This window comes from Fluviispira multicolorata (assembly GCF_009208585.1).
Classification (GTDB): domain Bacteria; phylum Bdellovibrionota_B; class Oligoflexia; order Silvanigrellales; family Silvanigrellaceae; genus Silvanigrella; species Silvanigrella multicolorata.
Map to the genome: position 1 here is coordinate 637,526 of NZ_WFLN01000004.1, position 115,343 is coordinate 752,868.

Genomic DNA, 115,343 nt, shown 5'->3' on the forward strand with positions numbered 1-115,343 from the left:
AATGATCTCAGGTCTACCTGTTTTTGCATTAATAACAACAATAACTCCTTGGCTATTTGAAATAGAGTTTTTCCAATTATCATAAAACCCTGAAGAAATTTTAACAAAAAAATATTTATCTTCTTTAAGCATTCCTGACTTAATATGAATATCTGCATCAATATTTTGAAATTTAAATTGTGAAATTGGTGCAGATAAAACATTTGAAAATGAATATTGAATAAAAGAATTCTCTATTTCATTAAGCATTTTATCAAAATTAAAACAACTTTTTATTTCATCTAATGAAATTATTTTCATAATAAGTTTTCCGTTGTAATAAATCTTTTTAAACGCGATAAAGCTTCGGGCATATTCAATCGACCAAAACCGACTCTAAAATGATTATGGTCATGATCAAAAATATCACCCGGTAATAATACAATTTTTTCTTTTATTCTCAATTCCTCACAAAAATCATAAACTGGACGTTTTAGTTTTAACTTTGGAAATGCAATACAGCCACCCTTTGGAGAATACCATTCAAAGATAGAATCATGTTCTTGAAAAAAAGTGGATATTAACTTTAAATTATTATTAAGAATAGCTAAATTTCTTGAGTAAATATAATCTTCATTTTGTAAAGATATAATAGATAAAATTTCACTTGGAGCACTGTTACATATTGATAAATAATGTTTCATATTTGAAATTTTTTTTAATAATTTTTTATCCTGCGTAGCTAACCAGCCAACTCTAAGTCCTGGCATTCCATAGGATTTAGACATGACTCCTAAGCTAATCCCTTTTTCATACTCAGAGGCAATATAAGGCAGCTGATCAGTTTGATTCACTTCTAAACCACGATAAACCTCGTCTGAAAAAATATAAAGACCATGTTTTCTTGATAAATCGATTAAATATTTTAATTCTTCTTTTGAGATAATTGTCCCAGAAGGGTTATGTGGAAAATTAAAAATAATCATTTTTGTATTTGGTTTTATTAAAGTTGAAACTTCTGAGATATCAAAGAAACACTTTTTATTTAAAAATTTTAATTGAATTTCACTGACTTCACAAATATTATTAGGGATTTCTTTTAATGATTGATAGCAAGGTGAAAAAACAATAACATGATCATCTTTATTTAAAATTGTATTTAATGCAGCATAAATTCCTTCTTCTGCGCCTGAAAAAGTACATATATTTTCAGAGTAATTATCCAAATTATATTTTTTATTTAATTCGTTTAATAAAATTGGATTTCCCAGTGGATAAGTATAACTTAATTTTAAATTATTCCAAATATCTAAGATTTCTGGTTTAGCTAATTTGATAATATCCTGCATTAAAAATGCTTCCATATCAGATCCAGAAAACATGATATCTGTCGAAAATTCTCTTTCAGATAGATAATCCTCTAGTTTAAAAAGTGGTAAATTCATATTTAGTGCTCTTCTTTTTCATTTAAATAGTTATAAATAGTTGCTCTTGATAGTTTTAATATTTTTGCAATATAATCTTTAGAGTTTTTGGCTTTAAAAGCACCTTTTTTTTGAAGATCTATAATTAATTCTTTTTTTTCTTCTTTATTTATAGAATTTAATATTTTTCCTTTTGATTTAAGATTTTCATTGACATAAACATTAATTTTTTCTCTCCAATCATCTTTAAAAATAAAAGATTCTGATTTTTCATAACTAGATTTTCCAATAAATAGTTCAATCGTATTTGCTAAGTTATTTAAGATAGAAAGATCAAAGTTTAGGCACATCAAAAATTTTGGTTCATTTTTATCTTCAATTACAATACTAATTGATTTTAAAACTTTTCCATCAAAATTTATTTTCTCATAGGGTCCAATGACTTTTTTTGAATGTTCAAATGAAATGTCATCTAAAACAGAATCATCGCCGACTTCTCGATTTGAAAAATCATTGCCTAAATAAATTATTTTTTTAGTAATAATATCGTGAATTACAACTTCAAGTTGTGGGTAAAAAAGCAGTTCTATTGCCTTAGCAATATTGAGATATTGATTGAGCATACCCCCTCCTTTTATACATTATATTCTAATTTATATTTTTTTGTCAATATTTTTTAGTACTCAAATACTAAATAAGTATAATAATTTGATAATATTGAATTAAAACACAGAAAAACAAATATTACTTAGGGATATATGAAGTTAAAACAGAAAATCGATAAAAAGAAAGCGATTACAAGAGATATGTCAAAAGAGAGTCCTCTTTTATAAATGCAAAGTATTTTATTATGAAGTGAATGAAAAGGATTTTACTAAGAAGGAGAGTTTTATGAAAAATAAAGTTGTTATGATTGTGCAAATTCTATTGGGATTGATTTTTTTTGTTTTTGGATTAAATGGCTTTTTTCATTTTCTACCTATGTCCAATAGTATGCCTATTGCAGCAAGCGGATTTATGGGCGCTTTAATTTCAACAGGATACATGTTTTCTCTTATAAAAGGAGTTGAAGTCGTCGGAGGGTTTTTGCTTTTGACCAATATGTGGGTTCCATTGTCTCTCGCCATACTGGCGCCCAATGTTGTGAATATTGTCCTGTTTCATACTTTCCTAGCTCCCTCAGGATTACCGATAGCAATTGCTGTTTTAATCTTTGAACTCTTCTTAGCATGGTCATATCGTAAGCGCTATTCATCAATGCTTTCAAGAAAATAATAATTTATAATTTCACTCATGATCTCTATTTTTTCTCCACTCCAATAAAAAAAAATTTAATTCGCTTTTTTTTTAATTATCTGTAAACTATATTGAATTACGTAGTTTACTTTTGTTTAATAAATATATTTTGCACAAAAATCATTTTAAGGAGTTCTGAAAATGTTTATTTATTCTAAAACTCGCAAGCAAATTATGGTGATTACAATAAGTTTTTTATCACTGTCTTCATGTGGAAAAAAAGCTGGAGATACTTTGATACAATTAGAAAAAACAAACTCACTTTCAGAATTAAGTGTTGAAAAAAGCTCGGGCATAGATAAATCTTATAATGATAAAGTTATTTATGGAGGAAGACCTGATGACTTTGTTATTGATACAAATGAGGGAACTGCAATAACGCAGCATACGGCAAACATTAATGGTGAAAAAATAAAATACACTGCAAAAGCAGGTCATCTTGTTACTGTAGATCCAGATTCTTCAAAGCCAAATGCAAAAATATTTTATATAGCATTTATGGCAAATGAAGAAAATGCGGCAACGAGACCTGTTACTTTTATATATAATGGCGGACCAGGTTCGGCGGCTGTATGGTTATTATTGGGTTCGTTTTCTCCAGTTAGAATAAAAACATCAATGCCAGATTTTACACCCCCAGCTCCATATACAATAGAAGAAAATCCAGACAGTTTACTTGATAAAACAGATCTTATTTTTATAAATCCTGTTGGCACAGGTTACTCTACTGCAATTTCTCCATATAAAAATAGAGATTTTTGGGGTGTTGATCAAGATGCAGCATCATTAACAGCATTTATAAAGCGCTACTTAACTAAATATGAACGTTGGAATTCGCCAAAATTTTTAATGGGTGAATCTTATGGAACTCCAAGAAGTGCAGTCGCATCATTTATGCTCCATAAAGATGGAATTGATTTAAATGGTATCACAATGATTTCTTCCATTTTAGATTATAGCAAGTGGGGAAATCCGGAAGGAATTTTACCTACATTAGCCGCTAATGCTTGGTATCATCATAAAACTCTTTATAATGCAAAGCTGCCGGAGTATATGAATACAGTTATTGATTTTTCCAGCAAATCATATGGTCCATTTATGAGTGAATGGCAAAAAAATTACTTCCAATTTTATAACTTAGTATATGAAAATCCAGATTTCTTTTTGAAAATGCATATCGAAAGAATTTTAAAAGAAGTACAAAGCTATGAAGAACTTATTAATGAACTGGCACAAGGCAATCAAAAGGAATGGGAGTTATCAGAAGAATTAAAAGTTTTATTAAATAATTTAGTACCCATGAATGATATGATGGCATTAACTGCTGGAAGCTATATTGGAATTTCACCCTCAGTTATCAAGTCGCAAAGTGAACTTATTTTTGGTAAAAGACCTCTTGTAAATTTAGAAGACTTTGCAATTGATAATTTACTTATTAAAGAAGGAAAAGCAATTGGTATATATGATGGAAGAGCAACTGGAATAAATACAGGAATTGCAAAAAATATAAGAGAATTATTAAGCAGAGACCCTTCAATTGTGAATGTGCAGGGAGCCTATACAGTTGGATGGAATTTATATTTAAATGAATTAAAATATAGTTCACAATCAACATTTCAAAGCATGAATAAATATGTTGGAAAATATTGGGACTACAAACATATTGATCCAACAGGAGTGAATAGAGGCGGTAATACGGAAGAAACGGGTGGCCTTTATACTGCAGGAGATTTAGCAGCAACAATGAGTGTTAATCCAGATTTAAAGGTTTTTCAAGCAAGTGGTTACTTCGATTCAGTAACTCCATTTTTTCAAACGGATCTTGACTTAGCAGGAATGGATCTTGATTCTTCATTGCGTAAAAATATTCTAAATAAAAAGTACCCTTCAGGGCATATGATTTATTTGGATGGAAAATCTCGCACTGCAATGAAACATGATTTATCAAAATTTTATCAAAGTGCAACTCACGATAAAAAAGCAATGCAACGAATTTTGAACTTACAAAGTAAGACCTTAAATATACTTAGATAAATGCTTTTATATATTGAAAAAATTTTAGTTTTATAGGGAATGTCTTGTTGCAATATTTTAGACGAATAAAACATTTATCACTTCATACAAAAATATTTATATTAAGCATTGGAAGTGTATTAATAGCTTTTATTACTTCCATCATTCTTGCAACAAATAATTTTAACTTACAAGAAAATTTTTTAAAAGAAAAACTTTTACTTGTTACTCAAGATCTTTCTAAATCAATTCAAGAACAATACAAATGGATTAATGAAACTATTGAATGAAAATTCTTAGAAAATAAATCAAAAGGGTTTCTACAAGTTAACTTTCAAGACGCAAAACTTGATGAACAATTGTCAATTATTACTAAAGAAAAGACTTACTCAACTATATTTACCACTTTAATTTATAATTACCGAAATGAACCAATCGGTGTTAGAAAATAAAAAGAAAGTGAATCACGGTAAAGAGATTATAAATAAAATGATTAATTCAATTGAGCATATTAAATCAAGTAATGAAAACATTATTAGAGAAGTTATACAAGGAAATAATAGAATATCAGAAATTGTTAAAGTCATTTCAGAAATCGAGAATAAAACAAAAATTATTAATACCATTGTATTTCAAACAAAACTCTTATCATTTAATGCATCTGTAGAAGCCGCTCGAGCTGGCGAATATGGTAGAGGATTTTCCGTTGTTACTGAAGAAGTTGGTAATTTAGCACAAATGAGTGGAAATGCTTCAAAAGAAATATCAACAATGCTGCAATCAAGCATTGATAAAGTAAAAAATATAATAGAAGAGACGAAAGAAAATATTGAAAATATTTTGAATATCTCAAAAAATGCTATGAATAAGTTGGACACTGTCACCCATAATAATGCTCTAATTGCACAAAAATCAGCTGTAAATGCAGAAGAATTACTTAAAAAAAGTTATGAAATTGAAGAAATGTCAAATAAGTTACTTAAGATAATTAGAGGTACAGAAATCACAAACAAATCAGATATTTCAACAAATGAATAATTAAAAAATTTTAAAAATAGTAAAATAAAGGAATAAAAATTGGCACTAATACTGACATTATCACACCACAGATAAGAGCCAATGGAACATACTCATTGCCACAGTGTTTCTCAATCAAAGGTAAAGCAACATCCATTGCCGTTGCTCCTGATATTCCAATAGCTTCATGGCTTCTATTTACTTTTGAAAGAATTGGAAGAAGAAACAATGCGAGTATTTCTCTAAATAAATCACAAAGGAAAGCTGTAGATGCTAAAACGGGTTCATTCAACTTAGAAAAAAGAACTCCTGATAAAGAATACCAACCAAAACCTGATGATAAAGAGAGAGCGTTCTTTAAAGATATATCTAAAAATAGAGACGCAATAGCTGCTCCAATTAAAGAGGCAATTACTGTTAAAAATGCTATTATTAAACTTGTTTTTTGTAAGAAGATATGACGAAAACTGATTTTTGTCATTGCTAATTTTATGCCTATTAGAAAAATCATAAAGCATAAGAGAAGTGTAACTATGCGATCATGATCAAATAAAGGTAATAAGTCATAAAAACTAGTTGAACAACCGAGTAGAACACAGGAGCATAAAAGTAAAGGATCTTTAATGTATTCAAAAATTTGTATACCTTTTTTGCTCTTTTTGGGAGTATTTATTTTTTGATTATCAGGAATTCTTATTAATTTTTTAAAAATAAATATAAATAAGACTATAAAAAATGAGGTGCTAAAAGCTAATATGACAGCATTCAGGCCCAGAACAATAATTTTATCTAGTATATTTGGAACCTTGCCAATACTTAAACCCATCAAGTAGAGAAGTGTAAATAGACAAATATTAATAGAAGGATTAATTATTTTAGTTGAAATTCCAGTTCGTAATCTGGGAAAATTAATTCCGATAAAAAACGAAAAAAATAATGGAATTAAACTTTCTAAAACAAGCGCCATAGTAGACTAAACCTTCGATATTAATTTTTATATATTTAAAATTCAATGTAATTCATTCAGAGGAAAATTCTATATTTATCAATTTTATACTTACTGAAATGACCATTCAATTATCTAAGCGTTTTCTAACGCCTGATCCATAAAAACTCAATTACAACTTACTCTTTGCAATGTCAATATTTATAGAGTTAAGGCTGATATTGCACCTAATATGGGCATATGCAAGTAAAATATGACTAAAAAGCATAAAATATAATATACTGTAATTATAAGATTTTTAAAAAAAACAGCTCATTTGCTCGCAAACTCTTTAAGTGATGATGCGATTTAGTATTATTCTTAATTGTTTAATATATATTTAACAAATGGATTACCGCTTAAATCATATTCCTCTCTACCAAGAATATTGATTAATGCTGAAATAGGAAGGTTATATAGTTTATTATTTTCCAGCTTAACCATTTTTAAGTAACTTAAATTGTTAAATATATTTTCAGGTAAAGTTTTTAGTTGATTGTCAGAAAGTGAAATGTAAGTTAGATCTTTCATATTTGCAAAAGCATTCTCAGGAATTTCATATAAATTATTTGAAGAAAGTCCAATGCTTATTAATTTTTTTAACTCAGAAATATCTAATGGAAAGACTGTTAAATAATTATTTGATAGTTCTATTAATTTAAGACTAACTAAACTTTTAAACAAATTAATGGGAAAATTATTTAATTTATTATCATTTAATGTTAACATTTCTAAATATTTTAGATTATTAAATATACTACTCGATAAATTATGTAATGAATTATGATGTAAAAAAAGCCACTTTAAAGATTTAAAGTTATCAAAAACTCCTAATGGTAAACTCTTAATGTGATTATAAGATACATCTATCACTTTTAAATTATGAAAACCAGAGATAGGACTGAGATCAACAATACCTCGATTTGATAGATTAATTGCAGTTAGAGTTGATGGATCTTGCATATCAAAATTTAGTGAAATTAAATTGGCTGTTTTATATGAGTCAGTCATGCTGTTTATTTCATTTAACCAGTATTTAAAAGTATAATTTATTAAAATAGAAAAATTGGAGACAATTTTATTATCAGTATTAAGAATATCAAATTTACAATTTACTGCAGTATTTAACTTTACATTAGTGGGCATTAATTTTATTTGAGATTGAGATATATAAAAAGAAAATTTACTGCAGATTAAATCTTGATTTAGTGCTGATATTATAGTAAATTTAGGATTATAATTATTGTTATAGCTCTGTTTTAGTGATATTGGAATAGAAAAGTCTCTTAATTGACTTGATAAACCTGTTACTCCTCCATACGTGGCTTTTCCAATATTATCCTGCGCATTTTTTGCGACCATGATGCCATGAAATTCTTCAATTAAATAAATAGACAGATCATACATATCTAAAGATATAAAATCTGTCTTTGATTCTTGGGCAAATAGAGAGTTTACTTTTAAAGTAAATAACATAAGAATAAATGTTTTTTTTAAATAAAATTTTCTAGACATTTTATAACATCCTTAGATTTAAATATTTGTATTGAGTTTCTTATATAGAAATACGGGGGTATAAATTTTTCTTATACATGAAATTTTATATATAAAGCTCATGCAAATATAATGTATATGAATAAATAATCCATATCAAGAGATAGATTATTTATTTTATATAACTAAAAAATAGCATTTAATTTTTATATGAAATTTATAATTTAAATTTATAGAACTTTTTTATTTACTATAAAATATTATAATAAATACCAAGAAAATTAAAAGATCAGCTTATAAATATTTTCCGAGCCAAATGCACTACAGATAAAAAATTTCCTCTCTCTCTCTTTACATGCATGTATATTTATATTAACCTATTAATAATAAATATAAAAATTTTATAATTCCTTTTGATAAGATTTTTAATTAAAGGTTTTAAGCTAAATGAGTTTTCATAAAGCGACGCAGCATATTAAAGAAAAATGGCGTTTTTACTTAATTTCATTTATTACATTACTCCTATTTACTTCTATAATAATAATATTATTTCGCTTTCAAACAAGTGATACAAATTTTAATAAAGTAAAAAATCACCAGAAAGTACAAAAGAGCAAAGAAAATAAAAAATTTAATATTCCATCCGTTATTGCTGCTGAAGCAAAAATTAAAGATGTTCCAATTTATTATTCGGCCTTAGGTGCAGTTACTCCAATAGACAGTGTAACAGTAAAAACACAAATTAGTGGAAAACTATTAAAAATATATTTTCATGAAGGGCAAGTTGTCAACTCAGGAGATCTTCTTGCACAAATTGATTCACAACCCTACCAAGCACAATACACTCAATATGAAGGACAGCTTTTACGTGATCAATCATTTTTGACAAATGCACGATTAGATTTAAAACGTTATAAAGTTTTGTTCACTTCAGGAGGTGTTTCGCGTCAGACATTGGATACACAAACATGGCTCGTAAAACAATATGAAGGGGTTGTACAGTCAGATTTAGGGCAATTAGAAGCTGTTAAAATAAATATAAATTACTGTAAAATAACAGCGCCAATATCTGGCCTCATTGGTTTGCGACAAGTAAATCAAGGAAATTATGTCCAAGTGACAGATCCTAATGGAATAGTTATGATAAATAAACTACAACCCATTTCTGTTTTATTTTCAATCCCTGAAGATTATCTACCAAAAATTATAGAAAAAATGAAGGAAAAATTAAAATTAATTGCATATGCTTATGATCGCGAACAAGCAAACTTAATTGCAACTGGTGATTTACTAACAACTGATAATCAAATTGATTCGGCTACCGGTACAATTAAACTTAGAGCTGAATTTAAAAATGAAAATTTAACATTATTTCCCAATCAATTTGTAAATATTAAACTGCAAATTGATACTATACAAAACGCAACTGTAATTCCAACTGCTGCAATTCAACATGGCACAAAAGGAGATTATGTATTTATATTAAATAATAGCACTGTTAAATATCAAAGAATTGTAGCTGGACAAAGCAATGGCAATGAAACAATTATTAAAGAGGGAGTTCATGCAGGTGAACATGTTGTTACAGAAGGGACAGATAAACTAACAGATGGAGTTGAGGTCTCTACATGACAAGTCTGTCAGAACCATTTATAAGAAGACCTGTTGCAACGACACTCTTTATGATTGCAATTTTGCTCACTGGTACCTTAGCTTATCAATTATTACCCGTCTCTGCTCTTCCTGAGGTCGAATATCCAACAATACAAGTCTCTACATTTTATCCAGGAGGAAATCCTGATGTCATTGCTTCTTCAATAACTGCTCCACTTGAAAAACAATTTGGTCAAATGCCCGGACTGTTACAAATGACTTCTTCAAGTTCTGGCGGTTCTTCGATTATTACTTTACAATTTGATTTAAAAGTGAGCCTAGATGTAGCTGAACAACAGGTACAAGCTGCAATAAACACAAGCTCAAATTTCTTACCCAAAGATTTACCTTCACCACCTATTTATAATAAAGTAAATCCTGCTGATGCACCAATTATAACTTTAGCATTGACATCTGATACTATTTCACTTCCTCAAATTGAAGATTTTGCAGATACAAGAGTTGCTCCTAAGATTTCTCAGCTCTCTGGTGTTGGTCTTGTTAGCATAAGTGGTGGACAAAAACCTGCAGTTAGAATTCAAGTTAATCCAAATGCAATTGCATCATATGGATTAAATTTTGAAGATATACGAACTGCAATAATAAATGCTAATGTAAATATTGCAAAAGGAAGTTTTGATGGACCAAGACTATCATATACTGTTAATTCAAACGATCAATTATTATCGAGTGATTCTTATAAATCTTTAATTATTGCATATAAAAATGGCTCTCCAATTCGTTTAAATGATGTTGCCGATATTATTAATGGAGCAGAAAATACAAAATTGGCTGCATGGATGAATCATGAACCTGCTGTTATTCTGAATATACAAAAACAACCAGGTTCAAATGTGATTGAGGTTGTGAATAGTATTAAAAAATTACTACCCATTCTTAAAGCAAATTTACCAAGTCAAGTTAATATAAAAATACTAAGTGACCGTACAATCACAATTCGCAGTTCAGTTTCAGATGCCCAATTTGAACTTATCCTATCTGTTATTCTTGTTGTCCTTGTTATATTTATATTTTTAAATAATATACCTGCAACTTTTATTCCAAGTATTGCTGTTCCTTTATCGCTTATTGGAACATTTGCCATCATGTATGCTCTCGGATTTAGTATTAATAATTTAACTTTAATGGCATTGACGATAGCAACTGGTTTTGTTGTTGACGATGCAATTGTCATGATTGAAAATATAGCAAGATATATTGATGAAGGAGAAGCCCCTTTACAAGCAGCTCTTAAAGGAGCTTCTCAAATCGGATTTACAATTATTTCACTTACCATTTCTTTAATTGCAGTCCTTATCCCATTATTATTTATGGGCGATATTATTGGAAGACTATTCAGGGAATTTGCAATTACATTATCTGTTGCCATTCTTATTTCAGCACTTATTTCTTTGACATTAACTCCTATGCTTTGTAAACAGTTATTAAAGCATAAACCATCAAACAAAAAAAGTAGTTTTGAATCTACAATACATAATTTTCTCGATAGAGTTATTATGTATTATTCAATATCTCTAAAATGGGTATTAAACCATCAAAACTTAACTTTATTTATAGCTATTATAACTCTCATTTTAACAGGATTTTTATTTTATATTATTCCTAAAGGATTTTTTCCTATTCAAGACACAGGAATTATTCAAGGAGTAACCGAAGCAAGCCAATCTATTTCATTTGATGAAATGGCAAAGAAACAACAAGAAATTGCTCATATTATTTTAGAAGATCCTGCAGTAGAGAATATTTCTTCATTTATTGGTGTGGATGGAATTAATACAACTTTAAATAGCGGGCGTATACAAATTAAATTAAAACCTTTAGAAGAGAGAAAAATAAAGTCAACAGAAGTTATACAAAGAATAGAAAAAAATATAGAAAAAGTTTTGGGTATAACATTATTTATGCAATCCATTCAGGATATTGCTATAGATGATCGTGTCAGTAGGACACAATATCAATACAGTATTGGTTCTGCAAATGAAAAAGAAGTAGAAAAATGGAATAATATTTTTATTGAAAAATTAAAACTATTAAAAGAAATAAAAGATGTTGCTGATGATATACAAAATACAGGTTTACAAGCAAATATAGAAATTGATAGAAGTACCGCTTCACGGTTTGGTATTTCACCAGCTATTATTGATAATACATTATATGATGCATTTGGACAAAGGCAAGTATCAACTATATTCACTCAAATTAATCAATATCACGTAATAATTGAAGCAAAAAAGGAATTACATTTAACTCCTGAAAATATGTTACAAAATCTTTTTATACAGAGTTCTACTGGATCTTCAATACCATTTAGTGCATTTTCAAAATTATCAGTTGGTGTTGGGCCGCTTACAATTAATAGACAAGGACAATTTCCTGTATCAACTATTTCTTTTAATTTATCTAAGGGATATTCTTTAGGAGAAGCGATAAAATCCATTGATAAAGTAAAAAATGAAATTGGTTTTCCTGATAGTATTCAAACAAGTTTTGAGGGTGCGGCTAAAAGTTTTCAAAACTCTTTAGCCAATGAAGGTTATCTTATTTTAGCGGCTATAGTTGTTGTTTATATAGTACTTGGTATTCTTTATGAAAGTTATATTCATCCTATTACAATTCTTTCTACCCTCCCCTCCGCAGGAATGGGTGCACTGCTTGCTCTTTTTATAACAAACTCTGAATTTGATATTATAACACTCATTGGCATTATTCTTTTAATTGGTATTGTAAAAAAGAATGCCATAATGATGATTGATTTTGCTTTAGAAATGGAGAGAAAAGAAAAGAAAAGTGCACATGACGCAATTTATCAAGCTTGTTTATTAAGATTTAGACCTATTTTAATGACGACTTTAGCCTCACTCTTTAGCGCTATTCCCTTGGCTTTTGGAAGCGGGATGGGATCGGAGCTAAGAAAACCTCTTGGAATTGCAATTATTGGAGGTCTTGCTGTTAGTCAACTTTTAACTCTCTATACAACACCTGTTATTTATCTTACATTCGATAAGTTATTACGCTCATTTTACAAAATAAAAATAGACAAAAAAGAAAAAAATAAAAAGACAATTCCTGCAGAGGAAACGCAGTGAAAAATATATCTTCTATATTTATTGAAAGACCAATTGCAGCATCATTAATAGGTTTACTCATTTCTCTTGCTGGTATACTTGCTTTTAATCTTCTACCTGTTTCACAACTTCCTCAAATAGAATTTCCAACAATAATTGTACAAGCAAATCTTCCAGGAGCAAGTCCAGCTATAATGGCCAGTTCAGTTGCGACGCCACTTGAAAGACAGTTAGGACAAATTGCAGGTATTACAGAAATGACCTCAAGCAGCTCACTTGGAAGTGCGCGTGTCGTTATACAATTTGATTTATCTAGAAATATTGATGGTGCAGCGCGTGATGTGCAGGCAGCAATTAATTCTTCACTTTCTCAATTGCCAAGCGATTTACCTGGACGCCCAACTTATAGAAAAGTCAATCCTGCAGATGCTCCCATTATGATTCTCTCTTTAACCTCAGAAAACTACACTCGAGGTGAAATGTACGATGCTGCTTCAACCATTTTGCAGCAAAAAATTTCTCAAGCGGAAGGCATTGGGCAGGTTATTGTCGGAGGGGGTTCACTTCCAAGCGTACGTGTTGAATTGAATCCAACAGCTTTAAATAAATACGCTATAGGTTTAGATACTGTAAGAAGTGCTATTCAAAGTGCAAATTCTAATATTCCAAAAGGCCAATTGGTAACTGGAATTAAAACTTTTAACATAGTAACAAATGATCAAATATTTAAAGCATATCAGTATAAACCAATTATTGTCGCTTATAAAAATGGGGCTGTCGTTACTTTAGAAGATCTTGCAGAGGTCAATGATTCTGTAGAAGATATAAGAAATGCTGGTCTAGCTGATGGTAAACCGTCTGTTGTTTTAATTATTTTTAAACAACCTGGTGCAAATGTTATTGAAGCCGTTGACGTTGTGAAAAAAATGTTGCCGCAGTTGAAAGCATCTATTCCTGCTGGAATGGAGTTGACACTGACTTTAGATCGAACAACAACAATTCGTGCATCACTTAGAGATGTAGAAAAAACTCTAGTTATTTCTATTATTCTTGTAATTCTAATTGTTTTCCTATTTTTAAAAAATTTATATGCCACAATTATTCCAAGCATTGCAATTCCTCTTTCATTGCTTGGTACTTTTGCAGTCATGTATTTTTTAAATTATAGCTTAGATAATTTATCTCTTATGGCACTTACAATTTCAACAGGCTTTGTTGTTGATGATGCAATTGTTATGCTTGAAAATATTTCAAGACACATTGAGTTAGGTTTGTCCCCAAAAAAAGCGGCTCTGCTGGGAGCTAAAGAAGTCGGATTTACTGTTATTTCGATGAGTATATCTTTAATAGCAGTTTTTATTCCAATATTACTCATGAGTGGAATTATTGGTAGACTTTTTTTAGAGTTTGCTATGACACTTTCTATTGCAATCCTTGTTTCATTATTTGTTTCACTTGTCATTACACCTTCAATGTGTTCTAAAATGTTAAGATCAAAATCAATACATTCTCAATCTTCAAATAAAAAATCATTTAGTATTATTGATAAAGCAAGTAAATTTTATGAAAAATCATTGAAGTGGTCTTTAAGTCATAAACAAAAAGTATTATATATTACAATCGGAACAATCATCCTCAATATTTTTCTTTATATATTTATTTCAAAAGGTTTTTTCCCGCAGCAAGATACAGGACGAATTGTCTGTTCCATTCAAGCAGATCAAAATATTTCATTTCAAAATATGAAAAAAAAATTTGAGAGTTTAGTTGAAATTATAAAACAAGACCCCTCTATAAGTCATGTTGTTGGCTTTGTGGGAGGTGGAGCAAAAAATTCTGGATCTATTTTTATCACTTTAAAACCAATTGAAGAAAGAAAAATTTCCGCAGATTTTATTATTGCTCGATTGCGTCAAAAGACATCTCACTTAACTGGCGCAAATATATATATGCAAGCTGCCCAAGATCTACTAATTGGCGGTCGACAAGGCAATGCGCAATTTCAATTTACGCTTTCCGCTGGTTCATTAGATGAATTAAGCAATTGGGGAGTAAAAATAATACAACGATTGAAATTATTACCAGGTATTGCTGATATTAATACCGATCAACTTGATCATGGATTAGAAACTTTTGTTTCTGTAGATCATGATTTAGCGTCTCAATTTGGCATCACTTCATTAGCAATAGACAATACTTTATACGATGCTTTTGGACAGCGACAGGTTTCAGTCATTTATAAAGAGATGAATCAATACCATGTTGTTATGGAAGTAGCTCCAAAATATTGGCAATATCCTGAGTCACTTAATAATATCTATTTACAAGGTAAAAATACTCAAATACCACTTTCTAGTATTGCAAAATTTACAAATAATTCTTCGCTATTATCTGTTAATCATCAAGATCAATTTCCAGCGACGACTCTCTCATTTAATTTACTTCCAGGAGTTGCTTTAGGTGATTCTGTTAACTTAGTAGAAAAAACGGTTCAAGAAATGAATTTACCAGCAAATATTCATGCATCGTTCCAAGGAGCCGCCAAAGCTTTCAAAGCATCTTTAGCTTCACAACCCTATCTTATTTTAGCCGCAATAATATCAATATATATTGTACTTGGTATACTTTATGAAAGTTTTATTCATCCTATAACTATTCTCTCCACTCTTCCATCTGCCGGTGTAGGTGCTCTTTTGGCTTTAATAGTAACTCAAACTGAGCTAACCTTAATTGCACTTATTGGTATAATTCTTTTAATAGGTATTGTTAAAAAGAATGCAATTATGATGATTGATTTTGCATTACAATTAAAAAAAGATGGAAACAAAAATTCTCACGATGCAATCTATGAGGCAGCAACAATTCGTTTCCGTCCAATTATGATGACAACATTTGCGGCAATATTGGGAGCTGTTCCGTTAGCTTTTGGCAGCGGAGTTGGATCTGAAATTTTAAAACCGCTTGGTATTTCAATTATTGGGGGTTTAATAATAAGCCAAGTTTTAACTCTATACACAACACCTGTAATTTATTTATATTTTGAAAGAATAGAAGAATGGTTTCAATTAAAGAAACAAAGTTTAAAAGGTAAATCGAATGAGCAATCTGAAATTTATAAAATTTAGTTTTATAAAAATTCAAATATTTATTTATGTCTTTCTCTTGTTTTTAATAAGTTCTTGCGCAGTGGGTCCTGATTATAAAAAACCTACTTTTGAAATTTCCGAACAATTTAAGGAAATAGACAACAAAAATTGGAAACTTGCTGAACCTAAAGACGAACAAGATAAAGGTAAATGGTGGGAAATATTCGCTGATACAACTCTGAATGAATTTGAAGAAGAATTATTAATAAACAGCAATACAATTGCTTCAGCAATGGCTCAATATGAGCAAGCACAAACGCTAGTGAGTCAAGCACAAGCAGGACTCTTACCTACTTTAAATGCTTCGGGAGGAGTTTCTCGTCAAAGAAGTCAAGCAAATTCAAATTTACCCGCATCTTATTCTACAAATTATAGCACATCTTTAAGCGCGTCTTGGATTCCAGATTTATGGGGAAATGTCAGACGAAGTATTGAAGCAAACAAAGCTAATGCAGAGGCAAGTTCTGCTCAATTAGCAAACGTTAAATTAACAGCACAAGCTTCACTCGCTCAATATTATTTTCAATTAAGAACTGCCGACATAAATCAAAAATTATTAGAAGAAACAGTTGAAAATTATAAAAAAACACTAGAAATAACTGAGCACCTAAGAATTTCAGGAACTGCGACATTATCCGACTATTTACAAGCAGAGGCTCAAGTTTCTCAAGCAGAAGCTCTTTCTATTGACAATAAAATATCACGTCAACAATACGAACATGCTATTGCAATTCTCTTAGGAAAAAATCCTGCGAAGTTTTCGGTTGAAGTAAAACATATAAAATTGATTCCACCTGAAATACCATTATTCCTTCCATCAGAATTATTAGAAAGAAGACCTGATATTGCACAGGCAGAGCGACTTGTTGCACAAGCAAATGCACAGATTGGAGTGGCAATATCCGCATATTTTCCAAATTTGAATTTAAGTACAGCTGCTGGTTACTCAAGCAGCACTTATTCAAATCTTTTTTCGCTTCCAGCTTTATTTTGGTCTTTAGGCGCTAGTTTAAGTGAAACTATTTTTGATGGGGGGCTTAGAGAAGCAAAAATTGAATCTGCTAAAGCAAATTATAAATCACTCGTTGCACAATATAAACAGACAGTTTTAATTGCACTCCAAAATGTTGAAGACAATTTAGTTGCAATGTATTTACTAAAAAAAGAAGAAGAAGCACAAAATAATGCAGCATTTTTAGCACAACAAGCTGAAAATTTAACAACCCAAAGTTATGAAGTTGGAACTCAGACTTATAATAATGTTATTTTATCCCAAACAAATACTTTAGCAGCACAAAAAAGTGCAAATAATGTCCTTGGTAGACGTATGACGACAGCAGTTAGTTTAATTGCAGCATTAGGTGGTGGATGGAAAATGAATTAAAAATTTATTTTACTTATTGATATTTTTGATTTCAGGAAGAAGCCGTATATAAGGCAATATTTTTGGATTTTCATTTAAATAAATATCACAATCTTTATTCGCCTTTTGTAAATGTGAGCACAAATATTTTAATAGTTTTCTTCTGTATCGATCGTCTTTATGAGCAAATGCTGTGACATGTCCCTCCCATTCTACCTCCCAAAATTCTTTTGGATTTAATGCAGCTTCAAAGAGTTCTCTTCCAGACTCATAAGGAACAACATTATCATTTTTACTATGGATCAGAACTAAAGGAACATGAACTTTTTCTATAAAATCTATTGGACTTAAATTGTCTGATACTAAAAATCCCAACGGCCATTGCAATGGCCATGTAAGCCAAATACTCGCAAGTTTTTGTCTCGCAATTCCTCTATATGATGCAAATGTACTATCTAAAATAATGCCTTGAATATTATTTAATTTAGAATCAACAAATGCAGGAATAACAACGGCTCCTCCAATACTTTGTGCAATAATAAAAATATCTTGAGTTCTTGAGTTTTGCTGTGCCCATTGTAAAAATGCTAAACTGTCTTGATACAAACCCAAGCGAGAAGGTGATCCAGTTGATTTTCCATATCCACGATAATCAAATTCAAATACATCAAAACCATTTTCAGCAAGCCAAGCACAGTATAAAAAATGTGTTGAGATATTTTGTGCATTACCATGAAAATGTAAAATAGTTGCGATGGGTCGCTTTTTCTTTGAATAAATTTGCCAACCATGCAGTTCTTCATTGTCTATTGTTTTTATATTAAAATTATCATACGATAAATTTAGTTTGTCTGGTGTTACCTGTGTTTTAGAATCAGGATAATAAAAAAGATTATTGCATCCTGAAAATGTTAAAGAAACTAAAATGCACTTTATAAGAATTAAATTTTTATGACACTTCATTTTTTATTACTCCTAAGAATGACACTTTAACTTTATTGAGTATAGAATTCATAATTTCACTAAATGAAATTATGAATTATCAAACTTAAACTTTGTTGGAGATAATTATGAACTATTCTCAGCTAAAACAAAATAAAGCCTTGAGAATCAATAAAGCAAATTTTTTGATGAATAGAAAATGGATTGAAGAAAAAAATTTAATTGAATGTTTAGAATGTTTAATTGAACCATATGATAAAGTTTGTATTGAAGGAAATAATCAAAAACAAGCATTATTACTTTCCGATGCTCTTTCTAAAGTAAATATTGAAAAAATTAACAATTTGCACGTCCTTCAATCAACTATTCTTTTTCCTTTGCATATGGAAGTCTTTGAAAAAGGAATTGCAAATAAGGTTGATTTTTCATACGCATCTATTTATGGAACTCGCTTTGCAGAGTTAGCTCAAAAGGGCGACTTAAAAATTCAAGGTATGCATACTTTTTTAGAACTTTATTCACGATATTTTTTAGATTTAACACCGCGAGTTTGTCTTGTTTCTGCAGAAAAAGCAGACTTTGATGGAAATCTCTATACAGGTGCAAATACCGAAGAAACACCTGCAATTATTGAAGCGACTGCATTTAAAGATGGAATAGTTATTGTAGAAGTTAAAGAAGTTATTGAAAAACTACCTCGGATTGATATTCCATCGGACTGGATTGATGCTCTTGTATTAAATCCAAAACCTCAACCCATTAAGCCTCTATTCACAAGGGATCCTGCAAAAATTTCAAATACTAAAATATTAATGGCAATGCTTGCTATTAAAGGAATCTATGCAAAATATGGAGCCAATCGAGTGAATCACGGTGTTGGATATAGCACTTGTGCAATTGAACTCCTTTTACCTACATATGCAGAAAGTTTGGGCCTCAAAGGAAAAATTTGCGAATATATGATGGTCAATCCTTTGCCGACACTGATTCCCGCCATTGAAGCAGGTTTTGTCAAAAGAATTGTTTCACCAGGAGGAGAAGTTGGAATGAATGAATATGTAAGATCTCGTCCTGATGTTTTTTTTACGGGTAGAGATGGTGCATTGCGTTCAAATAGATGTTTTGCACAAATGGCGGGGTTATATGCAATTGACTTATTTGCTGGCGCAACTTTACAAATTGATATTTATGGAAATAGCACAACAATAACATCTGAAAGAATGCCTGGCTTTGGTGGAGCTCCAAATATTGGTAGCAATGCAAATGCACGCAGGCACACTACAGATGCTTGGCTATTAGCTGGAAAAGAAAATCAAAAACAGCTCAACAGCATTCCAAACGGGAAAAAGATTGTATTGCAAATTGTAGAGACTTTTCAGTCTTCGGGTGCTCCATCCTTTGTAGAAACACTTGATGCCTTAGAAATTCAAAAAAAGATGCATTTACCGCTGCCTCCAATTATGATCTATGGAGAAGATGTCACACATATTATTACTGAAGAAGGAATTGCAAATTTACTATTGTGTAGAACAATTGAAGAAAGAGAACAAGCTATACGAAGTATTGCAGGTGCAACCCCTGTGGGTTTGAAGCGTGATAAAATTAAAAGTGATGAACTGAGAGAAAGAAGAATTGTCACTTACCCTGAAGATATAGGAATTCAAAGAAAAGATGCTACTCAAGATCTTTTAGCGGCGAAATCTATGAATGATTTAATTGAAATCTCTCATGGACTTTATGAACCACCTGCAAAGTTTTTAAGAAAGACCTCTAATTAATAAGCTCATTGCTAACAATAAAAGGCTTTTTATTTTCATCATAGAGCACTTTAAATTTAACTTTAAAAACGTTCTCTAGAACTTTATTTTCTACAATACTCTCAATACAATCGTGAGCAAATATTTTACCATTTTTTACAACAACGATATAATCTGAATAGTGTAATGCATGATTAATGTCATGTAAAACCATGATAATAGTTTTTGATTTTTCTTGATTTAAAGATTTTAGCAAATTTAAAATTTCAATTTGATGACGGATGTCTAAATAAGTAGTAACTTCATCAAGAAAGAGACAATCGCTATTTTGTGCGAGAGCCATAGCAATCCAAGCTCTTTGTCTTTGTCCTCCAGATAATTCACTCATTGACGATTGTGATAATTGAATTAAATCTGTCGCTTGCAAAGCCCAATCAATTATCTTTTTATCTTCAAATTTTGTATTTTTAAAAAGATTTTGATGTGAATAGCGGCCATATGAAACAAGCTGTTCAATTGTTATGTCTTTTGGAGTTTCTGGAGATTGAGGTAAAAATGCGAGGATTTTAGCCAACTCTTTCTTTTTTAAGCTATGCATATTTTGGCCATTGATATGAACAATACCTTGATCTGGTTTCATAGAACCAGCAATTGCTTTTAATAAAGTAGACTTACCAGATCCATTTGGGCCAACGATGGCTGTTACTTTTTTTTGAATAAATTCAAGATCAATATTATCTAATATTTTTGATTTTGAATATGATGCTGTTAAACCTTGTACAGAAATACAAGCCATTTTATAAAATCCTAAACTAAAATACAAAAAAAAGAATCAAATGATAATGAAATTTATTATCATTTGACTTCAAACTACGGAAAATTTTACAAAATTGCAAGTGACAGATTTTCATTGCTTCTTGAAATTGATGCATCCACTAATTAAAATTTTTATTTTTTTGCTTTTTCAAAATGATCTTGAAGGGGGAATTACCGACGTAATCTATTTTTTGAGGTGGTATAATAAAATATCATTTAAAAGTTGAATTGTCATAACGCTTTGACTGAGACATCCTTTGGCAAGAAGAATGAATTTCTTGTTGATATAGACACATATGGCTTTTGTGATGAGTCAAAAAAGCTTGGTAAGAATGCGATGCTTCCGCTGCCGTTTTTAATTCGAATTTACGTTTCAATATTTTAGTTATGATTTTTAAATGCAAAGTTTTATTTTCAGTTTGAACAGCTTGATTTGCAATAAATTGGTACCATTCAGTTGGAGTGTTAATAATTTTATATATAACTTCACATTGATATTGCATTAATTCTTGATGATGTTGAATGGATAATGGAAAAAAATGAAGAAGACGGAGATCATAAGTTGGAAAAATACTTGGTATAAATTCTTGTGATTTTATATAATTGATTCCGTATTTTCCTTGTAAAAATATGAACAAAAATTCGTCTAAAAATTTCGGTACTATTTTATATTTTCTAAGACTTCCTCTGCTGACTTTTCTATAACCTTTTTCCTTGTAGGAACGATGCTGATCATAATTTGAATAATAAATTTCGTCATAGTATTTTATTTCAGCAAGGCCTAAGGAATTGAACCTTGACTTTTCAATGCGAAGTGTATTGAGTGACTGACCATGGTCTATTTTCATCAATTTCCCATCCGCAGAAAAGCCAAAATTTCCATCGTGTAAATCGTTTTCTTCCAAAAAAATTGCTGAGATTAAAATATTGACAAATCCTTTATAATCCTTTCTGAATTTTAATATATATTCATCATCTGCTCCTTTTTCGAAATAATCTCGAATAGAAAAATAACTTACTTTTTCAGATGCAATACCGAAACAAGGCGCTGTTTTTGTCTTCGGCTGGGAATTACCAATGATATAGCGATAAATTTCTCCTGTGATCACTTCAATCATAGACTCTTGCTCGTTGTTTAAAGGCTTATAAACAATTTCTTTGATATTGTTATTTTCTTTCTTTTTTTCAATAAAAAAAACAGGATTGACTCCTTTTCGCGAAGTGGGTTTTGTATCGTAATATTCCTTAAGACTGATATCACCAAGATGTTTATAAATTTCATTTTTGCACTCTTCCAGTGATCTTAGTTTTAATGAAGAGGAAAATTTTTGCACAGGATCATTTATAACTTTGATTTTTTTGTTAAAAACTAAGAGTTTGATTTTTGCATAGTCGGTATCAGAACACATTCTAATGGAATAGCCATTGTGGCCCATGGATTGATTATTTATAAAAAAAAGTGAAATATCTTTTACGTAGCTGTGATCAATATTTTTTATCACCTGCTCAAAATCTTTGCTAGATTGAGAATGCGTGGTATTCAGATTATTTAATTTATTAAAATTATGACTACATTCTTTCAACCAGATTTTAAAATGATCAACCTGAAAAAAAGGCTCTTGATAAAAAACTCTTTCATTTTTGATATTTAAAGATTTATTTTCACTAGAAAAGCAATTGTATAAAATATTTGTGTGTCTTGAATTATCAAAATTTTTATATATTTCTTTGATTATAAATACGGCAGCAAGAAGTTTAGCTTGTCCTCGAGTTATACTGCGAGTCAAAAAATATGATCTATTTTTGCATAATTGCGTTATGTTATCTGAGAATTCAAAAGAGGGGTTTAAAATATGATAAACAATTTTAATCGTGTATAAATCGATATCCGTAATATTATCTTTATGACCATCATAAAAAAAAAGTGTGTCTTGAATTGCTCCCAATAATAATTCTTCTTTTTTGGAATTATGATTTGTCATTTTTTAATCCTTTAATTTCAATATAATAAATGTTCTATAAGGTACTCACGCTCAAGAGCAATTTGATTGAGAAGTGATTTAATTCCGTTGTATCGTGTGCTTTTTTTGTTTGTGATTGCATCAAATTTATCTTCAAACCAAGTTGAAAGACAGTCCGCTAATTGATCAAGACATTTTAAACGCCAGTTGATTTGATAATTTGCAATGCGATGATAACTTGCAATTAATTCTTCAATTTGTTTGATATTGCTACTGGAGTACCTATTCGCCTCTTTAAATAGACCAAATGTACCCGAACCAGGGGTGTTTTGTTTAAACTCATTGACTGTCCAGAGTTTTTTTTCAGGTACAAAAGAGTTTCTATTTAAGTTATTTATTTCTTGAGAAAACCTTTTGAACATACAATCTTGAACCTCTGAAAAATAATGTGCAACTTCTTTGGGGGTGATAGGTGTGAGCGAACGCCGCAACGGAGCTGCTTTAAATTTGTTTGTTTCTGGTGAAAGCGCACGCATAACAGCCCAAGAGCAGTTTGTGCTGGTAAATGAATATCCACTGGGATGAACATACTTAAACCAAGTCTCGAGAATTTTAGATTCATCTAGGCCGAATCCTTCTAAACCCTGGGATGGTAATGAAATAATATGGGATGGAGATAAACCATGAGCCAATTTATTAGAATTATAAATAGTTTGGAGTGAGAGATGTTCATCTTCAAGTAATCTTTTTAATTCATTTAATTTAGATATGCTCAGATCATCTACGTTATTTATAATGCCATCGCGAATATCGTTATCTATTGACTTAATACATGTGCTTAATTGAGTTATAGTTTTAGTGTATTCAGAAGATTCTTTTTGGCCTAAATTTTTATTTATATCCCCAAACTGATTTAATAATAACAAACGATGTGAAAACTTTTTTCTATTCAAGAAATAACCTGTTAAACTTTGATACTCAGAGTAGGTTGCCGATGTCACGAGCATGCCTTTCAAAATACCTGATTTTACTTTATAAACCAGTTTCTCTTTTTTTCCCCAAGAACTGGATATGTGTGTTTTTCGATGTATTTTATCTATTTTTTCGAGATTATTCATTTTTAAATCTGAAAATAGTTTTGATATATCGACTCCATCAGCTTCATCTTCCATATCTTTTTGAAAAGAATTGTTCATATTGTCTCTTAAATCACGTAATTCACCTTTATCAGCTACTTTAAGAGCAATATTTTTTTGGTGGAAGGTTTCTTTTGTTGCTGATTGGCAATCATCTCCAGGCCAAAAACTGAAGTAAAGACTGACATATTTCTCTTTACCATGATAAACTCTTTTAGGGAGAATATTTTTAAAATTTGAAACAACTTTGTTTATTTCATATATCTCTTGGCATTCCTTTAGTATTTCCGTTGATAAACACTTTTCAAAACTGCTATTCCATTTCTTAGACATAAGAAGAATCATGTCTTTGTATTGAGGGTCATATTTATTTACAACCTCATTTAATTTTTTTTGTATATATTTCTCTTTTATGTATATATCTTTAAACATAGGAGTATTTTTTAATAATTTTTTAAAATTTTTAGATACCATCAAAATTTCGAAGGCAGCATGTCCGCAATTCGTTTTATTTAAAATGATATCTTTCGATGATTCTTGGTTATATGCCCAAGATATTATATTTATCGTCATATATACCTCTTTATAGGAAATAAAGAAAAATTTGCAAACATAAAATTCAATTTATTTTGCAATTTTATTCAAGCAATTTATATGCCACTTTTGATTATAAAAAATGAGTATTTGAGATGATTAATTTCAAAAGATTACAAGAATCCTTATTAATAATTATTCAACAAAATTTTATATAATTATTTTTATGCTTTTTCAAGAAGAAAAGATTTGGTATGAACTGTATTTAATTATTTATCAACTGAAACTGGAGCCAAAACATAAACTATATTCCAGCATAATTATAATCTAAGCTATCATGTTTTATAAGAGATAGTTTTTCTTCTTGTTGTTTTTTTGGATTTACAAAATCTTTATATTGTTTTTTTGCAAAGGATGATAAATCAAAACCAAATGAAAGAACACCTGTTCCTAATGAAGTGAGACCAAAATTTATTGCTTTATGAATATTGTATTCATAGCCTTCCATATTTCCATTTGATCTTTCTCTAAATGCCGCATTTTTATATGCAAGACTCGTAATTCCTGTGCTCGTGGAAGTATATTCTAATACATTTTGTGTAATAAACTTAGCTTTCTCAAATTGAGTTCCTTTTTGAAATAATTCTTTTGCAGACATGGCAGTTTTTGGCACCTCAATAAGGGTGCCACCAAGCCCTAAGCCAATGGAAGCCCAAGTTAATTGCGATGAAACCCTTAAATATTCCTCTTGAACATCTTGTTTACCTTCGGCAGCGGCATCACGAGCAAATTTATTATAAATCGATCCTGCAACTCCTGTTGCTGTGGAAGCTAAACTAATTACGAATGCCGTGCTTTTAATTGCAAGATCGAATGCCACCGTTGCGGTCATGAGTGGAGGAATAGCGGCAAGTGTTGTTCCAAATGAAAATAGTGAAAGAAAAATACTAATACATGAAATGGCAAGACCAATTCCAAAATAAACCTCTGGATTTTCGCCTGTTGGATCGAATTTCATAATTGGATTATTCGCTGCAAAAATATATCCGTTAATTCCGCCCCTATTATATGGTGATTGAGAGCTATCATACTGCATAAAGCGGCCTAGGACTGGATTATAAGCCCTATAGCCTTTGCCTAAAAATTGAAAACCTGTGCTAGGATCTGTTCTTTCTCCATTAAAACCAATACTATTTTTTAGAGTATGATGACTTTGATGTTGTTGATTTTCAGATAAGTTTGATCGATAACCATAAGGAGTATAAACAAATGAATCATCTAAAAGTGTATCTCCTTTCTGGATTCTAATAATACTTTTTGCATGATCAGTAATAAATACAAGCTCTAGCTCATTGCTATTTAATTTTGCAATAAAATTATTTCCATCAACAAAGTAACTTGTATGATCATTCACAGAGATTTCATTAATAAGCTTGTTTCCTTGATAATAAAATTTAATTTCTTGCGAATCATTTATTTTTTGAGAAACAAGCACTCCTTCTCCATTATATTTATACTCTGTCTTATCTTGGTTTTTAGTAAATGATATTAATCTATTAAAGATATTGTATTCTAATTTATTACCTTCATCATCAAAAATGATATTTCCATTAAGATCATATATAATTTCTCCACTTTGTGCTAGACCAAAAAATATATTTGAATTTGTATATTTTTCAAGTTTATTTGGATTAATATTTGAATAATAATAGGTGGTTAAATTCTCTAAGCCACTTTGAAAATTTCTTTTAACAGATTTAATATTATTAAGATCATCAAATGTATATTCTTCTAAAGTAATTTTATTTCCCGTCTGGTCATTAGGGCATAAAGCTCCTGAACATACATATTTTTTTAAATTATTCAAACTATCATAAGTATACTCTTCTAATGAATTTAAATTATTTGCATCTTGCCTTTGCTTTGATTTTAAATTCAAATCTTTGTAGTATTCATAGTTATAAGAAAGTATATTTTCGTTATTTAAATTATAATAAGTTAAATTTTTTAAACTTCCTATTTTATTATATACATATTGCACAGTGGTTTTATTTGGTAATATTTTTGTTACAATTCTACCAAAATCATCATAATGATATCTTTCGGTTAAAATAGAGTTATTTTCATTTCGTTGATAAACAATACTTTCTTTTTTTCCTGTAATTTTGTTATAGTTTGTATACATTATATTATTTAAAATATCTCTAACATAAATAAGGTTTCCTTGCAGATCATATTTATATGAAATTTCTTTATTGGTTGGATAGACAGTGCTTTTTTCTTTACCATCCGGGTAATAATGATAAAGAGTTATACCCGTTTCATCGTGCATACGAGTGACCAATGAAGTTTCATTATTATAAGTATAACTGGTTTTTAAATAAGGTTTTTCTTCAACAGATTTTTCAATTAATCTATTTAACTCATCATATGTATAATTTATTTTTTTCCCGTCTCGATTAATTTGTTGAGAAATATTCCCAGATAAATTGTACTTATAAGTAATAGAATTACCCTCGGAATCCCGATCGATAACAAGTTGTCCAATTGAATTATAAACACGTGAACCTAAATTTATTTTTAAATTATTTTTAGTTGTTACTGATTTGTCAATAATTTTATCATTAAAAATAGGATCATAAATATAATTTACTTTTCTATTATCAGCATAGATTTCTGAAACTTTATTACCAATTTCATTGTAGGTATATTTAATTGAATTTCCATTGACATCGACTGCTTCTATTAAATTACCAAATCCATCAAATTTATTAAAACTTCTACTGTATATTTCATTATTTTTTAAATAAGTTATACTTGAAATTGGCTGATTATAATCATTAAAAAATGTTATATTCATTGGTGATTTTACATTAGAAGTAGAACTTGTAAATCGATACTGAGCATTTCTTGAATCATCATAAAAGATATTTTTTACACTGCCATCGGGTAAAATAATTTTAGTATTTCTTCCATATATATCATATTTATAAGCAATTTGTAGATTATAAAATGTGCCATTCGCATTTTTATTAGATAGTATTTCTTCACTCTTTTGTGAGACAATATCATAACTATAAGAAGCAAGTTTATTAAATTTATTTTCATCTTCGCGGTCTTGTTTCCATTTCTCAATTTCTCTTCCCATAGAATCATAAATAATTTTATGCTTATAACCATTTGCTTCGATAACAAGCATCGTATTTTGCCCTTTTAAAGGTTCATTTAGTAAATATTGATAATTTTTTGAACGTGAAATTGAGGTATTTTCTCCAATAGTTTCTTTTATAATACGGCCATTACTATCATATTTATAAGACATTTCAAAAAGATCTTTTAACTCTTTTTTCTTTATTATTTTTTTTGAATTAGTATTATAAATAGTATATTCTGATATAAAATAAGATTCATTTACATCGTCACTGATCAAATGCTTCTTATAAATAGAATTGTTTATTCTGTTTTTTTTGTATTCAAATATTGTATTTGATGTTTTTATTTTTCCAGATAATTTTGCTGTAATTTGTGAAAAAACAGGAAGAGATATTGGTTTAATTCTCTCCCCTTCAATAACTGTATTATCAGCATAACTATTAATTTGAGTTTTATAAACTGTCCCACAATTATCGATGCTAATACCACAAACAGTTGAACTGAATTTATGTGTAACATTTATAACTCTTTGAAAAGTTTTTCCATTTGCAAGTTCTATAGAATCATAATCGTATTCAATCACTGTGCTTGAACTCTCATACTGCGAACTGGTAACGACTCTCTTTAAAAGATGTGGTATACGATTATAAGTTTCTGATTCATTGAGATATTTATATTTTTTAATGATTCCTGATGAGCTTTTACTTAAAAGTAAATTACCATAATTATCATACTGATTTTTAGTTATCTCTTTGCGAATATTATTATCTTCACCAAAGTGGGTTACAATGATTTCTATTGGTAAATTATATGCATATTCAAGGTTTTCAAAACTGCGATCTTGCCAAGGTAAATATTTATATTCTTTTTTCTGCTTAATTTTTTCATTTAATAAAATTGTTTCATGCATTAACAAATGAAAATGATTATAAGTTCTTTTTATTTTTAAATGACCTTGAGGATGTTTTTTTGTTTCAATAGAAGTATATTCATAAGTATTTGAAATAGAAAAGAGAGAATCTTCATTGTCAATAAATTTTGCCACTCCAAAACCGAGATAATTATTGTCATTTGCAAAATAATAATTTGTATAGTTTGTATTGTCTTCCTTTAAACCTGGAAAATTGATTGTCGAAATCTTACTGACTGCTGGAACAGAATAACCTGGTCTTAATGATTTTAATCCACCTTCAAGATATTCAATTAAAAACTCATAGTGAGTCGGATAGGTGATTTTTTCAAGCAATATATGCTCAATATTTTGCAGTGTATTCTTTTTATAATTAAAAATAATTTCTTGACTCGATGGATTTTCAACATGCGTAAGCGTATTTGGAAGCCCCTGATAACGGAAACGCGTGTAGGATTCATTTCCTGTTCCATCAAAATGCTTTATAGCAACAGAATGAGCTAAATAAAAAATCTCTACTTTTATAGGTTTATTTTTATTATATGAACTAGAATATTGAATTGATTTTAGCTTAATATTATCTTCATAGATAAACTCAACTGAAAACCCTTCAGAATTTGTCATTTTTACTAAATTTCCGTAAATAGTTTCCACAATTTCTTCGCGGCCATCTTTATAATTAATTATGATTTTATTATTATCTTTACGAACAGAAATGTCTTTAAGCTTATAATAACGAAGGACATTTTGAGAACCATATTGAAGTTTATAACTTCCTCCGCCAGAAAGAGATAAAGTTTCTGAACTCACATCGTAGCGAGTTAAATTCCAAGTCCAACCTTTTCCTATTCCAAAGGTATTACTTTGTGATAATGATGAATAATTTATGCTTAAAGGAAAAACCGGATCTTCAAAACCGGCTCCTGAAACATCTACAATTTTATATGACATTGAAAATACGCCTGTGCGCGGATCAACATGTTTTGAGAGATCTTTAAAATTATATGCATCACTTGTGAGTTTTTCTTCGCTTGAAGAAGTTAATTCAGAGTTAAATAAACTTCTTTTTGTTCTTTTTTTTGATTGATTCTCATTGTTTGAATTTTTTTCATTTTCATTTTCTATCTTATTTTCTAGAGCCACAAGTCTCTCTTTTTTTAACTCCACATCTAATTTTTTTGATCTTCCTTTCAAGGATTCTTGCAATTGGGTGGGTGAAGTAAAAGCTAATGTGATTCCATAAGTAGATTGATACGTTTGTATGAGCATAATAAAAATACAAAAAACAGAAATAGTTTTTTTAGTGATACAGGCTTTCATCACAATCCTCTATTTATTTTATTGTAGAATTGAATAAAGATATTCTTTTTTTACCAACGTTTTGAATTATCTTATATAGTTTGAAAAAAGTCAAATATACTTGGTTATTTATAAAATAATAATTTTTCTTTTTTTTAAATAAGAAAACAAATGAATTGATTGAGAAAAATTTTTTGAAATCTATTTATTGAGAAATGCAATTTGTTTTCTTAAAAATTGATAGCGTGATTTGAGAGCAAGTTGTAAAGATATTGAACTGTCTTTAGAAAATTGTCTGAACCATTCTTGGGAGTTAAATTGAGTAGGGAAATTAGGAAGAGACTTAAAAGTATTTTTTTCTAAATTATATTTAAAACCACCATGAGTAATTTCTTTTCCTGAATTTGGATCGAAAGTCAGCACAATACAAGTTACTTCATTGCAATTACAAGATGGATTTACACAATAGAGATCATCAAGAGCATACATCTGATTTTCATGAATACGTTCAATGCCACCAGAAAAAGGAAAAATAGCTTGAAATGGCAATAATGCAGATTTATTTTTCTGCTTTGGCAGACGCTCTGTCCATTGATCATCCAAAAACTCAGGAGAAAAACTAACAAAAGGCTGTTGTAAATGGGGTTTTAAATTTCCTTCCGCTAATTTTTGAAGAGCTTGAATAAGTTCAGTTTTTTTAGCATCACTCACATCAACGGGTTTGCTTTCTGCTGCATTCAAACTTCCTGTACCTTCGCCGTCTAAAGTCGTATTTATTTGACGAATATCAAGAATATCAAGGAGTTTATTACTTTTTATATTTATTGTGGCCGTTAAACCAATAATTTCACTCTCTTCAATATTTTCATTCTCTAGAAGACTGGCAAGCATTTTTGCACGGAACTGGTTTTTAAAAGGCGTTAATTTTAATACGAGAGTTGCATTTTCAAGATAGGTCTTAACATCTTCCTCTGAATTCATTTGGGTCGGAAACAGGAGAACGACTTCTAGGGAAAAATATTTTTCATTCCAAAAAAGGCGATTTGCTTCGTTTGCTCCAACATTTAGTTGACTATACATAGGATTTTGCATTCAATTGACTCCATATCTTAAATTAAATCAAGCTCAGTGGGAGTAACAAATTTACATGATTTAAGCAAGAGTAAGGTATGCAAGATATAAAAGATGTGCTTTACACTTGAGACATGGCTGACAAGATTCATTTAATATGCTTTATTTCACATTACTTAATTATTTTATTAGTAAATTTAAATACTTAAATACAAGACAAATGCAATTTTTCATATGCAATTATTATGACATTGATATCTATGCTAAATTAAATTAAAATATTTATAAAATATACATAGAGAATACAAAATGCCAATGTTATTGAAAAAATTATTTTATCCAATATTTATTTTATTTTTTTCGACGTATTGTAAGCAATCATTTTCTAATGAAAATTATTTGTTTTGTACTAAAATTGATGGAGTAGATGTAACATCAAATTGGGTACGTTTTAAAGATGGTAATTATAAAACTGTTTCAGGATATTGGATAAAACCAAATATATTTAAATCGGATGAAACTATAAATAATTTAAAGAAAGATTGTTCTAGAGTATTTAGCAACACAAACCCAAATCAAATAAATGTATCTATTAAAAATAGAAATCTTTCTTGGCAACACACCATAATTGATTCTGATGATAATTCTATTACAGACATAACAAAAATGAGTAGTTTAAACTATAAAGATGTCTTAGATTATCGTTTTTTACTTGCACTTGCATATATTTCACGCTTTGCATACCGCACAGAGTCAGCTCAACAAGAAGCTAACTCATATGATTTAGATTCTATTTTTAATAGAACAGGTTACAAAATAATTCCATATTCTGTTTTTAAAACAAAAAAAGCAAATATCCACTCAGTTGCATTTATTAACCACACTGACAAAGTAATAATTTTAGGATATAAAGGAACAAGTAACCAAATTGATAGAGAAATAGACACTCTACTTATGGGATCAAACCTGTTTAAATTTCAAAAATTTAAACAAGCAATTGATGAGGCATTGCAAATTCATAAAGATACAGTTAAACTCGTAAAAAATATTTTTCCAAATTATAAAGAGTATAAATTTGTTTTAACTGGACATTCTCTAGGTGGTTTTTATGCCTCTATAGTTGCAGCTAACAAAGGTTTACCTGCGCGCGTATTTTCATCACCAGCTACTCATTTTAATTCAGGATCATTATTTAATTTTTTTAACATATTTAAAAAGTTTCAATTTGACAATGTGATAAACTTTGTTAGATATTCCGATCCCGTTAATGCATTTTCAGGCCGACATGTTGAAAATAGAATATATTTTTACGAATCGAATCAAATTAATATTTTACAAAATCATTCGTTAACTGCATTTATAAATGAAGTTTTTGAAAAAAAAGTGCCTCCTTATTATTACGATCTCAAACCAACCTACTCTAAAGTAAAAATGCCCAGTGATTCATCATATTTTGGGTTAAAGAAATTAATAAGTTATAAAGGCTATTCATCCCCAAATATGTTTACTAATATCAGAGAAAAATATATTAATTTATGTGAAAAAGATTTTAATGTTAGAGAAGAGCAGGATGATTATTTGATTATTGATGTCCCTAACCAATCTAGAATTGATAATAAATCAACATGTCCATAATTTAATTTCTAAACAGTTGCAGAAGCCCCAGAACGGATAGCTGCTTTTTGTTTTTTTCTAAGGTGAGGTGGAACATCCGTAAGATCGACCGAGACTAGTTTTGAAACTCCTGGTTCACTCATTGAGATTCCATATATGGTATCAAGAACTTCCATTGTTCTACGATTATGAGTAATTACGACAAACTGAAACTCTTCGCTTAAAGCTTCGAGCACGTCGTTAAAACGTCCCACATTTGCTTCGTCAAGAGGTGCATCGACTTCATCCAGAAAACAAAATGGAGCGGGTGTCGTTTTAAGTAGACTAAAAATAAGCGAAATAGCTGTCAGAGCTTTTTCGCCACCGCTGAATAAACTCATATTTTGCATTTTTTTACCAGGTAAACGAACCAAAATTTCGACCCCGGTATTTAATAAATCTACTTCACTTAACATTGAAAGTTCTCCATGTCCTCCAGGAAAAAGAACAGGAAATATTTTTTGAAATTCAATATTTACTTTATCAAATATTTCTTTAAAACGAATTTTAGTATTTTCCTCAATTTCTTGAATAGAAATATAAAGCTCCTGCATAGAACGTTCAATATCTGACTTCTGTGTAATCAAAAAATTAAGACGTTCAGAAACATCTTTAAATTCTTCTAATGCTCTTTCATTCACTGCACCTAAATCAATTATAGCTTGATGCAGCTCTTTAATACGATGCTCCAATGTTAGACGATACGCTCCATCGTTTTCAGCATTTTCAGGCAATTGATCAGCAGATAATTGAAATTTATCAAAAGCATCTTTTAGAGCAGTTTCGATAATTGTGTCATAGCGAGCAAGTTCGAGTTGTTTTTCATTTATAAACTTCTGTTTTGAAGCTGCGCTGTCTTTTTGAGATTTTAATTTGCTTTCAACAACTCTAAGTTTTTCTTCAGTTTCACTTTCTTCTTGTACAAGATACTCAAGTTTATCCTCATAAACTCGAACTTGTTTTTGCAACCCATTAATTTCATTATTTAAATGAATAAAATCGCTTTCAGCATTGTTGATTTGAGTTTTTAGATCATCAATTTGACCAATGGAGGAATCTAATTTTTGTTGCATCCGTCTTAACTGAAAAGTAATTTCTTCATAATTTTTACGATTGTTTGTTTGTCTCTCTAAAATAACCGCACGTTCTGATTTTTTACTTTGCAATTGCAAAAGAATTTCATCTCTGAGTTCTTTTTTAGTATTAAAATCTTCTTCAAATTCTTCAAGATTTTTACTAATAGCACTGTATTCATTTTCAAGTTTATCAACTTGCGCTTGATTTTTTGCGAATGATTCTTTTGCATCAGAAATCTCCGTCAAAAATCTTTTCTTTTCTTCATCAAGTCTTGCAAGATTTTCATCCATATGACGCAACTGTAAATCGAAATTTTCCAATTGACTGGAAAGCTTAACGGACTCAACTTTTTCTTTTTCAAGGGCTGAAGCCAACTCCGTTACTTTTATTTCTGTTTTTTTCTTTTTATCAGATAAAATATATAAACTACCTTCACAGTTTGCAAGTTGATCTTGCATCTCTTCTTTTTTGAGAAGAGCCTCTGAATATTCGCGTTTTCTTTGTAAGATTCCTTGTGAAACACCATCTGTTAATTGCCCAAAATTCATTTCATTTGTAGATTGACAAACAGTGCCTCTTTCCGTAACAAAAATAAAATTTTGAATATCTCCGCATAATTTTTTTGCTTTTAAAAGAACCCATTCGTCTTTACAAATAAAAATTCGATCAAAAATATATTTTACTGTTGGCTGTGAACAGTTTTCTAAGCGAGCTCCCACACAACGAATGCCATTTAAATTTAAAACATTTGCTTTAATTTCTGCTTCTAAATGAGATAAGTCAGAGATCATTTCTTTAATAAATAAAGAAACCCTTGAAATAGACATCTCTTCTATTTTATCAATTATTTCAATAAAGTTATCGACATTTTCAAGAATTGCCGATTGGAAAAGTTGTGGCATACTCGATTCTAAGATACATTCATCTTCCCTATGTAAAGAAACAATGTCAAACAAGAAACCTGAAATTTTATGACTAAATTTTTCTTTTAAGGAAAGAGTTCCATCGGATAAGCCACTATTTGATTCGATGAGTTTTTGCAAACTCACAACATAACTTGCAATTTCTAGATGTTTTTGCTTTGCATTGTCTCGCTCTTGTTCTGCCACAGTAAATTGCTGTTTCATTTTTTCTAAGTCAGATTCAATAATATTGCGATGACTCACAACTTCATCAAGTCCTGCAGAAACCTTACTTAAACTATTTGCAATTTCTTTTCTATCTATTGCTATTTGGCTACGGTTTTCTAAATGCAAAATATAATTTTCTGTTACTTTTTGAATTTGTACATTATAACGTGAAATTGTATCGAGCAGTGCTTCATTGCGCGCTCTTAATGAACTTCTTCCCGAGTCAATTGCACGTAACTCGGAGCGGAATTCATCTCCTCGCATTCTTTCCACTTGTAAGGATTCACCGATCTCTTCAAGTTTTTCTTGAAAAGACTCTTGCTCTATATCTATTTTATTTAAGACCTTTTCAGAACTTTCAACATCAAATATTAAACTATTTTGTCGTTCTTCTTCTCGTTTTAAACTAATGCGTTCTTCAGATAATTCTTTTGTCAGACGATCTCTTTGAATAATTCTTTCTTCATGTCTTTTCTTATAATTTTCACTTCGCTCTTGGTACTTTGTTAAAGCAATTTTTTGATCGTCTAATTGATTTTCGGTTGATTTAATTTGTTGTGTTAATTCAATATGGGTTGACTTAAAATCATTTGCTTCAGACTCCCATTCACCCGCTTCAAGGCTTGATTGTTGAATTTGACTTGAATGATGATTTATTTCTTTTTTAATTTTATTTGCTATAGAACGATAAAAACCAACATGATTTTTTATTAATAAAATTTCTTTTTCTTTTAATTCTTGTGAAAATGCTAATTTTTGCGAAGCTTTTTCAACTTGCTCTTCAAGGGATTCTTTTTGCCGTGCAAGTTCAAGTTCAATTTCAGCAAGATTTTTCATTCTTTCAGCAGTTGAATTAAGTCTTTTTTCTGCTTCTTTTCTACGCACCTTAAAAACTGTGATACCCGCAGTTTCTTCGAGGATTTCACGAAGATCATCAGGAGAAGCTTGAATGATTCGATCTCTTTTATCTTGTTGAATAATTGCATAGCTTTTTGAACCTAAGCCTATTGATAAAAGAAAATCCACAATATCTTTTAATCGACAAGGCTCACGATTCATAAAGTATTCGCGCTCAGCACCTTTATTTATTCGACGGCCTATGGAAATTTCTGGGAGATGCATATATTCCGCTGGACAATGTAATCCATCATTTGAAAAAACAAGAGTTACTTCAGCAAGACTCAATGGTTTTCTATTTTGGGAACCTGAAAATATGATATCAGTGGGATCATCGGCTCTTAAGCTTTTTGCTGTTTGCTCGCCCATAACCCAGCGAACGGCATCGATAATATTTGATTTGCCTGAGCCATTTGGACCAATGACTCCAGTTATTCCATCGTGATATTGAATATTTACACGATCTGCAAAACTTTTAAACCCAGAAATATGAATAGACTTAAGCTTCATGGTGCCCTTACGCAAAAACATTAAAGTAAGAAAGAAAAATCTTTCAAAAAGATCCTAACTCAATTTCTTTCTCTTTGAAACTTTGCCTATGGCAATATAAGATCCCCATTTGCAGATATCCGATTTAAATGTAATAAAGTTGCATTGCTTTAAATAGTTTTTATTTGAAGAAGAAAGGAATCTCTTTATGGCTACTCTTGGAGTAAATATAGACCATGTTGCAACTCTCCGTCAGCAACGTGGTACAAAATATCCTGATCCTATTGATGCAGCGATTCTTGTGCAAATGGCGGGCGCAGATCAAATTACTGTTCATCTTAGAGAAGATCGCAGACATATTCAAGATAGAGATGTAAAACTACTTCGTAAAATTATTCAAATACCTCTAAATCTTGAAATTGGAAACACAGTTGAAATGATTGAAATAGCTCTTTCAATCAAACCTGATATGGTCACTCTCGTTCCTGAAAAGCGTGAAGAAAGAACGACCGAAGGTGGTTTAAATCTTGAAAATACTTTTGAACTTTTGAAAAAATCAGTTGATATACTTCAAGCAAATAATATCCCAGTGAGTCTATTTGTTGAACCCTCAAATAGTGACATGCTTCTTACTAAAAAAATAAATGCTAAAATGGTTGAACTTCATACTGGTAAATATTCTGAACTGAGTGGCGTTGAAGCAGATAAAGAATTTGAACGCATTTATCAAGCTACTTTATACGCACAAAATCTAGGTTTAATTGTGCATTCTGGACATGGACTTAATTATAAGAATGCGCAAAGAATTGCAAAAATTCCTGGTATGAGAGATTTAAATATTGGACATAGTATTATTTCATATGCAGTTTTAGTTGGTCTTGAAAAAGCAGTTAAAGAAATGAAAATATTAATTTCTTAAAAAGATTTTAAGCATAAATTATTATTTCGGTGAAAAATTCATTGAGAGGATGCTATGACTTTCATCAAAAGCCAAATTTCAGTTCAGTCTGAGAATTTTAAACAAAATTATAATTATAATAAAGAAATATGTTCAGATCTTGAATCTCTTCATGAAAAAATCCGTATGGGTGGAGGAGAAAAAGCAAGAGAAAGACATCAAGCCCAAGGTAAAATGTTAGTTCGCGATCGCATTCGTAATTTATGTGATGCTTCTTCTCCCTTTTTAGAATTATCAATACTCGCAGCAAATGAAGTTTATGAAGATTCTGTACCTTGTGCAGGAGTTGTTGCAGGTGTAGGACAAGTATCTGGTAAAATGTGTATGATTATTGGTAATGACGCAACTGTTAAAGGTGGAACATATTATCCGTTGACAGTTAAAAAACATTTACGTGCACAAGAAATTGCTTTAGAAAATAAGTTACCTTGCATTTATTTAGTGGACAGTGGTGGTGCTTTTCTTCCCATGCAAGCAGATGTTTTCCCAGATAAAGAACATTTCGGTCGTATATTTTATAATCAAGCTAATTTAAGTGCACAAGGAATATCTCAAATTGCATCGGTTATGGGCTCCTGTACAGCAGGTGGAGCTTATGTACCTGCTATGAGTGATCAAACAATTATTGTAAATAAAACGGGAACAATTTTTTTGGGTGGACCTCCTTTGGTCAAAGCTGCAACAGGAGAAGATGTTACAGCGGAATATTTAGGTGGAGCACAAGTTCACACAGAACTCAGTGGAGTTGCAGATCATTTTGCACATGATGATGAACATGCTATTGAAATACTCAGAAATATCGTTGATAATCTTGGTAAAACAAAACAAGCACAACTTAATATGCGTACACCTGAAAGTCCTGCCTATGACCCTTCTGAAATATTAGGACTTTGGCCTCGTGATTTAAGACGACAAGTAGATATTCGTGAAGTTATTGCACGAATTGTTGATGGCAGTCGTTTTTTTGAATTTAAAGAACGTTATGCAACAACAATAATCACAGGTTTTGCTCATATTGAAGGAATTCCATGTGGAATTATTGCAAATAATGGGGTCCTTTTTAGCGAAAGCGCTCTTAAGGTAACACATTTTATTGAACTTTGCACAAAAGAAAAAATACCTTTAATCTTCTTACAGAATATTACTGGATATATGGTGGGCTCACAATATGAACGCGCAGGAATTGCTAAAGATGGCGCAAAAATGGTGCATGCAGTTGCAACCGCTAAAGTACCAAAAATAACAATGCTCATGGGGGGATCCTACGGCGCAGGAAATTATGGAATGTGCGGAAGGGCTTATTCACCCCGTTTTCTTTGGACATGGCCCTCTAGCCGAATTTCTGTTATGGGTGGTGAACAAGCTGCTCAAGTTATGGTAACAGTAAAAAAAGATCAACTCGCAAGAGAAAATAAGATATTAACAGATTTAGAAGAAAAAGAAATTGCGAATCCTATTCGCAAAAAATATGAAAAAGAAGGTCATCCATACTATGCATCAGCTCGTTTATGGGATGATGGAATTATTAATATGATTCAAACAAGATCAATATTAGCCGCCAGTTTAGCTGTTACTTTAAATACACCACTTTCTGAGACTACAACTGGCGTTTTTAGAATGTAAGAAATTTTATTTCAGTTTTTGGAGATATTTTTATGTCAAAAAAAGAATTCATTCGAATTGCAAATGCTGGTGGTTATTGGGGTGATGACCCTTACGCTCTTCGTAGACAAGTATTTGGTGAACTTAAATTAGATTATATATCCATTGATTTTCTTGCAGAAATAACAATGAGTATTTTACAAAAACAAAGAGCAAAAGATCCAAATTCGGGTTATGCAAAAGACTTTATCAACGCTCTTGATCCTGTACTAGAAGAATGTTTAAAAAGAAAAATTAAAATTATAACAAATGCCGGTGGAGTAAATCCGAGATCCTGCGCCGAGGCTCTTTTTAATTTAGCACGTAAAAAGAATTTAAATTTGAAAGTTGCTGTTATTGATGGCGATGATATTTTTACTTTTATCCCATCATTAAGAACAAATGGCGTTAATTTTAAAAATATGGAAACAGAAGAAGATTTTTCTAACTGCGCTGATAGAGTTTTATGTGCAAACACATATTTTGGTGCATTACCAGTTGCTGAAGCTTTAAAAAATGAACCTGATATCGTTCTTTGTGGGCGTGTGACTGACACAGGCATTACATTAGCGGCAATGATGCATGAATTTAATTGGAAATTAGATGATTACGATAAACTTGCACACGGAATTGTTGCAGGCCATATCATTGAATGTGGAGCACAAGCATCGGGTGGAAATTTCACAGATTGGCAAAAAGTTCCAAGCTTTATTGATATCGGCTTTCCAATTGTTGAATGCTATAATGATGGGTCATTTTACGTAACAAAACACCCAAACACAGGAGGCATTATAAGTTGCCAAACTATTCGTGAGCAACTTTTATATGAGATGGGCACTCCACAAAGTTATATTACCCCTGATGTTATTGCCGATTTCTCAACCATTCAACTTTCATCAGAAAAACCTGAACGCGTTAAAGTAACAGGAATTAAAGGTCGCAAACCTACAGATCTTTTAAAAGTGAGTATTGCTTATGAAGATGGCTATAAATGCTCTGGTACTTTGATTATATCTGGTCCAGATGTACGAGCTAAAGCTGAAATGTTTGCAAAAGTATTTTGGCTAAGACTTGAAAGTGAACTTAAAAAAGCGGGTTTTCCATCGACGGTTAAATTTAAAAATACAGAATATGTTGGTGATGACAGCACTCATAAAGGCATGTTACATAAACATGAGGCAATTGAAATTCTATTAAAATTGACTGTACGAGATCATGACAAAGATAAATTAAATATTTTTAGAAAACTTTTACCAAGTCTTATTTTAAGCGGACCTTCTGGAGTAGCTGTTACAGGTGGCGCTCCCATTATTTCAGAAGTGGTAAGTTATTGGCCCGCATTAATTCCACAAGAATGTGCTTTGCCAAACATCCGGATTTTTGAACAAAAAAAAGGCGACGACAAAAGCCAGATGTGCTTTGAAAAATTAAAACTAAATTGGCCTCTAACAGGTGGAAATTCCGCGATTGAAATTCCTATTTATGATCCATTTAGCCCTGCTTTAGTAAGTATGATGTCAACATCACGACCTATTAGAGTCAGTCTTATGGAAATTGCTCATGCGCGCAGCGGAGATAAAGGCGATACAGTAAATATTGGATTAATTGGCCGCAGTCCTGAATGTTACGTTTGGTTAAGGGAAAATATCACTGCAGAGAAAGTAAACGATTGGTTTCACAGCCTGTGTAAAGGAGAAGTACATAGGTATTTAGTGCCAAATTTATGGGCTCTTAATTTTCTTCTTGAAGAATCACTTGGTGGGGGGGGCACAATGAGTTTACAAATTGATGCTCAAGGAAAAACATTTAGCCAAGCCCTTTTGCGTTGTGAAGTTGACATACCTGAAGAACTTCTCACAACAATTTTACCAGAATTTAAAGCATGTGCTGGTGAACTTGTGAGGAGAAACGCATAATGAATAAAATTCATTATTCAGGTAAAAATATTCGTGTTGAAAAATATCCGTATGGTGTAAAAAAATTAATCTTTACACGCTCAGACATAAGAAATGCATTTCATGCGGAAATGATCGAAGAAATAAATTCAATTTTATCACAAATGAAAGCGATAAAAGATGAAAATGAAATGCGCCTTCTTATATTAGAAGGAGAAGGAAAAGTATTTTGTGCAGGAGCAGATCTTTCATATATGAAAGAGCAAGCAAAAAATTCTGAAGAACAAAATATCAACGATGCAAAAGCACTTGGAAAAATGTTTTATAGTTTAGCAGATTTTCCCTGTCCCGTTTTAAGCGTTGCAAAAGGAGCTGCCATCGGAGGTGGTTTAGGAATTATTGCATGTTCTGATTTTGTTATATGCGATGAAAATACAATATTTGCCACAAGCGAAGTTTTATTAGGAATTGTTCCTGCAGTAATTAGTCCGTATATTATAAGAAAAATAGGTGTAGGACATTCATCTTCTTTTTTATTAAGAGGCAAGAAAATGACTGCAGTAGAATGTGAAAAAATGGGGCTTATTAATAAGGTAACAGATTCTCACAATTTACAAAAAGATTTAGAAAAAATTATACTTGAATTTATTATGGCAGCTCCAAACGCAGCAAGAAGAACAAAAGATCTTATAAAAAATGCATCTCCACTTCCAAGTCAAGCACAGTTTGATTTTACTGTTCAACAAATTGCAAAAGCAAGAAGCAGTGAAGAAGGAAAAGCAGGGTTGAATTCCTTCTTTGAAAAAACCACTCCATTTTGGTGCCATGGAATAAAAAAATGAAAAAATTATTAATCGCAAATAGAGGCGAAATTTCGCGAAGAATATTTAAAGCAGCAAAGGAAAGAGGATTTATTGTAGCAGTGATTGTAACTTTAGAAGACTCAGACTCTTTAATTTGCCATGAAGTTGATCATATTATCGAAGTATCTAATTTCTTAAATGCCATAGAAATTGTTGAAAAAGCTAAAAAATGGGGAGCTGATTTTATCCACCCTGGATATGGCTTTTTATCGGAAAACTTTGAATTTGCAGAGTTAGTTGAGAAGTCTAAGATATCTTTTATTGGTCCAACCTCTCAAAATATTAAAATGATGGGCAGTAAAGAAACTGCAAAAAAAATTGCTCAGAAATGCTCAGTCCCAACTCTTGATGCCCTCTTTTCAAGTGATTTAAAAAAAATTCCGGCAGATAAATGGGAACAAGAATTAAAAAATAGAAAAATTTACTCACCCTTTCTTGTTAAAGCAAGTGGGGGAGGCGGTGGTCGAGGCATGAGAATAGTAGAAGATGTTCATGAGCTCCCTCAAGCAATTAAGAGAGCTTCTGAAGAAGCAAAAGCCTCATTTAATGACAGCACTGTATTTGTTGAACGTTATCTTAAAAATCCAAGACATATTGAAATTCAAGTTTTTGGAGATGGTCTTGGTGGAGGAGTCTTTTTTGGAGAAAGGGAATGCTCTCTGCAAAGAAGACATCAAAAAGTAATGGAAGAAGCACCCTCATCACAAGTAAATGAAGAGCTCAGAGAGAAAATGGGTAAAGCTTCCTTGGCTTTAATTAAAGAAACACAATATAAAGGAGCTGGTACTTTAGAATATTTACTTGACGATGAGGGCCGGTTTTATTTCTTAGAAATGAATACGCGCTTACAAGTTGAACATCCTGTTACAGAAAATGTATATAATATTGACCTAGTTCACGCTCAAATTGATCTAGCAGAAGGAAAATGGCCCGATTCATTTCCAGACCCCAAACAGTTTCACTTATTAAAGCCACAAGCTGTTTCGCTTGAAGCACGTATTCTTGCTGAAGATCCACGCAATCAATTTTTACCTACTCCTGGTAAAATTACTTTTTATCAAGAACCAAAGGGAGAAGGCATTCGTATTGATACAGGCGTTACTGAAGGCTCACGTATTAACTCAAACTTTGACTCTCTCATTGCAAAATTAATTGTTACTGCACCCAATCGTGCTTTGGCAGTAAAAAAATTACGAATTGCATTAGAAAATTTTTCTATTTTTGGTTTCACAACAAATTTATCTTTTCTTCATTCAATAGCAATGCACAATGATTTTTTAATTGGAAAAGAATCGACACATTGGATAGCAGATAATATAAAATCCCTTATAAATTATAATATTTCTCAAAATTTAAAAGCCCTTTTTGAATGCAAAAAATTTAGGGAACAACTTTCAATTCTGATTCGAGGAGTGGAAAAGAGCTCTCAAATTAATAATACTTTTTTAAATCAAGGAAGAAATTTCACTAATGTAACAACAAATTTAGAAAGTAAGTTAAATTTCGATTTTTTCATCACAAAGTCTTCTGAAAAAAATAAATTTTATGTTGCTGGAAATTCAATCATAAAATTTTTACAAGAAAATGATGAGCAAAATAGTTTAAACTCTGAACTGAATAATACTTTATCTAATCTTTCATTTTATAATCAGGAAGTTAAAATTCCTTTTTATGCACTAAAATTAACTCCCCAAGAAATACAAGTCTGTTTATTTGGAGAGTATTTAATACTTGAGTGCCCTTATTACAATGAAAGCAGAAGCAATAAATCATCTTCTGGGAGTGGCGAAATACGCGCTCCTATGGCAGGTAAAGTATTTGAAGTTCTTGTTTCTGAGGGACAAGAAATTTCTGCAGGACAAGTTCTTTTCATTGTTGAATCAATGAAAATGCAGCTTGAGGTTAAATCTGCTGAAAATGGAAAAGTAAAAGAAGTTTTTGTTAAACAAGGTCAGATTTTGTCGGGCTCCGATGTAATGGCTATGATACATTTAAATGTATAGTAAAAGAAAGAATGATTTATTATTAAGCTTTACAAAAAATATGCAACTGTAATTTAAGAAATCTCATTATTATAGAGGACCTAATTAATGACAAACTATCACAGTAATGCCCAAGAAATTAGAGAAGTCATTCAAACAGTCAGAGCATTTGCAGCAAAAGAACTTGCTCCCTATGCAGATGAACTCGACCGTGAAGAGAGGCTTGCACCAGGAATTTTTCGCCGATTGGGTGAACTAGGAATCTTAGGACTTACCTGCCCAGAAGAGTTTGGCGGCGCAAAATTAGGAGCCGTTTCAGTTGTCGCTGTCATGGAAGAGTTGAGCTATGCTTGTCCTGGAACTTGCCTGAGCTATTTAGCTCATGCGCTTCTTTTTACGCATAATTTTGCTCAAAATGCTTCACCAGAGCAATTGGTTCGCTATCTTCCTAATTGCATTTCAGGAGAGATGGTGGGTGGCATGGGCATGACCGAACCTAGTGCAGGTTCTGACGCAATTGGTATGAAAACCAGAGCTGTTCGCAGAGGCGATCATTACGTAATAAATGGTTCGAAAATGTTTATTACAAATGGCCCTGTTGCAGATATTTTTCTTGTGTATGCACGCACTGGAGATAATAGAAATGATCTATCTACTTTTATAATTGAACGAGGTTTTCAAGGCTTTTCAGTAGGAAAAAAGCTTTCAAAAATGGGTATGCGTGCAAGTCCGACAGGCGAGTTGATTTTTAAAGATTGCATTGTACCCGCTGAAAATCTTGTAGGGTCAGAAGGTTCCTCTGTAAAGCACATGATGAAAAATCTTGATATTGAAAGAGTCGGACTCGCTGCCATGTCCCTTGGTATTGCAAGAGCATGTCTTGATCATTCTTTAAAATATGCTCAGGAACGCCAACAATTCAATGAAAATATTATTAACTTTCAATCTGTTAGCGAAAAAATTGCAAACATGTATATTGGTTACCGAGCTGCACGGGCATTTGTTTACGAAGCCGCTCAAGTCATTGAAGAAGGCAGACGGGCAAATCAAGAAGCAGCTGCTGCAAAAGTATTTGCTTCAGAAATGGCAACTAAGGTAGCTCTCGACGCCATACAAGTACTTGGCGGTTATGGTTATATAAGAGAGTTCCCTGTGGAACGTCTTATGCGTGACGCTAAATTACTAGAAATTGGTGGTGGAACAAGTGAAATATTGCGTAGCATTATTGTAAAGGAGTTTGTTCGTAAAAGTAGCAAATAGTCATATTTTCTTTTACATACTCTCTGTATTGAAAGTTTTATAGTATACGCCTACAATTTATAGAATGAAGTGAGAGATAACGAATTCTCACTTCATTCTAATTAGGGAGAGTGTGTTTTGCAGGACAGTTCAAATAACCTTGTTATAAAAAGTTTGGCACCATCAACAGAACGTTTGCCTCTTTTTATAGTAGGTGATGTTCATGGATGTGCACGTGAACTTGCCGAACTTATTGAAACTGCTAAAAAACATATACCAAAGTTTCAATTGTTACTTGTTGGTGATCTATTTACCAAAGGACCTGACCCTGTCGGTGTATTTGAAATAATACAAGAATATTCCGCATTATGTATTAAAGGGAATCACGACTGGGCACTTTGGTCAACTATTCAACAGGCTCAAAAAAGAAGTTTTCATACTTTAGCAGAACACACTAAGCAAACTTTACATCTCATTCGTTACCATAAACGAGCAATTTTTGATTTACTTTGTGCATTACCACACGCATATACAACAACAGTTGTCTCTCAATTAAAAAGAAGCCATTGGGAAAAAGAATATCCACTTATTATTGTTCATGCAGGAATTGATTCTACAAAGGGACTGCTTGGCACTACAGAAAGAATGCTTTTAACTGCACGCTATGTCAGATGGGACTCCAAAGCATCTGAAAAAAGATTATTAGTTGTTCCTTCAGGCTATCGTTCTGAAGTCTTAAATTCTTTGTCGCAAAATAATATAAATTCTGAAAATAACGAAAATCATATCCAAAGGGAACGCTTTAGATGGCATGAATTACATAATGGTCCTGCATTAATAGTATTTGGCCACGATGCAAAACAAGGCTTATTTCGTAAAACACTTCCAACCGGTCGACCCATTTGTGTTGGAATTGACACAGGCTGTACCTATGGAAATAGCTTGACTGGTTATTTTCCTGAGGTAGATTTGGCAATTCAGGTAAGGTCACAAAGAAAATACTTTGATATCAAAAAAAATATTATTCTTCTTAAGCCTCATCAAACAAAGTATGCTGCGGTTTAATATGAATTAGATTGGATAGCTTTCTATGCATGTTCATGATTCTAATACTTCTGCTTCTCCAGAGTTATCAACGATTGTTCATTTATTTAAAGGAAGTGAAGCTTTCTTAGATTTATTTCTCAAACAATCTGCTCGTACAAATTATGTAACAATTCGAACTTATTGCAATGGGGCTTGGCATCAGCTTTCAGGAAAAGATTTCTGCGCTCATTTAGGACGAGCCGTTGAATATTGGACACAAATTCTACCTATTGAGCAGCGTCAACATGGACAAAGTATAATATTAATTGGCAGAAACTCTTACAACTCATTTGTAGCAACTTGCGGAGCAATTCTCGCAGGTCTAGATGTAATGTGTGCTCCTCCTCATATGTCTAAGAATGATTTAAAATGGTGCTTAAATTATTTTAAAGGCGTTGCAATTGCAACAGACATTCATGAATTGGCTACTCAACTTGATGGTTTTTCAGTGCCTGTTATGAATATTTCTCAAGCAGCTTGGATGCCACAAGATAAGCACAATGAGCCTGCTCTATTAACACTCTACCGTGAATATAAAAGCGCTCGAGACGCTTCGTTACCCAAAAAAGTATCACATGAAAATAAGCATGAAGAAGTTAATGAATCTAAAGAAAGTGAAACTAAAGTTTCACTTATTCCAGATGACTCACCATGGAGAAATATATCACCAGGAAGATTTGCTTTTGTTTCATTTGGTCATGATGGTTTTCAAAAACCAGAAATATTAAAACCAGACGCTCTTATTATAACCGCACAAAATTTTATAATTCATGCAGAATTTCCTAAACAAATATTTTGGAAAAGCATAGAATTAATGCCTCCTAGCAATCCGTTTTCGCATTTAAGTCGATTTTGCGCCATGCTTAAAAATGGGATAATTGGTTTTCCAAATCCAAGCGCAGATTGGGAAACTAATATAAGAATTCTTAGGCCAAGTTATATTTTTGCAAGTTCTCATGAAATGGAGCAAGTTTGCTCATTTATAGATAAAGTCTCAAAAAGATCGATTAATAATTCACGGTTTAAATTAAGTGAAAAAATCGATAAAATACAAAATTTAATGGCTTCATCTAAGGCTATGAAAATTCCAGAAGGAGCCTTCGATATTTTAAAGCGCTCACTGCGAAAAGCATCTCGTCTTTTAGCAGGCCATGCTTTCTTAAAAGAAGCGGTTGAAGATTTATCCTTTATTGTGCATGGACTTGCGCCTGCACAAGAAGCTTACGTAAGAACGCTTGAAAAACTCGGCATTCCTATACTTGAGTCCTATGGCACGACCCATGCTTCAGGTATGTTATCATGCAACTTATTTCATGCAGCCCATTATAAAGTCATTGGAACTCCCCTACCCCATGTTAACTTTCGCCTAGGGGCACATTCTACTTTGGAATACCGACTTTCCTTTGCGGAATTTGAAAATGCTGGAAAATGGGAAGAAACCGGTGATGTTGCACAAATGACTCCCTTTGGATTTATAATTACAGGGCGAAAAAAACATCTATTTGTAACTTTAGGAGGAACTGTTGTCTCTCCTGTCAGATTGGAACAACTTTTAAAAGAAGATGAAATTATTTCGGACGTGTGTGTCATTGGTGATAAGTTACCTTATCTTTCTGCATTAATTGTTTTAAATCACAATGCCCTTGCTGATTATCGCGCGCATCCTGAGAAAATAAAAGATCAAGTTCAAACAATTGTAAATAAAGTAAATGAAAACCTACCACGCAACGTTACTTTAAAAAAGTTTTCAATACTTGATAAACCATTTACAGAAGCCACTGGCGAAAAACTTACAAATGGGGAAATCAATAGACTTAAAATACAAGAGACAAGAGCAGGACTTATAAGCTCCCTTTATCAATAAAAAATCATATACTATTTAATTTGCGACTGCGTTTTTTTTGAGATACTCTTAATATATAAATTCCATCACACTCTTTGGAGGTCTCATGCAACTGCATACTGAAAAAGTTTTCGAGCTTGTGAAAGAGGTTTATAGTCCGTCGCTTTTTAATGAGTTGAATTGGGTAGGAACTTATGTTGATTATTTAGCAATGATAGAAAAAAATCCAAAACTATGTCGTACAGCATTTCAACGCATATTTGATTTAATTATGCATTTTGGTTCTTATGAATATGTTGAACACAAAAAGAAACTTATTCATTATAAATTTTTTGATGATCCACTTAACAATGGAAAAGATGCTGTTTTTGGCTTAGATGTGCATATTGCAAAATTAGTTAATTTTTTTAAAGCTGCTTCGTTACGTTATGGTCCAGAAAAAAGAGTTTTACTATTACATGGTCCTGTTGGCAGTTCAAAATCAACGATTGCACGCATGTTGAAAAAAGGCGTGGAATGGTATTCTAACCAAACTGATGGTGCCTTATATACTTATGAATGGATAAATCTCCATGATAAATTAAAAATGGAAGATACTATGCCATGTCCTATTCATGAAGACCCTCTCCGTATTATTCCTGAAGAAGCACGAATTAAAGTATTAAGTCTCCTCAATAAAGGAAAAAACTTTCAAGAAAGAATTCATATTGAAGGAAGTTTATGTCCTGCATGCCGTTACGTCTATAATGATTTGATGCGGCAATATAATGGTGATTGGGATAAATTAACAAGAAATCATATAAGTATTAAGCGCCTTTTACTTTCTGAAAAAGACAGGGTCGGAATTGGCACATTCCAACCAAAAGATGAAAAAAATCAGGACTCCACAGAATTAACAGGAGATCTCAATTATAGAAAAATTGCTGAATATGGCTCGGACTCTGATCCCCGTGCATTTAACTTTGATGGAGAATTTAATATTGCAAATAGAGGAATTGTTGAATTTGTTGAAATGTTAAAACTTGATGTAGCATTCCTCTACGACTTATTAGGAGCCTCACAAGAGCATAAAATTAAACCAAAGAAGTTTGCACAAACTGATATTGACGAAGTTATTATTGGTCACACAAATGAACCTGAGTACAGAAAATTACAAAATAATGAATTTATGGAAGCTCTCAGAGATAGAACTGTTAAAATTGATGTACCCTATATTACAAAATTAAAAGAAGAAGTAAAAATATATAGGAAAGACTTTAACCCAGAGACAGTTCCTCATATACACATTGCTCCACATACAATTGAAACAGCAGCAATGTGGGGAATATTAACCCGCCTTGAAGAACCTAAAAAAGCTAACTTAACAGTTATGCAAAAAATGAAATTATATGATGGAAAAACATTATCCGGATATACTGAAGATAATATTAAAGAATTGAGAAAGGATGCTCTTCGCGAAGGTCTTGATGGAATTTCTCCTCGATATATCCAAGATAAATTATCAAACTCTCTAGTTGAAGACAGGGGAAATGGCTGTATAAATCCATTTATTGTACTAAATGAACTAGAGGGTGGACTAAAAAATCACAGTCTCATTAGAGATGAAGAAACGAAAAAAAGATATAGAGAGCTTCTTGCAGTTGTTAAACAAGAATATGAAGATATCGTAAAAAATGAAGTACAAAGGGCTATTTCAGCAGATGAAGAAGCAATTGCGAAATTATGTGGAAATTATATCGATAATGTAAAAGCATATACTCAAAAAGAAAGAGTCAGAAATAAATACACGGGAATGAGTGAAGAGCCTGACGAAAGACTGATGCGGAGTATTGAGGAAAAAATTGATATCCCAGAAAGTCGCAAAGATGATTTCAGAAGAGAGATTATGAACTATATCGGTGCATTGGCGCTCGAAGGAAAAATATTTGACTATAAAACCAATGAACGTCTGCACAAAGCTCTTGAACTTAAACTCTTTGAAGATCAAAAAGACACAATTAAATTAACAAGTCTTGTTAGCAACGTTGTTGATAAAGAAACACAAGCAAAAATTGATGTTGTTAAAAATCGCCTTATTAAAAATTATGGATACTGCGATATCTGTGCAACAGATGCTCTTCATTTTGTTGCAAGTATATTTGCACGTGGTGATGTGAAAAGAAATTTAAATTAATAAAATACTTGAAGGGCTGTTATTGCATTTAACAGTCCAAGTCTCATGAATATATCTTCTTAAAGGAGAGGTTCATTAAGATGAAAATGGAAACAGATGTCAATCGCTTTCGTAAAATAGTAAGAGGAAAAATTAAAGATAATTTAAAAAGATTTATTTCATCTGGAGAACTTATTGGGAGACAAGGGAATAAACAGGTTACTATACCATTGCCACGCATTGATTTACCGCGTTTTGAATTTGGCAACAATCAACAACGTGGCGTTGGACAAGGTGAAGGAGAACCAGGCGATGCTGTCAGTCAAGGGCAGCCTCAACCCGGTGATGGAGAAGCTGGTCAAAAACCAGGTGAACATAGTATGGAAGTGGATGTAAGTCTTGATGAACTGGCAGGAATTTTAGGTGAAGAGCTTGGCCTTCCACGCATAGAAGACAAAGGCAAAAAGAATATTTCTCAGAAGAAATACAAGTATCAAGGTGTGCTCAGAAATGGGCCTGAAAGTTTAAGAAATTTTAAAAGAACTTATAAAGAAGCTTTAAAAAGACAAATTAGCATTGGTGATTACACACCTGATAGACCTATAATTATTCCAATTAAAGAAGATAAAAGATACCGTAGTTTTCGTATTGAAGAAAAACCAGAAGCCAGCGCCGTTATTATTTACATGATGGATGTTTCTGGTTCGATGGGAGATGAACAAAAAGAAATTGTGAGATTAACATCTTTTTGGTTGAATGCTTGGCTAAAACATAACTACGATAATTTAGACACTCGATTTATTATACATGATGCTATTGCAAGAGAAGTAGACGAACATACATTTTATCATACAAAAGAGTCAGGCGGAACTTTAATTAGCAGTGCTTATAAATTATGTGAAAAAATAATATTAGAAAGCTATCCATCTTCCGAATGGAATATTTATTTATTTCATTTCTCTGACGGAGATAATTGGAGTGGAAATGACACAAATGAATGTATGACATTACTTGATAATTTCTTGTTACCTTCAAGTAATTTATTTTCATACGGACAAGTTGAAAGCCGTTATGGAAGTGGTCAATTTTTAAAGGATCTAGAAAAACACTATGGCGAGCAAAATGAAAAAGTCATTATCCATCAAATAAAAGATCGAGATGGGATCATGAACGCTTTGAGAGCTTTCCTAGGAAGGGGTAAATAATTATGGTTATGGATCCTAGACTCACAAGCGATCTAACCCCAGAACTTAAAGATATTGTTATGGAAATCGAGAGTCACGCAAAAAATTTAGGGCTAGATTTCTTTCCAACCATTTTTGAAATGGTGGATTATCAACAGATGAGTGAAATTGCAGCCTATGGCGGTTTCCCCACGCGCTATCCTCATTGGCGTTTTGGCATGGAATACGAACGAATTGCCAAGAGCTACGAATATGGTTTGTCATTAATTTATGAAATGGTTATTAATAACGACCCCTGCTATGCATATTTATTAAGAAGTAATTCTTTAGTAGATCAAAAGACTGTTATTGCACATGTCTATGGTCATTGTGATTTTTTTAAAAATAATTACTGTTTTTCTCATACTAACAGAAAAACTCTTGATGAAATGGCCAACCATGGTAGTCGAGTGAGACGTTATATTGAGGAAATAGGTCATGATGAGGTTGAAAGTTTTATTGATATTTGCCTTTCCCTTGAAAATTTAATTGATCAACATGGCCCTCATATTCGCCGTGAATATAAACCAAAAGATAAAGATAATTATGATGAGAGTTTAATTTCTCCTGATAAATTACCCGTACCAAAATTACCTTCATTGCGTGGATATATGGAAGGATATATCAATCCAGAAAGCTATTTAAAAGAGCAACAAGCAAAAGTTATTTTAGAAAAAGAAAAAGAAAAAAAATTTCCTGAGAGCCCAGTACGAGATGTTTTAAAGTTTCTTTTGGACTATGCGCCACTCAGTTCTTGGCAAAGAGATGTTCTTGCTATTGTAAGAGAAGAAGCCTATTATTTTGCCCCACAAGGACAAACTAAAATTATGAATGAAGGTTGGGCCGTTTATTGGCACTCAAAAATCCTCACTCAACTTGTTTTAAAAGATTCAGAAGTCATTGATTATTGTGACCATTATGCCGGTGTTGTACAAATGTCTGGACAAAGATTAAACCCCTATAAACTTGGGGTTGAATTGATGCGTCACATTGAAAAAAGATGGGATCGAGGACAATATGGTTTAGAATACACACTTTGCGACGATCCTCTGGTTAGAAAAAATTGGAATAAGAGCGCAAATAAAGGTATGGAAAAAATATTTGAAGTTAGAAAATTTCATAATGATATAACATTTATCGACGAATTTTTAGATGAAGATTTTTGCGAAGAAGCAAAACTATTTACCTGGGTTCAAGACAGAAGATCTGGGCAGGCCATAATTCATGATCGAGATTTTAAAACAATTAAACGTGAACTTCTCGATACAATGACTAACTTTGGCCATCCATTAATTGATGTAATTGATGGAAATTTCAGAAACAGAGGTGAACTTCTTTTAAGGCATAGACATCAAGGCAAAGATTTAAAGATTGATTGGGCAGTTGAAACACTAAAAAATATTCAAAAAGTTTGGAATAGACCTGTAAATATTGCAACTGTAATTGAGTCAGAAAATAAAATTATTCATTTTGATGGTTCTGAACCTAGAATTGAAAAAGGAATTCAATTTGAATAAATAATTATTCAATTAATTTTAAAATTTTTGCTCGAAAATCTTCAACTTCAAATGGCTTAATAATAAATCCATCCGCCTTTAAACTCATCCCCTGCAATATGTATTTCTTTTCTTTAATTGAGGTAAAAAATACAATTTTAAATTTTCTACGTGCAAAACGATCTTTTATATTTTGTATAACTAAAAACCCATTTTTATCCGGCATATAAATATCAAGTAAAACTAAGGCTAATTCACGGGTGTTTTGAATTATTGCTGCAAGCAATTCTTTTTCATTATGACATGAAATGAAGTCAATATCTAAAGTTTCTAATGCTTTCTTTGTAATAAGATGCATTTCTGGTGAATCATCCATTAATATAATCACTTTTCTCATACAAAATCCTCGACATTTTGCTTTTTTAAGATCGGAAAGTATTTCATTTTTTTAATACTTATGAATTTGACACCCTATGACCCTATTGACAGACAAGTTAGTTAATAAAAATACAAATAATTTCAATATTATATATAATTTCTTAATGTTATATTAACTTTTATAAAATAATTGTCGATTAGATTATTGCAATTACTTCAGCAAGAGGAAAGTTAGTATGCAAAACAAGACTTTATTTATAGTTTTATTATCACTCATTCCAGTCGTGATTATGTGCTCAAAAGGAGGAGGAGGAGATGCAGCTGATTCTCAATTGAGTTTAGCAAATTTCTATTCTCTAGATGATTTGAGCAATTTAGCAAAGAACTCTGGTAAAACTCCTAGTTATTCAACATCTGGCTCTGAAAATGGTCTCATCAGTATGGGCGACTTAAGCACTTGTGTTGTTATGACGTCAGGTAAAATTAAATGTTGGGGATTTAATGGTTCCTTTCAGTTAGGTAACACCCAAGCTGTAACAGCGAATCAACAGACACCCGTGTATACAAATATTTTAAATGACAATGCTGTTGCAGTTTCTGCAGCATTAAACCATACTTGTGCCTATTTAATTGCTGGAGGAATGAAATGCTGGGGGTCACAAAATAACGGAAAACTAGGTAATAAAATAAATACTAATACTTATGCAAACACTCCACAAGACGTCGTGAATTTAAACGGGAATCAAATAAAAATGATGGTCACAGGAGATGAACACGTCTGTGTTTTATTTTCTGGAACACAACAGGTCATGTGCTGGGGAGCAAATAATAAAGGACAATTAGCTCAAAATTATACAAACTCTTCAGATCCTCCAGTTATCGCTGGTGTGAATATTGCATTGCCTGAAAGCGTAAAATTAATTGCAACTTCTGACGATTCTGTTTGTGCAATTACAATATCTGGAAATTTATACTGCTGGGGCTCAAACATAACTCAAAGCACAAATCCAAACCCAGTTCTTATTGACTCAGGAGTAAAAAATATTTCGAGCGGTGAAAAAGATCATTTTTGCTATATTAGTGCAAATGATTTTGTAAATTGTTTTGGTATTAATGATAAAATGCAACTTGGTTCTTCTACCATAAATACTACCTTTGTAAAAACACCTGTTAAAGTACCAAACTTAGTTAATGTCACCGCAATTGTTGCGGGTGCTTTTCACTCCTGCGCAATTTCAGATAACAACGCTTCCGTTTATTGCTGGGGAGATAATTCTCTTGGGCAACTTGGAAGTAGCAATAGCGTGCCATCACAATCAAATATCCCTCTGAAAGTTGTTGGTCTTCCAGCTAATAAAGTGATCGATATTGCTGCTGGAGATAGAGTGACTTGCACTCTACACGACAATGATGATGTATTTTGCTGGGGTAATAATAATGCACCAACAACTCCAGGGTCTTATGGAGATTTCTTAGGAGTAAAAAATCCTCCAAGTTTTTCTAACACAGCTATAAAAATTCTTAATAGAAATGATCAATAAGATTTTAAAGACTGGAGAGTCATCATGAAATTAATTTTATTAAAAATCATTGCATTGGGCATTATTTTTGAAGTTCTGTACTCATGCTCTAAAAGCGGCGGCGGAGGCAGTGATGGAGCTGTGGTTTCCTTAAGCAGTTTTTCATCTTTAGATGAGCTAGCTACGGCTTCACAAAGTGCAGGTAAGGTGCCTTCGTACACTTCAAATGGTTCAGAAAATGGACTGATCAGTATGGGAGACGTGAGCACTTGCGTGGTTATGAGCTCCGGTAAAATTAATTGTTGGGGATTCAATACATCCTTTCAACTTGGGAGTGCAGCCTCAGGCACCACAAATCAAGCAACTCCAGTCACGGTTGATATATTACAAGATACAGCTGTTGCAGTCTCTGCGGGTTATTTACAGACATGCGCATTCTTAACATCAGGGATGAAATGCTGGGGATCGCAAAATAAAGGGATTTTGGGTAATGGTTTAAATTTAAGCACACCTGCTCAAACACCACAAGTTGTGTCGAATTTAAACGGACAACGCATTAAAATGATGGTCACTGGCGACTTACATGTTTGTGTGCTATTTTCAAGTACACAAAGTGTGTCTTGCTGGGGACAAAATAACTACGGTCAATTAGGAACAGATTTTACTGTTACACCTTCTTTTAGTCTTACAGCAGTGCCTATTTCATTACCAGAACCTATTAAATCAATTGCAACATCTGACTTCACTGCATGCGCTGTTGCCGTAAGTGGTAATCTTTATTGCTGGGGTCAAGATATTACTACCAGTAGCAATCCAAATCCTGTGTTAATTACTTCGAATGTTAAAAATATTTCGAGCGGTGAGCAAGCGCACTTCTGTTTCATTGATACAAGTGAAAATATTAAATGCTTCGGTAAGAACAATAAACTACAACTTGGTACGACACCAGTTTCAGCAACATATAATAAAGCACCCAATGCGGTTAGTGGACTTTCAAATGCAGAAGCTATTGTCGCTGGTCAGTCACACACTTGTGCAATTACAAATAATGGCTCTTCAGTGTATTGCTGGGGTGACAATTCTCTTGGACAATTGGGCAATGGCTCAAGCTCAATCGTTCCATCTAATATTCCCCTTGCAGTTGTTGGACTTCCTAGTGGGAAAGCTATCGATATTGCCGCTGCCGATAACGTAACATGCACTCTACATGACAATGATGACATATATTGCTGGGGCAATAACAGCAGCTCAAGGCCTGACTTCCTTGGAGTCACAAGCGAAGCTATTTTCCCTACAGCTATTAAAATTTTAAACAGAAATGATCCTTAAATCATTAAATTATTAAACAAAAGGGATAATCAATTTTATAATTGAATATCCCTTTTGCATTATCAATGTGGACAATTATATACGAAAAATATAATAAAAAATCTGGGTCTGTGTGCCAATTATCGCTCAAGGATAGAAAATGAGATCAAATAGAGAATTTGCTGCCGATATCATTCAACAATTATTAGATTGGGAGGTTGTTGAATTTTATATTTGCGCTGGGGCACGTAATATTCCACTTGTTGAAATATTACTTCATATGAAGGGGAACAATAATTTTGTTTTTAATCATTTTGAAGAACGCTGTGCCGCTTTTTATGCTATTGGTCGAATAAAATCACTTAAAAAACCGGTATGCGTAATAACTACTTCAGGAACTGCGGTTGGAGAGCTTCTTGCTCCGACTATGGAAGCTTATTATTCTGGCCTTCCACTTGTTCTTTTAACTGCAGACAGACCTAAAGCATTTAGAGGCACTGGCGCTCCTCAAAGTGCTGAGCAAAATAATATTTTTGGAAAATATGTTTCAGATTGTTTTGATATTGAAATCACTCAATCATTTAATTTAACAGCTTGCTCTAAAAAGAGCCCTCTTCATATCAATGCGTGTTTTGCCACTCCACTTCAAGCAGGGGAAATTAAAAGTTTAGAACTCCCAATTAATAGCATAGATAAAACAAAGGGATCTCCTTTTTTTTCTGCTGATTTTATTAAACTAATTCAAAATAAAATACTTGAAAATAAAAATTTTCTTGTTATACTTTCGCAATTTGACCGCAAGTTTAAAGAAATAATTATAGATTTTCTTTGTAAACTTAATGTTCCTATTTATATTGAAAGTATTTCAAACTTACGCAACGAAAAGAAATTATCACATTTACAAATTTCTTGTGCAGATAAAATTTGGAAAAATATAAATAAAGCTGATTATCAAATAGAATGTGTAATAAAAATAGGCGGCACACCCACTCACAGAATTTGGCGTGATATTGAAGAAATATATACTGACATTGAAGTTATTTCTTTATCAGACAATATTTTTTCTGGACATTCACGTGCAAAGCATTTTCAGTTTGTCTCTTTAGCTGAAAAGACATATGATTCATTTCCAGAAATTATAACAAAAAAAAATATGTCTAAAGAATGCAAATATTTTTTAGACTTAGATGATATTTCATTTCAAAATCTCAAAAAGATTATATATAAATATCCTAATTCTGAACAAGCAGTAATGCATAAATTATCGAATATTATCCCAAAACACTCTCGCATTTATTTGGGAAATAGCCTTTCTATTCGGCATTGGGACCTTACTGCACAACTTAATCAAAAGAATTTTTATATTGAAGCTTCAAGAGGATTAAATGGAATTGATGGGCAAATATCAACATTCTATGGCTTTTCAGAAAAGCGCTCGAACAATTTTGCAATTATCGGCGACCTCACCGCCTTATATGACTTAAGCGCTCCTTGGGTTTTACAATATAAAAATGATTTAAATACAAATTTAATTGTAATTAATAACAGTGGCGGAAAGATCTTCGGCCGTGTTTTAGCAGGCCAAGCTGGGGCCTTTTGTCAAAACACACACACTTATAATTTAAAATATTGGTGCAAAATGTGGGGGCTAGAATATTTTCAAATTCAAAACATCGATGAAATAGAATTCATCGAGAAACAGCATAAAGTGTACGAAATTTTTCCTTCTGAAAGAGAAACAGAGGAGTTTAATAAAGAATTTAGTCAATTAAATTAAAAACCATACTCATTCATAGAGTGTGAAACAAACTTTATCAATTCGATTACCTTTTCTTTAGAGATACCAAGTCTATCTATAAGCATCATATTAACTCTAACATCCCTAGTATAACCTTTAAAAGAGAATGAAATGCGATGAGCAAGAATATCTGCTAGTTCAAGAATACATAACTCTTTATTTAAATAATAGGTTTCAGAAGATCTTACATTTTCTTTCGTATGATGATTTTTAACTAATAATATAATATTTTGATTCATTCCCCACTCACTCAAAATATCTGCCCCTATAATTTCATGGGATGTAATATTAAGATCCATCTCAGCTTTGTGAAAATGCACTTTATCCGTTTTACATTTTTCAATAATATTTTTCATAATATCTTTATGCATTATAGCACGAGCTAATATCCCAATATCATGAAATGCAGCGGCTAATGTTATGTCATTCATGGTAGATATATTAAGTATTTTACAAAGTTCAAAGGCAAAACGAGAAACACAGCTAGAATGCAAGTTAAATTGTTTTAAATTGAAAAAATAAATTTCTTCAATATTATTATATTTATTATAATATTCAGAAGTCAAAACGAGTGTTAAATTAATAATACCGATTCGAACTATCGCTTGCTTTAAATCATTTGTCTGCTTACCCTGAGAATAATGTTGCGAATTTGCCAATATCAATATTTTATTAAAAAGTCCAATATCTTTTCCAATTTTTTCAACCATATTGTCAATAATATATTCATTTTTATAAATAGAAGATAAGCAACTTACTATATTTTCAGTCAGGGGAGGAATAATTAATTTATCATACATTTTCGCCATATTTTTTCACAAAATTTCATTAAAATGTTTAAACTCATTAATGCTAAAAATAGAACTATATATTACTTTTAACTCCATTTTTTTTAATTACAACCAAAGTAACATCATCGACAATTAATTTTCCATTATAAAAAGAATATGCATCTTCTATAATATCTCTCATCAAACAAGAACTTTCAAAGTCTATATAGTTCTTCTTCTTTACTAATTTTCTAATTCTAATTTCACCATATACTATTTCTTTATCATTCGTATTTTCGATTAACCCATCTGTAAATAATATCAAAATTGTTTTATCATTAAAATCATACGTATTTATTTTAATATCTTCTATATCCTTATACTCAATTCGATTACCTAAACGATAACCTCCTAAAACAAGCCTTTTCACAATACAGTCTTCAGAAGTCGTATAATCTACTAAAAAAGGAAAATTATGTGCTGCATTTATAAAACTAAAACGCTTCATTTCTTCATCAAATATTATTAAGGCCATAGTCATATAAAAGTTATTATCACCAATTTTATTTATGAAATTACTTAAATCAACGTAAACTTTCCTTAAATCTTCCATATCGCTTATCTGAGAGAATGAAACTGATTCGATAAATCCTGAAACAGCTGAAGCAATGACAGCACTTCCTGCACCATGCCCAGTGACATCTCCAATTAAAATCATTTTTTTATTGCCTAATTTATAGATCCCCCAAAGATCTCCCCCTACGCTAGCAGCACTTTGATAATAGTAGGCAAGATCTAAATTACTATCAAAACCACGAATAACATCAATTTTAGGTAACAGATTTCCTATAGCAAGACACACTGCATTCATTTCTATTTCAAGTCTCTTATTAGTTTCAAATATAACTCTATTCTTTTGTTCCAATTCATTTATTTGAAATATAATTTTTTTAACCATAGGTCTAAAAATAAAGAATACTTCAGTGATTAGCGTTAAAAGAGTTAATAATAAAATTGCTCGCGAAATTTTTAAAATAAGTTGAATATCAGATTTACTTTTATCAGAGAATCTCTCTACATTTTCATTCAAATTTTTTAATAAATTATTTATATAATTATAATCAAACTCATTTATAAATTTCGAGCAATTTTTTGTAAGCGCACATTCAATAGCCTTATTTGTATAATTATTTATTCTTTCATATAAATTAATTTCATTTGATTTTTTAATACCGAGTTCAATTTCTTTTTGTGCTAAATAAATATTAGCTTCTTTCATGCGTGTAGCTAAATTTACAATTTCTTTCTCTATTAAATTACTTTTAAGATCTTTCTTATTATATACATAATAGCAAAGCAAAGAAATTCTTTGGCTAAGCATTCTTTGTCGTCCCGATATATTTATTATTTCGGAAAAAATCTCTTGTTTAACAATCATTCTATCTAAAATATTATTAGAAACAAGAGCCATACAAGCAATTATGAGTAAAGCAGACACATAGCGAGAAATAATTTGGAATTTAATATTTTTATTATCATTTTTTATTTGAAATAATTTCATATTTTTCTCATACTATACCGATTATTCAAAAATAATTATAATTATATAATAGTTACAAATAATCTCGGCATGACAAAATAATGACAAATAGATAAAATTAAAAGCTGAATTAGATGAAAATAAATCAACTTTTAATTTTAAATGAGGTTTTATTTAATTGAGGGAATATCAATTTTAATTTCAACTTCTGCTTTATAATCAACATCTGGAAGAGCAAAACCAAAAAGTTTATAAAAATCATTTCGATAGCCAGCCAGATCAGAATAGTCGGTTATATTTTCTGAGTTTACCTTTTCCCAAAGCTTTGAGACTTCACTTTGTACATCCTCACGCATTTCCCAATCGTCAATACGAATAAGACCTTTTTTATCAGTTTTAATTTCATGATTTGCATATAAATTTTCGCTAAAAAGTCTATATGCTTGTTCGATGCAGTCTTCATGCAATTTCTTTTCTTTCATTATGCGAAACAAGAGCGAAATATAAAGAGGAACAACAGGAATGGCAGAGCTTGATTGTGTCACAACTGCCTTATTCACAGAAACAAAAGCTCTACCACCTATTTTTTGCAATTTATCAGTAATTATTGCAGCTGTTTTTTCAAGATGTTCTTTGGCTTTTCCAATAGTTCCTTCACGATAAATTGGATAAGTTAATATAGGTCCAATATATGAATAGGCAACAGTGATAGCATTTTCAGAAAGTACACCTGCATTTTGCAATGCATCCATCCACATTTCCCAATCTTCACCTCCCATAACCCGAATTGTGTTTTCAATATCTCCATCAGCAGCAGGTTCAATGCTCACTTCTTTGATTTCACCTGTCATAGGGTTAATTGATTTTTCGGAGTATGTTTTGCCAATTGGTCTCAGCACAGATGCAAAATTTTCGCCTGTCTTTGGATGGGTTCTACGTGGCGAAGCTAAGCTATAAACAACAAGGTCTACTTTCTCTAAGTCTTGCTTTATAAGTTCTATTGTTTTTTGCTTAATTTCATCAGAAAAAGCGTCTCCATTGATACTTTTTGCATAGAGACCATCTTTATGTGCGGCATTTTCAAAAGCAGCTGTATTATACCACCCAGCAGTTGCCGTACGAGCTCCCTCAGCGGGCTTTTCAAAAAATACACCAATCGTTGCAGCTCCATTGCCATAAGCCGTGGCTATACGACTTGAAAGCCCATAACCTGTGGAGGCTCCAATAACGAGAACTTTTTTAGCGCCCACTATTTTAGGATTATTTTTTACATAGTTAATTTGATTTTGCACATGCTGAGCACACCCAATTGGATGCGCTGTGGTACAAATAAATCCTCGTACTTTTGGTTCAATAATCATTTTATTCCCTTTCTATCTAACGAAAGGAGTCAACCTAACCGGAAAACTCCAAGATCATTCTTAAAACACTCTAAAAGAAGATTGCAACCTTTAGTTTAAATGCCTCTCATAAGCTAGCCTATTTGGAAACCTATGTCATTTATTGAAAATAGAGAATCAACGGGAAAACCTATTAACAAAATTTGTCTCTTTACCATTTTCACTTTCGTAAAATATAAGCAACGAAATTTTAATAATAACAATTTTGATAACAATAACTTGAATTTCTATTTAAAATAAATTATAAAAGTTACTCTCTCTTCTTTATCATTTAGAAGGGGACTCCTCTTATAATGAAATTAAAATATTATTTTCATTATATATGATCTCTTTGAAAGGTGTTTGTCATGAAGTCTTCTGAGCCGATATTCTTTAAAGCACGAGCCTCTTTTTCTTCTCTTTTCTATTTTCCAATTATGAATATTACGGCTACCAATAGCATGCCAACGCCACTCACGTTTATCTAATTAAAAATTACAATTAAATATCTAATCATTTTAAAATTTTATTATATTATTTCAGAAAATAATATATATTAAAAATAAAAGGCGTAACATAATGGAAAATTTTTTAAGAAATAATATTATTATTCACAAATTTGGTGGTTCAAGCTTAGCAAATGCAGATCGCTTCTTTTCTATAAAAAAGCTGCTTAATGAAGAAAAGGAAGTAATAGTTGTTTCTGCAATAAAAGATGCAACCTCAACTTTACAACTTATACTAAATAACGCTGCAAACGGAAAAAATTTTTTAGAAATTCTAAAAAATTTAGAATATGCTCATTTCAATATTATTAAATCACTTCATTTTAATATATGTACATTAGAATTAGAAAAAATAATTAAAAATGATTTTGAAGCTATCCAGAATATTTTACTTTCTGTCATGCATCTAACTTCATATTCTAAAGAAATAGAAGATTTTGTATTAGGTTTTGGCGAACAATGGTCTGCACAAATATTGTCGCATTATTTAGCGCAATTTTATAAGACGCGCTATTTAGATGCTTCAAAAGTATTAAGCACACATTTTCAAAACAATATTATTTCCATCAATTGGGAAAAAAGTTCTAAAAATTTATATAATTTCCTCAATGAAAATGAATTCGATAAATTAGTTGTTACAGGATTTATTGCCGCAAATGAAGAAGAAAAAAGAACTACTCTTGGAAGAAATGGAAGCGATTTTTCAGCAGCCATTTTTGCTAAACTTTTTAAAGCAAAAGAATTGTATATTTGGAAAGATGTCGATGGAATTCTAAGTGCAAATCCCACCAAAGTAAGAGACGCCTTTCCAATTGAATCTCTTTCTTATAAAGAAGCTCTAGAACTTGCCTATTTTGGTGCAAAAGTCATACATCCACGCACAATATCTCCTGCACAAGAAGAAGGTATTCCTATTTTTATTAAAAATAGTTTTAAGCCTCTTCTCAAGGGGACAAAAATATCAGATAATCCTCAAAAAACTGAAAATCAGATTAAAGGTGTGACCGGAATAGATGATGTTGCTCTTATAAACATTGAAGGAGCAGGCATGATCGGAGTATCAGGAATATCGGCACGTATTTTTGATGCAATTCAACAAAAAAATATATCTGTTATACTTATTTCTCAAGCAAGCTCTGAATACTCTATTTGTTTTGCAGTTTCTAAAGAATATTCCGAATTAACTTTAAAAACTCTATCTGAAACTTTACAATTAGAAATTGAAAAAGGTCATATTGAAAATATTTCTGTCGAAAATGAATGCTCTATTTTAGCTATCATTGGTGACGAAATGATTGGTTCTGTCGGTGTAGCTGGGAAATTATGTTCAACTCTTTCAAAGGCAAACATAAATATCATTGCAATTGCACAAGGCTCATCTGAAAGAAATATATCGGTCGTCATTAATAAAAAAGATCTAAACAAAGCTTTAAATTCAGTTCATTCAAGCTTTTATTTATCCCATAAAACAATCGCAATTGGTTTGATTGGATTGGGTTCAGTTGGAAGCGCATTTTTTGAACAACTAAAATCTGCGGCGAGTGAACTTAAAAATAAATACCAAATAGATTTTTCAGTCCGCGGAATTATGAACAGTAAGAAAATGTGTTTAAGTGAAAAATCTATGGACATCACTCATTGTCATGAAAATTTAAAAAACAGCATGCTAGAAATTGATATCGAGAGATTTTCTTCGCATATTGCAAATGATGATTCCACACATGGAGTCATTATTGATTGTACAGCAGATTTTAATATTGCCCAAAAATATATTAATTTTATAACTAAAGGTTTACATATAATTACACCAAATAAGCATGCTAATGGTGGAGATATTGCGTATTATAAAGAATTAAAATCTTTAATAAAGCAAAAAAAATGTCATTACTATTATGAAGCTACTGTCTGTGCTGGCTTACCTGTCATTAATACTTTGCAAGATATTATAAAAACTGGTGACGAAATTTATAATATAGAAGGTATTGTTTCTGGAACTTTAAGTTATATATTTAATGAATTAGCTAAAGGAAAAAGATTTTCTGAAGTTGTTTATGATGCAAAAAGTCAAGGTTTTACAGAACCAGACCCTAGGGCAGACTTATCGGGTCAAGATGTTGCAAGAAAATTAATATGTCTTGCACGTGAAGTGGGCTTTGATATTTCACTTGAAAATATTAATGTTCATAATTTAATTCCTAAAGAATTACAAAACTGTAGTGTAAATGAGTTCCTCGAAAGACTTCCTGAATTTGATGAACAGATGTCAATATTTGTTGAAAAAGCAAACGCGCAAAATGAAAAAATCTGTTACGTAGGTTCTATTTCACAATCTGGAGAAGTTAAAATTAATTTGGGTCATTATTCTCAAAAACACCCTTTTAGTCGTTTAGAGGGTACTGATAATATGCTCATATTCTATACACGTAGATATCACAAACAGCCTTTAGTTATCCAAGGCCCTGGTGCAGGAGCTGAAGTAACAGCATCGGGTATTTTTGCAGATCTCTTACGCTTAGCATCATCTTTAGCATAAATTTAGGAATTTAAAATGTTAAAAAAAGATTTAAAATCTGTCACAGCTTTTGCTCCTGCAACATGTGCGAACGTTGCCGTTGGATTTGATATTTTAGGATTTTCATTTGATGGCGTTGGAGACACAGTTACGTTAAAACGTCGTTTAGATAATAAAATAATTATTGAAAATATTGATAGTCCTGAAATAATCCCTCTCAATCCCGAAAAAAATACAGCTTCTGTGGTTATAAAAAAACTTTGTGAAGATTTAAATATTCAAACAGGATTTTCTATTTCAATTCGTAAAGGCATTGCTTTAGGCTCTGGAATGGGGGGATCAGCCGCATCTGCTGTCGCAGCGCTTGTTGCATGCAATGAATTCCTTTTAAATCCACTTTCTTTACAAGAATTATCCTTTTATGCACTTTTTGGCGAAGAAGCTGCGTGTGGACAAAAGCATGCTGATAATATTGTCCCCTGTCTTTTTGGGGGAATGACTCTCATTCAATCAAGCGATCCAATTCATATTGTAGAATTGCCTGTACCTAATTTAAATTGCATTCTTATACATCCACATTTAAAAATAGAGACAAAACATGCGCGAGGAGTTTTAAAAAATGAACTCCCATTAAAAGATTATGTTAAACAATCTGCAAATACTTCCTCATTTATTGCCGCACTTTATCAAGGTAACTATGATTTATTAAAAAAATCATCCCAAGATTTTCTTATTGAACCTCAACGCGCTCATCTTGTTCCTGGATTTTATGAAGTGAAAAATGCGGCATTAAACTCTGGAGCCATTATGTCATCTTTTTCTGGATCTGGACCAACCCTTTTTGCTTTGGCTGATACACAAATTGATGCAAAACAAATTGCTGAAAATATGCAAAAAGAATTTTTAAAGTTGGAAATTAAATCGGAATATTGGATAGCAAAAATGCAATCAAAAAAAGCATATGTCATTGAATCTTACTAAAGGTTAAAATCATGCAATATATAAGCACTCGAAATAGTAATAAGCGATATACATTAACAGAAGCAATTCAACAAGGATTGGCAAGCGATGGAGGACTATTTATTCCAGAGTCGTTTCCAAAAATTGATTTAGCAGATTATAACATTGAAATGAGTTATATTGAGTTTTCTGAAATGCTTTTGAAGCAATATTTTAAAGAAGATAAATTAAACTTTAAGTTAAAAGAAATATGTAAAAATGCATTTTGCTTTCCTGTACCAACTGTAAAAATAAACCATAATGTTGAAATGCTCGATCTGTGTAAAGGTCCAACACTTTCTTTTAAGGATTTTGGCGCAAAATTTTTAGCTGAATGTGTAAATCATATATCCACAAATAAAAAATCAACTATAATGGTTGCCACTTCGGGTGACACAGGCTCTGCCGTTGCGAGTGCTTTTTACAAAAAAGAAAATACTCAAGTGATTGTCCTCTTTCCAAAAGGAAAGATATCAAAAAAACAAGAAAAACAAATAACTTGTTGGGGTAAAAACATTCTTCCCCTTGCTGTGCATGGAACTTTTGATGATTGCCAACGCCTTGTAAAACAAGCTTTTCAAGAAAATTGGTGGCAACATACTATGAATATAAGCAGCGCAAATAGCATAAATATTGGCCGTCTTCTCCCGCAAATGACTTATTATGCCTATACTAGTTTCCAGTATTATTTTAAAAATAACAAACCAGTCGGATTTATTGTTCCAACAGGAAATCTAGGCAATGCAACTGCAGCTTTTTGGGCTAAAGAGATGGGCTTTCCAATTCGAGAAATTAGCTTATCTACCAATGCAAATAGAGTGATTAGTGATTATCTAGACTCCGGTATATTCTCCCCTCGCACAAGCCTTACAACCCTTGCTAATGCCATGGATGTGGGAAATCCAAGTAATTTTGAAAGGCTTACTAAATTATTTCCAGAAAAAGAAAACTTCTTAAAAAATATTTCAGCTATCTCTGTCAGCGATGATCAAATAGAGCAAACAATAATAAATATTTATAATAAATATGATAAAATTATATGTCCACATACTGCAACAGCATTCTTTGCAAAAGAATATAAATCTGATGACTCTTGGATTGTTGTTTCAACAGCCGATCCATGTAAATTTGACGATATTATTGAACCTATTATTCGCAAAAAAATACCCATACCTCAACAAATGCAAGAACTATTAAATAAAGAAACAAAAAATTGGGAAGTGCAAGCAGATTTAAAAGACATAGAAGAAATATCTAGACAATATTTCTTTTAACGGAGAAAAAAAATTAGATTAATATTATCAATGATAACTATGGTGTTTTCGACAGCGTGGTTCATAACTTTCAATAGCTCCAACAAAAACCGTTTCTTCTGAGGGGATTAGTCTTTGTGTATAATGTGCTTCTTCCCCACAATTTGAACAAATTGCTGAAAGTTTTGTTACCTTATTTGCCATTGATAATAATTCAGGCATTTTCCCAAAAGGTCTTTTTCTAAAATCCATATCAAGACCTGCGATCACGACACGAATACCTCTTTGCAAGAGTTTTTCCACATCGATTAATATTTCAGCTGAAAAAAATTGGGCTTCATCAATTCCAACTACGTCTACATTGTCTAAATTATAATTAAACATTTCAGATGTATTTTGGATTAAGATTGAAGAAATTTTAACACCATTATGACTGCATATACTCTCGTCAGAGTATCGAATATCTGAAGAATGCTTAAAAACAAAAACTCTTTGTTTTGCAATAGTCGCTCTTTTCAAGACTCTAATCAGCTCTTCCGTTTTTCCACTAAACATACAACCACATATCACCTCAATAATCGCACCAGATAATTTATGAGCCACAGTGTCCTCCATCAGTTGCCTGCTGTTTGCGCTTTGTTTGGGCTAATATAAAATAGAAACAATTGCAACTTGAGACAGTTTGGAGATATTATTTTATTGGTTTTTAATAATGTGAACGAGGTTCTTATGAATAATAAAATGACATCTACACATGTAGTAATTGTTGGAGCAGGATTTGCAGGAATAAACGCCGCAAAAAAACTTGGAAATAAAAAAGAGATACAGGTTACAATACTTGATAAAAAAAATTATCATTTATTTCAACCATTATTATACCAAGTTGCAATGGCTGGTTTAAGTCCAGCCGAAATCGCCTCGCCAATAAGATCAATCTTATCAAAATATAACAATATAAATGTTGCTATTGGTAACGTAACAGAAATCAATTTACAAGATCAAACAGTGAAAACAGAGTTTAAAAATTATAAATTTGATTATCTTATTCTTGCATGTGGTGCAACCCACAGCTATTTTGGGAAAAATAATTGGGAAGAGTTTGCTCCCGGTTTAAAAAGTATCGAGCAAGCTACCGAAATCAGGAGGCGTGTTTTAACCGCATTTGAACTTGCAGAAAGAGAGAATAATCCTAAAAAAATCAGAGAGTATCTTACCTTCGTTATTGTTGGTGGAGGCCCAACTGGCGTCGAACTCGCAGGTTCTCTCTCCGAAATGGCACATTTTACCTTAAATAAAGAGTTTAAAAATATAGATTTAAAAAGCACAAGTATTATTTTAATTGAAGCTGGCGATAGAATTCTTGCAGGCTTTTCTCCCGAACTTTCTGAACATGCCAAAAATGATCTTATAAAAATAGGAGTCACAGTCAAAACAAACACCCGCGTCAACGAAATCAATGAATCAGGAGTGCGCATTGGGGACGATTTTATTTCTTCAAAAACAGTTATTTGGGCTGCTGGCGTGCAACCTTCTGCAACTGGAAAACTGCTTAGCAGCGAACTTGATAGAGCTGGGAAAGTCGTTGTCAATGAATATTTACATTTGGCAGAGTATAAGAATGTCTTTGTTTTAGGAGATCAAGCATGTGCTTTTGACAAAGAAAAGCGCCCCCTACCAGGTCTTGCTCCTGTCGCTATTCAACAGGGTATTCATACCGCAAAAAATATTATAAGAAACTGCGAAGGTAAAAGTATGATGCCGTTTTCATACTTTGATAAAGGACAAATGGCCACAATTGGACGAGGAAGAGCCATTTCAGAATATTCTGGTTTTAAAGCTCACGGAAAAATAGCTTGGTTCGCTTGGTTATTCATCCATATTTTATATTTAGTTGGATTTAGAAATAAAGTTTTTGTATTTTTTCAGTGGATTTGGTCATATATCACTTTTGGGAGAGGCGCTCGCTTGATAACGAAACAAGAATGGAAAAACAATGATGGTTAAAATCATTATAATTTTTCAAACATTGAGTTTCCAAGAGGTTTTAAATTAAAAGCTTTTGCATCTACACTGTCACTGTGCCCAATAATTAGAACTCCACCTTTAACAAGTCTTTCTACAAGTTTAGCAATTATTTCTTTAACTTTATCAGGTGTAAAATAAATAAGAACATTTCTACAAACAATTGCTTCAAATGATGGAGGAAGACTTTGCAACTTTATTAAATTATCAGTAAAAAAACGTGTTTTTGCTTTGATATTTGCTTCTGGGGCAAAACTATCTTCATTGACCATTTTCTTAACTAAAGCTTGATAATTTGCTGGTATTTTATTGAAGTCTTTCATTGGATAAATAGCTTTTTTTGCTAAGTTTACAGAAACAGGATCGATATCAAATGCTTGAAACTCATAATCAAAACCTGGATGCATAGTTCTAAAAGATTCCAGTACAATGCTAAATGAATAAACTTCTTCACCTGTTGAGCATCCACCAGATTGCATTCTAAATTTTTTAATTCCTTTAAACTTTTCAGCTAAAAATGCCTCGAATTTTTTATAGTGAGGCAATTCTCGAAACCATTCTGTTGTATGAATTGTAAATGCACTTAATAATTGTGCAAATTCTTCATCATTGGCTATTGCTGATTGTAAATATGCTTGTAAATTCTCGGCTTTCTTTACTTGAACCCTTCGCAAGATATTTGAAATAATAATATCTCTACGATATGAACCTTGTTGACAGTTTCCTGTCATATTCTCTGCCATTGCATATATTTGTTCTCTTTCTTCTGGAGTAAACGAATCAACACCCATAGCACAATATCCTTTTGTGTTAAGTAGAACTCAAGGCAGCTTCAGTTTCTAAAGCAGATTTGACAATTTCCTTCACATCTTCGGCTGATATACCCATTCTCTTTAGCATGGAAAGTTCAATTCTTGTGTCTCTTTTGTATTCTTTAAAACCAAAACCATAGCTGTGAGCTAAAATGTCTGATAAAATAAGGATATCAAGCAATTTTATGGTATTGACTTCAACTTCTTTTCTGTCGTCGGGCTTACGTGAATCATGCAAACTAATAATAAGTTTGACTCGTGCAGGAATTTCCCAAGTATCTAATGCGCGTGCCCCTAATTTGCAATGAGGCTCAAGTCCAAGCTTTTCTTCAGCAATCGCAAAATCAACTTTATTTTCAAAACAATATTTAACCATTAATGACAAATTCTCGTGAAATAAACTTCCCATAATGGCGAGACCAACATCATGCATAAGTCCAGCCATTTGAATATCTGCAATAGAATCTGGAGCTATTTTTTTTGCAAAATCAGTGCAAAGCAAGCTGACAAAGGAACAATGTTTGGAAAAGCTTTTAAAATCAAAAAACATTGAATCTTTAAAAACAAATGTAGCTTCAAGAGCATGCAAAATCATAAGTTGTCTTAAATTATCATGGCCAATTCGCAAAATTGCAGCATTTAAATCACTGGTGGGGGCACCCTTCCCTAATAAGAACTGAGAAGAATTCGCAAGTTTTAAAATACTTGCAGAAATTCCAATATCTCGTGATAAAGATTTGGAAAGAACCCCTGTGTCCGCATTAGGATTATATAAATAAACAAGACATTCCCTAGCAATTTGCGGCATAGCAGGAAGTTTAAAACCTTCTGGAAGATGCATTTTCATGTTAATCGTCTTTCCACAAATGAATTTAAGAAAATTTCATTTTAGAAATGGCCGAAATTTTATCGACATAGTCTAAGTAATTTAGAAGTACTTAAATCTTACATGTGTTAAAAAAATAAGACATAGGTAAAAATTACTTACTCATTATCAATAAAATCATTTCTATTTAATGATGATGCGTATTATTGTTACTTTCATTACTGTCTTGAAATAATTGCTTCAGTGCAAATATGGCAACAAGTAACATACAAATTACAGATACCCATAAATGTAGATAAAAAGAAGCAATTATACATGGAAATGTTAATACCAAACCAAAAGCATTTGGTGAAACAAATTTTATACTATCATCTGTTCCAGCAATTGCATAAATTAATGTCATTAAAGGACATACGGTTATTATTAAAAATATCCAAGTTTGATCGGGAGCTCCTTTTTGAAAATGAGGAAATAATTTAAAAATACCAATTATTAATGCAATAAAACTAAAAACTCCTGCCAAAATGGAAAAAATATTTTTTTGCATTTTTTTCTCCATAAAAAAAATAAAGGAACACGGCGATTCGTGTTCCTTTAATAATACTCTAAATCTTAAAAATTTAGATGTCAGAGATTCTCTATTACATTAACTGATTATTTTTGACGATAACTTCTGCAATATTATTTGTATTGTAGTTAGGGATTTGATAAGCAAGACAAACTCTTTTAAATTTGTTATATGTTACCCAAGCCGTCAAACCTTGTGCTTGATAAACTTTAAACGCACATCTTGCATTCAAGACAGGGTTTTGTAAATCTTTTGCGCTCATCTTGCACTTTTCCATCCAAATGTCATTGATTTGAAATAAGCCATGATCTTTAGTGCTATTATTATTGTGCTTATTTATTGCATTTGGATTAAAGTTTGATTCAAACTGCGCAATACATGTCACAACTGGAACTATTTCACGTGGAAACCCAGCTCGTTCTAAGGTTTTTGCAACCTGTTCTTTGCTCATTTGACGATTTAATCGAGTGTCTTTTCTCTTTGCAGGCAAAGCAACCGCAGAAAAGCTTAATAAAATCATAAGTATATAAAAAAACCACTTCATTGAATATCCTTTATGAGGTTTTAAAATTTGCATTTAAGGTGATTATAAGCTTAAGAGTAAAGCTTATGCTAAAATATATAGCAAATTTTATACCACTTATAAAGCTATATTAACATTGGTATTTAAAATGAAAGTTGCAATTGACCTGTATAAAAGATAGACACTTCACAAAAATCTGTCTATTTTTTAATCAGTAATTGACTAAAATGTTGTAATGTTGTCTTGCCATAAAATTCTATGCTAACTTCATTAGGTTGAATTGTTTAATTTTTGTATTTATCCTATTGTGAGAGCTAATAATGAACGAAGATCTACAGAAAAATCCTAATAATAATTCTGATTCTCTACTGTCTCCATTTATAAGAGCACAGGCAAGATCAAAAATTATTGATAGCAAATTAAAAACCTTTGACAATCGCTTTGCTCTCTTTCGTCTTTTAAGTACCATTGCACTGCTCGCTATTGTAGTTAATTATGCACAAAAATCGAACTCTACAACAACACTTCTGCTTATCATTCTTTTTTTAATCTTCTGTTTATTTACCTCTTGGATTCATAATATAATTCAAGCAAAACAAAAAAAATGGAACGCTGTTGCATTGAGCTATGAACTCTCTGAAGCAAGATCTCAAAGAGATTTTGATTTTATAACTACCCAAAAATCCCCTTGGCACGATGAATGTATTGTTGTGCCTAAAGGCCATGTTTATTCATCTGATTTAGATATTCACACACAACTTTATTTATTACTAAACACATGCTCAACTAAAGAAGGTTCACAAAAACTATTTTCAATGCTTATGGAAGCCGGCATTCAACCTGAGCAAACACAAATTGTCATTGAAAGGTCTAAAAATGCTCAAACCTTAAGTCGAAAAACAAGACTCTTAAGGCATTTTGAATCATTGCGTTTAAGTGAGTCTTTTTTACAAAAGTATTTTAAATTATATGAAAAAAAAGTCGAAGGAGAAAATTCTGAATTAGAAGAAAAAAAAGATTCAAATTCAATTGTTTCAATATCATTTCGAATATTTTATGCCTTTGTTAGTATTTGTGCGTGGTTCATTATTCTTATTCCTGCATTTAATAATTTTATTTCAACTGGAAATACAGAAGCCTTTTTACAACCCATTTTTTTATACACCGGTTTCCTATTACTTGGAACTCTAATCTTCACTCCAATCACTCAATTAGCAACTAAAGTTGCTCAATCATCTAAAACTCTTCAAGAAATAATTAATACATTAAATAATAACGAAAGTATTGCAGAATCACTCCAATTCACCTTTTTAAAGAAACAGGCAAAAGCAAAAATTAAATCATTAAATCTATTATTAGATCTTGTTTCTTTACGTGGAAATCCTATTTTTTGGGTAACACTCCATATTTTTCTTCCATTTGATGCTCTTGTTTGCCTTATTCTTCAATTGAAAATTAAAAACTTTTCAGCAACCCTTAAAGTTTGGGAAAATGAACTTTATGAATTTGATGTTATTGCAAGTTTTGCACGATTTGCAAGTGAAAATCCAAACAGTCGATTTGTTACGTTAAGTGAACGCAAGCAAGCATCAGATCAACAAATAGAGTGCACCCATCTCGGTCATCCGTTAATTGCCACTCAAAAGCGAATTTGCAATACCATTAAATTGCATAAGAGTTCACCAGTTGTTTTATTAACAGGCAGTAATATGGCTGGTAAAAGTACATTTTTACGAACACTAGGAACAAATATTGTGCTTGCAAATATAGGAGCACCTGTTTTTGCAACAAAATTTATAATGCCACCATTTCGTCTTTTATGTGCCATTCGTATTGATGACTCTTTGTCTGAAGGAACAAGTTATTTTTATGCCGAAGTAAAGCGCCTCCATTTTATTTTAAATTCATTAAATAATAGCTATCAAAATCCTGGCTTTTTCTTAATAGATGAAATATTTAGAGGAACTAATAATAAGGAAAGATATATTGGCAGTTGGCATATTATTCATGCTCTCTTTGAAAAAAATTCTTTTGGTTTTATTTCGACTCATGATCTTGCATTGACCGAACTGGATAAAAATGACTCGCGTCTAATAAATATGCACTTTAGAGAACATATTGAAGGATTAAAACTCGCTTTTGATTATCTTATTAAAGAAGGCCCCTGCCCCACCACAAATGCTCTTTATATTATGAAACAACATGGCTTACCTGTACCATAAAAAACTCACTTTAATTTGAATTTTTATCATAAAACATGGAAGACCTATTTTGAGCACCCATACTTTGCAATTTTCAGATTAAAAATCTGATAAAAGCGTCAAAATATTGTAAATTAAATAATAAACAATACTTTTCCTATCAGGCAATAATAAATATTGTTAAAATTTAATATCAAACTATAATATGACTAAAATAAGGCTTTTATGAAATTATTAAAAATTTCTTATTTCTTTATCGCTTTGACATCAACTCACTGTTATTCACAGCAAGAGACGTGGGATTTAAAAAAATATCCCCTTGGTACAAAAATAACAAATATTAATGAAGCCAAATCACTCGTCGAAAAAATTGAAAAAAGAAAGAAACAGGCTTGGATAGAGCCAAATAAAAATGAACTTCCAAAAGGAAAGGAAGGAGAACTCATTCGTTATGGTATTGAACTTGTAACAAATACTTCTCAATTAATCGGACCAAAAGCAAAGAAGAAAGAACTACGTATATCTGCTAATAATTTAGATTGCGTTCACTGCCATCAAGTTGGACTCAGTGGATTACCTGGAACAAAAAAATATTCCATTCCTTGGATCAATAGCAAAAATGAATTTCCACAACTCGATATTAAATCGATGACTGTTAAGTCTATCGAAACTATAATTAGAGGAATGCTCGGAACCACTCCTCAAAAAATGTCAAATAATACGAAAGAAATGAAAGCAATAGTTGCTTACATAAACTGGCTTGGAAAAAAAACACAACTAAATATGAATATGGAAAATACAAAATTAGACAATCGCTTTAATTTACCTAAAAGAGCATCGAATCCTATTAAAGGCAAAGCACTTTATAACACTCTTTGCTCTAGCTGCCATGGTATAGAAGGATTGGGTCTTAAAAAAGCGGATTTCGAACAAGGTGGAGGATATCAATTTCCACCTGTTGCAGGCGATGACACCTACAGTGATGGTGGGCATATGTACATGATTCCACTCTTAACTTCATTTTTATATACGAATATGCCCATGGGAGCCACTCATGATAATCCGATTTTGAAAATTGACGATGCTTATGATATTTCAAGCTATATTAATAATAATTTAAAGAGAAAACACGATTCAAATAGGATGGTGCTTTATCCATTTAAGGAGTTGAGACCTGAGGGATTTGCCATCCCTGAGCACTTCAAAAATAGCAATCAAGAATTTGAAAAAGCTAAATTTGGACCATTTCAATCAAAGTTCTGGTGGTAAAACTGAATTTACCTATTTATTTACCAGATTTCGGGAAAATTTATTTTCACTCACTACTTTATCATGAGAAGTTAAATTTGTAGAAATTTTATTTAAAATTTCTACACTCGCAGGCAGTGTGAAATAGAATTCAACTTTGCCCTCAGGAAATTGACTATTTTTTACTGAATGACAATAAATTTTTCCAGTATGATTTTGAATGACTTTTTCGGCAATAGCAAGGCCAAGTCCAATCCCATTTTTTTTATCTCTGGTATAAAAAGCTTTAAACAAACTTTCTATATTTTCTTCGGAAATAAATGAATTGCTATTTCCAATACAAAACTCAATATATAATATTTCATCAGTAAAAACTTCTCGAGTTTTAAACCAAATACTTCCTTTAAATTTCATTGCTTGTAGTGCATTCAACAAAATGTTTGAAAAGACCCTCTCAATTTTTAAAACATGCACCTTTATCATATGATTGTGATCGAAGTGATATTCCATTGAAATATCTGACTTAGAATGAATGGTAAAAGTTTCTGTTACTATAGTTTCTATTAACGATTCTGGATTTATATTCTCCAATATTAAATTTTCAGCATTTGCACCTATTTCCATAATATCAAGGAGCATACCATTCACTTTTTGGATAGATTTATTTACCTCTGGAATCATCATTTCTAGCAAAGAATTCATTTGCTCAGAATCTTTTGTTTTTTCAAGGAGCATAAGACCTGCTCGTAAAAGTGCAAAAGGTTGACGAACGTCATGCGCAAGTAATTTTGTTGTCATTGCAATTGCAGCATTTTTTTCATGAGATTTTCTTTGAAACTCATTTATTCGATTAATAGAAGTATTCAAAATTTCATAGAGCTCATAAATTTCTTTTGATAGATTTTTTGGGATTTCAATTTCTTGGAGTGTGGTTGAATTTTTAAAGTGAGTGATTAAAAAAACCAAAGGAGAAATGCTATTTTTTAACAAAATCCAAAGTAAAAATATGAGTGCTATGGAGATAAAAATCCAAATTATGAAAATCTTTTTTAAAATAAATAATGCTATTTCCTGAGAAAAATGCTTTTGTAAAAAACCTAAAAAAAACAGAGATGCTAAAATGAAAAAAACTATCCAAAAAACAAGAAAAGTACCAAGTATTTTTCTAATAAGCGGTGCACTACATGCGAATTTAAGGGTGGTTAAATTGTAAATAGCACGCATAGGAGTGTCTCTTCTTTATTATAACTCTTTTTCCATAGATTGATAAAACCATGTTACATTAAGGGTATTTGCCCAATGGCAATCACCCAAATCATAGTGCCACCACTCAGCATTATAGTTGACAAAACCTACGTATTTCATAGCATTGAATAATAACCTACGATTCTTTCTGATTTCAAACCATTTTTCTTGTGTAAAGCCAAACTCAAGTTTAAATTCTTGTTCAAACCAATCTGTTTGAGAGCTTTCTGATACTTCATCAAATTCAGTCCCCATATCTAATTCTTGAGCATTAAATGCTAAATTTAGGTCAATAGCACCACCACTATTGTGCATAGGAATTTCATAAAGAGATTTTTCGTCTGGATGAACAATATATTCTTTTGTAATAGAAAAAAGCTCCGCATGTGATAAATTAGGGTTTAAATTTTTTTGTTGATCATAAATAAAGCGAAATAAATCATACTGAGTTTCAATGGTTCTAAACGCATCAAATACACAGAAATTAAATTCATTAGGCAACATTTCTAGTATTTGATTTAATTTTAAAACCACAGCTGCCCTTGCATACATGGTATTTAAAACCCCTTTTAATTTTATCTCTTTATAGGAATGCAGTGATTTAATACGGAAATTTTGTTCAATAAAAATAGGATTTGAGTTTAATTTCAGCCAATTGATTTCCTCTTGATTAGGCTTCTTGTAATCAAAAATAATGGGATTTTCAAAAAAATTGTTTATCATAAATCTCTCACTTTGGTAAAATATATTGCAATAGATTAAACACAAAAACTCCGAAAAAATTGGCAATGGAATAGCCTAAAACCCCAAGGATAATCCCAATGGCAATTCCGCTTTTCCACTTTCGTGTCTGAGCTAAGGCAACGGCAGTCCCTGGACCTCCAATGAGAGCTTGAGAAATAATAGATGTTGCAATTTTATTTAGTTTGAATAAGCGCGCTGATATAAGAATAAAAAGCGAGTGAGTGAAAATGATTATAACGGGCATCATAATAATCGTTTTTGGTAAATTTAAAATAGCTTGTAAATCGGATACAGCACCAATGCTAAAAAAGAAGCCCGCAAATAAAATTGCTCCTAATACATATGCCGATTTAAAATAATCCTTTAGTATTGGAGTTTGACCAGCAAACAGTGCAAAAATACTTATCCACAGTATTTTATGCATAAAACCCACGTATTTTACAGCATATTCAGCAAGAATTACAATACCTAAAGCAACAAACAGACAAGCTAAAAGACTGACTATGCTCACCTGCACACCATCAAAATTACTGCCATCATCATCAGCAATTTTAAACTCTTCGCCTTTATCATTTGCAAACCAAATACAAATAATAAGCCAAAAGCTTGTGACAACACTGTCTAAGGCAAAGGTACCAATAAAATAATGGTTGGGAATTTCTAGTAGCTTCTGCATAGCAGCTGCATTTTCGAGGCCACCAATATAACTTGCAGTGAGTTGCGCTGCTATTTTATATGAATCAACTCCCAACTCATGTGCAGCGGTAAAACCTGCAATTAAACCACCGAGTATACTACCTAACATCCCAAATATAAAAACAAAAATTATTTTTAATGGTAATCTAATGAAATCAGAAAATTTAAAATCTAAAGTAACCATTGCAATAGCTAGTAATACAATAGGAGCTTGCAAAAAATCATACAATTCAGAATGAGCAGGGACAATACCAATTTGACTTAATAGCATGGCAAATAAAATCAACAGACAGACGCTGCTAACATGAGAAATCCATGCTATATGACGCTCAATAGCATAACAAAATAGTGAAGATCCAAATATGATTAAAAGTATCATTTGAGTCGTCATAAAAACCTAATAAAATTAATATGCAATTTTTTTTAGAAAAGCTTTTGAATAGAGCAGAATTACTATTTGCAAAAACAATTTCAAATGGAAATATTACTTTTCATTTTAATTTTATTTTTGTCAAGTAATTGAAATTAAATATTTAATGTATTATTACCTGATAGATTACCAAAAAAAAATTAATTCATTAAATAATTAATTTTTTTTTATTTTATTTCAAAATAAAACGAAATATTGGTATAATTCTTCCTGAAATAACGTCTGATTCTTTTTCACCTATTTGAGTTCCACCAAGACTTAAATAGAAAGGCACAGCATTTGGATCTGCGGCAATTACAAAAGATGAGATTTTACTTTCACTCAATTCATACAAAAGCGCTTGCCATAAATTTTTTGCTATTCCAAGTTTCATGTAATCTGGATGAATAAATAAATATCCATCTGATACTTCTTCACTTTGAACTTTTTTGCGACACCAAAAACCAATTATTTGATTATTTAATTCCGCAATTAAAGTAACAGAGCTATTGATAATTTCAGCATTAATAATTAAATCTTTCTTCCATAAATCCATCCACTCTAATGGATATCCCCAAGATTTTTTTGAAAGAAATGCTAATTCAGTCAGTTTGTCAGAGTCTTCTTCTTTGGCCAATCTAATTTTATAGTCAACATTAATGCGATCTCCATGTGCTTTTGGAGTTGAAATGAGCAAAAATTCAAGGTCAGTGTTGGCAAAGTTATGTATACTATGGACATTGTCTTGAGTTAAATTATTCATATAGCCCCTTTTTAACAATTTTTACAAAGTCCGTTCTTCTACTTTTACAATATTTGTGGGAACAATCTTTACAAAGTCAGAACATAAATCATCAAGAATAACACTTCGCTTCATCTTTGAATGATTTGAAAGATAATCTTTGCATATATTTAAATCAAAGGGATTGTCATCCACGCGAACTTTAACATTCATCATTTTAAGATTAAGAAGGGGTTTAATATCTACAATATCATTATCTTCGGCAATAAAAACCCTCATGTTTTCCAATTGTGTTATGGCATTGATTTTTGTTATATGATTTTTACTCACAAATACCCACCGTGAATTTTTTAAATATTTAATTGCACTAATATTGGAAAGATTATTATTGGATAAACTTATTACAAACAAATTTTTAAGTGAAGTAAGAGGATTGATATTTGAAATCATATTGTTATTTAACCAAAGGGCACGCAAGTTTGTAAAGCTTCCAATAGGAGAAACATCAACAATTTCTTTGTCAGCTAAATTTAGCATTTTTGCATTAACTAGAGAGTTTTTAACATACTCATCGTTACAACATTTTGCATGTAATATGTCTAGAATTGCATTTACGGTTTTTTTTATTTCTTTACCTGAAGTCTCTTTTCGTTTGCACCAAGAACGAAATGTTCTATTCAGTCCTATGCGAAGAGCGATGGATTTTTTTGTCTTTTGACTTGTAATTTTATATTTACATTGAGTAAACGTAGTTAATAATTCTTGAGGATCATGAAATAATATTGATTTTTTACGAAAATCAATTGATTTTTCACAAACTACTGAGTCTGACTTATTTTCAATATTAATAAATGAATCTTTAAAAAAGGGACTTAATTTTTCATTTAATGCAATTCCTTGCATTTCAATAAGAAAATCGCTATTTGATTTTTCCGTAAGCACATTCTTATCATTAAAAAATATATTGACTAAAATATCATCAGGGGATGCAAATGCAGACAAGTGCATTATAAACAAATACGCTGTAAAAATTTTAATTATTTTTAGACTGTTACAGTTTTTTTTTCGATTTGCATCTTTCATAATTCATCCCTACTCAATAAATCAACAAAATGCTCATATACTATCAGCACTGTAAATTCAATTTTGATTTTGATTGTCTTCTAAACTGACACTTAGCATTTCTTTAAATTATTAAATCAAATAAATTTTTGTCATACTTTATTTTATAATTCTATTCAAAAATATCCATTTTCTTAATCTCTGACTTCATATGTTCATTGGAGTTTTTAATATAAATTTCAGTAGTTGTAACTAATTTATGATTTAATAGATTTTTAATTTCTATTATGGGAATTCCATTTTGATGAAGCAAAGAAGCAAGAGTTGTGCGACAGCTATGTGGACTGATTTCTTTTTTAAGACCAGCAGCTTCAGCACAAATTTTAACCATTCTAAAGACAGATGAACGACTTAATTTTGTTATATTTTTAGACATCTGTGTTTTTATAAAAAGAGGCTCGGCCTGTGATGCATCCGCTCTAAATTCCTTTAAATATTCGATAAGCACTGCTGCCGTGGCTGGATGAATTATAGGAGAGTGATTTAAATCACCTTTTGCAATCATATGCAGTTTCCAAATCTCTCCATTAAATTCTAAAGACTTTATTTTCAATTGGCAAAGCTCTTCAACTCTCATTCCTACAGTAAGAAGTGTATATAAAATTACATAACGTAATCGCCATTTACGATAAAAAAGATTATTTTTTTGCTGAAACTCTGAACATTTTAAATAAATATAATTTAATAATTGTATAACTTCATCGTGTGTTAAAACATTAGTTTTACCATCACGGCTCACGGGATCTTTAATTATTAATTCAATTATGTTTTTATGCATAAATTTTCTTCTTATAAGAAAATTAAATAAAGATGACAAAGCAGATAATTTTCTTCTTATACTTGATGCTTTTAATTGAGAAATACTATGTTTCCAAAGTAAAACAATCCGTTCGGTAACCTGATGAAAATCAATAACTTTAATTTTTAATTGCAAAAAGCAAAATAGAAAAAATTCTCTAATGTCTCTCTCATATGACTTTCGCGTATTTACGCTTCTAAAAGAAGCTAAAAACCATGAAACTTTTTCATTTATATCTTTCCCAAAATATTCATCATCATTACAAGAATATTTGTATTCGTTTTCTAGAGACATAATTTCTTTATTTTTAAGCATATACACCCATATAAAATGAAAAAGAAAAATTAGTTCTCAATAATTTCAATAATTTTACCATTTTTTATGAAAATTTCAGCAGGCAATTTTCTTAAATTATAATGACTTGCCATCGATCTGCAGTATGCTCCTGCCTCAAAAAAAGCAAGCACATCATTCTTGAATAATTTAGGTAAAAGTGCATCTTTAGATAGAAAATCACCACTTTCACAAACTGGACCTACTATTTGCCAATGAATCTTTTTCCTTAAAGAGTTTTGTTTTAAAAATTCTGAATTTTCAAAATTAACAACTTCACATTGATGCTTTGCATTGTAAATGCTCGGCCTTGGAAAATCATTCATTGCGCCATCGACAAAACAAAAATTATGATCATTTGAATTATGTTTTGTATACAAAACTTTAGTTAAAAATACTGTAGAGCTTGCTACAATACTTCTTCCTGGTTCAAAACAAACAAATAAATTTTCACATTGATTTCCCCAGAGAATATGAAGTTTTTTATATTTTTTTGCAAGATTAATTAATGTTGAGCAAAAAAATTCAACATGTACACTAATATCTGTTCCATCTAAAGAAACGCCTTCATAAGGCACCCCTAAACCACCCCCGAGGTCAATATGATAAGGTTTAATATTATTTTCAAACATGAACGATGCACATTCTAAAATCTTTTCAATTATAAGAGAAAAAATTTTATTTTCCATTAACTGTGATCCAACATGAACATGAATTCCTTTTAAAGGGGAGATCCATTCTTGAAAAGCTTGAGAGTTTGGAAAAACTTGTTTTATATTAATAACCCATTCTTCAAAATGTTCAAATAAGATACCAAACTTTGAATCAAGAGCACCTGTTTTTAAATGAGGGTGCGTTTTTACTTCAAGACAAGGATTGAGACGCAGAGAAATAACAGGAATGAATTTTAGTTTATTAATATTATCAGATATATAATTAAGAATATCTTTCAGTTCATCAAGGTGCTCTACATTTAGATAACCTAAACCACCTTCAATTGCTTCACGCCATTCCTCTTCTTTTTTACCAACTCCTGCAAAACAAATTTTTTGAGGAGAAAAGCCAGCTTTTAAAGCTGCACGCCATTCTCCAATTGAAACAATATCAACCCCTGCTGTCGTCTCTTGAACTTGCTTTAAAATAGGATTTGAAAAATTCGCTTTCATGGCATAAAAAATAGAATTATTTTTGAAATATTTTTTTAAAGTTGTTTGATAGATGTTAACTCTTTCTGCAACTGCATTTAGACTCGTGACATAAACAGGAGAATGATTGCATTCAAGAATTTTGGAGAGAGGAACATTGTCAATCAAAAATCCATGACCTATTTTACGTTCAGTTAATTTAGCGAGATCAAAAAAGGGGCGCATTGTTTTACCTTTTTTTAATTGAATAAAAATTAGACCCATCATAGGTCTTCTATTCATCTTTTTTAACAGTATGTATTTGCAACTGTCCAGTCGTTTAATTAAATTAATATTTTAATAGAATGGGATGATAGTTACTGAAAAAAATTCATAATAAATAACTATGATCTCATATTAAGCTAACCAATAAATATAATATCTATATTTATTGGTTAGCTTAAAAAGGCAAGCCACATAAATTAACAAATTAATCTTGCTATGTATAAATTTTTTTGATATTACAAACCAACACTCACTTTCATAAGAAAAATCTTATGAGCTTCTTTTTCGTCTGGCAGGATAAATTAGGGAAATGTGGTGAGATAGATTGAGAGACAATGCAAGGTAGGTGAATAGTTTGATATGAGAAGCTCATAAATCTTGCAATAAATATCCACTCTAGTTGTCCCTATGACAAGCTATATACAAGTTGTAAAAAAAAAAGACATTTGGTAATTTCTAAATTTATATTTTATCTATATTGATCTTTTATTAAATACTACAAGCAAGTGAGCCTAAGAAATTTCTGAGCACATAAAATTTAATAAGCTTAAATATAAAAGTGTCTTTTTTTCAGACATATAAAGCGACAAAAAATTGTTATGCTGCTTTTAATTTAATTATTTGTACATCTTTTTTCAATTCTTTTTCTTTTTCTGTTAAAAACCTAATAACAAGAACAGCTATATCATCTTTTTGAGGAATACCCTCAAAAAAACTATATGCATCATTAATTATGTTATTTATAAAATCTTCGGCGTTATTTGTACAGTGATTTTGAATTGATTGTTTAAACTTTTTCATACCATATTCTTTCGCAGCTGAATTTTCACCTTCAATGATCCCATCCGTATAAAAAACTATCTGCTGCCCTGGTAAAAAAGAAAATGACTGTGTTTCATATTTAGAACCTTTTTCATATCCTAAACGTGAACCCACTTTTGGATAAATATATTTTACCTCTGGAAGATCTGAATTCATCGAAATAAGTGCAGGAGGTGTATGTCCTGCCGAAGAAGCAATAATCTGTTGAGAATTAAAATCGATCAATGCTGCAACCATAGTCATAAAATACATACTTCGACCCGTTTCAAAAATACATTCATTGATAAATTGCAAAACCAATGCGGGTAAATTTTCATTAACTTCCATATTTCCTAAAGCAATATTTTGTTTTATTATGTCCGCCGCTCCGCGGGTAACGGCGGTTATAAGTGCTGCAGGGGTTCCATGCCCAGTAACATCTCCAAAAAGAACCAAAATTTTATCAGGACTGACCTCATAAACTCCATACCAATCTCCACCACACTGGCTTGCAGTTTTATAATATGTAGAAAAATCAAAGTGCAGTGATTTTGGGATATCACTTGATAAAATAGAGTTTTGCACGGCACTTGCTAACTCAAAGTCTCTTTCTATATTTGCTCTCTCTTTTTCCTTTAAGACATGCCAATAATTTTCAATAGCCGTCGCAAGTGGCACTCCTAAAGCTTTTACAACTCGGTTTTCTTCTTCTCCATATTTGAACTCACTTTTTGTAAACTCAATTTCAATGAGTCCAAGCATAATTCCTTTTGAATTTAACAGAGGTATAACAACTTTATTAATAAATTTAGAATTATCTAAATTATCATATCTATCATGCAATTCTTCTACGGTTGTTAAAATAAGTTTTAAAATAGGATCATTTTGTTCTAATTCTTTATCATCTGATAATCGCCGCATACCTCTTGCAGAATTCGAAAGAGCGTTGCTTGTATCTACCCATACATCTACTCTTTTAGCAGAGATTAGCTTTTGGCAGTAGCCACTGTAAACATCAGAAATTTCTTGTATATTTTTGCACTTAACTATTTCTTGAGACGCCTCTGAAAGTCCACGAATTAAACTTAAACTATTCTCAATTTTAATTATCATATAATTAAAATTTTCTGTTAACTTATTTATTTCATCTTTACTCTTAGTTGTTTTAATTTTAGTAAAGACACCTGAAGCTGCACTTAAACTTGCAATCATTAGCTTTCTTATTGGAGAAATAATTTGTTGTTCTAGATAAGCATAAGTTAAAACTATAATAGAGATACATAAACCTATAGTTAGATAGAGAAAACCAAATATCTGTTCATTTAATCTTTCAGAAATATATTCGGTAGAAAAATGCATCACCGCAAAACCTAAAAAACGCGGTTCGGAAAACTCTGTTTCTTTCCACCATAAAGATCCTACAATTTCATACATATTATCTGTTAATTTTTCTACTTTATACAGAAGCTTTGAAGGAATTAAGGTAAATGGCATTTTTTTTGCATCTATTTTTGCAAAATCAAAATTATAGACACTTTTTATATTTTCAGGATCCGTTATTTCTATTTCTTTTTTAACTTTATCTTTCAAAAAGACGCCATTAAATAGCATACCAGAATAATCATAAAGAATAATGTCACGAACCGTGCCTGTTTCAAATAAAGGCTTCATACCTCGCACCGAAATATCTTTATCCAATTCCCACAATGACTTTGAAAGAAACCCAAGTGAATTAGATAACATGAGCGTATGATTTTCCTGTGCATCTTTAATTAAAGATTTTTCTACATTTTTAATTTGAATTATACTATAAATAGTCATAACACCAAAAGTCACTGCGAGCAGTAGAATTATAATTTTTGGTGCTAACTTCATCCGCACTCTCCACAATCAGAGATAATAAAATTTATACCTATTGATAAATGACATATTATGACTCAAGAGAGTATCGGAGTTTTTTTAGGGAACTTAAAACAGAGCTAAAGAAAGGCTCAATTAGGGTAACACATTAATATAACAGAATTTTTATCACTTAGAAGACTCAAATCTGTGTTAGCTGATAGGAATACACAATTCCCGACCTGACAAAGAAATTCTTTTTGATTTTTATCTATTATCTTTATGCTACCACTCACTAAAAATAGAATTTTATATTTATTCTCACTTTTAATTCTATAAATACAATCATGATTTATTATTATTCGAGTTGAAGTAAACTCTTTAAATGAACAAACTAATTCTTCTAAATAAAGATCATTTTGTTCAATAATATCTAAATCCATCATTTGAGGTGGATGTACATTCATGATAGCAATAGCATCCTCTGAATCCCAATGCGCTTGAGTCAATACTTTTTGAGCAAAACTTATTATCAATCTTTCATAAGTCGGTGTTTGAAATTCAATTACGCGCACACCATGTTGTAATGCATGTGGGATATGGGTAGATACGCTAATCACATCTCCAATATTTAAATTTAAATATCCAGCATAGGAATCCATTTCTTGACGCATTTTAAATTCTAACGAAAGCAATTCTTCGGGGATACTTTTGTGCCACAACTTTATTTTTTCAGCGGGCAAAGGCAAATTGAGATCAATACCTTCAGTTATACGAAACTCATCAATAATAGAATCTATTTTTCTTCTAATTTCTTCATACTTTTTAATACAAATTAAAAAAGAATCTTTATAATCATTTTGATTTGAAAATGATTTTAATTTTTCAGTATTTGCTCCAAACTTTATGCGTCCATTAGTCGAAGTAATATCAGTAACAATATAAACTTCATTCTTTTCAGTATGCAATTCATAGTAGAGATCCCCATACACTTCATCAGGTAAAGGGTCTAGAATTTTAACCAGAGTTAAATTTTTTCCTGAAAACTCTGCTCCCTGCAAAAGACTTGGTAAAGCTGAAAAGATCCATGGAAAAGGAAGGCTTGTAGAATTATCTACAAAAGTTTTTATGTTTGAAACTCCCCTTTTTTCAACTCCTGTGAACCAAATTTCTTGACCCCATGGTTTTGGTATTGCGACAGGGTCAAACAAAAATGGTTCATTTATTTTAAATATTAAACCTTTATCTGAATTTTGTGAGTATTTTTTATTAAGATCTTGAAAAGAATGTAAATCTAACTTTACGGTTATGGTATTCTTTTGTGGTTTGCTTTCATTGTTTTCAAATCTTACATTAAATAATTTTGCATTTTTATTATGCACTTCTGAAGAGTCATTTTGAGGAGCTTCAATTTCTTCAACTAGAATAGATTCAATTATTAATTTATTATTATTAGGAATTATTCTATAATATGCGTTTAAAAAGACTTCATTCCCCAACCAAGGCTGAAATAATTTATATGGAATAACACAATAGCCTGTTTTAAAGTTTTCAATATTTATATTCATATTTAAAAAATATAAAATCTCTTCCACGGTTTTTTCAGGATTAGAACTTAAGTCAGAATACAAAATTACATATTCTATATTTTTTATTTGCTCACTGCTAATCATATAAACCTTGCTTTAATTTTGACATAAGGGGCAATACCAAGAACTTCTTCCACTTTGGGGAACTCTTAATATAACACCATTACACTTTTTCTTTAAACACTTTTCATTTTCTCTGCCATAAACCAAATGAAGTTTTTGAAATGATCCTTTTTCGCCATTCAAAGATCTGTAAGTTGAAATACTAGAACCACCATGTTCTATAGCTTTATTAAGTAATGAAGGAATTTGTTCAGAAAGTTTTCTCCACTTTATTTTAGAAATTTGATCACAATTTTTTAAAGGTGAAACTCCTGCTAAAAAAAGCGCTTCCAATGCATAAATATTACCTATTCCACCAATTAAGTTTTGATCCATAAGCATATCCTTTACAGAACAACTTTTTTGATTTATTTGCGTTGATACAAATAATTGTTCAAGATCTTCTTGGTTGAGTGGATCACAAATTATTTTTTTTGGTTCATCTGAATCTCTAACTTTCCAAAAACCAAATCGACGCGGATCTAAAAAAGCGAGGGACTGCCCATTTTTAAAATTTAACGTAACATGTTGATGTTTTTCAACTTCATTCTTATTCGCTTCTTTAAAAGACCCTGTCATACCCAAACTGACTTGAACAAAACCTCCAGTGGTTTCTAAAATAAGTTGTTTTCCTTCGCGAAAGCATTTTAAAAATACATTTCCATTTGCAAAGATTTTTTTTAATTTCTCTTTTTCAAACGGATATCTTAAGTTCTCCCTATGAAATACAATTTCAGTAAAACTTTGACCGACATAATTTATTTGTAAGGCTTGAGCAAAATTTTGCACTTCAGGAAGCTCAGGCATAATCTCTCCGAAACATTGGCTTAAATAAAAATAAACGCAAAACTCAACATTAGAGAGTCCTACTTACAGCGAAAGAATATGCCTAGAATTTGTCAATATCAAGTGCTTTTTATTCATTTAACATATTGATTTTAAAATGTTTTTTAAAATAATCAAAAGGGAATAATTTTCACAGCTCATTCTTGACGAGTAAAATTTTTAAATAGCAAAAGGAATATATAATATTTATATTAGCATTTTTTTGCCGCAAAAGAAGGAGTGACCTATGAGCCAAATTTTTAGAACGGCCACAAGTCAAGCGATACGTGAAATAATAGAAGAAAGTGGAGTAGAAGGTCGTTTTGGACTCATATTAACCGAAGACAGCCTCGAAAAAATAACCCACAGAGTTGTAGATCTGTTTGAAATGACTCTTGAATTAAGAGCAAAAACCCAAGAAATGTTTGGAAATTTAAATGTAGGACAAAAAGCAAAACCTACGAATTCTTCAATGCATGAAGCAAGAAAAAGAAATACTTTTTTCGATGAAGAATCCCCATTTCCAAAAACTAAAAACGCCGCAGAACTTTTAGATTACGGTTCAAAACAAAACATTGGTATAGACTCCATTCCAACAGTGCCAGCCCATAATTTAAAGTTACCTCGAAAAAGATATGAACTTAGCCTAGAGGAAAGAGAAAGAATGAGTCGAAAATGATAGCTTTAATTTCGCTTTTCCTGCAACCAACGTGCAACAGATGCAGTAAAACTTCGCGGTAAAAACTTTGTAGAACAAGCCCCTATTTTATTACTGAGCCCCGGAATAACCACTCTTTGTGACGTAAAGAGACCCTTATAACCCGCATAAGCAACAGAAGAGGAATCTGCAATCATTGTAGAGTTAAATAGTTTTAAATCATTTCCCATCTTTGCGGCCGCTTGAAAACCGGACTGTGTAGGTCCTGGACATAAGACAGTCACAGAAACCTGCGTACCATTGAGTTCATTGGCTAAAGCTTCTGAAAATGAAAGCACATATGCTTTGGTTGCATAATAAACTGCCATTAAGGGTCCGGGTTGATATGCAGCAGTTGATGCCACGTTCAATATTTTACCTTCCCCATGTTCAAGCATTGGATTTAAAAATAATTTTGTTAATTCGGTAAGAGCTGTGATATTAACCTGAATCATTTCAGATTCTGTTTTGAGATCTATGTTTTTAAAAAAACCATGTGCACCAAACCCAGCATTATTGACTAGAATATCTACATGCAATCCCAATGATTTTGTTCGTTTGAATATCTCTTGCGCAGCACCTATTTTTGCCAAATCACATGGAATTATTTTGCAATTAATTTTATATTTTTCACTCAATTCATTTGATAAATGAAGTAATTTATCTTCACTTCGTGCAATTAAAATTAGATTATAATTCTCTTTAGCAAAAATATGTGCAAATTCAAGTCCAATACCGCTAGATGCACCTGTAATAAGCACAGTTCCGGCATTGCCAACGTTATTTATTTTAACTTTTTTCATACACCAGGCTTAACTCCATTGCGTTTTAATATAGATACCATTTTTAGAAAAGCAGCAAGATCACCCGTTATTGTAACTTTACCAGTTACAAAAGCAATACGTGCTTTTAAAGTACCTATTAATAATTTATGCAATGTCGATGAGTCGGTTAGAATTGTAGCGCGTGAAGAACCTTCAATGACGTTTTTAATTTGTAAAAAATCAACCTTCCATGGACATTTTTCATCAACAACGAACTTTAAAGCATTGTCTTCGCCTGACAAAGCAACTGACCACGCACCTAATTCATCTATCATAACAACAAAACGTGGCTTGCCATCAATTGCAAATAAGTAATCTCCACGCAAAAAAATACGTTCAGAGAATTCAAGATTTCTTAACTCAGAACAGACCCAATATCGAAATCCATCAGCAATTTTCCTTAATCTTTGCTCTTCAGTCAGATGATTCTTATCAGAATCTAAGTTCTGCAATAATTCCAAAATATTTTCCTTCCAATTTAGATACTTTTCAATGGATCCAAGAGAATTTCATTTGCATTTCTCCTGAGTTCATTGTGAAGACAATAGTTCTATCATCGATTTGAGGCAAACTTTGATTCTTATCATTTTTTTGCCTAACATTAACAGACTCTATTTTGTCTAAAATGGGAGGAGGCAGCTTAAAAAGAACTAAATAAAAACGACTCCAATAGTTATTATCTGGAAAATAGGATGATAACATGTCTTTATTCTTATAATAAATAATTGAATCTGGCGAATAGTCCTTACCATCAATATTTAATTGAAGAGTCCAAAGTTTTTGATCATTTAGTTCTAATAATACTCTATTTTTTGTAAAATGATTTATAATAATACCAAAAGTTGAGCTATCATTTAAAATATTTTTATCAATTTTAACATTATTACCTTGAGTTTCGATAAGTCTTTTTTCATAAGCATTTTTCATTTGTGGTGATAATAAAGTTGCTGAAGAAACAAACAAAAGTTCGAGGTCTCTATATTTATAATTTTCCCTAAACCATTTTGACAAAATCGGTTCATAATTTTTATCTTCCAAAGGAAGAAGTGAATAAGAGGATTCGATTGATTCTGCTTCTTTTAAAGTAATTGACTTACATGCTATACAAAGTAAAGAAAAAAGGATAAGTAAAAATCCCTTAAAATGGAAACTCACAATTCTGGAACTATATTTTAAGTTGTTTAAATGGAACACAAGTGCTTAACCCCTTCATAATAAGATGAATCACTGAGTTATCATGGGGCTTTTTGCATAAATCCGTCAAGAAGCTGGAGAAATAAAATGAAAGCTCTCAATACGTTTATTATGGAGGATTGGCTTGAAACATATCGTTTTAATTCACGATTTAATCTTGGTGAATCTGGCGGAAGTCCACGTCATGTCAAGGATTTGCTACTTGGCTCAGATCTTACTGAAGAACAAGCCTCACAAATTTTTTTAAATACCATTTTGTGTGACAGTCCAAATCGCGGCAGAGATGATTTGCGTAATTTAATTGCAGATTTTCATCCTGGCAGCACGCGCGAAAATGTACTCATAACCACTGGAACCAGTGAAGCTCTCTTTTTATTATTTCGTTATTTATCCCCTAATAAGATTGCTCTACCATTGCCTGCATTTCAACTCCTATATGAATTGCCAAGCTCATTAGGAGCGAGTGTAATACCTCTGCCAATTCGTTTTTTAGAAGATGGCTCACCTTACATTGATGAAAAAGAATGGATTCAGATTTTAGAAAAAAATAAACCTGATTGCTTATTAATAAATAATCCCCATAACCCTTCAGGATATATTTTTGAAAAAATATTCTTACAACAATTGGCAAATACAGCGCTTAAAATTGACTGTAAAATAATTGGGGATGAACATTATCGATTTCTCTCTTCTGAAAGAAATATTTTAGGAGAAACAGTATATAAACCCAATGGAAATACTTTTATAACGGGATCATTTATTAAATGTTTTGGTGTTCCTGGCTTAAGGATTGGATGGTGTGTTGGTCCTAAAAATGCTCTGGATACAATGCAAAATGAAAAGAATTATACGACACACACTGTAAATCCAATTACTGAATGGATCTCTTTAGAAGTCTTAAAAAATAAAACAAGCACCATTTTTAAGACTATAAAAGATGAGTGGATTGAAAATAAAACAATCCTCAACGATTTTTTGAAATCTTCAAATACAGTTTACGGTGTGATTCCACAAGGTGGACTGGTAACTGTTTTAGGTTTTAAAAAAGCAACGACCCAGAAAGAATCCAATACACTAATTCAAAGACTCATTGATGCAGGTGTTTTTGTTTTACCACTCTCAAGTATGGAGTTTGGTAAATATGATTTTCAAAATGAAACAACTTATAAAGAGTATAGATTGTCAAATTTAAATAAGGGTTTTGGTTTTCGCTTAGGATTAGGCTGTGCACCAACAAAATTCAAACTCGCTCTCAAAGAAATTGAGAGAATCTTGTTAGAAAATTAATATTGAATTATTTCTTTAAGAATTTTATAAGAATAAATCTCATACGTTGATATATTATGGTTTATTAATAAAACTTTTAAACTTAATTACATTCAACTAAATTTTAAATGTCAAAACAATAACGCTGCAAAATAAATTTTATATTTTTTATATTATATTGTATTATTTTTAATATAACTCTTATTTTTCACAAGAAAAAAGATAATTAATTTTATGAAAATAAATTTAAACTTTATTACTTTAATATCAATACTTTTTATGAGTTGCAGAACTCAGACAAATAAAATTGAAATTGATGAGACAAGATCAAATTTAGCTGCTGATAAAAGTGATGAAAAAAAATTGAGTGAAATTGTAAATAGCGAAATAAAACAAAAAACAATTATTGATGACACCTTAAAGTATAATATAAATGAAAAATATTTAAAAGTTAATAAATATCAAAAAAGGTTTAAAGATGAAAAAGTCACGGCCATTGTCTTCCACTATACAGCTCTACCATTTAAGAAATCACTAAAACATCTCACTGAGGGAGGACATGGAGCACACTGGTTTATACCTGCTCATTCCAAAACAATTTATAGCTTAGCAGATGAAAATAAGAGAGTTCCCCACAGTGGAGAAAGTGAATGGAAAAGTAGGCAAAATATAAATGTTATTTCTATTGGAGTTGAGATTGAAAACTTGGGGTTTAAGTGCAAAATTCGCAAAGTAAATTGTCCTCAAGAAAATATGCAATGGATACCATATTCTGAAACTCAGCAAAAACTTATTATCAGTCTCTCTAAAGATATTCTAAATCGACATAAAATTGATCCTCTGTGTATTGTGGGACATTCTGATATTGCACTTGATAGAAAATTTGATCCAGGTCCTCTTTTTCCTTGGAAAAGATTATATGAAAACGGTATAGGAGGTTGGGTCACAGAGAGTGAAATTCAAACTGAGATTGCAAATATTAATAAATACATTCAAGGAAATGTATCAAGAATAGTGGTGCAAAGTAGACTGTATGAACTCGGATATAATATTGAACATGCTCGAAATAAAAATAAAAATCCTAAAAATAACTCAAATTTAAGTGTTGAGAAACGACTTTTAATGAGGGGATATAATTTGAGAGAAACAGAGTTTTCTGATTTAAGTGCATTAAATAAATTAAATAAATTTGGTAACAATTATATTAAAAATTTTATTTTTGATGAGAATAAAACAAATTCTGCAATTGATGCATTTACTATGCATTATGTACCACAGGCATACTTACATAATGAAATTCTAGAAAATAAAAAAATACTAGCAGTTATACAAGCTCTCCTTGTTAAATATCCAAACAGAGCAAAAAAAGGCTGCAGTTATTAATTAAAATTATTTTTATTACTTTCCAAATACTATTTCTTCTGTCTTTATCGTTATTAAATTTATTTCTTTACTAATTTCTAAAACCTCTGAAGATACAAGAATTGATTTATCGGCATTTGATAAATTTTTTGTCGCTGACATATCTATATTTGCCATTGCAGTAGAAATTTGTTTAACACCAATTTCTTGTTCCTTCGTTGCTTCAGTAATTTGCGACATTTGATTTTGAATATCATTCACATCATGAATAATTTTATTAAATATATTAGAAACTTCAATTGTCTTTTTCTGTCCTTCTGAAACACGAGAGATTGTGAGTTCTAAAATATTTTTAACATTCACTCTGCTTTGATCTAATAATTCTCTTATTTCATTTGAAGACTTACCACTCGTTTTTGCTAAATTACCGACTTCTTCAGCTACAACAGCAAAACCTTTACCATACTCGCCTGCCCGAGCAGATTCAATAGATGCATTTAAAGAAAGTAACTCTGTCTTTGTTACAATCTCATTAATAACCGTAGCTTTCTTTTCAATTTGTATTATAATTTCTTCAATTTCTGAGAGTTTTTGACTTGCTTCTTGAATGGCGTCCATAGATGAAACCATATCTGTTACAGCTTTATTGCCCAAAGCAATTTGATTGCTTATTGTTTGAGATAAATTTTCAGAGTTACTCGTAAGAGAAGAAGTTCTTGAAATCATACTTGTCACTTGAGATATTGCAGAAGCGGTTTCCTGAATAGAATGGGCCTGCTCTCTAGAGGAACTTCCCACAGCTTCACTCATTTGAGTTAACAATTCTGATTTTTCCTTCATTTTTAAAGAAGATTGCTTAAGCAAACCTGAAAGTTTTGAGAGTGGTATTGATATAAAATTAGCAATTTTATTTCCTCCAAGCATCAAAAATGAAGTTATTATAATAAAAATTAATAGTTCAAAAAGTATATATTTTTGCTTCTGCTTTTCTACATCTTCAATATATATACCTGTACCAATGTACCATTTCCACTCAGGAATAGGTAATAAATATGTAAGCTTTCGAAATTCCTTGTTACTACCAGGTCGAGTTGTTGAATAAGTTAAAAAATCTCCTCCTTTATTTCTTAAAGAAATATCTAAGAAATTTTTATATTGAGGAGAATTTTGAACCACACCATCATCTGAAGGGCGTTTGGGATTTATAATCTGTCTTAGATCATTATCACCAACAAAGAAATAATTATCTCCGTCGTATCGAGCACTGTTCAAGGCAATTTTAATTCCTTCAAGCGCTTGTTGATGTGTTATTTTTCCTTCTTTTTCAAGGTTCATATATTTATATATGATACCACCTGCAGAATCTGTTAGATTTTTAATTTGTGTTTTCTTTTCATCCATAAGTTTATTTATAGAGTCATTTCCAATAATTATCAGGAAAATCATAAATAAAATAATAATCACTATGTTCCAAAAAATCATTTTTTTCTTTATGCTAAATTTAGATAACATAACAAAATCCTAATTAGATTATTAAGTTTACTTTAAAAAAAAAAGAATATATTCAATCTAGAATATATCATACTTTTAAATAAATATTTATAAAATTTTGACTATTTGAAATTTCACAGACATTTTAAATTACTTAATTAAATAACTTCTTAGAGATTTAAGTGCAAGCTCAATTTCATCTTTTGTAGTATTCCTTGAAAGAGAAATGCGAACAGCGTTTTTTGCTAGCTCAATGGATTTTCCAAGGGCTAAAATAACATGAGATGGCAAATTAGCCCCACTGCTGCATGCTGACCCGGAGCTTGCACAAATTCCTTTTATATCAAGTTCAACAAGGAGGTCTTCCCCTCGAAGTCCTTTTTCATTGATTGAAAAATTAATTGTATTTGGCAACACATTTTTTTGAGGTGAATTTAAAGTAACAGAAGAAATTTTAGATATCTCTTGAAAAAGATAATTTCTAAACTCATCCATTTGCTTTATTTTTTCCCACCAATTTTCACTTAATAACTCTTGAGTGACTAAACCAAAACTCACAATTCCTGGTAGATTTTCGGTGCCAGCCCTCCGATTTTTTTCTTGAGCTCCCCCAAGAATAAAAGGCTTAAATTTACGCCCTCTTCTTAAAAAAAGCGCTCCTATCCCCTGCAATGCGCCTAATTTATGTGCAGAAATTGCACAGGAGTCAACTCCAGGAGAAAACCATTCCTCAATTTTTAATTTTCCAAAAGCTTGTACCCCATCAACATGAAAATGCATTTTTTTCAGAATTTCATTTGAAACTTCTTCAGAAAGATTTTGCCCTAATTCTTCAAATTCATTTTTATCGGAAGGGTTTGCCAAAACACCCCATCTTTTAAAATGAAGAAAATCTCCTAGTTTTTTTGTCGACTGTATAGAGCCAATTTCGCTATTTGCTGCCATTATTGTTATTAATGTTGTATTTTTATTTATGCTTTTTAAAATATCAATTAAAGAAACAAAACCCTCTTCATTGGCTTTTACCCATGTTATATTTAAACCCTCAGATTTATTTAAATACTCTAAAGGTTCACGTACCGCTGGATGCTCGATAGTTGTTGAAACTGTGTGTTGCTCTTTTAAAGGAATGTTGGTTTGACGCAAAACTCCTGTTATCCCTAAATTATCCGCTTCTGATCCTCCAGAAACAAATAAAATTTCAGCAACATCCACTCCTAATGCCTGTGCAATTGTACGACGGGCTTCGGTGATAGCGACCGAAGCAGAACGGCCAACTGAATGCGGGCTAGAAGGATTTCCAGAACATTGCGAAATTTTTGTAAACAATAAACTAAGATGCTCTTTTGAAGGAGGACTTGTCGCATTGTGATCGAGGTATATCGTATTCATATTCTCTTATAAGTCCTCGATGAATTTACACGTGAAGCTTTTGTTACTTTTTTTGAATTCATTTTCTTTTTCTTCTCAAAAGCAATTGACAAAACTTCGTTTAATGTAGAAACAGGCATAACTTTCATTTCTTTTAATACTTCAGCAGGTATTTCTTCAAGATCTCTCTCATTTTCAAATGGAATTAAAACTTTTTTAATTCCATATCTATGTGCAGCAAGCAGCTTTTCTTTAATTCCACCAACGGCAAGAATCTCACCACGCAATGAAATCTCACCAGTCATTGCAAGATCTGAAGCAATTGCTTTCCCTGTAAATTGACTGACCATTCCTAAAAAAGCAGCAACTCCAGCACTTGGACCATCTTTTTTTACAGCACCTTCTGGAAAATGGATATGGAGGTCTTTTTTAATAACACTGCGCGAGTCTACACCACATAATTTTGCATTTGAACGAATATAAGCAAAAGCTGTCTGTACAGATTCTTTCATAACTTCACCTAGTTGGCCCGTAAGACCGAATTTGCCACTCCCTGGTGCACTTGAAGCTGTTTCAATATATAAAACATCTCCCCCATTTGGAGTCCAAGCAAGTCCAGTTACAACCCCAACAGGGAGTTCCTGTGGTCGTTTTCTATCAGAAAAAATAATAGGTCCTAAGAACTTTTTAACCTCTTCTAAAGTAACAACTCTTTCAGGTGGTTTAACCTTCACTAACTCTTGCTCCGATTTATCACTCGCTTTTACATAGCCTGCTTCAACAAACTCCCTTGCAATCGAGCGTATAACACCAGCTAATTCTCGTTTTAATTGTCTCACACCAGCTTCACGAGTATAAAAATGAATAAGATTTTTCATAGTTTCTTCGGTCATTTTTATATCAGCGACCTCTGCCATCCCATGGCCTTCTATGACTTGAGGTAATAAATGTTCAAAAGCAATGTGAGTTTTTTCTTCTAATGTGTAGCTGCTCAGTTCAACAATTTCCATTCGATCGCGTAATGGAGGAGGAATAGAGTGTAAGTTATTTGCGGTTGCTATGAAAAAAACCTTACTTAAATCTAATGGAACATTTAAATAGTGATCTGTAAAAGTACTATTTTGTTCTGGATCAAGTACTTCGAGCAACGCACTGGATGGATCACCTCTGCCGTCATTGGCAAGTTTATCAACTTCATCAAATAATATAACAGGATCCATCGAACCTGCTTTTTTGAGCGCATCTGCTATTTTACCAGGCATACTTCCAATATAGGTTCGTCTGTGACCTCGAATTTCAGCCTCATCACGTACCCCACCCAGCGCAATACGGGCAAATTTACGTCCTAATGCTTTGGCGATTGATTTCCCTAAACTTGTTTTTCCTACTCCTGGAGGGCCTACAAATAACAAGATAGGACCTTTTAAAGAGTTTTTTAAAGCGCAGACTGCAAGAAATTCTAAAATTCTCTTTTTAACTTTTTCTAATCCATGGTGATCGAGATCGAGAATAGACTTAGCTTCTTTTAAATTAACCTCATTCTGAGTATGAGTTTCCCAAGGTATATCAAGTAACCAAGTTAAATATGTGTGACTGACCATAAACTCCGGAGAACCGGGTTGCATAAGCCCCATTCTTTCTGCTTCACGTAGAGCGACTTCACGCACTTCTGCTGACATTTTGCTATTGAGAATCTTTTCAAGTAGCTCAGAAGGGTCACCTGAACTTTGCGTTGTACGACCATCGAGTTCTCCAAGTTCTTTTTGAAGAAGTTTTAGCTGTTCCTTAACATAATATTTTCTTTGCTGTTTCCCCATTTCTGAACGAACATCAGAATTGATTTTTTGAGACACTTCTAAAACTTCAATTTCTCTCGTTAATAGAACATGAACTCTTTTAAGTCGCTCTTCAAGATCATTGATTTCGAGTAAAGACTGTTTACTTCTAAAATCAATACTTAAATAAGGCACAATAAGATCTGCTAAATAGCTAGAATCTTGAACATTATCTATAAATAAACTGACTTCATTTGGAATATTAGGTGATAAACTGATTGCCTTTTGGACAAGCTGTTTCATAGCCTTTCCTATTGCAACTACTTCGATATTTTCTTCAGTTGGAGGAAAGTCAGATAGATATTCGACATCCGCAGAAAAACGTTCCTTCTCAATGCTAATAAAATTACGGATTTTAAAACGTCTCATTCCTTGGATAACGGCGCCATAGGTATTATCTGGAAATTTCATTATTTTTAATATCTTAGCTTCAGTTCCAACTGAATAAAGCTCACTTGCCTCAGGTGAATTTGATTCAGGATTGATTTGAGCTAATATACCAATTTTCCCGCCAATTCGAATTGCTCTGTCTACCGATTCATTGGTCCATTCTTTTCCGGCGGTAAAAGGAAGGACATTATGAGGAAATAGAACAATATTTTTTACTGGAACTATCTTAAGTATATTTTCTTTAGACTCAATTTCATCAGATTTTTCTGATATTTCTTTATATTTATTAGGGATAACTCTAACTTTTTTATTTATAACGACTGGCAATTTTTCTGTGTCTAATTTTATCACATGATCTTTTACTTGTTTTTTATTTTTTTCATTCGGAGATAATCTATCGCTTTTTTTGTCTTCCATGATATCCTCTTACCGCCTCTGATAGCACTTACCAAAGGAATTTATTTACGTTCTAAGCAAATATGGACGCCATTGAGAATCTGTCAATATCCCAAAAGAATCTTACCTTATAGCTGAGAAAGGCTCTTGCCTCGCCGTAGAAATTCTGCTACAGCCTTTATGCTTACGACGGCTTCTAGGGGTTTTAATTTCCTTTAAGTCAGTTGTTGAACTCATTTTTGAAGAAAAAAACTCTTGGAGGTTTTGCTATGTCACGTGTATGTGAGCTTTCTGGTAAAAGCGGTCTTGTTGGCAACCGCGTTTCTCACGCTAAAAATAGAACTAAAGTTCGTCTTCTCCCAAATTTACAAGAAAAGAAATTTTATGCTCCAGGTCTTGGTAAATTTGTTAAATTCCGTCTTAGCACAAGCGCTTTACGTACTGTAAATAAGATCGGTATCGAAGCTTACTGCGTTAAAGAAGGTATTAAACTCGGTTAATATTTTTTGTTAATATAAAAAGGTGGTTTTCAGCTATTGAGAACCACCTTTTTATATTTTATAAATATTTCTTTATAATAGCTGCCATTTTTCCAGATTTCTTTGCAATCAAAAAATTTTTATCAAAATTCATAATAATTTTATTTGCATTTGGATAGTTTTTACTTATACAAAAATAAAATTTTACACTGGCAGGTTTTAAAAAAGTAATTTCTCTGAATTGTAAATTTTTATACGCAAATTTTTTTGCAATATATTTATCCGATTTTTCATTACTAGAAACATAAAGATCAGCAGAATTATCATTAACTAATTTTAGCACATCAATTAAATTAGCTGTTCGATAAAACTTTACATCTTTATCATCGTTAAACTGCTCTTTCGCCCATCCATCACCAATATATCCAACCATTTTAAAGTTATTTAATTCTTGTTTTGAAGATATTTTAATAAATTCATTAATTTTTTTGCTCTCTTTAGAATATACTAAGGCAACATTTGAACTTTCGATTTCAATTGTTTGAAATAATAAAACTTTTTCACGTTCCGAGGTTTTTGCAGTAATATGAGAATTAAATTCACCCTTTCTCACTAAATCTTGAGCTCTCCCCCAAGGAAAAGAATTAATTTCAACTTTATAGCCCATCATATCATGAAGAACTAAATTAACAACATCGACAAATATTCCAGTTGTTTTTGAACCCTCTTTAAATGAATAAGGAGCAAAATTCTCATAAAATGCAACTTTTATAATATTATTATCAGCTGAATAAATTTTATTTTCGGCAATTATCGCAAGAGATATAAAAAATATAAAAATTCTAATTTTGCGCATCATGATCAGCTAACTCCATGAATTTCCATATCTAAAGAAGCAATTTTATTTTTCATAACACTGTGAGCAATATTAACAATTGAATCAATATCTTCAACTTTAGTATCACGCGTTGGTATTGGTTCAAGAACCTCTACAAGCACTTTACCAGAGTTCCACTTGGAAATGTCAATTGCATTTTTAAATGTACTTGAAACTATGGGTTGTAAATTGACTTGATTTTGAATTGCAGCATAAAAAGCCCCTTTCTTAAAACCATTTAGTCCACGCCCATGACTCCGTGTCCCTTCTGGAAACATCCAAAGTGAAGTTCCACTTTGGATAGCAGAATCAACCACTTTCATAGTATCCATTGCTTTACTATGATTTTTACGATTTATAAAAAGATTTCCACAGAGAAAAAATATCCACCCAAAAATGGGTAACCAAATGAGCGATTTTTTTCCCATCACAACAGCTTTATCAGGGAAAATTCCACCAAAAATGACCGAGTCAAAATAAGATTGATGATTGGCAATTAAAACAGAAGTGCCTTCCTTTTTTAGCTTACTTTTCCCTCTATATTCAACTTTTACACCGAGTAATTTTATAAATAAAACCGATAATATTCTTGAATAAATATAATTATTTTTTGGATTTTTATATCTAAAGATAAAAAATACACAAAAGATCACATTAATAATTGTAAATAAAACAACAACCAATACGTAACGAATTAATTTTAAAAGAAAACCTAGCATACGAAATCCAATCCTATAAAGCACTCGCAAAAAATATACAAAGAAATGGAAAATGTAAAGTCATAAAAAAACTCAACATATATAATAAATTTGACATATAATTCGTCTAAATTTAATCTAAAATGAACCTCATTGGCTCTAAAAATATAAATGGAACATTTCTTATGCTACAGAATTATCTCAATAAATTCGAGTCTTTCGCAAAAAAATATCCGGGTCCCATTGAAGATAGTATATCACTCCATTTTGGACAGCATAAATATCATATCGTTTTTGGATGCTTGATTCACGGAGATGAAACAGGCTCACTCCCGGCAATCTTAATGGCAATCGAAAAATTAATGACCTCTTGCATAAAATATGGAGGTATTGTTACTTTTATTTTAGGTAACAAGCAAGCTGCTCTAAAAGAAAAAAGATATCTTGAAGCCGATCTCAATAGAAGTTTCTCACCAAAAGAAATACCAAATGAAAATTCATTTGAAAGAAAACGAGCGATTGAGATTTCAGGCGTTCTAAAAAATGCGGATGTTTTTTTAGATTTCCATCAAACAAAACTCCATTGTAAAGAGGCATTTTATATTTTTGAAATGCACGAAAAAAGCTATTTGTGGGCACGCTCAATTGGAGTTGCAAAATTATTTGTCACAAGAAAAAAAGGTGAACCTTATACACCAAACGGAATGTGTTCAGATGAATATATGCACTTACAAAATAAAGTGGGCATAACCCTTGAACTCGGAGAAAAAGGATTTCATAAAAGTGCTTGCAAAATATGCCTTATGACCATTGAAAAAAGTTTATGGAGAATGGATCAAATATATTTATTTAAAAAAAATATAATAAATATTGCAAGAAAAAGTCCTAAATTAATTTTTTTAGAAAGAAAATACACCGAACCTTTCTCCTCTCCTAAAAAAATTTTAAAGGATGGCTTTTTTAACTTACAAAAAATTAAAAAAGAACAGATACTCGGCTATGATGAGTCAGGAACACCCCTCATCTCTCCACATCAAGGTTATATTTTATTTCCACAATATCCAAAAAGAAATGAATTTGGGATATCTATTGAGGAAAATGATGCGTATATCTATTCCATAGTATGTGAAATCGAGAATCCCAAACTTTTTATTTCTTAATGCCTTGCATTTATACTCTTCTCTATGATTTACAAAAGATGTTAGCACCCATATTGGGTTTGTTTTCATACCATCGATGAGGTGAGCATGACACAATTTGCAAAAGTACAGGCTTCCCGATCTGCTTTTCTTCGCGCGGATATCATTGTAGTTTTAATCGCTATAATTATAGGCATGGGTTTTACAAATTTCCTTTCCACTGGAAATGCCGCATTTATTGAACAAGTTAAAATAGATACATCGTTATCTGCACTTCCAAATTATGCTCTCCTTTCTTTTGTACGCAGCATGCTTGCATTACTTTTAAGTTATACTTTTGCAATTATATATGGCACGATCGCAGCAAATAATAAATCATTTGAGCGTTTTTTAATTCCTCTTTTAGATGTTCTTCAAAGTTTACCTGTGCTTGCTTTTCTTCCTGGTTTTGTACTTGCATTAATTTCAATTTTTCAAAGCAGTCGCTGGGGACTTGAATTGGCTTGTTTACTTACTATATTTACGGGTCAAGTTTGGAATCTTGCATTTGCATACTATGAATCACAAAGAACTTTACAACCCGAATTTAAAGAAGTTTCAAAAATATATCGACTTTCCATTGTACAAAAATTCTTTTTTGTTGATCTCCCAAATGGATACCGTCCATTAATCTACAATGGAATGATGTCCATGGCGGGCGGTTGGTTCTTTTTAACGACTTGTGAAGCATTTACATTAGGAAATAAAGATTTTCGATTACCAGGTTTAGGAAGCTATATATCTGAAACATTTTCTACTGGTAATTATTTTAATTTTTGTTCTGCAATTTTAATTCTAATCGTTATAATAATTGGTACAGATTTTTTACTTTGGAAACCTCTTATTGCTTGGGTCACGCGTTTTCGAGAAGGCGATGATGGCAAAAATGTTGTTGTGGAAGAAAGCTGGTTTTTAAATATTATTCATCAAACGAGTATTCCTGATCTCATTTCAAATGGATTTAAACGTACCGTTGTTTTTTTATTTCCCAAAGCAGATATTTCAGAAAGTGGTGCAACTCGAAGATATTTAATAGATAATATTGAAAAATGGGGAACAGTTATCAGTCCTACCAATTGGTTGAACAATGATAAAGTTAATAAAATAAAACATTCTTCATTGTTTCCATTGCTTGTTACGTTTGCTGTGGGCGGACTTGTTTTTTCGTTGTTACCTAAACTTCCAACGTTAGGACAGTCACTTGCATCACTTTCAAATAAAGATTGGTTCACCTTAATTCATGCAGTTTTTCTTACGGGCGCTAAAGTCTTTTGTGTTATAATTTTAAGCACTCTCTGGACAATTCCGGTTGGATTATGGTTAGGATTAAATCCACGACTCGAAAGACTTTTTCAACCCATCATTCAAAATTTAGCTGCTTTTCCGGCACCTGTACTTTTTCCTTTTCTAGCACTGGCGTTGAGTTCTTTACACTTACCAAGTTTTTTAAATGCAACTCTACTGATGTGCGTTGGCAGCCAATGGTATATATTATTTAATGTCATTGGTGGCGCCTCTCGAATTCCAGCTGAATTAAAACTTGTTACACAAATATATAAATTTTCCTTATGGCATCGCTTTAGCAAACTTTATTTTCCAGCTATCTTACCCTCACTTGCCACCGGCTGGATTACAGCTGCGGGAGGAGCATGGAACGCAAGTGTTGTTGCAGAAATTGTTGAATACCCTGGAGGCTCTATGCATTCTGAAGGCATTGGAGCTGAACTTGTAAATGCAACTGCTTCAGGAAATTACCAAAGACTTATTGCTGCAATAATATGTATAGTTGTTGCTCTTGTGATTTTAAATCGAACCGTTTGGAGAACAATGTATATTTATGCTGAACGCGTTAAGGATTAAATTATGAATAAGAAAAAAGTTGTGCTTTCCGTTCGTTCACTCTGCAAAGATTATCGTCGACCTAACGGCAATATGTTTACAGTTTTAGAAGGAATTAACTTAGACATTTATGACGGAGAGTTCTTAGCGCTCGTAGGTTTATCTGGTTCTGGAAAATCGACATTATTACGCTGTATGGCGGGCTTACTCACACCTGATAGAGGCACTGTGAGCTATGCAACACCTTCACCTGAAAATATGCAATTAGGAGCCTTTGTTTTTCAAAGTTTTGCTTTATTTCCATGGATGACTATTCGTGAAAATATTGCTGTCTCAATGCCAAAACTCACTCGCAATGAACAAAATGTACGCATCGACAGAATCATCCAACTTGTTGGTCTTAAAGGCTTTGAAGATGCTTTTCCAAGGGAATTGAGTGGTGGTATGCGACAGAGAGTGAGTCTAGCGCGTGCAATGGTATCCGATCCGATGATCATGTTTATGGACGAACCTTTTTCCGCTTTAGACCCATTAACCAGTGAATCTTTACGTGCTGAGCTTGTACGTATATGGTCACAAGCTGACAGAAAAATACGTTCATGCGTACTTGTGACTCATAGATTTGAAGAAGCTTTACAGCTTGCAGATAGAATTCTTATTTTATCTTCAAATCCAGGAACTATTTTTCACTCAATTGAAATTAACTTACCACGTCCTCGTATGCCAAATTCAAAAGAATATAAAGAAATAGAAGAACAACTAGAGAAAGCATTTGGATTGTTACACTTAGATAAGGTAACAGACGAACATGATTACGAAACTCTTGTACCTGATATCACTCAAATACAAAAGACCAAATTAAATCAAGAAAAGAATGAAAATACATTAAAAAACAAAGAAAAGTATACTCAAAATGAAGGAAAAAAAGGCAAAGACTCAATACACACCAAACAAAAACGAGTCAAACCTTTAATTAATACAAACCTCACTTTGGTTGAGGGGCTTGTGAGCCGCTTAAGCACCGAAGATGAAGAAACCGATCTTTATGATTTATGTGAAGAAATGGGACAAAGTGTCGATCAGGTTTTACCTGCTGTTGCAGCTGGAGAAACTCTTGGTTTTATCACAACTCCCGGAATACGAGTTGTCTTGACAGAGCAAGGACGACTCTTTGCAACAGAACATGATACAGAAGTGCGAAGTGAAATGATGAGGAGTGCAATATTAAAACTTCCTGTCGTCTACTCTATCTACGCACTTGTTAAAAATGCGGGTCAAGAAGGTCTTGAAGCTGATATTGCCATTGAACAAATTGTTATGATGCTGCCCTTTGAAGATCATGATGTTCAGTTTCAAACACTTTTAAAATGGTGTCGCTACGCCAATTTATTAATTTACGATTCTGATGAAGAAAAATTGTTTGTACCCGATTAAATTTGTTAGGCTGTGCAACAACGCTTCGGGTAAAAATCTCTGAGCCAATGGTTCCTGTAATTCTGTTTACTTTCCTGATAAGGACTTGTGGAAATTATGAGTGGTAATTTTAATTCTATTTTTCAAAATAACGCTGGCTATGTTGAAGAAATGTTTGCTCGTTATAGCTTAGATCCAAATTCTGTTGGAATCGAATGGCGAGCCTATTTTGAGGGTTTCAATGAAGGATTTGGAACAGCTTCTGCAATGGCAAAAGATGCTTCTCACTTTCAAGATCTCCTAAAAAATGTGAGTGAATACACTCCAGATCATTCAAATGCGCGAACTTCTGAAACTGCGAGTTCTGATTCTCTTGCTTTTGAAATGAAAGCTGCTGAGTTTGTTCATGCTTGGAAATCAAACGGACATCTTCAAGCCAATACAAATCCACTTCCAATTCCACCTAAAAAATACCCTATTTTAGCTCTTGAATCCTATGGATTAACGGCAAATGATTTAAAACGCTCAACTCATGCAGGCGCTTTAATTGGACTTGGCTCTATGAGCTTAGAAAAACTAATCCTTGAACTTGAAAGAAGATTTGCAGGAACAGTGGGTGCAGAAATTGAGCACGTAGATTCCGACGAAGAACGTAGATGGCTGCATGCTGAGTTTTCTAAAATTTATAATCCAATTGCAAAAGAAACACAAAAAGCAATCTATTCCGAATTGGCAAAAGCAGATTCTCTCGAAAAAACCATTGCAACAAAATACATTGGAAAAAAAAGATTTAGTATTGAAGGTGCAGACGCACAATATCCTGCAGTTGAAACTTTCATAGATGAATCAACTAAACTTGGAGTTAAAGAGTGCACAGTTGCAATTGCACATCGTGGTCGCCTCAACTTTTTAGTCAATGTTATTGGCAAACCACTTCAAAAACTTTTTGCCGAATGGGAAGGATATCATCATGATGGATTGCACGGCGACTGCGATGTTAAATACCATTATGGTTATGAATCCGAACGAAAATCTCGCTCAGGCAACGACATTTCTGTTTCAATGCCCTTTAACCCAAGCCATCTAGAATATGTAGATAGCATTGTTATGGGTGACACAAGAGCACGTCAAGTAATGTACTATAAGGGCGATTCTTCAAAAGTAGCCTCTATTGTTTTACATGGAGATGCCGCATTTTCAGGTCAAGGAATTGTTTTTGAAACTGTTCAAATGATGTCTTTAAAAGGATATAATATTGGTGGAACAGTTCATTTAGTTGCTAATAATCAAGTTGGTTTTACAACTGATCCATCAGATTCTCGTTCATCAACATACTGCACTGACGTAGCTAAGGTAACAGGATCGCCCATTTTTCACATCAATGCAGATAATTTAGATTCTCTACATAATTTAATGGTTCTAGCAGCAAACTATCGAGCAAAGTTTAAAAAAGACATTTATATTGATCTTATTTGTTTCCGTCGATATGGCCATAACGAAGCAGATGAACCTGTTTTTACTCAACCTCTTTTATATAAACTTATTAAGGATAAACCTTCTCCATTTGAAGAATATTCAAAATATTTATCCAGTGCGCATGGTTTTCTAGAAAATGAATTAAAAGCTATTTATGATAATTTTAGAGCAGAAATGAATTCAATTTATGACAATGTAAAAAGTAATCATGCAAAAATTGAGCAATTCACTCCACTGCGTGAAGCGGGGGAACTCAAATTAGCATCTGAAAAAGATATTTTAAAACCAGTAAAAACTCAAATATCATTAAATAAAATTAAATCTCTCGCACAAAAAATTTCTACTGTACCTGAAAGTTTTCGAATAAATCCAAAGTTAAGCAGAATTATTGTTGCAGAACGTAAAGATATGGCTGAAGGAAAAAAGAAAGTCGATTGGGGGATGGCTGAACTTCTCGCATACGCAAGTCTGCTCGAGGAAGGATTTAGCATTCGACTTGCTGGAGAAGACGCACAACGCGGCACTTTCTCACATCGTCACGTCACCTTAATTGATTCAGAAGATGCAAGTCATTACACTCTTCTTTCACCTTGCACGACTGATAATTCGCAAGTCGAAGTCATTAATACATTACTTTCTGAAGAAGCAGCCATGGGCTACGAATATGGTTACGCTGTTCGTCAAGCAAAAGGTCTTGTTTTATGGGAAGGACAATTTGGTGACTTTGCCAACGGAGCACAGGTTATTATCGATCAATTCATTGCCTCTGGTGAGACAAAATGGTGTCAAACGCAAGGTCTTGTTTTATTACTTCCTCATGGCATGGAAGGACAAGGAGCAGAGCATTCGAGTGCTCGTCTTGAAAGATTTCTACAGTTGTGTGCAGATGGTAACATGCAGGTCTGTTACTTTACCAATGCAGCACAAATATATCATGCGTTAAGAAGACAAATGCTTCGTAATTTTAGAAAACCCCTTATTTTAATGACACCAAAAAGCTTTTTAAGAAGTCCACGTGCATCAACGACTCTTGAAGAGTTAGCAACAGGTCATTTTGAAGAAATTCTTGACGATCTTCGTATTGGTAAATCTACAAAAGTTGATAGAGTTTTATTTTGCACTGGTAAAATCTCTCTTGATCTCTTTGATGCACTTGAAAAAGATGAATTTAAAAATAAAGCTGAGACAACAGCAGTTATTCGTATTGAACAACTCTATCCATTTCATATAGACAAGGCTGTGAGCATTCTTTCTCAATATAAAAGCGCCAAAACCGTCGCTTGGGTGCAAGAAGAACCTGCAAATATGGGGGCTTGGAGCTTTATTCGGCATGAACTCGAAAATGTCATTAAAAAATCTGGATTCTCTCATCAACTCGAGTATTTTGGCAGAAGAAGACGTGCTACACCTGCTGTTGGAATTGAAAAATGGCACTTTGTAGAACAAGAAAAAGTTATTAAATCTGCATTAGAATCAAACTCTTCTGTTGAAGTCTAATTCTATTAAATTCCACATAATATCTCATTTTATTTGAATTATCCAAGACATTATTTTCCTGTCAAAGTAAGCTCTCTCCTCACATTGATGATTATCTCTTTTACATGAATAATAAAAATAAAGTAAATCAATAGAATGAGGAACCCCCATGGCAAAAAGAATTACTTTTACGCTTATCGGCCTTCTAATCATTTTTGGAGGAATATTTGGCTGGTACGGTGTGAGACAATATTTCATGAAAAAATATTTCGCAACTTTTACTCCACCACCACAAACAGTCTCAGTGGCAACAGCAAAATTGGAAAGCTGGCAACCGTTCTTATATGCAGTTGGCAATTTAAAAGCCGTTGATGGAGTCGAAATAAGTTCAGAAGTATCTGGCCAAGTAAAAGTAATTTATTTTAAATCAGGTGAGTTAGTCAAACAAGGACAAGCACTCATTCAATTAGATGATGCAAGTGAACAAGCTCAATTAAAAGATATCAATGCGCAACTACAACTTGCAAAAGTAAATGATCATCGCACAAAAAAATTATTCACCCAAGGAGCAACTTCACAGGCTTCTGTTGATGACTCTTCTTCAAAATCAAAACAACTTCAAGCAAATTATGAAAATATCAGTTCGGCAATTGCAAAAAAATTAATTCGTGCACCATTTAGTGGAAAAATAGGGATAAAACAAGTCAATGTAGGTCAATATATTTCTCCTGGATTTTCATGTGCGAGTTTACAATCTGCTCACGTATTAAATGTTCATTTCTCATTGCCACAACAAGAAATAAGTAAAATTGCATTGAAACAAGAAGTTCTTGTCATCAGTGATGCTTATCCAGAATTAACTTTTAAAGGATCTGTCACTGCAATTGATTCAAAGGTAGACGAATCAACCAGAACAATTCAAGCACAGGCTACGATTGATAATAAAGAAAATAAATTATTACCTGGTATGTTTGTTTCTGCAAAAATTTTACTTCCAATAATTCCTAATACAATCACTCTTCCACAGACGGCAATCACTTATACCTTATATGGAGATGCTGCTTTTCTTGTTAATTTAAAAGGACAAAAAACAGCAACAGGTGAAGACCTTGGAACAGTCAGTCGAATTCTAGTTAAAACTGGGGAAAAAAGAGATAATACTGTTGTTATTTTAGATGGAATTAAAGCAGGAGATACCATTGTAAGTAGTGGTCAACTAAAACTCATAGATGGATCTTCTATTGTGATTAATAACTCTGTAAAATTATAAAATATTCTGAGCAGAGGAATAAAATGAAATTTACCGATATTTTTATACAACGCCCAGTACTCGCAACGGTTGTGAGCTTACTTATATTTATTATAGGTTTAAAATCTGTTTTTAATTTAGATGTCAGACAATATCCAAAAGTTGAAAACACTGTCATTACAATTACAACAACGTACCCTGGTGCAAATGCACAACTTATGCAAGGCTTTATCACCCAACCACTACAAACCTCAGTTGCTTCTGCAGATGGAATTGATTACTTAAATTCATCTAGTACCCAAGGTGTAAGCACAATTCAAGCGCATTTAAAATTAAATTTTGATTCATCTATAGCATTTACAGATATTTTAGCAAAAGTAAATGCAGTTACAGGTCAACTTCCTCGCGATGCAAATAGCCCTGTCATAACAAAAACAACTGGCAGTTCCATTGCGTTACTTTATATAAGTTACTCTAGTGATAAAATTTCAGGCCAACAAATATACGATGTTTTAACAAGAATTGTTCAACCAAAAATTCAATCTGTATCAGGAGTTGCAAGTGCAGATATTTTAGGAGGAAATCCCTTTGCAATGCGGATTTGGCTGCAACCAGATAAAATGGCTGCTCTTAATATAACAGCAGACGATATCAATAAAGCATTAACTTCAAATAGTTATCTTTCTGCTGCAGGACAACTTAAAGGCCAATACACAGTTACAAATATTAAAGCAGAAACGGATTTACACAGCGAAGAAGAATTTAATAAGCTTGTTGTAAAAGAAGTAAATGGAAAATTAATTCGCATGAGAGATGTAGCACAAGTCGAATTAGGTTCAGAAAATTATTCATCTTCAGTTACTTTTAATGGCAAAAAAGGGGTTTTTATCGGTGTAAATTCTGTTCCAACAGCAAATCCACTCACAGTTGTTCAGGAAGTGAGAAAAGTTTTACCTGATATTTTAAAATCAATGCCTCCTTCACTAGCTCAAGTTGTTGTATATGACTCAACAGAGTTTATATCTTCTTCAATTAAGGACGTTATTAAAACCCTTGCAGAAGCTACTATTATCGTTGTGATAGTCATTTTTTTATTTCTCGGTTCAATTCGCTCTGTAATTATTCCAATTGTAACTATTCCTTTATCTTTAGTAGGAGTTTGTTCAATAATGCTGTTACTAGGTTACACAATAAATTTATTAACACTTTTATCCATGGTATTAGCAATTGGATTGGTTGTTGATGATGCTATTGTTGTAGTTGAAAATATACAACGCCATATCGAAGAGGGAAAAAATTCATTCCAAGCAGCATTACAAGGTGCAAAAGAAATAGCTCTTCCAGTAATTACAATGACAATCACACTGAGTGCGGTTTATGCTCCTATCGGACTTATGGGTGGATTAACAGGAGCTCTTTTTAAGGAGTTTGCTTTAACCCTTGCTGCATCAGTTATTGTATCTGGGATTATTGCCTTAACTCTGTCTCCAATGATGTGTTCAAAAATATTAAGATTCGAAGAAAGCAATGAAGGTTTTGCTAAATGGCTCGATAAAAAATTTAATGAACTACAACTTTTTTATGAAAAAAGACTTATTGCCGTCATTAATTATAGGCCTGTTGTTCTCATCTTTGGTACCTTAATATTATTTAGTGTTTTTTTCTTATTTAAATTAACTCCAAAAGAACTTGCCCCTAAAGAAGATCAAGGATTTTTATTAGCAATTGCCAATGCACCTCAATATGCTAATATTAATTATTTAGAAAAATATACAGAACAAATTGATGGAATTTTTGCTAAATTTCCAGAACGTGCTGCGCATTTTATTGCAAATGGAAGAAACGGCGAGAACGGTGCTTTTGCAGGTTTTGTTCTAAAACCTTGGGGCGATCGACACAGAAGTGCTCAAGCATTACAACCACTTATTCAAAAAGAATTGAGTGATATTTCAGGAATAAATGCATTTATTTTTGCCCTGCCTGATTTACCAACAGGAGCTTCTGGATTTCCTGTACAAATGGTTTTAAAATCAACGGACAGTTATACAAATATTTATCAGGTGATGGAGGAGTTAAAAGCTTCTGCAAAAAAAAGCGGTCTTTTTATTGTTGTCGATAGCGATTTAAATTTTGAAACACCGCAATTAAATATAAGTATTGATAAATCTAAAGCAGCTGATGTAAATATTTCAATGCAGCAAATTGGTCAGCAATTAGCTACTTTTCTAGGCGGAAATTATACGAATTTATTTAGCATGGACGGAAGAAGTTATAAAATAATTCCCCAACTTTCAGATACAAATAGATACAATCCATCAGACTTAAAAAAAACATATATAAAAAGCAATTCAGGTATTTTTGTTCCATTATCTAACTTTATTAGTTTCAAAATGAGTTCTGAGCCAAATTCTCTTAATCAATTTCAGCAACTTAATTCAGCTACTTTTTCTGCTGTCATGATGCCAGGGCAAACAACTTCAACAGGAGTTGATTTCTTAAAAAAAGAAGCTGATAGAATCATGCCCTATGGAATGACATATGATTTCTCAGGAGACTCAAGAACTGAACAAAAAGAGGGAAATGCCCTTCTTCTAACATTTACTTTTGCACTTATTATAATATTTTTAGTTCTATCCGCACAATTTGAAAGCTTTCGAGATCCATTAATAATTATGATAAGTGTTCCAATGGCAATATGTGGAGCACTTATACCTCTTAATTTAGGTCTTGCTACCATTAATATATATACTGAAATTGGCTTAATAACACTTATTGGTCTGATAACAAAACACGGTATTTTAATGGTGGAGTTTGCAAATAAATTAAGAGAAGAAAATAATTATGATATACGGACTGCTATAGAAAAAGCAGCATCAATAAGGTTAAGACCTATTTTAATGACAACAGCTGCTATGGTGTTAGCTGTCATACCCCTTATCATTGCTTCAGGAGCGGGAGCTTCGAGCCGACACGATATTGGTATAGTCATTGCTTCTGGTCTAACCATAGGCACCTTATTCACACTCTTTATCGTACCCACAATGTACACATATTTAGCGCGCAGCGACGAAAAAGTAAAACATGAAAAAGCCAAAACAGAGTAAACTCCATTTTAAATAGGAAATATTTTTCTATTTAAACATAATATTGAATTAAAAAATCTATAAAATTAAAAACTTAACTTAAAACATCCGATCAGATAAACGTAATAGTTTTATATAAAGAAAGAAAAGGAATGTGTTTGTAAAAGATCTTAATATGAAAAAAATTTTATCCCTTATTTTAATATTTTATTCATTGAATAATATTAGTCTTGTTTTTGCTGTAAGCAATTTTGCCGATAATTCGCAATGCACTCAATATGAGGTAAAAGATCAAGAGAGTTTTATTCAAATTTTAAGAAATCATGCTCTCATTCCAATATTTGGAAATGAAGGTTCTTTAAAGAAAACATATGAGATTAATAAAATAGAAAAGAAAGAGAGAAAAGAACTCATTCATAAAGGAGATATTTTATGTTTACCTATTCGCATTCATTTTCCAGAAAATGCTCATAAGCAAGACCTCATCAATAAAGAAAATGATAATAAAGACGAGCATATTGGCATTAAAAATGAGGATCCATTAGTTGTTAATTTAATTCAGAATGATTTTAAATTTGATAATAAATTAAATTGTTATAATTATATTATTAAGAATGGTGATACGATAATTAAGATATTAAAAAATTATAAGCTTAGACCCGTTTTTGGAAAATCAGGAAGCCTTAAAAAAACATTAAAAATAAATAAACGCGAAGGATCAAAGGGACATCTGATTTATCAAGGTAATTCACTTTGCTTACCAATTATAATTAAAAATGATGAAATTGTATATGATAGTGAAATTGAAAAAAATGAAATCATATCTAGCCAAGATTCAAATACAGTTGAAGGAAAAGAAGAGGAAAATAGAGTTATTCCTAAAATTATTCCAATTCCTTCTACTGCAGAGTCTGAGAATTTAAACACAAATCAAAAGTCTAACACTATCGAAGATAAGTCTAATAATATTAAAAATGAATCTAATGCTATTGATGATAAATCTAATAATAATAAAATATTAAGCTCAGATAAATCGGAAAAATATGAAAACAAAATAGAGGAAAGAGAGAAATTTGAAGATAAGAAAGATGTTCTCCCCCAAAAAAATGAAAGCAAAGAAGAGTTAAGCAATAAAAATTTCGATAAAGATACAGAAAATCAATCAATTGTACAATATACTAAAAAATTAAAAAATAAAAAAATAGAGAATAAAGAAAAAATTATTAAAACCGATTCAACTACAAAAGCAGTGGAATCTATTAAAAAACAAGAGTTAGAAAAATGTAATAAATATATTGCAGACAAAAAAGAGCATTTAATTTATATATTACGCAAAAAAAACCTTTATCCATTGTATGGTAAAGATGGTTCTTTTCAAAAAACAGTTGAGTTAAATAAAAATTTAAATTTAGAAGACCCATATATAGAAGCAGAAACCTCTATTTGTTTGCCTGAATCAATTTCAAATAATACTGAAGATAAAACTCAAATTTTAAAAGCACAGGACGAAAGTAAAAAAATCGAAATTTCTAAAAGCTATGAAGAGAACCCAAATTTATTCTATACAGAATTTGGTATAAAATATTTAAGATTAACAGGAACTGACACAAGTAATAATACCAGTTCTACCCTTTTATCACGTGCAATTTTATTTGCTGAAGCAGGATTTATTCAAAAGTGGGATCAAAATTTTTCAACATATTTTGGCATAAGTTATGCAATTTCACAGATATTACAATCTGATACTAAAATAGTCATAGGTGACAGCATTATACGTTTAACTAATATACTTGTAGGTGCTAAATATAAATTTTATCCAAGATTTTACGCAGCATTACAACTGTCCTATGGAGATGAACTTGTTTATCGAGCTATGAACAATACAACTATTCAAGTTGAAAAAATGTCTTCAGCAAAAATGAAAAACACTGCTGGATATACTTTTCTTGATTATAATGAACTTTCCTTTCAAGCAGAATTAAGTTACCTTTTTAACACCTCATTTAATAATGAAATATACAATTCAAGTATTGGACAAGGTTTTGAAGCGGCCCTCATTCAATCTTATGAGGGAAAAGGTTGGGAATTTCGCTCGAAAATTTATTATTTAAGAGATTACACTCGGGTTACTCCAGTTAAGTTTGATTATACTGAAATTGGATTATTGATTCAATTTGCAGGTGAGTTACCTTAAATAAGCAAAAATAAAAATATTAATTTTTAATACATTAAAAACTCATACCAATTGGCCCTAGAAAGGCAACCCCCGATCCTGTTGTTGCACAACCACTTAAAGAACCATCAGCAATTGAAATTTTACATTTAATAATACTGTTATTTCCCCAATTCGCAACATAAAGTGAATCATTTATAATTGTAACACCTTCTGTGCTATTATACGATCCGGGAGATGGAGGATTAACTGTATTACTTGAGGCTATTGCACAGCTGCTTAACGAACCATCACTCGGACTCACACTGCATTTAACAATTCCCGGTAAACTTGCATTTGCCGTATATAAATAGTTATTAAAAACAGCAATCCCTGTTGGCCCTGATAAATTTGAACCACCTGCTGTACATGGTAAATTTATATTCCCGTTTGCTGCATTTATTGTGCATTTATTTATTGAGTTCCCTAACCTATTTGTAATATACAAATAGGAAGTGCTCAGATTTACATAACTCAACCCTTGCACACTTGGTAAGGTTGTTGAAGCACAACCAGACAATGCTCCAGTAGAAGTGTTTATTATACATCTTGTTACAGTATTTGTACTTCCTCCAACATATAAATAAACAGAACTTAAACCTTTACTTATTGTCAATCCATAAGCAGAAACTGGCATATTCGTAGATGTTGTAGTACAAGACACCAGAGCTCCAGTTGCGGGTGTGATTGTACAAACAGACACACCTATTGATGAGTTATTTGTCACATATAAAAAGTTATTATAACGAGCTGTGCCTACTGGAGTTGTAAATGTAGGAACGGCTTGAACGCAGCCAGTTAATGTACCATTTGATTGAATATTGCAAATATTCATTTTAGTTGTAACTTGTCCATTGCCAACATACATAAATTTTGGATAGTTTTGCAAGGTAGAACCAATTGTAGACTGCACCGTACGCCTTATTGTTTCCATATTTAAAAAACTCAATGCGTTTGAACTCCATGCAGCTGCCATTGCTAAATAATCTTGTAAGCCTGTATTTGCAGAATTGTTGAAAGATCCAAGAATCAATCCACCATTTTTAATTGAGCTTGCAGT

At 31.7% G+C, this 115,343-nt stretch carries 80 protein-coding genes and 1 pseudogene (1 of these 81 cut by a window edge); 41 read left to right on the forward strand and 40 right to left on the reverse strand.

The genetic code is table 11. The features are described 5' to 3' along the window. From GCL57_RS02820 to GCL57_RS02830, 3 genes and pseudogenes are all read right to left on the reverse strand, one after another. Positions 1 to 300, reverse strand: a pseudogene (locus tag GCL57_RS02820) (hypothetical protein); the annotation flags it as partial. Then, positions 297 to 1,424, reverse strand: a complete 1,128-nt coding sequence (locus tag GCL57_RS02825; RefSeq protein ID WP_152211744.1) for an aminotransferase class I/II-fold pyridoxal phosphate-dependent enzyme — start codon at positions 1,422 to 1,424, stop codon at positions 297 to 299. The pseudogene GCL57_RS02820 and the gene GCL57_RS02825, both read right to left, overlap by 4 nt. Before the next feature lie 2 nt (positions 1,425 to 1,426). Continuing rightward, on the reverse strand, positions 1,427 to 2,026 hold the full coding sequence (locus GCL57_RS02830; protein ID WP_152211745.1) for a helix-turn-helix transcriptional regulator: 600 nt from the start codon (positions 2,024 to 2,026) through the stop codon (positions 1,427 to 1,429). 268 nt (positions 2,027 to 2,294) lie between these two features. Between GCL57_RS02830 and GCL57_RS02835 the strand changes: the two genes are divergently transcribed. The 4 genes from GCL57_RS02835 (at position 2,295) to GCL57_RS02850 (ending at position 5,750) form a co-directional block, all read left to right on the forward strand. Then, entirely contained in the window at positions 2,295 to 2,678 is a 384-nt protein-coding gene (locus GCL57_RS02835; RefSeq protein WP_152211746.1) for a DoxX family protein, read from the forward strand. Positions 2,679 to 2,840: 162 nt separating this feature from the next. Next, positions 2,841 to 4,733 (forward strand): S10 family peptidase, encoded by a 1,893-nt coding sequence (locus GCL57_RS14890; RefSeq protein ID WP_211363206.1) that lies wholly within the window; start codon positions 2,841 to 2,843, stop codon positions 4,731 to 4,733. Between the two features lie 44 nt (positions 4,734 to 4,777). Then, the gene (locus GCL57_RS02845) at positions 4,778 to 5,002 is read left to right on the forward strand and encodes a hypothetical protein (RefSeq protein ID WP_152211747.1); all 225 of its coding nucleotides are present in this window, start codon (positions 4,778 to 4,780) and stop codon (positions 5,000 to 5,002) included. Between the two features lie 148 nt (positions 5,003 to 5,150). Further along, positions 5,151 to 5,750, forward strand: coding sequence for a methyl-accepting chemotaxis protein (locus GCL57_RS02850; RefSeq protein ID WP_211363207.1), 600 nt, complete (start codon positions 5,151 to 5,153; stop codon positions 5,748 to 5,750). A 10-nt stretch (positions 5,751 to 5,760) separates the two neighbouring features. On the opposite strand, the gene GCL57_RS02855 is transcribed toward GCL57_RS02850, so the two are convergent. Together GCL57_RS02855 and GCL57_RS02860 are read right to left on the reverse strand one after the other, a co-directional pair. Then, entirely contained in the window at positions 5,761 to 6,696 is a 936-nt protein-coding gene (locus tag GCL57_RS02855) for a LysO family transporter (protein WP_152211749.1), read from the reverse strand. A 339-nt stretch (positions 6,697 to 7,035) separates the two neighbouring features. Further along, positions 7,036 to 8,229 carry a leucine-rich repeat domain-containing protein gene (locus GCL57_RS02860; protein ID WP_152211750.1) on the reverse strand — a complete coding sequence of 398 codons (1,194 nt, stop codon included), beginning with the start codon at positions 8,227 to 8,229 and terminating at the stop codon, positions 7,036 to 7,038. A gap of 426 nt (positions 8,230 to 8,655) precedes the next feature. On the opposite strand from GCL57_RS02860, the gene GCL57_RS02865 reads away from it, so the two are divergent. From GCL57_RS02865 to GCL57_RS02880, 4 genes are read left to right on the forward strand one after another with little or no spacing between them, the layout of a single operon-like run. Further along, complete coding sequence (locus tag GCL57_RS02865) at positions 8,656 to 9,840, forward strand: MdtA/MuxA family multidrug efflux RND transporter periplasmic adaptor subunit (RefSeq protein ID WP_152211751.1); 1,185 nt, start codon at positions 8,656 to 8,658, stop codon at positions 9,838 to 9,840. Continuing rightward, positions 9,837 to 12,968 carry a multidrug efflux RND transporter permease subunit gene (locus GCL57_RS02870; protein ID WP_152211752.1) on the forward strand — a complete coding sequence of 1,044 codons (3,132 nt, stop codon included), beginning with the start codon at positions 9,837 to 9,839 and terminating at the stop codon, positions 12,966 to 12,968. Before GCL57_RS02865 ends, GCL57_RS02870 begins: the two co-directional genes overlap by 4 nt. Beyond that, a complete protein-coding gene (locus GCL57_RS02875; RefSeq protein ID WP_211363208.1) occupies positions 12,965 to 16,072 on the forward strand; it encodes an efflux RND transporter permease subunit in 3,108 nt (1,035 codons plus the stop codon). Before GCL57_RS02870 ends, GCL57_RS02875 begins: the two co-directional genes overlap by 4 nt. Next, positions 16,044 to 17,477 (forward strand): efflux transporter outer membrane subunit, encoded by a 1,434-nt coding sequence (locus GCL57_RS02880; RefSeq protein WP_152211753.1) that lies wholly within the window; start codon positions 16,044 to 16,046, stop codon positions 17,475 to 17,477. The genes GCL57_RS02875 and GCL57_RS02880 overlap by 29 nt, the downstream gene beginning before the upstream one ends. 9 nt (positions 17,478 to 17,486) lie before the next feature. On the opposite strand, the gene GCL57_RS02885 is transcribed toward GCL57_RS02880, so the two are convergent. Continuing rightward, a complete protein-coding gene (locus tag GCL57_RS02885; protein WP_152211754.1) occupies positions 17,487 to 18,419 on the reverse strand; it encodes an alpha/beta hydrolase in 933 nt (310 codons plus the stop codon). Between the two features lie 107 nt (positions 18,420 to 18,526). Here GCL57_RS02885 and mdcA point away from each other — a divergent pair, with 107 nt between their 5' ends. After that, positions 18,527 to 20,176 carry a malonate decarboxylase subunit alpha gene (mdcA, locus tag GCL57_RS02890; RefSeq protein WP_152211755.1) on the forward strand — a complete coding sequence of 550 codons (1,650 nt, stop codon included), beginning with the start codon at positions 18,527 to 18,529 and terminating at the stop codon, positions 20,174 to 20,176. On the opposite strand, the gene GCL57_RS02895 is transcribed toward mdcA, so the two are convergent. The 5 genes from GCL57_RS02895 to GCL57_RS02915 form a co-directional block, all read right to left on the reverse strand. Beyond that, positions 20,169 to 20,951 (reverse strand): ABC transporter ATP-binding protein, encoded by a 783-nt coding sequence (locus GCL57_RS02895; protein ID WP_152211756.1) that lies wholly within the window; start codon positions 20,949 to 20,951, stop codon positions 20,169 to 20,171. The genes mdcA and GCL57_RS02895 overlap by 8 nt on opposite strands. Positions 20,952 to 21,183: 232 nt before the next feature. Next, complete coding sequence (locus GCL57_RS02900) at positions 21,184 to 22,953, reverse strand: hypothetical protein (protein WP_152211757.1); 1,770 nt, start codon at positions 22,951 to 22,953, stop codon at positions 21,184 to 21,186. 17 nt (positions 22,954 to 22,970) lie between these two features. After that, complete coding sequence (locus tag GCL57_RS02905; protein WP_152211758.1) at positions 22,971 to 24,641, reverse strand: hypothetical protein; 1,671 nt, start codon at positions 24,639 to 24,641, stop codon at positions 22,971 to 22,973. Positions 24,642 to 24,906: 265 nt separating this feature from the next. Continuing rightward, positions 24,907 to 29,985, reverse strand: a complete 5,079-nt coding sequence (locus GCL57_RS02910; protein WP_152211759.1) for an RHS repeat domain-containing protein — start codon at positions 29,983 to 29,985, stop codon at positions 24,907 to 24,909. Between the two features lie 180 nt (positions 29,986 to 30,165). Then, positions 30,166 to 31,056, reverse strand: coding sequence for a hypothetical protein (locus GCL57_RS02915; RefSeq protein ID WP_152211760.1), 891 nt, complete (start codon positions 31,054 to 31,056; stop codon positions 30,166 to 30,168). Positions 31,057 to 31,344: 288 nt separating this feature from the next. Here GCL57_RS02915 and GCL57_RS02920 point away from each other — a divergent pair, with 288 nt between their 5' ends. Further along, on the forward strand, positions 31,345 to 32,670 hold the full coding sequence (locus GCL57_RS02920; RefSeq protein WP_152211761.1) for a lipase family protein: 1,326 nt from the start codon (positions 31,345 to 31,347) through the stop codon (positions 32,668 to 32,670). A gap of 8 nt (positions 32,671 to 32,678) precedes the next feature. Here GCL57_RS02920 and smc read toward each other — a convergent pair whose 3' ends face one another. Next, complete coding sequence (gene smc, locus GCL57_RS02925) at positions 32,679 to 36,302, reverse strand: chromosome segregation protein SMC (RefSeq protein WP_161597568.1); 3,624 nt, start codon at positions 36,300 to 36,302, stop codon at positions 32,679 to 32,681. Positions 36,303 to 36,489: 187 nt separating this feature from the next. Here smc and GCL57_RS02930 point away from each other — a divergent pair, with 187 nt between their 5' ends. The 11 genes from GCL57_RS02930 to GCL57_RS02980 all read left to right on the forward strand — a co-directional run bounded on the left by GCL57_RS02930 (position 36,490) and on the right by GCL57_RS02980 (position 52,680). After that, positions 36,490 to 37,200, forward strand: a complete 711-nt coding sequence (locus GCL57_RS02930; RefSeq protein WP_152211763.1) for a pyridoxine 5'-phosphate synthase — start codon at positions 36,490 to 36,492, stop codon at positions 37,198 to 37,200. A 54-nt stretch (positions 37,201 to 37,254) separates the two neighbouring features. Beyond that, complete coding sequence (locus GCL57_RS02935) at positions 37,255 to 38,862, forward strand: carboxyl transferase domain-containing protein (RefSeq protein ID WP_152211764.1); 1,608 nt, start codon at positions 37,255 to 37,257, stop codon at positions 38,860 to 38,862. Positions 38,863 to 38,894: 32 nt separating this feature from the next. Continuing rightward, positions 38,895 to 40,796: an acyclic terpene utilization AtuA family protein gene (locus GCL57_RS02940; protein ID WP_152211765.1), complete on the forward strand. Its 1,902-nt coding sequence runs from the start codon at positions 38,895 to 38,897 to the stop codon at positions 40,794 to 40,796. Continuing rightward, the gene (locus GCL57_RS02945) at positions 40,796 to 41,617 is read left to right on the forward strand and encodes an enoyl-CoA hydratase-related protein (protein WP_152211766.1); all 822 of its coding nucleotides are present in this window, start codon (positions 40,796 to 40,798) and stop codon (positions 41,615 to 41,617) included. Before GCL57_RS02940 ends, GCL57_RS02945 begins: the two co-directional genes overlap by 1 nt. Then, complete coding sequence (locus GCL57_RS02950; protein ID WP_152211767.1) at positions 41,614 to 43,641, forward strand: acetyl/propionyl/methylcrotonyl-CoA carboxylase subunit alpha; 2,028 nt, start codon at positions 41,614 to 41,616, stop codon at positions 43,639 to 43,641. Before GCL57_RS02945 ends, GCL57_RS02950 begins: the two co-directional genes overlap by 4 nt. Positions 43,642 to 43,728: 87 nt before the next feature. Next, a complete protein-coding gene (locus GCL57_RS02955; protein ID WP_152211768.1) occupies positions 43,729 to 44,880 on the forward strand; it encodes an acyl-CoA dehydrogenase family protein in 1,152 nt (383 codons plus the stop codon). Positions 44,881 to 44,997: 117 nt separating this feature from the next. Next, positions 44,998 to 45,924 carry a metallophosphoesterase gene (locus GCL57_RS02960; RefSeq protein WP_152211769.1) on the forward strand — a complete coding sequence of 309 codons (927 nt, stop codon included), beginning with the start codon at positions 44,998 to 45,000 and terminating at the stop codon, positions 45,922 to 45,924. 25 nt (positions 45,925 to 45,949) lie between these two features. Next, positions 45,950 to 47,809: an acyl-CoA synthetase family protein gene (locus GCL57_RS02965; RefSeq protein ID WP_152211770.1), complete on the forward strand. Its 1,860-nt coding sequence runs from the start codon at positions 45,950 to 45,952 to the stop codon at positions 47,807 to 47,809. An 85-nt stretch (positions 47,810 to 47,894) separates the two neighbouring features. Next, the gene (locus GCL57_RS02970; protein WP_152211771.1) at positions 47,895 to 49,961 is read left to right on the forward strand and encodes a PrkA family serine protein kinase; all 2,067 of its coding nucleotides are present in this window, start codon (positions 47,895 to 47,897) and stop codon (positions 49,959 to 49,961) included. Between the two features lie 74 nt (positions 49,962 to 50,035). After that, complete coding sequence (locus tag GCL57_RS02975) at positions 50,036 to 51,145, forward strand: DUF444 family protein (RefSeq protein ID WP_170271513.1); 1,110 nt, start codon at positions 50,036 to 50,038, stop codon at positions 51,143 to 51,145. Between the two features lie 2 nt (positions 51,146 to 51,147). Continuing rightward, the gene (locus GCL57_RS02980; RefSeq protein WP_211363209.1) at positions 51,148 to 52,680 is read left to right on the forward strand and encodes a SpoVR family protein; all 1,533 of its coding nucleotides are present in this window, start codon (positions 51,148 to 51,150) and stop codon (positions 52,678 to 52,680) included. A 4-nt stretch (positions 52,681 to 52,684) separates the two neighbouring features. Here GCL57_RS02980 and GCL57_RS02985 read toward each other — a convergent pair whose 3' ends face one another. Next, on the reverse strand, positions 52,685 to 53,056 hold the full coding sequence (locus GCL57_RS02985; RefSeq protein ID WP_152211773.1) for a response regulator: 372 nt from the start codon (positions 53,054 to 53,056) through the stop codon (positions 52,685 to 52,687). Between the two features lie 217 nt (positions 53,057 to 53,273). Here GCL57_RS02985 and GCL57_RS02990 point away from each other — a divergent pair, with 217 nt between their 5' ends. The 3 genes from GCL57_RS02990 to menD all read left to right on the forward strand — a co-directional run bounded on the left by GCL57_RS02990 (position 53,274) and on the right by menD (position 57,642). Next, the gene (locus GCL57_RS02990) at positions 53,274 to 54,578 is read left to right on the forward strand and encodes an RCC1 domain-containing protein (RefSeq protein WP_152211774.1); all 1,305 of its coding nucleotides are present in this window, start codon (positions 53,274 to 53,276) and stop codon (positions 54,576 to 54,578) included. A gap of 24 nt (positions 54,579 to 54,602) precedes the next feature. Further along, on the forward strand, positions 54,603 to 55,886 hold the full coding sequence (locus GCL57_RS02995; protein WP_152211775.1) for an RCC1 domain-containing protein: 1,284 nt from the start codon (positions 54,603 to 54,605) through the stop codon (positions 55,884 to 55,886). Between the two features lie 139 nt (positions 55,887 to 56,025). Beyond that, entirely contained in the window at positions 56,026 to 57,642 is a 1,617-nt protein-coding gene (gene menD, locus GCL57_RS03000) for a 2-succinyl-5-enolpyruvyl-6-hydroxy-3-cyclohexene-1-carboxylic-acid synthase (RefSeq protein ID WP_152211776.1), read from the forward strand. On the opposite strand, the gene GCL57_RS03005 is transcribed toward menD, so the two are convergent. The 3 genes from GCL57_RS03005 to fabV form a co-directional block, all read right to left on the reverse strand. Continuing rightward, positions 57,639 to 58,463 carry an HDOD domain-containing protein gene (locus tag GCL57_RS03005; RefSeq protein WP_161597569.1) on the reverse strand — a complete coding sequence of 275 codons (825 nt, stop codon included), beginning with the start codon at positions 58,461 to 58,463 and terminating at the stop codon, positions 57,639 to 57,641. The two genes, menD and GCL57_RS03005, sit on opposite strands and share 4 nt — an antisense overlap. Positions 58,464 to 58,527: 64 nt before the next feature. Further along, a complete protein-coding gene (locus GCL57_RS03010) occupies positions 58,528 to 59,994 on the reverse strand; it encodes a PP2C family protein-serine/threonine phosphatase (protein WP_152211778.1) in 1,467 nt (488 codons plus the stop codon). A gap of 149 nt (positions 59,995 to 60,143) precedes the next feature. Continuing rightward, positions 60,144 to 61,334 carry an enoyl-ACP reductase FabV gene (gene fabV, locus GCL57_RS03015; protein ID WP_152211779.1) on the reverse strand — a complete coding sequence of 397 codons (1,191 nt, stop codon included), beginning with the start codon at positions 61,332 to 61,334 and terminating at the stop codon, positions 60,144 to 60,146. A gap of 597 nt (positions 61,335 to 61,931) precedes the next feature. Here fabV and thrA point away from each other — a divergent pair. From thrA to thrC, 3 genes are read left to right on the forward strand one after another with little or no spacing between them, the layout of a single operon-like run. Further along, positions 61,932 to 64,391, forward strand: a complete 2,460-nt coding sequence (gene thrA, locus GCL57_RS03020) for a bifunctional aspartate kinase/homoserine dehydrogenase I (protein WP_152211780.1) — start codon at positions 61,932 to 61,934, stop codon at positions 64,389 to 64,391. 15 nt (positions 64,392 to 64,406) lie between these two features. Next, entirely contained in the window at positions 64,407 to 65,351 is a 945-nt protein-coding gene (locus GCL57_RS03025) for a homoserine kinase (RefSeq protein ID WP_152211781.1), read from the forward strand. A gap of 11 nt (positions 65,352 to 65,362) precedes the next feature. After that, positions 65,363 to 66,643, forward strand: a complete 1,281-nt coding sequence (thrC, locus tag GCL57_RS03030; protein ID WP_152211782.1) for a threonine synthase — start codon at positions 65,363 to 65,365, stop codon at positions 66,641 to 66,643. Between the two features lie 27 nt (positions 66,644 to 66,670). Here the strand turns inward: thrC and GCL57_RS03035 are convergent, their stop codons facing one another. Beyond that, entirely contained in the window at positions 66,671 to 67,225 is a 555-nt protein-coding gene (locus GCL57_RS03035; RefSeq protein ID WP_211363210.1) for a thymidine kinase, read from the reverse strand. 126 nt (positions 67,226 to 67,351) lie between these two features. On the opposite strand from GCL57_RS03035, the gene GCL57_RS03040 reads away from it, so the two are divergent. Continuing rightward, a complete protein-coding gene (locus GCL57_RS03040) occupies positions 67,352 to 68,626 on the forward strand; it encodes an NAD(P)/FAD-dependent oxidoreductase (RefSeq protein WP_211363211.1) in 1,275 nt (424 codons plus the stop codon). A 5-nt stretch (positions 68,627 to 68,631) separates the two neighbouring features. Here GCL57_RS03040 and GCL57_RS03045 read toward each other — a convergent pair whose 3' ends face one another. The 4 genes from GCL57_RS03045 to GCL57_RS03060 all read right to left on the reverse strand — a co-directional run bounded on the left by GCL57_RS03045 (position 68,632) and on the right by GCL57_RS03060 (position 71,394). Then, positions 68,632 to 69,435: a CheR family methyltransferase gene (locus GCL57_RS03045; protein WP_152211784.1), complete on the reverse strand. Its 804-nt coding sequence runs from the start codon at positions 69,433 to 69,435 to the stop codon at positions 68,632 to 68,634. A gap of 19 nt (positions 69,436 to 69,454) precedes the next feature. Further along, positions 69,455 to 70,303, reverse strand: a complete 849-nt coding sequence (locus GCL57_RS03050) for an HDOD domain-containing protein (RefSeq protein WP_152211785.1) — start codon at positions 70,301 to 70,303, stop codon at positions 69,455 to 69,457. A 166-nt stretch (positions 70,304 to 70,469) separates the two neighbouring features. Beyond that, the gene (locus GCL57_RS03055; protein WP_152211786.1) at positions 70,470 to 70,829 is read right to left on the reverse strand and encodes a hypothetical protein; all 360 of its coding nucleotides are present in this window, start codon (positions 70,827 to 70,829) and stop codon (positions 70,470 to 70,472) included. Between the two features lie 94 nt (positions 70,830 to 70,923). Then, positions 70,924 to 71,394, reverse strand: coding sequence for a transglycosylase SLT domain-containing protein (locus GCL57_RS03060; RefSeq protein WP_211363212.1), 471 nt, complete (start codon positions 71,392 to 71,394; stop codon positions 70,924 to 70,926). A 299-nt stretch (positions 71,395 to 71,693) separates the two neighbouring features. Here GCL57_RS03060 and GCL57_RS03065 point away from each other — a divergent pair, with 299 nt between their 5' ends. Continuing rightward, the gene (locus GCL57_RS03065) at positions 71,694 to 73,595 is read left to right on the forward strand and encodes a MutS-related protein (protein WP_152211787.1); all 1,902 of its coding nucleotides are present in this window, start codon (positions 71,694 to 71,696) and stop codon (positions 73,593 to 73,595) included. A gap of 204 nt (positions 73,596 to 73,799) precedes the next feature. Beyond that, positions 73,800 to 74,843, forward strand: a complete 1,044-nt coding sequence (locus GCL57_RS03070) for a c-type cytochrome (protein ID WP_152211788.1) — start codon at positions 73,800 to 73,802, stop codon at positions 74,841 to 74,843. Positions 74,844 to 74,855: 12 nt separating this feature from the next. Here GCL57_RS03070 and GCL57_RS03075 read toward each other — a convergent pair whose 3' ends face one another. From GCL57_RS03075 to mutM, 10 genes are all read right to left on the reverse strand, one after another. Next, positions 74,856 to 76,046, reverse strand: a complete 1,191-nt coding sequence (locus tag GCL57_RS03075) for a sensor histidine kinase (RefSeq protein WP_152211789.1) — start codon at positions 76,044 to 76,046, stop codon at positions 74,856 to 74,858. 18 nt (positions 76,047 to 76,064) lie between these two features. Continuing rightward, positions 76,065 to 76,790, reverse strand: coding sequence for a M15 family metallopeptidase (locus GCL57_RS03080; RefSeq protein WP_152211790.1), 726 nt, complete (start codon positions 76,788 to 76,790; stop codon positions 76,065 to 76,067). Between the two features lie 7 nt (positions 76,791 to 76,797). Then, complete coding sequence (locus GCL57_RS03085; protein ID WP_161597570.1) at positions 76,798 to 77,886, reverse strand: DUF819 family protein; 1,089 nt, start codon at positions 77,884 to 77,886, stop codon at positions 76,798 to 76,800. Between the two features lie 223 nt (positions 77,887 to 78,109). After that, positions 78,110 to 78,679: a GNAT family N-acetyltransferase gene (locus GCL57_RS03090; RefSeq protein ID WP_152211792.1), complete on the reverse strand. Its 570-nt coding sequence runs from the start codon at positions 78,677 to 78,679 to the stop codon at positions 78,110 to 78,112. 21 nt (positions 78,680 to 78,700) lie between these two features. Further along, entirely contained in the window at positions 78,701 to 79,741 is a 1,041-nt protein-coding gene (locus tag GCL57_RS03095; RefSeq protein WP_152211793.1) for a leucine-rich repeat domain-containing protein, read from the reverse strand. 151 nt (positions 79,742 to 79,892) lie between these two features. Next, positions 79,893 to 80,894, reverse strand: coding sequence for a tyrosine-type recombinase/integrase (locus GCL57_RS03100; RefSeq protein WP_152211794.1), 1,002 nt, complete (start codon positions 80,892 to 80,894; stop codon positions 79,893 to 79,895). A gap of 29 nt (positions 80,895 to 80,923) precedes the next feature. Continuing rightward, positions 80,924 to 82,321: a diaminopimelate decarboxylase gene (gene lysA / locus GCL57_RS03105; protein ID WP_161597571.1), complete on the reverse strand. Its 1,398-nt coding sequence runs from the start codon at positions 82,319 to 82,321 to the stop codon at positions 80,924 to 80,926. 597 nt (positions 82,322 to 82,918) lie between these two features. Then, positions 82,919 to 84,997 (reverse strand): SpoIIE family protein phosphatase, encoded by a 2,079-nt coding sequence (locus GCL57_RS03110; protein ID WP_152211796.1) that lies wholly within the window; start codon positions 84,995 to 84,997, stop codon positions 82,919 to 82,921. Between the two features lie 116 nt (positions 84,998 to 85,113). Next, a complete protein-coding gene (locus tag GCL57_RS03115) occupies positions 85,114 to 86,634 on the reverse strand; it encodes a hypothetical protein (protein WP_152211797.1) in 1,521 nt (506 codons plus the stop codon). A 12-nt stretch (positions 86,635 to 86,646) separates the two neighbouring features. Continuing rightward, positions 86,647 to 87,459 (reverse strand): bifunctional DNA-formamidopyrimidine glycosylase/DNA-(apurinic or apyrimidinic site) lyase, encoded by an 813-nt coding sequence (gene mutM, locus GCL57_RS03120; protein ID WP_152211798.1) that lies wholly within the window; start codon positions 87,457 to 87,459, stop codon positions 86,647 to 86,649. Positions 87,460 to 87,724: 265 nt separating this feature from the next. On the opposite strand from mutM, the gene GCL57_RS03125 reads away from it, so the two are divergent. Then, complete coding sequence (locus GCL57_RS03125; RefSeq protein ID WP_152211799.1) at positions 87,725 to 88,156, forward strand: hypothetical protein; 432 nt, start codon at positions 87,725 to 87,727, stop codon at positions 88,154 to 88,156. Positions 88,157 to 88,161: 5 nt separating this feature from the next. Here GCL57_RS03125 and GCL57_RS03130 read toward each other — a convergent pair whose 3' ends face one another. The 3 genes from GCL57_RS03130 to GCL57_RS03140 are packed head-to-tail and all read right to left on the reverse strand — an operon-like array spanning position 88,162 to position 90,192. Beyond that, complete coding sequence (locus GCL57_RS03130) at positions 88,162 to 88,977, reverse strand: SDR family NAD(P)-dependent oxidoreductase (RefSeq protein WP_152211800.1); 816 nt, start codon at positions 88,975 to 88,977, stop codon at positions 88,162 to 88,164. After that, positions 88,974 to 89,459, reverse strand: a complete 486-nt coding sequence (locus GCL57_RS03135; RefSeq protein ID WP_152211801.1) for an SCP2 sterol-binding domain-containing protein — start codon at positions 89,457 to 89,459, stop codon at positions 88,974 to 88,976. Before GCL57_RS03135 ends, GCL57_RS03130 begins: the two co-directional genes overlap by 4 nt. A 28-nt stretch (positions 89,460 to 89,487) precedes the next feature. Then, positions 89,488 to 90,192 (reverse strand): hypothetical protein, encoded by a 705-nt coding sequence (locus tag GCL57_RS03140; RefSeq protein WP_152211802.1) that lies wholly within the window; start codon positions 90,190 to 90,192, stop codon positions 89,488 to 89,490. An 87-nt stretch (positions 90,193 to 90,279) separates the two neighbouring features. Between GCL57_RS03140 and GCL57_RS03145 the strand changes: the two genes are divergently transcribed. Both GCL57_RS03145 and GCL57_RS03150 read left to right on the forward strand, forming a co-directional pair. Continuing rightward, positions 90,280 to 91,479: a pyridoxal phosphate-dependent aminotransferase gene (locus GCL57_RS03145; RefSeq protein ID WP_152211803.1), complete on the forward strand. Its 1,200-nt coding sequence runs from the start codon at positions 90,280 to 90,282 to the stop codon at positions 91,477 to 91,479. Between the two features lie 213 nt (positions 91,480 to 91,692). Beyond that, the gene (locus GCL57_RS03150) at positions 91,693 to 92,841 is read left to right on the forward strand and encodes an N-acetylmuramoyl-L-alanine amidase (protein WP_152211804.1); all 1,149 of its coding nucleotides are present in this window, start codon (positions 91,693 to 91,695) and stop codon (positions 92,839 to 92,841) included. A gap of 15 nt (positions 92,842 to 92,856) precedes the next feature. On the opposite strand, the gene GCL57_RS03155 is transcribed toward GCL57_RS03150, so the two are convergent. The 3 genes from GCL57_RS03155 to lon form a co-directional block, all read right to left on the reverse strand. Then, positions 92,857 to 94,332: a methyl-accepting chemotaxis protein gene (locus tag GCL57_RS03155; RefSeq protein WP_152211805.1), complete on the reverse strand. Its 1,476-nt coding sequence runs from the start codon at positions 94,330 to 94,332 to the stop codon at positions 92,857 to 92,859. 129 nt (positions 94,333 to 94,461) lie between these two features. Continuing rightward, positions 94,462 to 95,703 carry a cysteine desulfurase family protein gene (locus GCL57_RS03160; RefSeq protein ID WP_152211806.1) on the reverse strand — a complete coding sequence of 414 codons (1,242 nt, stop codon included), beginning with the start codon at positions 95,701 to 95,703 and terminating at the stop codon, positions 94,462 to 94,464. After that, positions 95,700 to 98,324 (reverse strand): endopeptidase La, encoded by a 2,625-nt coding sequence (lon, locus tag GCL57_RS03165; RefSeq protein ID WP_152211807.1) that lies wholly within the window; start codon positions 98,322 to 98,324, stop codon positions 95,700 to 95,702. The genes GCL57_RS03160 and lon overlap by 4 nt, the downstream gene beginning before the upstream one ends. A 248-nt stretch (positions 98,325 to 98,572) precedes the next feature. Here lon and rpmB point away from each other — a divergent pair, with 248 nt between their 5' ends. Next, positions 98,573 to 98,803: a 50S ribosomal protein L28 gene (rpmB, locus tag GCL57_RS03170; RefSeq protein WP_152211808.1), complete on the forward strand. Its 231-nt coding sequence runs from the start codon at positions 98,573 to 98,575 to the stop codon at positions 98,801 to 98,803. 58 nt (positions 98,804 to 98,861) lie between these two features. Here rpmB and GCL57_RS03175 read toward each other — a convergent pair whose 3' ends face one another. Both GCL57_RS03175 and GCL57_RS03180 read right to left on the reverse strand, forming a co-directional pair. Further along, entirely contained in the window at positions 98,862 to 99,641 is a 780-nt protein-coding gene (locus tag GCL57_RS03175) for a substrate-binding periplasmic protein (RefSeq protein ID WP_152211809.1), read from the reverse strand. A 2-nt stretch (positions 99,642 to 99,643) separates the two neighbouring features. Then, positions 99,644 to 100,378 carry a lysophospholipid acyltransferase family protein gene (locus GCL57_RS03180; RefSeq protein ID WP_152211810.1) on the reverse strand — a complete coding sequence of 245 codons (735 nt, stop codon included), beginning with the start codon at positions 100,376 to 100,378 and terminating at the stop codon, positions 99,644 to 99,646. Positions 100,379 to 100,542: 164 nt separating this feature from the next. Between GCL57_RS03180 and GCL57_RS03185 the strand changes: the two genes are divergently transcribed. From GCL57_RS03185 to GCL57_RS03215, 7 genes are all read left to right on the forward strand, one after another. Beyond that, complete coding sequence (locus GCL57_RS03185) at positions 100,543 to 101,517, forward strand: M14 family metallopeptidase (protein ID WP_161597572.1); 975 nt, start codon at positions 100,543 to 100,545, stop codon at positions 101,515 to 101,517. An 87-nt stretch (positions 101,518 to 101,604) separates the two neighbouring features. Then, positions 101,605 to 103,395 (forward strand): ABC transporter permease subunit, encoded by a 1,791-nt coding sequence (locus GCL57_RS03190; protein ID WP_152211812.1) that lies wholly within the window; start codon positions 101,605 to 101,607, stop codon positions 103,393 to 103,395. Positions 103,396 to 103,398: 3 nt separating this feature from the next. Beyond that, positions 103,399 to 104,808 (forward strand): ATP-binding cassette domain-containing protein, encoded by a 1,410-nt coding sequence (locus GCL57_RS03195; RefSeq protein WP_152211813.1) that lies wholly within the window; start codon positions 103,399 to 103,401, stop codon positions 104,806 to 104,808. Between the two features lie 96 nt (positions 104,809 to 104,904). After that, the gene (locus GCL57_RS03200) at positions 104,905 to 107,760 is read left to right on the forward strand and encodes a 2-oxoglutarate dehydrogenase E1 component (RefSeq protein ID WP_152211814.1); all 2,856 of its coding nucleotides are present in this window, start codon (positions 104,905 to 104,907) and stop codon (positions 107,758 to 107,760) included. 148 nt (positions 107,761 to 107,908) lie between these two features. Then, positions 107,909 to 109,009, forward strand: coding sequence for an efflux RND transporter periplasmic adaptor subunit (locus GCL57_RS03205; RefSeq protein WP_152211815.1), 1,101 nt, complete (start codon positions 107,909 to 107,911; stop codon positions 109,007 to 109,009). A 23-nt stretch (positions 109,010 to 109,032) separates the two neighbouring features. Then, positions 109,033 to 112,092 carry an efflux RND transporter permease subunit gene (locus GCL57_RS03210; RefSeq protein WP_152211816.1) on the forward strand — a complete coding sequence of 1,020 codons (3,060 nt, stop codon included), beginning with the start codon at positions 109,033 to 109,035 and terminating at the stop codon, positions 112,090 to 112,092. 154 nt (positions 112,093 to 112,246) lie between these two features. Then, positions 112,247 to 114,265, forward strand: coding sequence for a LysM peptidoglycan-binding domain-containing protein (locus tag GCL57_RS03215; RefSeq protein WP_152211817.1), 2,019 nt, complete (start codon positions 112,247 to 112,249; stop codon positions 114,263 to 114,265). Between the two features lie 34 nt (positions 114,266 to 114,299). On the opposite strand, the gene GCL57_RS03220 is transcribed toward GCL57_RS03215, so the two are convergent. After that, positions 114,300 to 115,343 carry the 3' end of a fibronectin type III domain-containing protein gene (locus GCL57_RS03220; protein WP_152211818.1) on the reverse strand. Its footprint extends 7,356 nt past the window's final position, so 1,044 of the gene's 8,400 nt are visible here — the last part of the coding sequence; its start codon lies beyond the right edge, outside the window; the stop codon is at positions 114,300 to 114,302.

Excerpts from the sequence above, each read along its gene's own strand:
- GCL57_RS03205 (WP_152211815.1), top strand. The coding sequence starts at position 107,909 with ATGGCAAAAAGAATTACTTTTACGCTTATCGGCCTTCTAATCATTTTT.
- GCL57_RS02935 (WP_152211764.1), top strand. The coding sequence starts at position 37,255 with ATGACTTTCATCAAAAGCCAAATTTCAGTTCAGTCTGAGAATTTTAAA.
- GCL57_RS02950 (WP_152211767.1), top strand. The coding sequence starts at position 41,614 with ATGAAAAAATTATTAATCGCAAATAGAGGCGAAATTTCGCGAAGAATA.
- mdcA (WP_152211755.1), top strand. The coding sequence starts at position 18,527 with ATGAACTATTCTCAGCTAAAACAAAATAAAGCCTTGAGAATCAATAAA.
- menD (WP_152211776.1), top strand. The coding sequence starts at position 56,026 with ATGAGATCAAATAGAGAATTTGCTGCCGATATCATTCAACAATTATTA.
- GCL57_RS03045 (WP_152211784.1), bottom strand. The coding sequence starts at position 69,435 with ATGGGTGTTGATTCGTTTACTCCAGAAGAAAGAGAACAAATATATGCA.
- GCL57_RS02965 (WP_152211770.1), top strand. The coding sequence starts at position 45,950 with ATGCATGTTCATGATTCTAATACTTCTGCTTCTCCAGAGTTATCAACG.
- GCL57_RS02980 (WP_211363209.1), top strand. The coding sequence starts at position 51,148 with ATGGTTATGGATCCTAGACTCACAAGCGATCTAACCCCAGAACTTAAA.
- GCL57_RS03195 (WP_152211813.1), top strand. The coding sequence starts at position 103,399 with ATGAATAAGAAAAAAGTTGTGCTTTCCGTTCGTTCACTCTGCAAAGAT.
- GCL57_RS03080 (WP_152211790.1), bottom strand. The coding sequence starts at position 76,790 with ATGATAAACAATTTTTTTGAAAATCCCATTATTTTTGATTACAAGAAG.
- lysA (WP_161597571.1), bottom strand. The coding sequence starts at position 82,321 with ATGGGTCTAATTTTTATTCAATTAAAAAAAGGTAAAACAATGCGCCCC.
- GCL57_RS02865 (WP_152211751.1), top strand. The coding sequence starts at position 8,656 with ATGAGTTTTCATAAAGCGACGCAGCATATTAAAGAAAAATGGCGTTTT.
- GCL57_RS02915 (WP_152211760.1), bottom strand. The coding sequence starts at position 31,056 with ATGCAAAATCCTATGTATAGTCAACTAAATGTTGGAGCAAACGAAGCA.
- GCL57_RS02945 (WP_152211766.1), top strand. The coding sequence starts at position 40,796 with ATGAATAAAATTCATTATTCAGGTAAAAATATTCGTGTTGAAAAATAT.
- GCL57_RS02885 (WP_152211754.1), bottom strand. The coding sequence starts at position 18,419 with ATGAAGTGTCATAAAAATTTAATTCTTATAAAGTGCATTTTAGTTTCT.
- GCL57_RS03040 (WP_211363211.1), top strand. The coding sequence starts at position 67,352 with ATGAATAATAAAATGACATCTACACATGTAGTAATTGTTGGAGCAGGA.
- GCL57_RS02985 (WP_152211773.1), bottom strand. The coding sequence starts at position 53,056 with ATGAGAAAAGTGATTATATTAATGGATGATTCACCAGAAATGCATCTT.
- GCL57_RS03075 (WP_152211789.1), bottom strand. The coding sequence starts at position 76,046 with ATGCGTGCTATTTACAATTTAACCACCCTTAAATTCGCATGTAGTGCA.
- lon (WP_152211807.1), bottom strand. The coding sequence starts at position 98,324 with ATGGAAGACAAAAAAAGCGATAGATTATCTCCGAATGAAAAAAATAAA.
- GCL57_RS03005 (WP_161597569.1), bottom strand. The coding sequence starts at position 58,463 with ATGTATGATAAATTAATTATTCCTCCCCTGACTGAAAATATAGTAAGT.
- GCL57_RS03155 (WP_152211805.1), bottom strand. The coding sequence starts at position 94,332 with ATGTTATCTAAATTTAGCATAAAGAAAAAAATGATTTTTTGGAACATA.
- GCL57_RS03190 (WP_152211812.1), top strand. The coding sequence starts at position 101,605 with ATGACACAATTTGCAAAAGTACAGGCTTCCCGATCTGCTTTTCTTCGC.
- GCL57_RS02905 (WP_152211758.1), bottom strand. The coding sequence starts at position 24,641 with ATGACGATAAATATAATATCTTGGGCATATAACCAAGAATCATCGAAA.
- GCL57_RS03110 (WP_152211796.1), bottom strand. The coding sequence starts at position 84,997 with ATGAAGTTAGCACCAAAAATTATAATTCTACTGCTCGCAGTGACTTTT.
- GCL57_RS03060 (WP_211363212.1), bottom strand. The coding sequence starts at position 71,394 with ATGAAGTGGTTTTTTTATATACTTATGATTTTATTAAGCTTTTCTGCG.
- GCL57_RS03090 (WP_152211792.1), bottom strand. The coding sequence starts at position 78,679 with ATGAATAATTTAACTCAAGACAATGTCCATAGTATACATAACTTTGCC.
- GCL57_RS02825 (WP_152211744.1), bottom strand. The coding sequence starts at position 1,424 with ATGAATTTACCACTTTTTAAACTAGAGGATTATCTATCTGAAAGAGAA.
- GCL57_RS03055 (WP_152211786.1), bottom strand. The coding sequence starts at position 70,829 with ATGCAAAAAAATATTTTTTCCATTTTGGCAGGAGTTTTTAGTTTTATT.
- GCL57_RS03145 (WP_152211803.1), top strand. The coding sequence starts at position 90,280 with ATGAAAGCTCTCAATACGTTTATTATGGAGGATTGGCTTGAAACATAT.
- rpmB (WP_152211808.1), top strand. The coding sequence starts at position 98,573 with ATGTCACGTGTATGTGAGCTTTCTGGTAAAAGCGGTCTTGTTGGCAAC.
- GCL57_RS02900 (WP_152211757.1), bottom strand. The coding sequence starts at position 22,953 with ATGACAAATCATAATTCCAAAAAAGAAGAATTATTATTGGGAGCAATT.
- GCL57_RS02920 (WP_152211761.1), top strand. The coding sequence starts at position 31,345 with ATGCCAATGTTATTGAAAAAATTATTTTATCCAATATTTATTTTATTT.
- GCL57_RS03130 (WP_152211800.1), bottom strand. The coding sequence starts at position 88,977 with ATGAAAAAAGTTAAAATAAATAACGTTGGCAATGCCGGAACTGTGCTT.
- GCL57_RS03180 (WP_152211810.1), bottom strand. The coding sequence starts at position 100,378 with ATGCTAGGTTTTCTTTTAAAATTAATTCGTTACGTATTGGTTGTTGTT.
- GCL57_RS02835 (WP_152211746.1), top strand. The coding sequence starts at position 2,295 with ATGAAAAATAAAGTTGTTATGATTGTGCAAATTCTATTGGGATTGATT.
- GCL57_RS03070 (WP_152211788.1), top strand. The coding sequence starts at position 73,800 with ATGAAATTATTAAAAATTTCTTATTTCTTTATCGCTTTGACATCAACT.
- GCL57_RS02990 (WP_152211774.1), top strand. The coding sequence starts at position 53,274 with ATGCAAAACAAGACTTTATTTATAGTTTTATTATCACTCATTCCAGTC.
- GCL57_RS02870 (WP_152211752.1), top strand. The coding sequence starts at position 9,837 with ATGACAAGTCTGTCAGAACCATTTATAAGAAGACCTGTTGCAACGACA.
- GCL57_RS02955 (WP_152211768.1), top strand. The coding sequence starts at position 43,729 with ATGACAAACTATCACAGTAATGCCCAAGAAATTAGAGAAGTCATTCAA.
- mutM (WP_152211798.1), bottom strand. The coding sequence starts at position 87,459 with ATGCCTGAGCTTCCTGAAGTGCAAAATTTTGCTCAAGCCTTACAAATA.
- GCL57_RS02895 (WP_152211756.1), bottom strand. The coding sequence starts at position 20,951 with ATGGCTTGTATTTCTGTACAAGGTTTAACAGCATCATATTCAAAATCA.
- GCL57_RS02855 (WP_152211749.1), bottom strand. The coding sequence starts at position 6,696 with ATGGCGCTTGTTTTAGAAAGTTTAATTCCATTATTTTTTTCGTTTTTT.
- thrA (WP_152211780.1), top strand. The coding sequence starts at position 61,932 with ATGGAAAATTTTTTAAGAAATAATATTATTATTCACAAATTTGGTGGT.
- GCL57_RS03095 (WP_152211793.1), bottom strand. The coding sequence starts at position 79,741 with ATGAAAGATGCAAATCGAAAAAAAAACTGTAACAGTCTAAAAATAATT.
- GCL57_RS02910 (WP_152211759.1), bottom strand. The coding sequence starts at position 29,985 with ATGAAAGCCTGTATCACTAAAAAAACTATTTCTGTTTTTTGTATTTTT.
- GCL57_RS03125 (WP_152211799.1), top strand. The coding sequence starts at position 87,725 with ATGAGCCAAATTTTTAGAACGGCCACAAGTCAAGCGATACGTGAAATA.
- GCL57_RS02860 (WP_152211750.1), bottom strand. The coding sequence starts at position 8,229 with ATGTCTAGAAAATTTTATTTAAAAAAAACATTTATTCTTATGTTATTT.
- GCL57_RS02830 (WP_152211745.1), bottom strand. The coding sequence starts at position 2,026 with ATGCTCAATCAATATCTCAATATTGCTAAGGCAATAGAACTGCTTTTT.
- GCL57_RS03200 (WP_152211814.1), top strand. The coding sequence starts at position 104,905 with ATGAGTGGTAATTTTAATTCTATTTTTCAAAATAACGCTGGCTATGTT.
- GCL57_RS03185 (WP_161597572.1), top strand. The coding sequence starts at position 100,543 with ATGCTACAGAATTATCTCAATAAATTCGAGTCTTTCGCAAAAAAATAT.
- GCL57_RS02940 (WP_152211765.1), top strand. The coding sequence starts at position 38,895 with ATGTCAAAAAAAGAATTCATTCGAATTGCAAATGCTGGTGGTTATTGG.
- GCL57_RS03085 (WP_161597570.1), bottom strand. The coding sequence starts at position 77,886 with ATGATACTTTTAATCATATTTGGATCTTCACTATTTTGTTATGCTATT.
- GCL57_RS03025 (WP_152211781.1), top strand. The coding sequence starts at position 64,407 with ATGTTAAAAAAAGATTTAAAATCTGTCACAGCTTTTGCTCCTGCAACA.
- GCL57_RS03215 (WP_152211817.1), top strand. The coding sequence starts at position 112,247 with ATGAAAAAAATTTTATCCCTTATTTTAATATTTTATTCATTGAATAAT.
- GCL57_RS14890 (WP_211363206.1), top strand. The coding sequence starts at position 2,841 with ATGTTTATTTATTCTAAAACTCGCAAGCAAATTATGGTGATTACAATA.
- GCL57_RS03050 (WP_152211785.1), bottom strand. The coding sequence starts at position 70,303 with ATGAAAATGCATCTTCCAGAAGGTTTTAAACTTCCTGCTATGCCGCAA.
- GCL57_RS03160 (WP_152211806.1), bottom strand. The coding sequence starts at position 95,703 with ATGAATACGATATACCTCGATCACAATGCGACAAGTCCTCCTTCAAAA.
- GCL57_RS02930 (WP_152211763.1), top strand. The coding sequence starts at position 36,490 with ATGGCTACTCTTGGAGTAAATATAGACCATGTTGCAACTCTCCGTCAG.
- GCL57_RS02995 (WP_152211775.1), top strand. The coding sequence starts at position 54,603 with ATGAAATTAATTTTATTAAAAATCATTGCATTGGGCATTATTTTTGAA.
- GCL57_RS03115 (WP_152211797.1), bottom strand. The coding sequence starts at position 86,634 with ATGATTAGCAGTGAGCAAATAAAAAATATAGAATATGTAATTTTGTAT.
- GCL57_RS03150 (WP_152211804.1), top strand. The coding sequence starts at position 91,693 with ATGAAAATAAATTTAAACTTTATTACTTTAATATCAATACTTTTTATG.
- GCL57_RS03010 (WP_152211778.1), bottom strand. The coding sequence starts at position 59,994 with ATGAAATTATTTCAAATAAAAAATGATAATAAAAATATTAAATTCCAA.
- smc (WP_161597568.1), bottom strand. The coding sequence starts at position 36,302 with ATGAAGCTTAAGTCTATTCATATTTCTGGGTTTAAAAGTTTTGCAGAT.
- fabV (WP_152211779.1), bottom strand. The coding sequence starts at position 61,334 with ATGATTATTGAACCAAAAGTACGAGGATTTATTTGTACCACAGCGCAT.
- GCL57_RS03065 (WP_152211787.1), top strand. The coding sequence starts at position 71,694 with ATGAACGAAGATCTACAGAAAAATCCTAATAATAATTCTGATTCTCTA.
- GCL57_RS03210 (WP_152211816.1), top strand. The coding sequence starts at position 109,033 with ATGAAATTTACCGATATTTTTATACAACGCCCAGTACTCGCAACGGTT.
- GCL57_RS03175 (WP_152211809.1), bottom strand. The coding sequence starts at position 99,641 with ATGATGCGCAAAATTAGAATTTTTATATTTTTTATATCTCTTGCGATA.
- thrC (WP_152211782.1), top strand. The coding sequence starts at position 65,363 with ATGCAATATATAAGCACTCGAAATAGTAATAAGCGATATACATTAACA.
- GCL57_RS03100 (WP_152211794.1), bottom strand. The coding sequence starts at position 80,894 with ATGCTTAAAAATAAAGAAATTATGTCTCTAGAAAACGAATACAAATAT.
- GCL57_RS02880 (WP_152211753.1), top strand. The coding sequence starts at position 16,044 with ATGAGCAATCTGAAATTTATAAAATTTAGTTTTATAAAAATTCAAATA.
- GCL57_RS02970 (WP_152211771.1), top strand. The coding sequence starts at position 47,895 with ATGCAACTGCATACTGAAAAAGTTTTCGAGCTTGTGAAAGAGGTTTAT.